The organism is Streptomyces laurentii, assembly GCF_040635425.1.
GTDB classification, from domain to species: Bacteria; Actinomycetota; Actinomycetes; order Streptomycetales; family Streptomycetaceae; genus Streptomyces; species Streptomyces laurentii.
The window spans coordinates 224,802-329,000 of sequence record NZ_JBEYHT010000001.1; the positions used below are offsets into that span (position 1 = coordinate 224,802).

Genomic DNA, 104,199 nt, shown 5'->3' on the forward strand with positions numbered 1-104,199 from the left:
CTTCGGCCTGGTCAGCATCCCGATCAAGCTGGTCAACGCGACCGAGAGCCGGTCCGTCTCCTTCCGCCAGATCCACGCCGCGGACGGCGGCCGCATCCGCTACCGGAAGGTGTGCGAGCTGGACGGCGAGGAGGTCGCCCAGGCGGACATCGGCAAGGCGTACGAGGACGCCGACGGCACCATGATCCCGATCACCGACGAGGACCTGGCGGCACTGCCGCTGCCGACGGCGAAGACGATCGAGATCGTGGCCTTCGTACCGGCCGGGGACATCGACCCGCTCCAGATGGACGCCGCGTACTACCTCTCCGCCAGCGGTGTGCCGGCCGCCAAGCCGTACACGCTGCTGCGCGAGGCGCTGAAGCGGAGCGAGAAGGTGGCGGTCGCGAAGTACGCGCTGCGCGGGCGGGAACGGCTCGGCATGCTGCGTGTCGTCGACGACGTGATCGCCATGCACGGGCTGCTCTGGCCGGACGAGATCCGCGCCCCGGAGGGTGTCGCCCCCGAGACGCCGGTGTCGGTCAAGGACGCCGAACTCGACTTGGCGGACGCCCTGATGGCCACCCTCGGCGAGGTCGACATCGACTCGCTGCACGACGACTACCGCGAGGCCGTGGAGGAGATGATCGCCGCGAAGGCGGCCGGCGGCGAGGGGCTCGCTCCTCCGGAGCCCGAGGAGACCGGCGGCGGCAAGGTGATCGACCTGATGGCGGCGCTGGAGAGCAGCGTCCGGGCGGCCAAGGAGGCCCGGGGCGAGCCGGCCGAGGTGACCGAACTCCGGCCGCGCGCCAAGGAGTCGGCGGGTTCCTCGGCCGGCTCGCATGCCGGCTCGCATGCCGGGTCGCGGGCGACGCCCAAGGAGACCGGCGCGAAGAGGTCCACGGCCCGGACGGCGAAGAAGACGGCGGCGGCACCCGCCCGGAAGTCGACCTCGAAGACATCGGCGGCGTCGAAGGCGTCGTCCTCCCCTGCCTCGTCCTCCAAAGCGTCGACGGCCTCGACCGCCTCCTCGAAGGCGACGGGTCGGAGCGCGCGGTCCGCCGCGAAGAAGCAGACCGCGAAGAAGCAGACCGCGAAGAAGGAGTCCGTCAAGAAGGAGTCGGCCAAGAAAGCCGCGCCACGTCGGCGTACGGCCTGATCAAGAGCGTGCGTCTCTGATCATTTTCGGTCGAGAAGGAAGGCGTGCCGACCGGCGACCTGTCCACCTGGTGGCGCTGCCGCCCCCGTGGAGGTGCGCCGGAGGCTGTCCGGATCGAGCCCTACCCGCAGGTATTCGTCGATCACGCAGTGTACGATCCGCTGGCGGCGAATGGTGCCGAATATGCCAAATCCATATTCAGCAGGCATCTTTGACATCGCGGAGGGGCGGTTTCTAGGCTCGCGGGGAGCTTGGCCATGGGGGGAAGATGACGCACCGCACACCGGAAAGACCCACGCCTCTCGACGGGGCGGGCGCCTATTCCTCGGCGGGCGGCGACGTCTGGCGGATCCTGGTGGTGGAAAGCGACAGCGCGCAGGCCGAACCGCTCATGGCGGGGCTGCGCCGGTGCGGCCACCAGGTGAGCCGGGTCGAGACGGGCGGCGCCGCGCTCCAGGCGTACGGCGACATGGACCTCGTCCTCATCGACCTCGAACTGCCCGACATCGACGGGCTGGAGGTCTGCCGGCTGATCCGCGCGGCGGCCGACACCCCGGTCATCGCCCTCAGCACCCTCGGCTCCGAACTGGACCGGGTGCTCGGCCTCCAGGCCGGCGCCGACGACTACCTCGTCAAGCCGTACGGATTCCGTGAACTCGTGGCCCGCGCCCAGGCGGTCATGCGCCGGGCCCGGCCCCGTCCGCGCTGTACGGGCGTCATCGCGCGCGGGTCGCTGCGCATCGACGTCGGCGCCCGCGAGGTCAGCCTCGACGGCCGGCAGATCGACGTCACCCGCAAGGAGTTCGACATCCTGCATCTGCTCGCCTCCGACCCCGGCAACGTCGTTCCGCGCAAGCGGCTCATGCAGCAGATCTGGGGCGACTCCTGGTCCCGCCGGACCGTGGACACGCATGTGAGCAGTCTGCGCGGCAAGCTCGGCTGCCCGCAGTGGATCGTGACCGTCCGCGGAGTGGGGTTCCGGCTCGGCGAAGGGTGAGCGCGGCGACCGCGCGCGCTCCCACCCCGTACTCTCTGGCCGATGGAAGGACACCGAATGACGCGGGCCGACGCCTGGCTGCTTGACGTCACCGAGGAACCCGGCACCGGCCCCGGCACCGGCCCTGGCCCCGGCACCGGCCCCGGCCTCGGCACCGGCCCCGATGACGCCCTCGACCTCACCCCGCTCGACGCCCACGAGCGTGAGCGGGCCGCCGCGTTCCTCCGGCCCGCCGACCGTCATCTCTACGCGGTGGCGCACCTCGCGCTGCGCGTGATCCTCGGCGGGCTGCTCGGCGAACGCCCCGCCGACCTGGTCTTCGGCCGCGACACCTGTCCCTGCTGCGGCGGGCCGCACGGCCGCCCGGTCCTCGCGGTCCCCTCGCCCCCGCTGCACTTCTCCCTGTCCCACACCCCCGGCCGGGTCCTCGTCGCGACGGCGCCCGTCCCGGTCGGCGCCGACGTCGAAGGCCGGCCCGCCCCCGAGTCCGTACGCGACCTGGCGAGCGTCCTGCACCCGAGCGAGCGCGCCGAGGTCGAGGCCGCACCCGACCCCGAGCGCCGGAGCGCGGTCTTCGGCCGGATCTGGGCGCGCAAGGAGGCGTATCTGAAGGGGCTCGGCACCGGCCTCGGCCGCGATCCGGGCCTGGACGACCTCGGCGGGGACCCCGTGCGTGAGCCCGGCCGCCATCCGGCCGACTGGTCGGTGTACGACCTGCCCTGCGGCCCCCGCCACCACGGCGCTCTCGCCCTGCGCGCCCCCCGCTCGGACGCCGGGCCGCGCCTGCGTCACTTCGCGTCGCTCGCCGCGCTGCGGGCCGAACCGCCCACGCCCGCAGGGGAGTAGTCCACGGTCCCGGCCCCCTTCCCGGCCCTCCGCGGGTCCCGCCGCTGGTCCTCTCCGGGGCCCCTCCCGGCCCCAGGTTCCCCTCCGGCATCTCGACGGAATCTTGACCTCCGCTTGTTGAAACCACACGGAAACCCCGCGCGGCCTGCGGAATCCCACGCAGCTCTGACCTCCCGCGCGTTGAACCCGTCCGAGGCGCCGCCGAAGAATTGAGGCCGTGTTCCGGCCGGGTTCCCCCGGCCGGTTTCTTGTTCACGCCGGAATTCTTGGGGGATTACGTGATCACTCGGCGCAGCATCATCAAGACGGGCATGGCGACCGGCGCGGTCGGAGCCGCCGGCCTCCTGGTCCCGGCCACGGCGGGCACCGCCGCCGCGGCGGGCTCGGCGGGCGCCGCCGCCACGACCGACCTCGACCCCGCCTCCGTACCGAAGTTCACCCAGGCCATGCCGCTGGCCCCGGTGGCCACGCCGTACATGTCCATGCCGATGATGATGGACTGCTACGCGCTGACCATGCAGGAGGCGAACAAGGAGATCCTGCCCGGCGTGCAGACCCGGGTGTGGACCTTCAACGGCAGCTTCCCCGGCCCCGTCATCAAGGCCCGGAGCAACGTCCGCACCCTCGTCGACCAGACCAACAACCTGCCCGTCGGGATATCCGTCCACCTGCACGGAGCGCACGTGCCGGCGGACAGCGACGGCGACCCGGTGGTGCTGATCCCGGCGAACGGCGGCACCAAGACGTACACGTACCCGAACACCCAGCCGCACGCCAGCCTGTGGTTCCACGACCACGCCCACCACGCCGAATCGGAGAGCGCCTTCCGCGGCCTGGCCGGCACGTACCTGATCACCGACGACATCGAGCAGGGTTTGAACCTGCCGAGCGGCGCGTACGACGTGCCGATCCAGCTCCGCGACGCCCGCTTCGACGACCAGGGCCAACTGCTCTACCAGCTCGGCGACTTCCAGAACCGGAACGTCATCCTCGCCAACGGCAGGGCGTGGCCGTTCCACGCGGTCGCCGCCCGCAAGTACCGCCTCCGCTTCTGCAACACCGCGAACATGCGGACCTTCACCCTCGCCCTGTCCGACGGCTCCTCCTTCCAGCAGATCGGCTCGGACGGCGGACTGCTGCCCGCGCCGATCACCGTCAGCCAGGTGACGCTCTCGCCCGGCGAACGCGCCGACGTCGTCATCGACTTCTCCCGCTACGCGGTCGGCACGACCCTGGAGCTCGTCAACCAGGGCACCGGCGGCCCCGCGGAGCAGATCGGCAAGGTGCTCCAGTTCCGGGTCGACCGTACGGCGGCCGACACCAGCGTCGTGCCGAGCACCCTGCGCACCCTGCCGGTGATGGCGGCGGCCACCGTCAACCGTTCCTTCGTGCTGGGCATGGGCGGCGGCATCGCCACCATCAACGGTGTGGCCTACGTGCCCGACCGGATCGACACCGAGGTCGCGTACGGCTCCACGGAGATCTGGACCATCACCAACTCCGGCACGGGCACGCACAACTTCCATGTGCACCTGGTGCAGTTCCGGGTGATCGAGCGGGCCGGGGCGCAGGTGACCGCGGGGCCGGACTACGGGCTGAAGGACACCGTGCGGATCGGACCGGGGGAGACGGTCAAGATCCAGGCCACCTTCACCGGTTACCGGGGCCAGTACCTCTACCACTGCCACATCTTCGACCACGCGGCCATGGGCATGATGGCGACCATGCGCGTCTCCTGACGCGTCGTCAGAGTTTCGCCTGAAACCCCCGTCGCCCCTTTCCTCGCGTCACCCCCGTACCAGACCCCGCTCCTTCCCTCACAGGCACCCTCAGGGCGGTCAGCTCCCCGCATAACGGACCGAGTTGGCCGCCCTTCGGACAACTACTGGTCAAATCCTTGTTGCATACCTGTCAATCGCGCCAATCGGCTGGCACGCTTCCGACGCACCACCCCCCACACCCACCCCCACGCTTCACAGTGAAGGAGCCCGCGTGACCCGCCTGCAGTCCTCGCCTCGCCGTACCACCGCCCGCGCCGCCGCCCTCATCGCCTCGGCCGCCATGGTCGTCGTCGGCATCCAGACCGGAACCGCCAGCGCCGACGCCCAGCGCGAGGCCGGCGCGACCGCGGTCGCGCTCAGCGCCCCGCAGCGCGCCGCCGCCATCCAGGAGGCCCAGTCCGGTGCCGAGGGCACCGCCCAGGCCCTCGGCCTCGGCGGCCAGGAGAAGCTGGTCGCCCGTGACGTCGTCAAGGACGCGGACGGCACCGTCCACACCCGGTACGAGCGTACGTACGCGGGCCTCCCGGTCCTCGGCGGCGACCTCGTCGTGCACGAGAAGAAGAACGGCGCGCGCTCCACCACCAAGGCGACCGACGCGCGGATATCCGTCGCGAGCACCGCCCCGGCCGTCGCCGCGGGCACGGCCGGCAAGTCGGCCGTCGCCTCCTCGGACGCCAAGGGTGCCAAGGCCGGCGACGCCCGCAAGGTGATCTGGGCCGCCACCGGCAAGCCCGTCCTCGCCTGGGAGACCGTGGTCACCGGCACCCAGACCGACGGCACCCCGAGCCGCCGCCACGTCATCACCGACGCGGCCAACGGCAAGGAGCTCTTCTCGTACGAGGCCATCGAGACGGGCATCGGCAACACGATGTTCAGCGGCCAGGTCACCCTCGGCACCTCCGGTTCGGCCGGCTCGTACACCCTCACCGACGCCGCGCGCGGCGGCCACAAGACGTACGACCTCAAGGGCGGCAGCTCCGGTACCGGCACGCTCTTCACCAACAGCACCGACACCTGGGGCAACGGCCTCGCGTCCAACCGCGAGACCGCCGCCGCCGACGCCCACTACGGCGCGGCGATGACCTGGGACTTCTACAAGGCCGAGCTGGGCCGCAACGGCATCGCCGGCGACGGCAAGGCCGCCTACTCCCGCGTCCACTACGGCAACGCGTACGTCAACGCGTTCTGGGACGACGCCTGCTTCTGCATGACGTACGGCGACGGCTACGGCAACAACTCCCCGCTCACCGCCATCGACGTCGCCGGCCACGAGATGTCCCACGGCCTGACCGCCGCCACCGCCAACCTCCGCTACAGCGGCGAGTCCGGCGGCCTCAACGAGGCGACGTCCGACATCTTCGGCACCTCGGTCGAGTTCTTCGCCAACAACGCCAGCGACGTCGGCGACTACCTCATCGGCGAGGAGATCGACATCAACGGCGACGGCACGCCGCTGCGCTACATGGACAAGCCGAGCAAGGACGGCGCCTCCGCCGACTCCTGGTCCAAGACGGTCGGCCGCCTCGACGTCCACTACTCGTCGGGCCCGGCCAACCACTTCTTCTACCTGCTGTCCGAGGGCAGCGGCGCGAAGACCATCAACGGCGTCAGCTACAACTCGCCGACCGTGAACAACGTGACGGTCACCGGCATCGGCCGGACCAAGGCCTACAAGATCTGGTACAAGGCCCTGTCCACCTACATGACCTCCAGCACCTCCTACTCGGGCGCCCGCGCGGCGACCCTGTCGGCGGCCACCGACCTCTACGGCGCGAACAGCGCCGAGTACACCGCGGTCGCGAACGCCTGGAAGGGCATCAACGTCACCAAGTAACCGCGCCTCACGCTCGGTTAGCGCACGACCAGGAGCCGCCCCCATCCGCCGACACGGCCGGGGGCGGCTCCCGCGCGTATCAGCCGAGGTGGGTGAGGAACGCCCGCCAGGCGTTGTGGCTGAAGCCGAGCGCGGGGCCGGTGGGCCGCTTGCTGTCGCGGACGGGTACGAGGTGGGGGAGGTTGGGGGCCACTTCGACGCACTCGTTGTTTCCACCGCTGTACGTGCTGGTGCGCCACCTCGCGCCCGTGAGGTCCGGCGTTCCGTGGCGTCCGCTGTTCATGGTCTGTGCTCCTTGGCCCTGCGCTGGATGACAGCACGGGACTCCACCGGCGAAAGAGCAGACGTGCGCGCGGCGTCGAAGAGGTCTTGGTAGCGGGAGACCTCGGCTTCCCTCTCCAGCCAGATGGAGCCGGTCGGGTTGTCCGCCAGCACCACGTCGAGCGCCCCTTCCTCGCGGAATCCCAGCACTACGTATGGCCCGAACATACTCGCATGGGCGCCACGAGAGAACGGCAGGACCTGGACGGTCACGTTGGGCAGCTCGGAGACATCCAGGAGGTGTTCCAACTGCTCTCGCATGGCTTGCCCTCCGCCTACTTCCTGGAGCAGGACACCTTCCGAGACAACAGCCCAGAGGTTCAGAGGGGCGTCGCCAGTGAGCCGTTCCTGCCGCGCGAGGCGTACGCGGACGAATCGCTCGATCTCATCAGCCGTCTGCCACTGCTGCGAAGCGACAGTGACAGCCCGGATGTAGTCCGGGGTCTGGAGGAGCCCCGGAATGAGCTGCGCTTGGAAGGTGCGGATCGATCCCGCCATCGCTTCCAGAGCGATGTAGTCGCGATACGTGTCGGCGAGCACGGAACCGTACTTGTTCCACCAGCCCTCCCTGCGCCGGCGGTTTGCCTTGCGGGCCAGCGCGGTCAAGCGGTCTCGCATCTCGATGTCCGACACCTGGTAGGCGTGCAGCATGGCGGTGAGATCCGGGAGTCGAACAGCGACCCGGCCGTTCTCGATGCGGCTGATCTTGCCCTTGGTGCAGTCGAGCGCCTCGGCGGCCTGGGCGGTTGTCAGGCCGGAGGCGTCACGCAACCGACGAAGCTCATCGCCGAGTTGGCGTCCCAGGACTGTTGAAGGGTTTGGTGTGGCGCTCTTCGCAGTCATGTCAGCACGTCTATCAGAGCCAGAGGCTGAAAGGGGGCTTCAGTAACTCGAAAAGGTGATAGTTGAGGTCAACTCAATCTGCAACGTTGCAGTTTCGCGGCGCGTCCGGCCATGCTGCTGGCCGTGGCACCGACCATGCATGTCGGTGGACCGTCGACCCTTAGGGGGCTGCTGTGTCCGTTTCCGTCATCAGTGAGATCACCTTTCGCCTCTCCCGTCACCACCGCAGTTCCTCCAGGGCCAGAGCGGTCCTCCACGCGGTGCTGGGCGACTGGGGTGCTGGGCAGGAACTCGTCGAAACCGCGGAACTCGTCCTCTCCGAACTCGTCACGAACGCGCTGCGCGTGCCCGCGCCCAGTGACCGGCAGGTGGGCATCCGGATCGCTCACTCCGTGTTGGGTGGCCTGCTGCGGCTGGAGGTGAGCGACGCGGGGGACGGGTGCCCCGAGATCCAGCGGCCGGCGGCGGAGGACACCCACGGCCGGGGGCTCCAGATCGTGGACGCGCTCACCCACAACTGGGGCGTCAGCCCCCGCCCCGGCGGCATCGGGAAGACGGTATGGGCGGACCTGAAGGCCCCGGAGCTGGTGCCCGTGCCGCGTACGAGGGAGGCCGCGGCCGTGACCGTCACGAAAGGGCAGTCCGTACGGGTCGGGGAGCAGTGGCGCGCGGTGCGGAGCGTGGTGACCGAACGCTACGCGACAGGTGGCTTGGCCGTGGTCCTGGGCCTGGACGAGGGGCCGCCGCTGCGGGTGCCCGCGGCGACGGCCCTGGCGGTACGGGGGTGGGGCGAGGCGCGAGAGGTCGAACGGTGACGAGGGTCGGCAGCGCGCCGACTCCCTCTCGGCGTGACCGGCCCGGACCTCTCACGCGTCGTAGTGGATCACGCCGTGTTCGTCCATGGTGGGGTGCATCTTCATCGGCTCGGTGTCGTCCACGTCCGACGGCCGAGGCCCCTCCGGGCCGTCGGCCCCGCACCGGATCATCCGCTCCGTCCGACAGACGTGGAAGAGGCGCCCGTCGAAGGCGAGTTCGTCCGAGCGGCCGAGGGCCCGGAATTCCTCGGCGGCTCGCGCGTACCGCTTGCGCTTCTTGTCGTCGAACTCGTAGATCATCGGCCAGAGTTCGTTCAGCATGGCGTACAGGAAGGCGCGGGCGTCATGCGGCGTAGTCATCAGTGACCCCTGCGGCTCCCAGGCCGCGCCCCGCTTCTCGACCACCCCGAACGTGGTGGGCATCAGCACCACCTCCGGATGTGTCCGTACCGCCTGCTCGGAATCGGTGCAGACGTCATCCGGATAGTTCTCCCTGTCGTAGGTGAACTCCCGAAGCCAGAGCCGCAGGGCCTCCGCCATCGGCCGGTTCTCCCGCCCCGGATCGAGGGCGAAGTCCAGATCGGGTGACGGTGAGCGTGTGCGCCCCAAGTTCCAGGAGCGGACCAGTGGTTCCACATCGGTCGGTCGCGGTGGTTCGAGTCCCTCCCGCCCGGACCGGGCCAGCTCGTCACCCCGTACCACCCGGAAGCGCTCTCCCAGCACCTCGACCTCGTCGAGGGGCTCCTTCTCCAGAACGGCGACGGTGGCCAGCAACTCCCGCCGCTCCGCCGGGACATCGGTGTCGTCCTTCGCCCGGAACCACAGCATCGAATGGAGACTGTCCCGCGACGCCTGCGGTGTCGCGTCCCGGAGGGGCGACACCAGCCGCCACGCGTCCTCCCGGTGCACGGCCACCCCGAACAACGCGCCGCGCACCGACAGCGACGGATACCGCAGGAACCGCTCCATCGCGTCCCGCTCGCTGACCCAGGCCACCGGATCGGCCTCCTGGATGAGTTGATCCCGCGCATGCTCGATCCGCGACTTCCAGTCATCATTCATGCGCGCATTGTGATCTCCGGAACCCATCCGCCGCGCCCGATTCCCCGAACTCCCCGGCGACCGCGCACCGCCCCGGCGCACACCCCCACCCGCGCGCCCCCGCGGGCGCGGTCGGCCATCGCATGATCGGGACGTGGACCTGTCCGATGAAGGCCCGGAGCTCACCCGTGAGTGGGACGACCTGGGCAACACCGTGTGTGGTGTCCTGCACGGTTGCCGTGACGCGTCCGTGGCGGCCGCTCGCTTCGTCCGAGCCGGCTGGCGCTCGCGCTCGTCGTCCTGGGAGGGCTACAGAACGACGCCCTGGTGTGGGAGATCCGAGGCTGATGTCTGGGACGGCGGTCCGCGCGAGGCGCCCGGCCGGGATGTCCCGGCCGGGCGCCTCGTGACGGCAACAGCGTCGAGGCCCGCTGCATCGCTGCGTAGAGTGCCTCGATGGACGGCCGGACGTTGCCCACCTGCGTATCGAGGGCCGGCTCCGTGAGTACGAGCGGGATGTCCCGTTCCGGCACCGAGGCCCCGGTGTATCGCTTGGGGCCTTCCTCATCGCGGGCTCTACCCGCGATGGCGCTTCCTCACTTGCGCGGGCAGTTCCGCTTGTCATGCCCGTGGTATTCGCACACGCTGCACTTCCCAGCGTTGGGAGAGACGCTGCACGACCGCTTGTCGTGCCCTCCCTCGCCGCACCAAGAGCAAGTGCGGGTCCCGCTAGCGCTCATTCTTGTTCTCCGTGTCGTCCGTGGCTCGCCACTGTCGCAAGGGAGTCTAACGTCGCGAACATGCCGGTTCGGTATTTTTTCAGATGAACAGTCATGTGGAGGAGGGGAGTTGACTGCCACACGCGCACGCGTCTGTCGGCGGCATCGGTTCAACCCGAGATCTCGCCCTTGCCGGGGCGGCCTCGCGCGGAGCGCCAGTAGCCCGCACCGTCGGCACCCGTGGCCGAGGCCGCTCGATGCCGTGAGACCGTCGCCATCTTTAATGTTCTCGCCCGCGACGATTCCCGGGGAACCTCCACGTCCCGTTCGCGGACTTCGGCATGCCGTGGCTCCGGGTGGCCTGCGGCCGCGCATACAACAAGACCCCGCGTTCAGCGTTTCCGCTGATCACGGGGTCTTTTGGCACTTCCTGCGAAGTGCCCCCGGCAGGATTCGAACCTGCGCACACGGCTCCGGAGGCCGTTGCTCTATCCCCTGAGCTACGGGGGCGTTGTCGCTTGTTGCGGCGACGGAAGGAACACTACCAGCTCTCGTAGGGTGCCCGTGAACAGGTATTTCCGGGGTCGGGCGAGGGGGGTGTTCGCCCGCACGGGTCAGAAGTGGGCAAAACCCGGACGCGGTCTCTTCCCGCGACCTACTCTCGACGTGTGTCAGGGGTGTCGGGGCGAGTGCTGGTTGTGGACGACAACCGCGTGATTCGCCAGCTGATCAGGGTCAATCTCGAACTCGAGGGGTTCGAGGTGGTGACCGCGGCCGATGGTGCCGAGTGTCTGGATGTCGTGCACGAGGTCTGTCCGGATGTGGTCACCCTCGATGTCGTCATGCCGCGGCTGGACGGGCTGAAGACCGCCGCGCGGCTGCGGGAGGACCCGCGGACGAGTCATCTGCCGGTGGCGATCATCAGTGCCTGCACCGAGTACGGGGCGGAGGTCGGCGGGAGTGGCGCGGCGGCGGACGTCGACGCGTTCCTGGCGAAGCCGTTCGAGCCGGCGGAGCTGGTGCGAGTCGTGCGGCAGCTCATGCATCGCGAGCCCCGGCCGCATCGGCAGCGGCGGCGCAGTCAGGCCGGTGAGGCCGGCGGTGGCGACGCCGGTGAGGAGCCCGCCGCAGGACCTGTGGGGCGGACGAGCCGTACTCATACGGGTGGGACGCGCGGCTGACGCCCGCGCCGAGGCCGGACGTTTCCGCGGGTGCCTTCCGTCCCGCACCGCCCACATGGCGAAACCGGTTCGCGTTCCCACCCCCCTCCTCCCCTAGGCTTGTCACGTGACCCCCGCGGACCTCTCCCTCACCGTGCTGCACGCCGTGCGCCGCGCGGTCGACGAGGGTGTGCTGCGTGTCGAGGTGCCCCCGCGCGTCAAGGTGGAGCGGCCCCGGCCCGGGGGAGTGGGCGACTACGCCAGCAGCGTCGCGCTCGGGCTCGCCCGGCCCGCCGGGCGGGACGCCCGTGACGTCGCCGCGATCCTCCGGGAGCGGCTGCGCGAGGCCCCCGGGATCCGTGCCGTCGACATCACCGGGCCCGGGTTCCTCAACTTCACCCTCGATGACGGAGACGAAGGACGGGTTCTCCGGGAGATCGAGAGGACCGGGCTCGCCTACGGGCACTCCACCGACCTCGCCGGTACCCGCGTCCGGTTCCGCGCCTCCGCCGAGCCCCGCGCCGCCCTCCTCGTCGAGGCATATGCCCGACTGCTGCGGGCCCAAGGCGCTGACACAGACATCCGCGAGGGAGAAGGAGAGTGGATCACCGCCCTCCCCGCGCCCTACCGGCCCGACACCCTCGGCACCGACGCCGCCCGCTGGGCCCTGCTGCGGCCCGCCGCGCACGACCGCGCGCTGCCCGGGGCGCCCCTGCTCGTCCAGCACGAGCGCAACCCCCTCTTCCGGGTGCGGTACGCGCACTCCCGCGCCCGCGCCCTCGTCCGTAACGCCGCCCAGCTCGGCTTCACCCCCGAGTACGGGGAGACGGGTACGGACGAAGCGCCTCACCTCCTCGCGCTCCTGGGCGACCACCCCGCCGTCCTGCTCGTCGCCGCCCGCCACCGCGCCCCCGACCGGGTCGCCCGGCACCTCGAGGCCGTCGCCGACGCGCTCCTCGCGTATCAGCACACCGTCCTGCCCCTCGGCGACGAGAAACCCTCGGTCGCCCACCGCTCCCGGCTCGCGCTCGCCGAAGCCGCCGGGACGGTGCTCGCCGGCGGCCTCTCCCTGCTCGGCATCAGCGCACCCGACCAGATCTGAAAGAGCCGCCGTCATGAGCCGATCCGCCCACCCCGCCGGGCCCCGTTACGCCGATGTCCTGTCCGAGGGCCATTACGCGGCCCCGCCCGCCGACCTCAACCGGCTCGACCCCAAGGTCTGGTCCCGTACGGTCGGCCGCGACGCCGACGGGGTGGCGACGGTCGCCGGGATCCCGGTGACCCACCTCGCCGAGCAGTTCGGCACCCCTGCCTACATCCTCGACGTGGACGACTTCCGTGCCCGCTGCCGCGCCTGGGCCGAGGCCTTCGGCAAGGACGCGGACGTGTTCTACGCCGGCAAGGCGTTCCTGTCCCGCGCCGTCGTCCGCTGGCTCACCGAGGAGGGGCTGAACCTCGATGTCTGCTCCGGCGGCGAGCTGTCCACCGCCCTGTCGGCCGGCATGCCCGCCGAGCGCATCGCGTTCCACGGCAACAACAAGTCGACGGACGAGATCCGCCGCGCCGTCGAGGCCGGCGTCGGCCGGATCGTCCTCGACTCCTTCCAGGAGATCGCGCGCGTCGCGCACCTCGCCCAGTCCCTCGGCAAGCGCCAGCGCGTCCAGATCCGCGTCACCGTCGGCGTCGAGGCGCACACCCACGAGTTCATCGCCACCGCGCACGAGGACCAGAAGTTCGGCATCGCGCTGGCCGGCGGGCAGGCCGCCGAGGCCGTGCGCCGCGCGCTGAACCTCGACGGCCTGGAGCTCATCGGCATCCACTCGCACATCGGCTCGCAGATCTTCGACATGGCCGGTTTCGAGGTGTCGGCGCGCCGCGTCGTCCAGCTGCTCGCCGAGATCCGCGACGAGCACGGCGTCGAGCTGCCCGAGATCGACCTCGGCGGCGGCCTCGGCATCGCGTACACGTCCGACGACGATCCGCGCGAGCCGCACCACATCGCCAAGGCGCTCACCGAGATCGTCACCCGTGAGTGCGAGGCCGCCGGGCTGCGCACGCCGCGGATCTCCGTCGAGCCGGGCCGCGCGATCGTCGGCCCGACCGCCTTCACCCTGTACGAGGTGGGCACGGTCAAGCCGCTGGAGGGGCTGCGGACGTACGTCTCCGTCGACGGCGGCATGTCCGACAACATCCGTACGGCGCTGTACGACGCCGAGTACAGCGTCGCGCTGGTCTCGCGGCGCAGCGACGCCGAGCCGATGCTCACCCGGGTCGTCGGCAAGCACTGCGAGAGCGGCGACATCATCGTCCGCGACGCGTTCCTGCCGGCCGACGTGGCGCCCGGCGACCTGCTCGCGGTGCCCGCCACCGGCGCGTACTGCCGTTCCATGGCGAGCAACTACAACCACGCGCTCCGCCCGCCCGTCGTGGCGGTCCAGGGCGGCGCGGCGCGCGTCGTCGTGCGGCGCGAGACGGAGGAAGATCTCCTGCGACTCGACGTCGGGTGATGAAATAGTCAGGTGATGGAATCCACATCTCACCATCCGGACATGGCGCGGAAACGCCTGTGTGGTGAGTGAGACTGGTTCCGACCGTGGGAACACGAACGTGTCGCTACGGGACAGACCGTGGCGACACGGATCAGAAGGTACGAGAAACGAGGTCGGATGATGCGTACGCGTCCGCTGAAGGTGGCGCTGCTGGGCTGTGGTGTGGTCGGCTCAGAGGTGGCGCGCATCATGACGACGCACGCCGACGACCTCGCGGCGCGCATCGGCGCCCCGGTCGAGCTCGCCGGTGTCGCCGTCCGCCGGCCCGACAAGGTGCGCGGCGGGATTCCCGCCGAGCTGATCACCACCGACGCGACCGCCCTCGTCAAACGGGGCGACATCGACGTCGCGATCGAGGTCATCGGCGGTATCGAGCCGGCCCGCACCCTCATCACCACCGCCTTCGAGCACGGCGCGTCCGTCGTCTCCGCCAACAAGGCGCTCCTCGCCCAGGGCGGCCAGGCCCTGCACGCCGCAGCCGAGCGGCACGGCCAGGACCTCTACTACGAGGCCGCCGTCGCCGGCGCCATCCCGCTGATCCGCCCGCTGCGCGAGTCCCTCGCCGGCGACAAGATCAACCGCGTGATGGGCATCGTCAACGGCACGACGAACTTCATCCTCGACAAGATGGACACCTCCGGCGCCGGCTACAGCGAGGCCCTGGACGAGGCCACCGCGCTCGGGTACGCCGAGGCCGACCCGACCGCCGACGTCGAGGGCTTCGACGCCGCCGCCAAGGCCGCCATCCTGGCCGGAATCGCCTTCCACACGCGCGTACGCCTCGACGACGTCTACCGCGAGGGCATGACCGAGGTCACCTCCGCCGACTTCGTCTCCGCCGCGCGCATGGGCTGCACCATCAAGCTGCTCGCGATCTGCGAGCGGGCCGCGGACGGCGAGTCCGTCACCGCGCGCGTGCACCCCGCGATGATCCCGCTCAGCCACCCGCTCGCCTCCGTCCGCGAGGCGTACAACGCCGTCTTCGTCGAGGCGGAGGCCGCCGGGCGGCTCATGTTCTACGGCCCCGGGGCGGGCGGTTCGCCGACCGCCTCGGCCGTGCTCGGCGACCTGGTCGCCGTGTGCCGCAACAAGCTCAACGAGGCCACCGGCCCCGGCGAGTCCGCGTACAGCAGGCTGCCCGTGAGCTCCATGGGCGACGTGGTGACGCGGTACCACATCAGTCTCGACGTGGCCGACAAGCCGGGCGTGCTCGCCCAGGTGGCGACGGTCTTCGCCGAGCACGGCGTGTCGATCGACACCGTCCGTCAGACGGGCAAGGACGGCGAGGCCTCTCTCGTCGTCGTCACCCACCGCGCGCCCGACGCCGCCCTCTCCGGGACCGTCGAGGCGCTGCGCAAGCTCGACACCGTGCGCGGTGTCGCCAGCATCATGCGTGTTGAAGGGGAGTAAGGACCCATGACCACCAAGGGCACCCACCAGTGGCGCGGCATCATCGAGGAGTACCGGGACCGGCTTCCGGTCACGAGCACGACGCCGGTCGTCACGCTTCGTGAGGGCGGTACGCCGCTCGTCCCCGCGCAGGTCCTCTCCGAGCGCACGGGCTGCGAGGTGCACCTCAAGGTCGAGGGCGCGAACCCCACCGGTTCCTTCAAGGACCGCGGTATGACCATGGCCATCTCCAAGGCCAAGGAGGAGGGCGCGCAGGCCGTCATCTGCGCCTCCACCGGCAACACCTCGGCCTCCGCCGCCGCGTACGCGGTGCGCGCCGGGATGGTCTCCGCGGTTCTGGTGCCGCAGGGCAAGATCGCGCTCGGCAAGATGGGCCAGGCCCTCGTGCACGGCGCGAAGATCCTCCAGGTCGACGGCAACTTCGACGACTGCCTCACCCTCGCCCGCGCGCTGTCCGACAACTACCCGGTGGCGCTGGTCAATTCGGTGAACCCGGTCCGTATCGAGGGCCAGAAGACGGCCGCCTTCGAGATCGTGGACATGCTGGGCGACGCGCCCGACATCCACGTCCTGCCGGTCGGCAACGCGGGCAACATCACCGCCTACTGGCGCGGGTACCGGGAGTACGCGGCCGACGGCATGGCCACCCACACCCCGCGCATGTGGGGTTTCCAGGCCTCCGGTTCGGCGCCGCTGGTGCGCGGCGAGGTCGTCAAGGACCCGTCGACGATCGCCACCGCGATCCGCATCGGCAACCCGGCCTCCTGGGACTACGCGATCGCCGCGCGCGACGAATCGGGCGGTCTCATCGACGAGGTGACGGACCGTGAGATCCTCCAGGCCTACCGCCTGCTGGCCGCGCAGGAGGGCGTCTTCGTCGAGCCCGCCTCGGCCGCCTCGGTCGCCGGTCTGCTGAAGGCCGCCGCGCAGGGCAAGGTCGACCCGGGCCAGACCATCGTCTGTACGGTCACGGGCAACGGTCTGAAGGACCCCGACTGGGCCGTCGCCGGCGCCCCGCAGCCGGTCACCGTCCCGGTCGACGCCGCGACCGCCGCCGAGCGCCTCGGTCTCGCCTGACCCGGGCGCCCGGCCCGGGCACCTGATCCGGCGCTTTCGGGAACGGATCCGGCCGGATTCCGATCCCCGGGGGTTCCTGAGCGGAAGCCAAACCCGCTCAGGAACCCACAGAGGTGCACAGGACGGTGTGCGACACGCATCGTGCGCCTCCTGTGCGCCCTATGTCGCCGCAGAACCTTCCTTCGATAGGCTGTGCCGAACCCGCCCCGCCGCATATGCGCGGCGCTGTTGCCGTTGCCGCCCCAGGGGCGCGAACGGCCCGGGATTCCGGGTGATCCCGTCGAAAACTCCACCGAACAACCACGCACGTCAAGGAGAGTCATCGAGCGATGGCCGGTCCCGCGTTCCGCGCCGCCGCCGTACGGGTGCGCGTCCCCGCCACCAGCGCCAACCTCGGCCCGGGCTTCGACGCCCTCGGCCTGTCGCTGGGCCTCTACGACGACGTCGTCGTCCGGGTCGCCGACTCCGGGCTGCACATCGACATCGCCGGCGAAGGCGCCGACACCCTTCCGCGCGACGAGAGCCACCTGCTCGTACGCTCGATGCGCACGGCCTTCGACCTGCTCGGCGGTCAGCCGCGCGGCCTCGAGGTCGTCTGCGCCAACCGCATCCCGCACGGTCGCGGCCTCGGCTCCTCCTCCGCCGCCATCTGCGCCGGCATCGTCGCCGCCCGCGCCGTGACGATAGGCGGCGACAGCCGGCTCGACGCGGCCCGGCTGCTCGAACTGGCCACCGAGATCGAGGGCCACCCCGACAACGTCGCCGCCTGTCTGCTCGGCGGATTCACCCTCGCCTGGACCGAGTCCGGCGCCGCGCGGGCCATCAGGATGGAGCCCGCCGATTCCATCGTTCCGGTGGTTTTCGTGCCCGGGAAGCCCGTACTGACCGAGACCGCCCGCGGTCTGCTCCCGCGCACCGTCCCGCATGTGGACGCCGCCGCCAACGCCGGTCGCGCCGCCCTCCTCGTCGAGGCGCTGACGCGTCGTCCCGAGCTGCTGCTCGCGGCCACCGAGGACCGGCTGCACCAGGAATACCGGGCGCCCGCGATGCCGGAGAGCGTCGCCCTGGTCAACCGGCTGCGGGCGGACGGCGTGCCCGCGGTCATCTCCGGCGCGGGCCCCACGGTCCTCGCGCTGGCCGATGCCCATACGGCCGACAAGGTCGCGCTCCTCGCGGGCGAGGGCTGGGCCGCGAACCGGCTCGACCTCGACATGTCCGGGGCGAGTGTGCTTCCGCTCGCGCCCTGACGCGCGGCGGTGACCGTCCCCCGTCAGGGCGGTCACCGCGGCCGTACGGCCCCTCACCAGGGCATGTACGGACAACCGACAGCCGGTGACGGAGAGGGGGAATGTTTGTTGGAGCCGGTAGTGTTAACCTCATGTTGCAACCCGACTTCTTCAAGTCGTGGTGCTGAGTGTCCCTATCAGGGACCACCCGTTCTTCCGGGAGCCTCCTCCACTGCCTGAGCAGCCTGCCTGAGCAGTTTCGAGCACGCTCCGGAACCGGCGCGACACCCCTCGCTTGTCTCCGGTGAGGGCCGAGCAGGGGGCTCGGGCCGGACCCACAGCACGTTTTCTTTTTCTTTCCGCCGTACCCGGCGGGACCACCGCCCCGACACGGTCCACCAAGCAGGGCCGCTGCCGGACAGCACGACCGGTCGCCGAGCCAGATGGCCGACGTCCGCTCCAGGGAAGGACCCTTCGTGAGCGACACCACCGATCTGATGGGCGTGACTGCCGACAACTCTGTCGACGCCGCCGCGCCCGCCGCAGGTGCTGCCTCCGGCACCACCGCACGGCGCCGCCGCTCCGGCACCGGCCTCGAGGGCATGGTCCTGGCCGAGCTGCAGCAGGTCGCGTCCGGCCTCGGCATCAGGGGCACCGCGCGGATGCGCAAGGGCCAGCTGATCGAGGTCATCAAGGAGGCGCAGGCCGGAGGCTCCGGTTCCGCCGCTTCCACCGCCGGCTCCGCCGACACCGCGGAGTCGAAGCCGAAGCGCCGCGCCACCTCCAAGGCCCGTACGGCCGAGAGCGCCGCCGAGGCCGCGCCGAAGGCCGAGAAGGCCGAGAAGTCCGCGCCGGTCGCCCAGCAGCAGATCGAGATCCCGGGCCAGCCGGCCAGTGACGACGCTCCGGCCGGCGAGCGCCGCCGGCGTCGTGCCACCGCCCCCGCCGGTTCGCCGGAGGGCGAGGCCAAGGCCGAGACCGCGCAGGCCGTGAAGACCGAGACCCGCGTCGAGGCCCGTACGGACGTCAAGACCGAGCAGCAGGGCCAGGCGCAGGGCGAGGCCCGTTCCGAGGCCGCCGGCGACGGCGCCGAGGGCCGGGGCCGCCGGGACCGCGGCGACCGTGGTGACCGCGGCGAGCGCGGTGACCGTCAGGGCCGCCGCGACCGTCAGCGCGACCGCGGCAAGGGCGACGACCAGCAGGGCGGCCAGCGCAAGGACCGTCAGGAGCGCCAGGACCGCCAGGAGCGTCAGGGCAGCCAGCAGGCCGGTCCGCAGGACGACGGTTTCGACGACGACGGCGGCCGTCGCGGCCGGCGCGGGCGCTACCGCGACCGTCGTGGACGTCGCGGCCGTGACGACTTCGCGGGCGGCGGCGAGCCGCAGGTCTCCGAGGACGACGTCCTGATCCCCGTCGCGGGCATCCTCGACATCCTCGACAACTACGCGTTCATCCGGACCTCCGGCTACCTGCCCGGCCCGAACGACGTGTACGTCTCCCTCGCCCAGGTCCGCAAGAGCGGTCTGCGCAAGGGTGACCACGTCACCGGTGCCGTGCGTCAGCCGAAGGAAGGCGAGCGCCGCGAGAAGTTCAACGCGCTCGTGCGCCTCGACTCGGTCAACGGCATGGCGCCGGAGTCCGGCCGTGGCCGCCCCGAGTTCACCAAGCTCACCCCGCTCTACCCGCAGGACCGGCTCCGTCTGGAGACCGACCCGGGCGTGCTGACCACGCGGATCATCGACCTCGTGTCGCCGATCGGCAAGGGCCAGCGTGGTCTGATCGTGGCCCCGCCGAAGACCGGCAAGACCATGATCATGCAGGCGATCGCCAACGCGATCACCCACAACAACCCCGAGTGCCACCTGATGGTCGTCCTGGTCGACGAGCGTCCGGAAGAGGTCACCGACATGCAGCGGTCGGTCAAGGGCGAGGTCATCTCCTCGACCTTCGACCGTCCGGCCGAGGACCACACCACCGTCGCCGAGCTGGCCATCGAGCGCGCCAAGCGTCTCGTCGAGCTGGGTCACGACGTGGTCGTCCTGCTCGACTCCATCACCCGTCTGGGCCGCGCGTACAACCTCGCGGCGCCGGCCTCCGGCCGCATCCTGTCCGGTGGTGTCGACTCGACCGCGCTCTACCCGCCGAAGCGCTTCTTCGGTGCCGCGCGCAACATCGAGGACGGCGGCTCGCTGACCATCCTGGCCACCGCGCTGGTCGACACCGGCTCGCGCATGGACGAGGTGATCTTCGAGGAGTTCAAGGGCACCGGCAACATGGAGCTCAAGCTCGACCGGAAGCTCGCCGACAAGCGCATCTTCCCGGCCGTCGACGTCGACGCCTCGGGTACGCGCAAGGAGGAGATCCTGCTCGGCAGCGACGAGCTGGCGATCACCTGGAAGCTGCGTCGCGTGCTGCACGCGCTCGACCAGCAGCAGGCGATCGAGCTGCTGATCGACAAGCTCAAGCAGACGAAGTCGAACGCCGAGTTCCTGCTGCAGATCCAGAAGACGACGCCCGGCGGCAACAACGACTGATCCCGCGCGGTGACGGACGCGAGACGTCCGTCACGGTCGCCGGGATCGACGGGAGGCCGCGCCTCCTTCTCGTAACCCTGCCGTGACCTGCGTAAACGACTGCGCCCATCGAGCATCCGCTCGGTGGGCGCAGTCCGTTTACCGGGCATCAAGGGCCAAAACCTCATAAGCTCGTATGCAACCCTTTCGGGTGTTTCGCGGTCACACCAGGTGTACCGAAGGCCCAAGGGAGACGGATGACCGAGCAGAATCGCGGCGGCCGCATACGCCCCACCGGCCGCCGCCGCAAGCCGCATACGAAGGGCCACCGCACCGCGGTGATCGCCGCCTGGAGCGGGGCCGTGCTCGTCCTCGTCGCCGGTTCCGGCCTCGGATACGCGTACGTCCGGCTCGACGGGAACCTCAAGGGCGTCGACATCAACGCCCAGCTCGGCAAGAACCGCCCGGACGACGTCGACAACGGCTCGATGGACATCCTGCTGCTCGGCTCCGACTCGCGCTCCGGCGCGAACGCCGCGTACGGCAAGGACGAGGGCGGCGCCCGCTCCGACACCGCGATGGTCGTGCACGTCTATCCGGGCCACAAGAAGGCGTCGGTGGTCTCCATACCGCGCGACACCCTCGTCGACCGGCCCGTGTGCGCGAGCCCGCAGGGCGCCCCGGTCCCGGCCGAGCGGCGGGCCATGTTCAACACGGCGTACGAGGTCGGCGGGCCGGCCTGCGCCGTGAAGACCGTCGAGTCGATGTCGGGCATCCGCATGGACCACTACATCGAGGTCGACTTCGCCGGCTTCACGAAGCTCATCGACAAGCTCGGCGGCGTCGAGATCACCACGGCGAAGCCCATCAAGGACGCCAAGAGCCACCTCGACCTCGCGCCGGGCACCCACACCCTCGACGGCGAGCAGTCGCTCGGCCTGGTCCGCACCCGCAAGAGCGTCGGCGACGGCAGCGACCTCGGCCGCATCCAGCTCCAGCAGGCCTTCATGAAGGCGTTCATCGACCAGGTCAAGAACGTCGGCGTGTTCTCGAACCCCGCGAAGCTGTTCGGCATCGCGGACACCGCCACCAAGGCCATCACGCCCGACTCCGAACTGGATTCCGTCAACGAGCTGTCGAGCTTCGCCAGCGGTCTGTCGAAGCTGGGCGCCGACGACGTGCACATGATCACGATGCCGGTGGAGTACGACCCGGCGGACCCCAACCGCGTCCTGCCCGTCGAGGCCAAGGCGCAGCAGGTCTGGTCGGCTCTGAAGGCGGACCGGCCGATCCCGGCCTCGGCCACCCAGGACACCGCCACGGGCAAGGCCGACGGCATCGTGAAGTAGTCCGGAGCTGGTCCGGAGCTGGTCCGGAGCCCACCGGAAGGAAGCGCCGGGACCCGCCCACGGCCTCGGCGGACCCCGCCCCCGGGGCGCCGGGAATAGTCGCGGACCGACCCCGGTTTTGGGAGATACGGCCAGTCCTGGCAAACTGGTACGTCGGCCCCGGTTCACGCACGCGTATCCCGCACGGGCGACCCGGAGCCCTCCCTGAACTAGGAGACACCTTGAAGCGCGAGATCCACCCCGAGTACGTCGAGACCCAGGTCAGCTGCACCTGTGGCGCGTCGTTCACCACCCGTAGCACCCTCACCGAGGGCACCATCCGTGCCGAGGTCTGCTCCGAGTGCCACCCGTTCTACACGGGCAAGCAGAAGATCCTCGACACCGGCGGCCGCGTCGCCCGCTTCGAGGCCCGCTTCGGCAAGGCCGGCTCCGCCAAGAAGTAGCGAGCCTTTGCGCCGGTCTTCGGCTGCCCCTGCGCGGGGTGGCCGGGACCGGCGCTTTGCCGTCCCCGTAGCAACTGACGAAAACCACCCAGGAGCCCCCGATGTTCGAGGCGGTCGAGGAACTGGTCGGCGAGCACGTCGACCTCGAGAAGAAGCTCGCCGACCCTTCGGTTCACGCCGATCAGGCCAACGCGCGCAAGCTCAACAAGCGCTACGCCGAGCTGACCCCGATCGTCTCCGCGTACCTGTCCTGGAAGCGGACGGGTGACGACATCGAGACGGCCAAGGAGTTCGCGCACGACGACCCCGACTTCGCCGCCGAGGTCAAGCAGCTGGAGAAGCAGCGCGAGGAGCTCACCGAGAAGCTCCGTCTCCTGCTGGTCCCGCGCGACCCCAGTGACGACAAGGACGTCATCCTGGAGATCAAGGCAGGCGCCGGCGGCGACGAGTCCGCGCTCTTCGCGGGCGACCTGCTGCGCATGTACCTGCGCTACGCCGAGCGCGTCGGCTGGAAGACCGAGATCATCGACTCCACCGAGTCCGAGCTGGGCGGCTACAAGGACGTCCAGGTCGCGGTGAAGACCAAGGGCGGCAACGGCGCGACCGAGCCCGGCAAGGGCGTCTGGGCGCGACTGAAGTACGAGGGTGGTGTGCACCGCGTGCAGCGCGTGCCCGCCACCGAGTCGCAGGGCCGTATCCACACCTCCGCGGCCGGTGTGCTCGTCACGCCGGAGGCCGAGGAGGTCGAGGTCGAGATCCACGCGAACGACCTGCGGATCGACGTCTACCGCTCGTCCGGCCCCGGTGGCCAGTCCGTCAACACGACCGACTCCGCCGTCCGCATCACCCACCTGCCCACCGGCATCGTGGCCTCCTGCCAGAACGAGAAGAGCCAGCTCCAGAACAAGGAGCAGGCCATGCGTATCCTGCGTTCCCGGCTGCTGGCCGCGGCGCAGGAGAAGGCCGAGGCCGAGGCCGCCGACGCGCGCCGCAGCCAGGTCCGCACCGTCGACCGTTCCGAGAAGATCCGTACGTACAACTTCCCGGAGAACCGCATCTCGGACCACCGGGTCGGCTTCAAGTCGTACAACCTGGACCAGGTACTCGACGGCGAGCTCGACGCGGTCATCCAGGCCTGCGTCGACGCCGACTCCGCCGCCAAGCTGGCGGCGGCGTAAGCACCCGCAAGACCGCCCCACAGCCCCACCCGCACCACGGAGGACCAGCGTGAACCTGCTGCTTGCCGAGGTGGCCCAGGCCACCCAGCGGCTGGCCGACGCCGGCGTTCCCTCACCGCGTTTCGACGCCGAGGAGCTCGCCGCGTTCGTGCACGGCGTGAAGCGGGGGGAGCTGCACAACGTCAAGGACGCCGACTTCGACGCCCGCTACTGGGAGGCGGTCGCCCGCCGCGAGGCGCGCGAACCGCTCCAGCACATCACCGGGCGGGCCTTCTTCCGCTATCTGGAGCTCCAGGTCGGCCCCGGTGTCTTCGTGCCCCGGCCGGAGACCGAGTCGGTCGTCGGCTGGGCCATAGACGCCGTCCGGGCGATGGACGTGGTCGAACCGCTCATCGTCGACCTGTGCACCGGTTCCGGCGCCATCGCGCTCGCCATGGCCCAGGAGGTGCCGCGCTCGCGCGTGCACGCCGTGGAGCTGTCCGACGACGCGCTGGTGTGGACCCGGAAGAACGCGGAGGACTCGCGCGTCACCGTCCACCAGGGCGACGCGCTCACCGCGCTGCCGGAGCTGAACGGCCAGGTCGACCTGGTCATCTCGAACCCGCCGTACATCCCGCTCACCGAGTGGGAGTACGTGGCGCCCGAGGCACGCGACCACGACCCGGACATGGCGCTGTTCTCCGGCGAGGACGGCCTCGACACCATCCGGGGCATCGAGCGCACCGCGCACCGGCTGCTGCGGCCCGGCGGACTCGTCGTCATCGAGCACGCCGACACCCAGGGCGGCCAGGTGCCGTGGATCTTCAACGAGGAGGCCGGCTGGACGGACGCCGCCGACCACCCCGACCTGAACAACCGGCCGCGCTTCGCGACCGCTCGCAAGGCGACGCCGTGACGGGGGTCGTGACCGGGACGGACGAGCGGTATGTTCCGCGCGTTCCGCGCAGTGCGTGTGTTCCGGAGACGACGACGCGGACGACGACGCGAGTGACCAACCAAAGGGAGGACCGGGACTGATGGCTCGGCGATACGACTGCAACGAGGCGACCGACCGGGCCACGGGTCTGCGTGAGGCCGCCTCCGCGGTGCGCCGCGGCGAACTGGTCGTGCTGCCCACCGACACCGTGTACGGGATCGGGGCGGACGCCTTCAGCTCGGAGGCCGTCGCGGACCTGCTCACGGCCAAGGGCCGCGGCCGCAACATGCCCACGCCCGTGCTCATCGGCTCCCCGAACACGCTGCACGGTCTCGTCACGGACTTCTCCGAGATGGCCTGGGAGCTCGTCGACGCCTTCTGGCCCGGTGCGCTGACCCTGGTCGCCCGGCACCAGCCGTCGCTCCAGTGGGACCTCGGCGACACCCGCGGCACCGTCGCGATCCGGATGCCGCTGCACCCGGTGGCGATCGAGCTGCTGACGGAGGTCGGCCCGATGGCGGTGTCCTCGGCGAACCTGACCGGTCACCCGGCGCCGGAGAGCTGCGACGCGGCCCAGGGCATGCTCGGCGACTCCGTCTCCGTGTACCTGGACGGCGGCCCGACGCCCGGCATCGTCCCGTCGTCCATCGTGGACGTCACCGGCAAGGTGCCGGTGCTGCTGCGCGAGGGCGCGCTGACCGCCGAGGACCTCCGGAAGGTGGTACCCGACCTCGAGGTGGCGAATTGACCGCCCCTGAGGGGCGTGGCATAGCGGGGCACGAGCACGAGTACGACCGCAGTACCTTCCGCATCCTCCACGTCAGCACCGGCAACGTCTGCCGCTCGCCCATCACCGAGCGGCTGACCCGCCATGCCCTGGCCGACCGGCTGGGCGACCCCCTGGGCGGGGGCCTGATCGTGGAGAGCGCGGGCACCTGGGGCCACGAGGGCGCCCCGATGGAGGCCAACGCGGAAGTCGTCCTCGCGGACTTCGGCGCGGACTTCAGCGGCTTCGTGGGCCGTGAGCTCCTCGACGAGCACGTCATACGCGCGGATCTGGTCCTGACCGCGACCCGCGACCACCGCGCGCAGGTCATCTCGATGGGGCACTCGGCGGGGCTGCGGACCTTCACGCTGAAGGAGTTCACCCGCCTCGTCCGCGCCATAGACCCGGCGACCCTTCCCGACCCGCGTGGGGCGTACGGGACGGTCGACCGCGCCCGCGCGCTGGTCCGTGCCGCCGCCGCTCTCCGCGGGTGGCTGCTCGCCCCGTCGGAGGAGGCGGACGAGGTGAACGACCCGTACGGCGCGCCGATCACCTTCTTCCGCTCGATCGGCGACGAGATCCAGCAGGCGCTGGATCCGGTCGTGACGGCGCTGACGGGCGTGCCCGCGCGGTACTGAGCCGGCGCGGGGGAGAGCCGCGCCGCGTCCGCCCGCGCCGCGATCCCGTCCGCCGCGTTCCCGGCCGCCTGCGCCGCGTTCCCGTCCGCCGCGTTTCCGTGCGCCGGACATCCCGGCCCGGGCCTTCATCCCTCCCGTCACCCCCGCCCCGCCCGTACACGCGCCCCTGACGGCCCCGTACGGCCTGCCCGCGCGCCGCGGGCAGGGGGAGAGCACCAGGTGGAGCAGTGAGGGGGCACGAGGCGCTCAGGGTGCCTACAGTGGATTTCAGGCCACCCCCACCGCCCGGAGCGCCCCCATGCCCCCGCTCACCGCGCCGACCGAACCCGCGTCCCCCGACACGTCCCCGGCCGAGGCCGGGACCGAGGCCGGGACCGAGGCCGTGTCCGGCTTCGACGCGGGACTCGGCCTCCTGCGCCGGCAGGACCCCGAGATCGCGGACGTCCTGCTCGGCGAGGCACAGAGGCAGGCGGACGGGCTCCAGCTCATCGCGGCCGAGAACTTCACCTCGCCCGCCGTGCTCGCCGCCCTCGCCTCCCCGCTCGCCAACAAGTACGCCGAGGGCTACCCGGGCGCCCGCTACCACGGGGGCTGCGTCTACGCGGACGCCGCCGAGCGGATCGCCGTCGACCGCGCGAAGGCCCTGTTCGGCGCCGCGCACGCGAACGTGCAGCCGCACTCGGGTTCGTCCGCCGTGCTCGCCGCGTACGCCGCGCTGCTGCGCCCCGGCGACACCGTGCTCGCGATGAGCCTCGCGCACGGCGGGCACCTCACGCACGGCGCGCCCGCGAACTTCTCCGGCCGCTGGTTCGACTTCGTCTCGTACGGCGTGGACGCCGAGACCGGCCTCGTCGACTACGAGCAGGTCGCCGCGCTCGCCCGGCACCACCGGCCGAAGGCGATCGTCTGTGGCTCGATCTCGTACCCCCGCCATCTCGACTACGCGCTGTTCCGCTCCATCGCCGACGAGGTCGGCGCGTACCTCATCGCCGACGCCGCCCACCCGCTCGGTCTGATCGCCGGCGGCGCGGCGCCGAACCCCGTCCCGTTCGCGGACATCGTCTGCGGCACCACCCACAAGGTGCTGCGCGGCCCGCGCGGCGGTCTGGTGCTGTGCGGGGAGGAGCTGGCGGCACGGGTGGACCGGGCGGTGTTCCCGTTCACGCAGGGCGGCGCGCAGATGCACACGATCGCCGCGAAGGCGGTCGCGTTCGGGGAGGCGGCGACGCCGGCCTTCGCCGCGTACGCCCGCCGGGTCGTCGAGAACGCGCGCGTCCTGTCCGCCGCGCTCGCCGCCGAGGGCTTCGCGCCGACGACGGGCGGGACCGACACCCACCTCGTCACCGTCGACCCGACGCCGCTGGGCGTCGACGGCCGGGTCGCCCGCGACCGGCTCGCGGCCGCCGGGATCGTCCTCGACACGTGCGCGCTTCCGTACGGGGAGGGGCACGGCGAGGGGCGCGGCATCCGGCTCGGCACCGCCGCCGTGACCACGCAGGGCATGGGGACGGCGGAGATGGCGAGAATTGCCGCACTGTTCACCGCGGCGCTACGAGACGACGCCGGGGAAACGGCCCGGGTACGGGCGGATGTACGCGAGATCGCCGGGCGATTTCCGCCGTATAGCCGCTGAAACGCCGGTTACGGGAGCGCCTCCGCAACCGTTCGGGACGGGGATGTGTCCTCGACCATGGGGACGGCCCGGCTAGGGTGTGGGGCTGAGATGGCCAGCGATTCCTGTGGGGCAGCCCGTGCGTGATTACCTGCTGACGCTTTGTGTCACGGCCGCGGTGACCTATCTGCTGACCGGTCCGGTGCGGAAGTTCGCCATCGCGACCGGGGCGATGCCGGAGATCCGCGCACGCGACGTACACCGAGAACCGACACCGCGGCTCGGTGGCATCGCCATGTTCTTCGGACTGTGCGCGGGCCTGCTCGTCGCGGACCATCTGCAGAACCTCAGCAGTGTCTTCAAGCTGTCCAACGAGCCCCGCGCGCTGCTCTCCGGCGCCGCGCTGATCTGGCTCGTCGGCGTCCTGGACGACAAGTTCGAGCTGGACGCGCTCATCAAGCTCGGCGCGCAGATGATCTCCGCGGGCGTGATGGTCGTGCAGGGTCTGACGATCCTGTGGCTGCCCATCCCCGGTGTCGGCACGGTCGCCCTCACCCAGTGGCAGGGCACCCTCCTCACCGTCGCGCTGGTCGTCCTGACCATCAACGCGGTGAACTTCGTCGACGGCCTCGACGGCCTCGCGGCCGGCATGGTCTGCATCGCCTCGGCGGCGTTCTTCCTGTACGCGTACCGCATGTGGTACGGCCTCACGATCGAGGCCGCCGCGCCCGCGACGCTCTTCGCCGCGATCCTCATGGGCATGTGTCTGGGCTATCTGCCGCACAACATGCACCCGGCGCGGATCTTCATGGGCGACTCGGGCTCGATGCTGATCGGTCTGATCCTGGCCGCGTCCGCGATCTCGATCACCGGCCAGGTCGACCCCGACCTGCTGGAGATCTTCGAGGGTTCGACGAAGGCCGCCACCCACGCCGCCCTGCCGGTCTTCATCCCGCTGGTGCTGCCGCTGACGATCATCGCGATCCCGATGGCGGACCTGGTGCTGGCGATCGTGCGCCGTACGTGGAAGGGCCAGTCGCCGTTCGCGGCGGACCGCGGGCACCTGCACCACCGGCTCCTGGAGATCGGGCACTCGCACAGCCGTGCCGTGCTGATCATGTACTTCTGGTCGGCGCTCATCGCCTTCGGCACGCTGGCCTACTCGGTGCACTCGACGTCGATGTGGATCGTCCTCACCGTGGTCTTCCTGAGCGCGGTGGGTCTGGTGCTGCTGCTCCTGCCGCGCTTCACGCCGCGGGCGCCGAAGTGGGCGCAGGCGGTCGTGCCGCCGCGTTACCGGCGCCGCGCGTACCGTCTGGCGCAGGCTCAGGCGGCGGAGGAGGCCGCGAGGCTCGACTCCGGCGCCGGTCCGGTCACCGGATCCGAGACGGACGGGCCGGCGGCCGAGGAGGACCGCGAGCCCGTCCCGGCCGGGGTCAACGGAGCGACCGCCATCGGCCACCGTTCACGCTTCTCCGATCGAAGTAAGGCTGGGGCGCGAGGTTGACGAAAGCCCCATCTGCGGCCAATAGCACACGAGTTGCCGCGTTGTCGCGCACACACGTGCAGGGTCACTCTCAGGTGTGAGAGTTGGCACACGCACGGGTAAAGACCTATTCAAATAGTTTGTGATACGGTTCACGAGACCCGGCGACAGTGCCGAAAGACCGTAGTGCGACGGCCTTTTCGGCCCCGAGGCTCATCTCGGTCCGGGCTTACTCTCGTCCATGACGACACCATCGCCCCCTCCAGCAAGCGGAGACACCGCCATGCCGTCCAACGACGCACGCATTCTGCTGCGCACCGCAGTGCCCACCGCCGCCGCCGGCGTCATCGCCACGGTTGTCAGCGGTGTGCTCGCGGGCGGCAAGGGTGCGATCGGCGCCGTCATCGGCACCCTGGTCGTGCTCCTGTTCATGGGGATCGGGCAGGTGGTTCTTCAGCGGACGGCGAAGAAACTCCCGCATCTGTTCCAGGCCATGGGGCTCATGCTCTACACGGCCCAGCTGCTGGTGCTCTTCATCTTCCTGGCGCTGCTGAAGGGGACGACCGCGTTCAACTTCAAGGCCTTCGCCTTCACGCTGCTCGCCACCACGATCGTGTGGGTCGCCGCCCAGGCCCGTGCCTACATGAAGGCCAAGATCACGTACGTCGACCCCGACAATTCGGGGCCGAAGCCGTGAAGGGTAGGGCCGGGATAAAGCCGCCTTCGGCTTCCTGCTATCGTCCGGTGCCAACTGCGGCACTGCGGGCGCGGGCATCCGGAACGGCGCCTGACCCAGCGAGAGGCTTGATGCCGAACCGCCGCCCCCTTATCCGTAAGACCAGTCCAGTGCCGACCCGCGGCTGCGTGCCGCGCCGACACAACGAGGTTGCCGTACCTATGCGCCACGCTGAAGGAGCCCGCGGTGAGTGCTGACCAGACGCTTGCCTTCGACCCGGATTGCCACATCTTCTCCGGATGTGGCTTCCCGGCGCCGGGGCTGCACACGTTCATGTACGAGCCCATGTTCACCGTGGGCAGCTTCGAGTTCACCAAGCCGATGCTGCTTGCCATCCTGGGCTCGATCGTGGTCGTCGGCTTCTTCTGGGCCGCTTTCAACAAGCCCAAGCTGATCCCCGGCAAGATGCAGATGGTCGGCGAGGCCGGCTACGACTTCGTGCGCCGCGGCATCGTCTACGAGATCATCGGCAAGAAGGACGGCGAGAAGTACGTCCCGCTGATGGTGTCGCTGTTCTTCTTCGTCTGGATCATGAACCTGTGGTCGATCATCCCGGTCGCCCAGTTCCCGGTCACGTCGCTGATCGCCTTCCCGGCGGCCCTCGCGCTGATCGTCTACGTGCTCTGGATTTCGCTGACCTTCAAGAAGCACGGCTTCGTCGGCGGATGGAAGAACATCACCGGCTACGACAAGAACCTCGGCGCGATCCTGCCGATGGTCGTCGTCCTGGAGTTCTTCTCGAACCTCCTCATCCGGCCCTTCACGCACGCGGTCCGACTGTTCGCGAACATGTTCGCCGGTCACCTGCTGATCGTGATGTTCTCGCTGGCCACCTGGTACCTCATGAACGGCCTGGGCTTCGTCTACGCCGGCGCCTCGTTCGTGATGGTCCTCGTGATGACCGCCTTCGAGCTCTTCATCCAGGCCGTCCAGGCGTACGTCTTCGTTCTCCTGGCCTGCAGCTACGTCCAGGGCGCGCTCGCCGAGCACCACTGAGCCCCCGCTCCGGACTCGTAGACCCCACCCCGAAACCAGCAGTCGTCCGGTGGCCAACCCCCACCGGGTCATTGAAAGAGAAGGAAGTAACGGCATGTCCGCTGCTCTCGACATGGTCAACCTCGCCGCCGGCGCCAAGGAGAACGTCGTCGGCAACGTCGCCTCCATCGGTTACGGCCTCGCCGCGATCGGCCCCGGCGTCGGCGTCGGCATCATCTTCGGTAACGGTACGCAGGCCCTCGCCCGTCAGCCCGAGGCCGCCGGTCTGATCCGCACCAACCAGATCATGGGCTTCGCCTTCTGTGAGGCGCTCGCCCTCATCGGCATCGTCATGGGCTTCGTCTACCAGTAAGCCGCACTGACAAGTCCGACCCTTTTTACGGAAGGCACTGATGTGAACGCTCTGCTTCTTGCGGAGGCGGCGGAGCCCCAGCCTCCGCTCATCCCGCATCTCGACGAGCTCGTCATCGGCCTGATCGCCTTCGTCATCGTCTTCGGCTTCCTCGCCAAGAAGCTCCTCCCGAACATCAACAAGGTTCTGGACGAGCGTCGCGAGGCCATCGAGGGTGGCATCGAGAAGGCCGAATCGGCCCAGGTCGAGGCTCAGAGTGTGCTGGAGCAGTACAAGGCTCAGCTCGCCGAGGCCCGCCACGAAGCCGCGCGTCTTCGCCAGGAGGCGACGGAGCAGGGCACCGCGATCATCCAGGAGATGAAGGCGGAAGGCCAGCGCCAGCGCGAGGAGATCATCGCGGCCGGTCACACGCAGCTCGCTGCCGACCGCAAGGCCGCGTCCGCCGCGCTGCGTCAGGACGTCGGCAAGCTGGCGACCGACCTGGCGTCGAAGCTCGTCGGCGAGGCCCTCGAGGACCACGCCCGTCAGAGCCGGACCATCGACCGCTTCCTCGACGAGCTCGAGGAGAAGGCCGAGGCCGTGCGATGAACGGAGCGAGCCGCGAGGCACTGAGTGCCGCACGTGAGTCCCTGGACGCGCTGACCGACAACACGTCGGTGGACGCCGGCGAGCTCGCGGGCGAGCTGGCGGCCGTCACCGCGCTGCTCGACCGCGAGGTGTCGCTGCGTCGGGTTCTGACCGACCCGGCGCAGGGTGGCGAGGCCAAGGCCGAGCTGGCCAAGCGACTGCTGTCCGGTCAGGTGGGCGGCGCGACCGTCGACCTGATCGCCGGCATGGTGCGCTCCCGCTGGTCGCAGTCGCGCGACCTGGTCGACGCGGTCGAGGAGCTGGCGAACACCGCCGACCTCACCGCCGCCCAGAAGGCGGGCGCCCTGGACGACGTCGAGGACGAGCTGTTCCGGTTCGGCCGGATCGTCTCCTCCAGCAACGAGCTCCGCTCCGCGCTGACGGACAAGACCGCGACGGCCACGGCCAAGGGCGAGCTGCTGCGCAGCCTGCTCGGCGGCAAGGCAGACCAGGTCACCGAGCGTCTGATCGTCCGCCTGGTCACCCAGCCCCGGGGTCGTAGCCTGGAGTCGGGACTCGAGTCCCTGTCCAAGCTCGCCGCGGCGCGCCGGGACCGGATGGTCGCGGTCGTCACCACCGCGGTGCCGCTCAGCGACGGGCAGAAGCAGCGCCTCGGCGCGGTGCTGGCCAAGCTGTACGGCCGCCAGATGCACTTGAACCTGGACGTGGACCCGACGGTCCTCGGCGGGATCTCGGTGCGGGTCGGTGACGAGGTCATCGACGGCACCATCGCGGAGCGCCTCGACGAGGCGACCCGCCGCCTGGCCGGCTGACCTCGGCCACAACGTAAAGACGCATGACAGCGGCCCGGTTGGGCCGTGCAGAGATTGCAGAAGTTCCTGGGGGTCGGCCCCCAGACCCCTTAAGAAACTTCGGGCCCAACAAGGAGAGCAGGGAACCCAGATGGCGGAGCTCACGATCCGGCCGGAGGAGATCCGGGACGCACTGGAGAACTTCGTCCAGTCGTACCAGCCGGACGCGGCCTCGCGCGAGGAAGTCGGCACGGTCAGCCTGGCCGGCGACGGCATCGCGAAGGTCGAGGGTCTTCCCTCGGCCATGGCGAACGAGCTGCTGAAGTTCGAGGACGGCACCCTCGGCCTCGCGCTGAACCTGGAAGAGCGCGAGATCGGTGCGATCGTTCTCGGCGAGTTCAGCGGCATCGAGGAGGGGCAGTCGGTGCAGCGCACCGGCGAGGTCCTCTCCGTCGGCGTCGGCGAGGGATACCTGGGTCGCGTCGTCGACCCGCTCGGCAACCCGATCGACGGTCTCGGCGAGATCGCGACCGAGGGCCGCCGCGCCCTCGAGCTGCAGGCGCCCGGCGTCATGCAGCGCAAGTCGGTCCACGAGCCGATGGAGACCGGCTACAAGGCCGTCGACGCCATGACCCCGGTCGGCCGTGGTCAGCGTCAGCTGATCATCGGTGACCGTCAGACCGGCAAGACCGCTCTTGCCGTCGACACGATCATCAACCAGCGCGACAACTGGCGCTCGGGCGACGTGAACAAGCAGGTCCGCTGCATCTACGTCGCGATCGGTCAGAAGGGCTCCACCATCGCGTCCGTGCGCGCGGCCCTCGAAGAGGCCGGCGCGCTCGAGTACACGACGATCGTCGCCGCCCCGGCGTCCGACCCGGCCGGCTTCAAGTACCTGGCGCCGTACACCGGCTCGGCCATCGGCCAGCACTGGATGTACGACGGCAAGCACGTCCTGATCATCTTCGACGACCTGTCGAAGCAGGCCGACGCCTACCGCGCCGTGTCGCTGCTGCTGCGTCGTCCGCCGGGCCGTGAGGCCTACCCGGGTGACGTCTTCTACCTGCACTCCCGCCTGCTGGAGCGCTGCGCGAAGCTGTCGGACGAGCTGGGCGCCGGCTCGATGACCGGTCTGCCGGTCGTCGAGACCAAGGCGAACGACGTGTCGGCGTTCATCCCGACCAACGTCATCTCCATCACCGACGGCCAGTGCTTCCTGGAGTCCGACCTGTTCAACGCCGGCCAGCGTCCGGCCCTGAACGTCGGTATCTCGGTCTCGCGTGTCGGTGGCTCCGCCCAGCACAAGGCGATGAAGCAGATCTCCGGTCGCCTCCGTGTGGACCTGGCCCAGTTCCGTGAGCTGGAGGCGTTCGCCGCCTTCGGTTCCGACCTGGACGCCGCGTCGAAGGCGCAGCTGGAGCGCGGTCAGCGCATGGTCGAGCTGCTGAAGCAGCCGCAGTACCAGCCGATGTCGACCGAGAACCAGGTCGTCTCCATCTGGGCCGGCACCACCGGCAAGATGGACGACGTCCCGGTGGCGGACATCCGCCGTTTCGAGACCGAGATGCTCGCGTTCCTGCGCCAGAGCCACTCGGGCCTCATGACCTCCATCCGTGAGGGCGGCAAGATGTCGGACGACACCCTGCAGTCCGTCGCCGACGCGATCGCGGAGTTCAAGAAGCAGTTCGAGACGTCCGACGGCAAGCTGCTGGGCGACGACGCCTCCGCCGTCAACGTCTCGAAGTGACGACGGAAGGGACCTGACTCATGGGAGCGCAGCTCCGGGTCTACAAGCGTCGCATCAAATCCGTCACCGCGACGAAGAAGATCACCAAGGCGATGGAGATGATCGCCGCCTCGCGCGTCGTCAAGGCGCAGCGCAAGGTGCAGTCGTCGACGCCGTACGCGACCGAGCTCACCCGCGCGGTGACCGCGGTCGCCACGGGCGCGAACGACAAGCACGCGCTGACCACCGAGGCGGACAACCCGACGCGTGCCGCGGTCCTGCTCCTCACGAGCGACCGCGGTCTGGCCGGCGCCTTCAACTCCAACGCCATCAAGGCGGCGGAGCGGCTCATCAAGCAGCTGGAGAGCGAGGGCAAGACGGTCGACATCTACGTCGTCGGCCGCCGTGGCATCGCGCACTTCAACTTCCGTGAGCGCAAGCTGGCCGACACGTGGGCCGGTTTCACGGACGAGCCGACGTACGCGGACGCCAAGAAGATCGGCGCGCCGCTGATCGAGGCCATCGAGAAGGACACGGCCGACGGTGGTGTGGACGAACTCCACATCGTCTACACCGAGTTCGTCTCGATGATGACGCAGTCCGCGATCGAGGCCCGGCTGCTGCCTCTCAGCCTCGACGAGGTCGCGAAGGAGGCCGGCACGACGGACACCATCCGTCCGCTGTTCGACTTCGAGCCGTCGGCGGAGGACGTCCTGGACGCCCTTCTGCCGCGCTACGTCGAGAGCCGGATCTACAACGCGCTGCTGCAGTCCTCGGCTTCGAAGCACGCCGCCACGCGGCGCGCGATGAAGTCGGCGACCGACAACGCGGGTGAGCTGATCACCAGCCTCACCCGTCGTGCCAACGCGGCCCGCCAGGCCGAAATCACCCAGGAAATCAGCGAGATCGTCGGTGGCGTTGCCGCCCTGGCCGACGCGAACGCGGGGAGTGACAAGTAATGACGACCACTGTTGAGACGGCCGCCGCCACGGGCCGCGTCGCCCGGGTCATCGGCCCGGTCGTCGACGTGGAGTTCCCCGTCGACGCCATGCCGGAGATCTACAACGCGCTGCACGTCGACGTGCAGGACCCGTCCGGCGAGGGCATGAAGACGCTGACCCTCGAGGTCGCGCAGCACCTCGGTGACGGCCTGGTCCGCACCATCTCGATGCAGCCCACCGACGGTCTGGTCCGCCAGGCCGCGGTGACCGACACGGGCTCCGCCATCACGGTCCCGGTCGGCGACGTCACCAAGGGCAAGGTCTTCAACACCCTGGGCGAGGTCCTCAACGAGGACGCGTCCACGGTCGCGAACGCCGAGCGCTGGGGCATCCACCGCAAGGCCCCGGCCTTCGACCAGCTCGAGTCCAAGACCGAGATGTTCGAGACCGGCCTGAAGGTCGTCGACCTTCTCACCCCGTACGTCAAGGGTGGAAAGATCGGTCTGTTCGGTGGTGCCGGTGTCGGCAAGACCGTTCTGATCCAGGAAATGATCGTGCGTGTGGCGAAGCTGCACGAGGGTGTGTCGGTCTTCGCGGGCGTCGGTGAGCGTACCCGTGAGGGCAACGACCTCATGGTCGAGATGGAGGAGGCCGGCGTTCTGGACAAGACCGCGCTGGTCTTCGGCCAGATGGACGAGCCCCCGGGCACCCGTCTGCGCGTCGCCCTGGCCGGTCTGACCATGGCGGAGTACTTCCGCGATGTGCAGAAGCAGGACGTGCTGTTCTTCATCGACAACATCTTCCGCTTCACGCAGGCCGGTTCCGAGGTCTCGACCCTGCTCGGCCGTATGCCCTCCGCGGTGGGTTACCAGCCGAACCTGGCCGACGAGATGGGTCTCCTCCAGGAGCGCATCACCTCGACCCGTGGTCACTCGATCACCTCGATGCAGGCGATCTACGTCCCCGCCGACGACCTCACCGACCCGGCGCCGGCGACCACCTTCGCCCACCTCGACGCGACGACGGTTCTCTCCCGTCCGATCTCCGAGAAGGGCATCTACCCGGCCGTGGACCCGCTGGACTCCACGTCCCGGATCCTGGACCCGCGTTACATCGCCGAGGACCACTACGCCGCCGCCATGCGCGTCAAGGGAATCCTCCAGAAGTACAAGGACCTCCAGGACATCATCGCGATCCTCGGTATCGACGAGCTGAGCGAGGAGGACAAGCTCGTTGTCCACCGCGCCCGCCGTGTCGAGCGCTTCCTGTCCCAGAACACCCACGCGGCGAAGCAGTTCACCGGCGTGGACGGTTCGGACGTTCCGCTCGACGAGTCGATCGCCGCGTTCAACGCGATCTGCGACGGTGAGTACGACCACTTCCCCGAGCAGGCCTTCTTCATGTGCGGTGGTCTTGAGGACCTCAAGAACAACGCCAAGGAGCTCGGCGTCTCCTGAGCCCCGTGCTCGCCTGAAGGGGGCGGGTCCGTCCCGCCCCCTTCTCCACGCCCCCTAGAATTGATCCCAACACCCGGCAGCCGCCGGGTGGTGAACCGAGGAGCCACCCTTGGCCGCTGAGCTGCACGTCGAGCTGGTCGCCGCGGACCGGAGTGTCTGGTCCGGCGAGGCCACCCTGGTCATCGCGCGTACCACCTCCGGCGACATCGGCGTCATGCCCGGTCACCAGCCGCTGCTCGGTGTGCTGGAGTCGGGCCCGGTGACCATCCGTACGAGTGAGGGCGACACGATCGTGGCCGCCGTCCACGGCGGATTCCTCTCCTTCGCCGACGACAAGCTTTCTCTGCTCGCGGAGATCGCCGAACTGGCGGATGAGATCGACGCCCAGCGTGCCGAGCGCGCGCTGGAGCGTGCGAAGTCGGACGAGGACGCCGCCGCCGAGCGGCGCGCCGAAGTCCGGCTGCGCGCGGTGGCGGTCCGCTAGCGGATCGCGCCGAGAGACTGAAACCTCAGCCGCGGCACGGTCGGAGACACTCCGGACCGTGCCGCGGCTGAGGCGATGCAGATGCGGGTTGTGTTCGGTCAGGCCGGGTCCACCGGTCACGGGTTGCGGCGAGGAGGTCGGTGAAGATGTTCCTCGTGTTGCTCGTGTGCGGCCTGGTCGTCGCACTGCTGGTGGTCGGGCTTGTGGTGTTCGCGCTGCGGCGCAGGCTGATCCAGCGGTCCGGCGGCACCTTCGACTGTTCCCTGCGCTGGGACGTGACGGAGGAGCGGGACCCGTCCGGCAAGGGCTGGGTGTACGGGGTCGCCCGCTACAGCGGTGACGAGATCGCCTGGTTCCGGGTCTTCTCGTACGCGCCCCGCCCCAAGCGGATCCTGGAGCGCTCGGCCATCGAGGTCCTGGAGCGCCGGAGCCCGGAGGGCGAGGAGGAGCTGGCGCTGCTGTCGGACTCCGTGATCCAGGGCTGTCTGGTGGGCGGGATCCGGCTGGAGCTGGCGATGAGCGAGGACGCGCTCACCGGGTTCCTCGCGTGGCTGGAGGCGGCGCCTCCCGGCCAGAGGGTCAACGTGGCGTAAGGCGATGTGGCCTGAGGCATCCGACATATCCGTACGGCCCGGTGAGTGCCATGTGTGGACCGCCCGGGCCGTGTCCGTCGTCGAGGGCCTGTCCGCGCTGCTCGACGCCCGCGAGCGGCGGGTGTACGAGTCGCTGACCGGTGCCCCGGTCCGGGCCCAGTACCTGACGGCGCACGCGCTGCTGCGTACGGTCCTCGGCGGCGCGCTCGACCGTGATCCCGCCTCGCTCGTCTTCGCGGCCGGCCCGCACGGCAAGCCGTATCTCCCGGACTCCGCCCTGGAGTTCTCGCTCTCCCACTCGGGCGACATGGTCGCGGTCGCGCTCGCGCCGGACGCCCCGGTGGGCGTCGACGTCCAGCAGGTGCCCGAGCCGTCCGCCGAACTGCCGCTGCCGGTGCTGTCGGCGGGGGAGCGGGCGGTGTACGAGCGGGTGCCGGCGTCCGAACGGGCCGCGGCGTTCACCTCGTACTGGGTCCGCAAGGAAGCCGTCCTCAAGGCGACGGGCGAGGGCCTGCGCGTGGACCCCTCCCGCCTCACGGTCTCCGCCCCCGGCCGCCCCGCCCGGCTGCTCGGCTGGCGAGGCCGCGACGAGGGCGGTCCCCGGCTGCCGGTGCGGCTGCACGACGTGGAGACCGGGGAGGGCTACCGCGCGGCGGTCGCCCTGCTCGGCGGACCGCATCGGATCGTCCGCCGGTCCCGCTGAGACGCGGACCGGGTCGGCGCGGTCGACGCGCCGGACGCTTCCCGGGGGTCGAGCCGGACGGCGGACGCCGGGCGGGTTCAGGCGCCGGAGTGCCGTCGTGCGAGATCGGCCGCGATGCCGTCCAGGACGCCGTCGAGGCCCGAGGCGAACAGGGCGTCGAGATCCCAGGGGTCGGCGCCCGCGCGCATGGCGCGGGCGAGCCGGGGATACGCCCCGGGCGCGTACAGCCGGTCCCGCGCGTCCTCGGGGGTCGTCCCTCCCCGTTCCGTGGCGGTCTTCGCCTGCCGTTCGGCCTCCAGGTCGCTGACGAGGATCAGCGCCACGCCTTGCACGTAGGAGGCGAACAGGAACATGTACCGGAAGACGTCGGCCGGTTCGAGGCCGAGCCCGTCGAACGAGGCGAGGGCGCTTTCGCTGTCCGCCGCGAGAGCCGGGCTGAAGTGGGCGCGGGTCGTCATCATGACGCGCGGCAGGATCCACGGGTGGCGGTGGTACAGCTCCCAGTCGCGGGCCGCGGCGCGTTCGAGGCCGTGACGCCAGTCCCGGGCCGGTGAGCCGGGCAGCGGCACCTCGGTCATCGCGGTCTCCACCATCAGGGTGACCAGATCGTCCTTGGACGTCACATGGCGGTACAGGGACATCGTGCCGGTGCCGAGTCCGGCGGCGACCCGGCGCATCGACAGCGCGTCCAGCCCCTCCGCGTCCGCGACGGCGATGCCGGCGCGCACGATGCGGTCGAGGGTGAGGTGCCGCGGCCCGTCGCCGCCCTCCGGGAGGGCGGCCGGGGCCTCCGTCTTGCGGGTCCGGTACGCCTTCGCCTGGCAGGAACGGGAGCAGTACGTTCTCGGCCGCCCCCGGTCCGCGGGCTCCAGCGCCTTTCCGCACGACGCGCAGGCCGGCTGCACGGACATCGTCGTCCCCCTTTTCGTCACACTCATGGATACGTGACGAAACTCTACCTGGAGGGTGCTGTCGTGTGGTGGTCGAGAGGGAAGTCCCAGGTAAAAAAGCGATTGTGAGGGGCGAAGGTCGATCCGTAAGCTGCGTGGAATCGATGCGTACAACGTACGCATCCCTATGCGCCTGCGCGGCACGGGAGAGGACATGACCGAAGAGAACACCAGTGCCGGAACCAGGGAGTGGGCCGGGCTCGCCGTCCTGGTGCTGCCCTGCCTGCTGGCCTCCATGGACATGTCCGTCATGTTCATCACGCTTCCGTCGCTGACGGCCGACCTCGGCCCGAGCGGCTCCGAGCAGCTGTGGATCATGGATGCCTACGGGTTCCTCCTCGCCGGCCTGCTCATCACCATGGGCACCCTCGGGGACCGTTTCGGGCGTCGGCGCGTGCTGCTGTCCGGCGCCGTGGCCTTCGGCGCCGCCTCGGTCCTCGCGGCGTTCTCGACCAGCGCCGGGATGCTCATCGCGGCCCGCGTCCTGCTGGGCGTCGCCGGAGCCACGCTGGCGCCGTCCACGCTGTCCCTGATCCGGAGCATGTTCCACGACGCCAAGCAGCGGGCCACCGCCGTCGGCGTCTGGACGGCGGGATTCGCCGGCGGCGCGGTGCTCGGCCCGATCATCGGCGGTCTGCTCCTGGAGCACTTCTGGTGGGGGTCGGTCTTCCTGATCAACGTGCCGGTGATGATCCTGCTGCTGATCCTCGGCCCGCTGCTGCTCACCGAGTACCGGGACCCCCGGCCCGGCCGATTCGATCTGCTCGGTGCCGTCCTGTCGCTCGTCGCCGTGCTCGGCGTCATCTACGGCGTCAAGGCCATGGCGGAACACGGCTTCGGGTGGGGGCCGGTGGCGTACTGCGCCGCCGGACTCGCCGTGGGCGCGGTGTTCCTCCGCCGCCAGCGCACGGCCGCGAACCCGCTGATCGACCTGAGGCTGTTCCGTACGCGCTGGTTCAGCGTGCCGCTGCTCATCGGCGCCCTGGATGCCTTCGGACTGGTCGGCTTCAGCCTCTTCAACTGGCAGTTCATGCAACTGGTCCTGGGCATGGGCCCGTTGGAGTCGGCGCTGTGGTCCATGCCGACCTTTCTCGTGATGCCGGCGGGCATCGCGCTGGCCACCACGTTCGCCCCGCGCGTCGGCGCCCCCCCGCGTGATCGCCGCCGGACTGCTCGTGGCGACCGCCGGCTATGTCTCGCTGACCCTGCTTCAGGCCGATTCGGGAATCCTCCACCTCGTCGGCGGCATGACCGTCGTCTCGATCGGCATCGGCGCCGTCTCCGCCGTCGTCACCGAGGTGATCCTGTCCGCCGCGCCCCCGGAGCGGGCCGGAGCGGCCTCCGCCCTGGCCGAGACCTCGGCCGAGTTCGGCGGTGCGCTCGGCATCGCGCTCCTGGGCAGCCTCGGCGCCGCCGTCTACCGTGCGGAACTGGCGGCCGAAGCGCCCGACGCCCTCACCTCCGGGGAGCTCGAAGCGGCCGGGAACACCCTGGGCGGCGCGGTCGAGACCGCCTCCGCCCTTCCGGGAGGTACGGCCGAGGCGCTGCGCGACGCGGCGTTCGAGGCCTTCGCCCGGGAGGCCAGGATCGCCTCGATGGTCAGCGCCGTTCTCATGGCCGGTGCGGCGGTGCTCATCGCGACGCTTCTCCGCGCCCCGCGCCGCCGGGCGTCACGCGCCGACGATCCGGCGTTCTCCGACGCCCCTCCGCGGCCGGAACGGTGAACTCGGCGCGCTCGACCGCGGGTTCGGATTTCTTCGGGCGGGGCCGGCCGCCTCGTCCGGGCCGGTGGGTCGTTGTCCCTGAGGGCATGTCCCCGTCGGGGGGACGGTGACGAAAGGGAGCGTCGCATGACCGGCATGAATCTCGTGGAGCAGCACCCCGCCACGTACAAGAGCCTGGTGGCGCTCAGCACCCAGGCCGAGGCGGGGATGGCGGAGACCGGGCTCGCCCCGCTGCTCGCCGAACTGGTGAAGATCCGCGTCTCGCAGCTCAACGGGTGCGCGTTCTGCCTGCGGACGCACACGCGGGACGCGCTCGCCAAGGGGGAGACCGCCGACCGGCTCGCCGTGCTGGCCGCGTGGGGGGAGTCGGGGTACTTCACGGCGCGGGAGCGGGCCGCGCTGGCCGTGGCCGAGCGGACCACCCGGCCGGGCGAGCCCGTGCGGTGGGCGTACGAGGACGAGGCCCTGACCGACGACCAGGCCTCGGCCGTCAGCTGGCTCGCGATCGTGATGAACGCCTGGAACCGGGTCGCGCTGATGAGCCGTACGCCGGTCGCGCCCTGACCCTTGACCCCTGACCCCTGACCCCTGACCCCTGACAGCCGGACGGCCGCCGGAGCGCGTGAGGCGTTCCGGCGGCCGGGCGGCGAAGCGGGCGGGGTCAGCCCCGGGTCAGGGCCAGGAGCAGGTTGCCGACGGTCATCAGGATCACGCTGCCGCGGTGCACCGCGAAGCCGGTACGCCGGGCGCGCATGATCGAGTCCCGCCGGAAGCCGAGGTGGTACTGGTACATCCGCAGCAGCCCCGCCGGGAGCATCAGCGGCAGGAACCACCACGGGGCGAGGCCCGTCGCGCAGGCGGCGGCGACGATCAGCGTCTCGGCGAGCGACAGCACGCCGATGAAGCGGGCGTTGCCGCGCTCGGACACCAGCGCGGCGACGGTGGGGCGGCCCACCGCGCGGTCGCCGTCGACGTCGTTGGTGTTGGAGTAGACGCCGAACATCAGCGGGCCGAAGCCGAACAGGACGGCCTGGACCAGGAGCAGCCCGGTGGCCTGGCCGGTGATCATGCCGTACGGGAGGATGACCAGCGCGAAACCGAGCGCGACCAGGTAGAGCTCCTGGAAGCCGTGGTAGCTGAGCTTGACGCCGTAGGAGTACTGCAGCGTCACCACCCACAGCGCGACGAGGCCGATCACGGTCCACAGCGGACGGTGCGGGGCCAGCGCGGCGGCGGCCGCGAGCAGCAGGGCGGCGCCGGCGGCGCAGCTCCAGGCGAACCACAGGGCCTGACGTACCGTCAACGTGCCCGCGACCAACGGCTTCCGCTGGATGTTGCGCAGTGGGTGGTCGGGGCCGTAGTTGGTGATGTCACTTCCGTCGCGGAAGCCCGTGACGTCGTCGAAGGCGGTCATCGCCATCAGCAGCAGGATCTGGGCCACCGCGAACACGCCGAGCACCGCCGCGCCGCGCGCGCCGAGTGTTCCCGGCGGCAGGACCACGGCCGCGAGGACGACGAAGACGCCCAAGTAGTAGTCGTAGACGTCGAGTTTGCCGAGGCGGGCGTAGACCCGCAGCCGGCTGCGCGAGACGGGAGCCGCCGCGGCCGGGGGCGCTGCGGCGGGTGCGGGCGTGAGGGTGTCGTCCGTCATGGGGCGGGGGCGGCCTTCCGTGGGAGGGGGCGGGGTGCTGCGGTCATGCCGGGCGACGGGCCTGGACGGAGTGGAGGACGCCGGTGACGGCGGCGAACCCGGGATCGTTCATGACGGCGCGCAGCCGGTCGAGTTCGGAGGGCGTGAAGCCGGCGTCGAGCAGCCCCGGGGCGAAGTGGGTCAGATGGTGGAGCTGGAGCCCGAGGGCGGGCCGGCCGGGCGCGCGCAGCAGCACGTGGGGGCGGATGTCGAGCGCGGTGAAGCCGGCCGCGAGCAGATCGGCCGGTACGTGACGGCCCCAGGCCGGGTCGCCGCCCGCCGCGCGCATCAGATCGGCCTTGGCGGCGGTGAAGCGGTCGTACAGCCGGGCGTCGTCGGGGGCCGGGGCGAGCAGACAGTGCTCCGTCGACGTGTCGAACTCGTCGATCTGGATCAGCCCGCCGGGGACGAGCGCGCGGGCGAGCCGGCGCAGCACCTCCCGCCGCTCCGGCAGGTGCTGGAGGACGAGCCGGGCGACCACGACGTCATAACGGGCTTCCGGCAGCGGGTCGTTGACGATGTCGTGGGTCAGGACGACGAGCCCGGGCGCCGGTGCGATGCGGCCGGGTTTGACGTCGGTGGCGGTGACCGTGCCGCCGGGCGCGACGAGCCGGGTCAGGGCGTGGGCGACGCTGCCGGCTCCGGAGCCGACCTCCAGACAGTGCGCGCCGCGGGTGACCCCGGCGTCGGCGAGGTGCCCCAACGTGAGGGGGTCCAGGGCCTGTTCGAGGCTGAGGTGGTGGCCGGCGCTGTGCGGGCTGTCGTTGTCGAAGGGATAGGGGCCGTCGAGCGGACGGCCGGACGGGGGAAGGGTGGTGGACACGGTCTCTCCCGTCGGGTCCGGCGCGGGGCCGGACCCGACCGTGGTCAGGTCCAGCGGCCGGTGCCGCAGGTGTCGGCGCGGCCGGTGAGCTGTTCGAGCAGGGCGGTGCGCCGGACCTTGCCCGTGCCGGTGCGCGGCACCCGCCCCCAGGTCAGGACGGCCGGGTCGGCGAGGTCGGGCAGGTCGTGGACGGCCCGCTTCCACTCCTCGGGGTCCAGGGTGCCGTCCTCGGTGACGACGACGGGCAGCGGCCGGTCGTCCGGGCGGGCGAGGACGAGGCATTCCAGCGCCGTCGGCAGCCGCTCCTCCAGGATGTCCTCGGTCCGCAGACAGCTCAGGGCGGGGGAGTGGTCGACCTCGCGGTCGAGGAGCAGGACGCGGCCGTCGCGGGTGATCTCCCCGATGTCGCCGGTGTTCCACCAGTCGCCGTGGCGCTTGGCGGCCCAGCGGCCGGACTCGCCGAGGTAGTCGGGGGCCACGGCCCGGGTGCGGCAGAGGATCAGACCGGGGACGCCGGGCGGCACCGGGCGGAAGGTGTCGGGATCGACGGCCTTGAGCCTGGTCTTGAACGGGACGGGGCGGCCGAGGTCGCGGACCGTGACGGCGTCCTTGACGGCCCCGCCGCCCGGGCCCGTGCCGCGGACCAGCGAACGGCGGGTGTGGAACGCGAAGGTGAGCGGCCCGGTCTCGCTCTGCCCCCAGCCCTGCATCCACAGCGCGCCGCGCCGCGCGCTGGCGTCGAGGAAGGCGCGGATCACGGGCGGGTGCACGGCGTCGTACGTGCTGATGTACGTCCGTACGTCGCGGAACGGGTGGTCGAGGCGCCGCGTCAGCGGCCGCAGCCGGACGTACCGGGCGGGCAGCGCCTCGACGATCGTGGGCGGGTGGGCGCGCAGCAGCAGGTCGGCCCGCTCCGGGTGGTCGCCGGTGGAGATGCTGATGTGCCGGGGGCCGAGCACGGGGGCCACGGCCGTCCAGCAGAACGTCCGGCCGTGCGCGTACGCGCTCGCGTTGAAGAGGCTGTCGCCGCGGCGGACGCCGAGGCGCGGGAGGGGGAGGGTCTCGAACCGGGCGAGCTGGTGGACCAGGGTGCGGGTGGTGTGGCAGACCAGCTTGGGTACGCCGGTGGTGCCGCTGGTGTGCACGACGACCAGCGGGGTGTCGTCGTGGCGCCGGTGCGGCCCGGGCGCCGGGTGGCCGCGCAGGTCGTCCAGGCGTACGACACCGGGCGGGAGTTCGCCGTCGCGGTCCAGGACGACGGTGGTGCGGGCGGCGGTGGTGAGGTCGTCGTCGGCGGTGAGCCCGTCGGCGCGGGTGCGGTCGAGCAGGGCGAGGTCGGTGACGAGGAGGCGGGGCGCGCAGCGGTCCAGGAGGGTGCGCAGCGCGGTGGCGGACAGCTCGCCGGAGAGCTTCACCGGGACGGCGCCGATCCTTACGGCGGCGCAGGCGATGAGGTCGTAGTCCCAGTGGTTGGCCTTGACGATCGCGACCCGGTCGCCGGGGCCGGCCCCGGCCGCGGCGAGGGCCGCCGCGGTCTGCGCGACCAGGCGGGCGAGCCCGGGCATCGTCCACTCGGTGGTGGCGGGCCGGTCGCCGTCCAGGTCGAAGGGGCGGTCGAGGTGGACGAGGGTGTCGCCGCCGGCGGCCGCGAGCTCGTCGAACAGCACGCCCATGTCGTCGAACTTCATGCGCGGGCCTCCTGCGCGGTGACGGATGCGGTGGCGGCGGGACCGGCGGCAGCGGGGTCAGGGCCGGTGGCGGCGGTACGGACGGTGTTCGCGGAACCGGTACGGGCGGCCGTCGCGGTCCCGGCGCCGCCGCGGGCGGTGGCGGCGAGGTGGGCGAGGACGCGGGAGGCGGCGAGCGCCCCGGAGCGGGCCGCGCCCTCGCTGGAGGGCCGGGCGGCCAGCCAGTCGCCCGCGTACTCGACGCTGCGGGCCGGCCGGCGCAGGAACGCGGCGCGCAACGCGAGTGCCCGCGGGGTGAGCTCGGGCATGCCGTGCGGCCAGCGGTGCACGCGCGCGGAGACGAGGGCGCCGCGCAGCCCGGGCACGTACCGCTCGGCGGCGGTGGTCGTCCGGCGCACCACGGACTCGTCGTCGGCGGCGGCCAGTTCGGGGATACGGCCGGGCGCGGCGAGCAGGCTGACCAGGCCGCGGCCCGCCGGCGCCCGGTCCGGGCACTTGACGTGGTCGGCGACGACGCAGGCCAGGACGTCCTCGCCCTCGCAGCCGGGGGTGAGCAGCAGATAGCCGCCGCCGCGCGGCGCGAGGGGGCGGTCCAGGGCGCAGCTGACCTTGAGCATGGGCCGGAAGGTGGACGCGTGGAGGTATCCGGCGGCGTCGTCCGCCGGGTGCGGCTGGAGGCGGGCGGCCACCGGCGCGGGGACGGCGAGCAGGACGGCGCGCGCCGTGAGGGGGCGGCCGTCGACGGTGAGGGTGGCGTGCGGTCCGTCGTCGGCGACGTGCTGGACGGCGGCGTCGTACCGGACGTCGAGGCCGTCGGCGAGCCGCCGGGTGAGCAGGTCCATGCCGCCGCGGTAGGTGCGCCAGGCGGAGACCGGGCCGACCGCGAGGAGCAGGGCGGCCAGCGGGGCGGCGGCGCTGCGTTCCGGGTCCCAGCCGAAGAACGCGGCGGACAGCGGGTGCAGCAGATGTTCGTACAGGTCCGGGTGGTACCGGTCGGCCAGGTCCCGGACGGTGGCGGAGCCGAGCGGGGTGTCCTCGGGGTGGTCGTGGTCCAGGGCCGCGCGGTGGCGGCCGGTCCAGGCGAGGAAGCGGGCCAGGGAGGGCCGGGCGGCGGGGGCCAGACCGGCGCCGGTGAGCACCGCGACGGGTTCGCCGGCGCCGTTGCGGGGGCGTCCGGCGCGCCAGACGCCAAGCGGGCGGCCGATGCCGTGGACGTCGTACGGGGCGAGCCCGGCGCGGCGCAGCAGCTGCCAGGTGGCGCGGTAGCCGCGGGCGGAGATCTGCTCGGCGCCGGTGTCCACCACGTAGCCGTCCTCGCGCAGGGTGCGCATCCGGCCGCCGGGCGCGTCGGCGGCCTCGAAGACGGTCACCTCCCGCCCGCCGCGCCGGAGTTCCTGGGCGGCGGCCAGGCCGGCGAGGCCGGCGCCGACGACGGCGACGTCGAGATCACAGCTCATGCGGAACGCTCCGGGCGTACGGGGGGAGACGGGGGTGTGGGGCGGTGGCGCAGCGCGTGGCCGCGGACCGTCTCGGCGATGTGCTCGACCTGCGCGTCGTCGAGCCGGTGGTGGACGGGCAGGGAGAGCTGAAGGTCCGCGGCCCGCCGGGCGTGCGGCCAGGCGGCGCCGGGCTGGTGGGCGGCGGCGACCGGGGCGAAGGCGGCCTGGTCCGGCAGTGCCTTCGGGTAGTAGACGTGGGTGGCGACGCCGTGCCGGGCGAGGTGGTCGCGCAGCGCGTCCCGGTCCTCGGCGAGCAGCGTGTACACGTAGTGGCAGCGGCCGTCGGGGTCGGCCGGCGGCGGGGTGATGCCGGGCAGGCCGGTGAGGCGCTCGGTGTAGTGGGCGGCGATCCGGGCCCGGCGCTCCAGGCGGGCGGGCAGGCCGGGCAGGCGGTGCAGCTGGAAGGCGGCCTGGATCTCGTCGAAGCGGCTGTTGAGGCCGATCTCGTGGTGCACGAAGCGCCGCCGGCCGTCCTGCCCGTGGTTGCGCAGCATCCGGGCCCGGCGGGCGAGTTCGGGGTTCCGGGTGACGACGGCACCGCCCTCGCCGGGCATGCCGAAGGACTTCACCTGGACGAACGAGTACACGCCGGCGTCGCCCCACATTCCGGCGGGCCGCCCGGCCAGGACGGCTCCCTGCGCGACGGCCGAGTCCTCCACCAGGCGCAGCCCGTGCGCGGCGGCGAGCGCGGCGAAGGCGGGCATGTCCGCCATCACGGAGAACATGTGGGCCGGCATCACGGCCCGGGTGCGGGCGGTCAGCCGCCGTTCGGCGTCCGCGGGGCCGAGCGTGAGGGTACGGGGGTCGATGTCGGCGAACACGGGGACGGCCCCGAGGTGCAGCACCGCGGCGGCGAGCGGCGCGCAGCCGAACGCGGGGACCACGACCTCGTCGCCGGGGCCGATGCCGAGCCCGGCGAGCACCAGGTGCAGGGCGGAGGTGCCGCTGGAGCAGGCCACCACGTCCGTCGCGCCGAGCTGTTCGCGCAGGGCCTCCTCGAAGCGGGCGGTGTGCGCGCCGAGGATGAACTTCTGCTCGGGCGCGGTGCCGATCTCGTACAGCAGCCGCAGCAGGGTCTCGCGGTCGTCGTGGAACAGGTCCGGCGGGAAGAAGGGGATCGTGTCCCGTCCTGTCGTGGTGGTCATGCCGGGGTCCTTCCGGTGGAGAAGGCGCGCACGGCGTCGCAGACCCGCCGCGCCTGGGCGTCGGTGAGATCGGGGTACAGCGGCAGGGCCAGGGCCCGGGCCGCGGCGGCCTCGGCGACCGGGAAGTCGCCGGGCCGGTGGCCGAGTCCGGCGAAGCAGGGCTGGAGGTGGAGCGGCACCGGGTAGTACGTCTCGGTCTCGATGCCCTCCCGTTCCAGGTGCGCGACGAGCGCGTCGCGGCGCTCGGTCTCGACGAGGTACACGTAGAAGACCTCGTCGCTCGCGCCGGTGAGCGCGGGCCGCCGGGTGACGCCGGGGACGTCCTTCAGGAGCCGGTCGTAGAGCGCGGCGATCTCGGCGCGGCGGACGATCTCCTCGTCGAGGACGGTGAGTTTGGCGATCAGGACGGCCGCCTGGAGGTCGTCCATCTTGCTGTTGTGGCCCGGCCGGCCGGTCTCGGTGGAGATGCCGGGGAAGTGGGCGAGGGTGCGGCCGGCCCGGCCGTGGTGGCGCAGGGCGGAGACGGCCTCGGCGACCTCGGGGTCGTCGGTCAGCACGGCGCCGGCGTCGCCGAGCGCGCCCAGGGTCTTGGTCGGGAAGAAGGACAGGACGCCGCCGCGGCCGTGCAGTCCGGCGTGGACGCCGTTCTGCCGCATGCCGATGCCCTCGGCGCTGTCCTCGACCAGCGTCAGACCGTGCCGCCGGGCGAGCGCGGTGAGCGACGCCATGTCGGCCATCCGGGAGAACAGGTGCACCGGCATGACGAACCGGGCCCCGTCGGCCGCGGCCGCGGGCACCCGGCCGGCGTCCAGGGCGTACGTGTCGGGGTCGATGTCGGCGAAGACGGGCACGCCGCCCGCCAGGACCACGGCGCTCGCGGTGGCCACGAACGAGTAGGCGGGGACGAGGACCCGGTCGCCGGGGCGCAGACCGCAGGCTTTGAGCAGCAGCACGAGGGCGTCGGTGCCGCTGTTCACCCCGATCACGTGGCGGGCGCCGGTGCGGTCGGCGAGGGCCTGTTCCAGGCGGCCGACCTGGGTCGAATGGGAGAACTTCCCGTCCTCGAAAACTTCTTCCACTTTTGATCGGATGAGTGGCCAAAGACGGTCGAACGTCGATGCCTGAGAGAAGAAGGGGATGCTGGGATGTGTCACGCGGAATCAATTCTGTTCGGCCGGAGGAAACCGGCTCCGACAGCTGCTATGGCAGCACAACAGGCGTGCCGATCCCCTTCGTTGGGGGAGTCGCCCGTCGAGAAAAATTCATCCCGAACGTATCCACCGGAGGAATGAATTCTCAAATTCTCGAAGGAAATTCATACCTTCCGGTGACAAGGGTTCGTGAGTTCTTGACCCCGGGGGCGGGAACTGGGGAGGTTTGTCGCCGCGTGCCGGGCGGGCCGGTCGGTCGGACGACCGACGGCCACCGGTCGCCGCGACGAAAGGAACCTCGGGATGGGACACGGGACGGGAAGCGCCTCGGAGGAGGGGAGCCGCCCATGCGGCAGCCCTTGATCGTGGGCCTGGGCCGCTCCGGCGCGGGGCTGCATCTGCACGTCCTCCGGAACCTGGCCCGCGACCCCCGCGACGCCCGGACACCGCCCCTGTGGACCGGCCCGGTGATCGCGGTCGACCCCCGGCCGGACGCGGCCGCCGGACTGCCGCCCGGCCAGGTCACCCTCACCGGAACGCTCGACGCCGCCTGCTCCCTGCTCGGCCCGGCGCCCGCCGTCGTCCATGTCTGCACCCCGCCCGCCACCCGCCGGACCGTCCTCGAAGAACTGGCCGTACGCGGTTTCCAGGACCTCGTCGTCGAGAAACCCCTCGCCGCCGACGCCACCGAACTGGCCGCGATCGAACGGCTGCGCCTCCGGTACGGCCTGCGCATCGCCGTCGTCGCCCCCTGGCTCGCCGCCGAACTCACCCACCGCCTGCGCCTCTTGATCGCCTCCGGCCGGCTCGGCCGGCTGCGGGCGCTGCGCGTCGCCCAGCACAAACCCCGCTTCCTGCGCTCCCTGCGCCCGGACGATGGCCACCCCACCGCCTTCGACGTGGAGATGCCGCACTCCCTCGGCCTGGTCCTGGACCTGGCCGGCCCGGCCCGGCCCACCGGGGCCGCGGTCACCGACCTGCGGTGCGGCCCGGAGGTGCGGCCCCGGATGGGCTCCGCCCGCCTCGACCTGTGCCACACCGGCGGGGTGAGCACCCGCGTCGTCTCCGACCTGGCCGCCCCGGTCCGCGAACGCAGCGTCACGCTCACCTTCGAGCGGGGCGTCGCGGTGGCCCACTACCCGCTCAGCGACGCCGACGACCACGCGCAGCTGATCGTCGGCGACGGCCCGCCCGAGGTGTTCCGCGACGACGCGCTCCTCGCGTTCCTCCGCCGGACGTACACCCGCTTCGCGGCCACCCCGCCGGGCGGCGCCCGCGCCCGCGACGACTTCGCCCTGCACGCCGACGTGGTCCGGCTGCTCGACCAGGCCAAGCGGCACTGCGCCGGCCGGGCCGGGGAGCCCCGCGGCGGCGGCGACGACCTGAACACCAAGGAAAGGACGGCGGATGTACGGGTCTGACGCCCCCGCAAGACTCCCCGAAGGACCCCATGAAGGACCCCCCTCAGGACCCCCCGCGGAAGCCCCGGCCGGGGTCGCGGCCGACCCGCGGATCACCGGGATCGGCGACGAGGCCGCCCCCGGCCTCGACGGACAGATCGCCGTGGCCCGCCGGCTGGGCTGGTCGGCCCTGGAACTGCGGAGCATCGACGAGACCCCGCTGGCCGAACTCCCTCCCGAGACCGTCGAGTCGGCGGCGGACCGGCTGCACGCGGCCGGTCTCGGCGTCGTCTGCCTGGGCTCCCGGATCGCCAACTGGGCCCGGCCCGTCACCGCCGACTTCTCCGCCGACCTGGCCGAACTCGACCGGCTCGCCGCGTACGGGCGGATCCTCGGCTGCCGGAGCCTGCGCGTCATGTCGTACCCCAACGACGGGCTGCCCGAGCCCGAGTGGGCCCGGCGGGTGACCGACCGGATGCGACGGCTGGCCCGCCGCGCCGAGGACCTCGGCGTCGAGCTGCTGCACGAGAACTGCTCCGGCTGGGCCGGCGCGCACGCCGACCGCGCGCTGCGCCTGCTCGACGCGGTCGACAGCCCCGCCCTGCGGCTCCTCTTCGACACCGGCAACGGCGTCGCCCACGGCTACGACGCCCCCGCCATGCTGCGGGAGCTGCTGCCGTACGTCGCCCACGTCCACGTCAAGGACGGCGTGCCCGGCGAGCGCCCCGGCGAGGCCTCGTACACCCTGCCGGGCGACGGCACGGCCGGGGTCGCCGACTGCCTGCGGCTCCTCGAAGACCACGGCTACCGGGGCGCGTACTCCCTGGAACCGCACCTGGCCCTGCTTCCGCACGCCGGACCGCGGAGCGAAGGCGCGGACGCCGCCGAGCTGTTCACCCGCGCCGCCCACCGCCTGGCCACCCTGCTGCCCGCCGCGACGGCCGCACGCCCGCGGCCCGTGCCCGGCCCCGCCCGTACGGCGGAACCGCCCCGGCCGCGGATCGACCACGGCCTGCTGCTGCACCTGCTCCACACCCCCACCGCCGGCCCCCTGGAGACCGGCCCCGGTGCCCCGCACGCGCTGCGCGCCGCCCAGCACGCGTACGCCACGGCCGCCGCCCGGTCCGGTCTGCGCGTGGTCCGTCACCAGGCGCCGCCCGCCTCCGGCGTCCTGCGGGACGACACCCCCGCCCAGGTCCGCGCGGCCGTCGCCGCAGGCCCCCGGTTCCTCGACGCCCAGCCGAGCCTCGTCCTGCGGCTGGGCCCCGTACTGCCCCGCGCCCGCACGGTGATGTTCAACGTCCACCTCGACACCGTGGCCGGCGGACCCTCGCCGGCCTTCGACGGCAGCCGCTTCACCGGACGCGGCGCCGTCGATGCCAAGGGCCCGGCCGTGGCCCTGCTGGCCGGCATCGAGGCCGCCGCCCGCGCCTGCCCCAGGCTCGGCACCGACGTGTCGGTGCTGGTTCAGGCGGTGGCGGGCGAGGAAGGCGGCGCACTGGGCACGTTCGGCACCCGGCCGCTCGTCGAGGCGGGGTACGTGGGCCGCGTCAACGTGTTCTGCGAGCCCACCGGACTCCGCCATCTCCCGCGCGCCACCGCGGCGTCCACCGCCCGGATCACCGTGGCCGGGGACGACGCGATCGACGACCGGCCCGGCGCCGGCCACAACGCCAGCGTGCTCCTCGGCTTCCTCGCCCAGCATCTGGCCGCCGCCCTCGACCCGTCCGCGCCCGGCGCGCCGCCCGGCACCGTCTGCGTGGCCGGACTGCACACCGGCACCGGGCACAACAAGGTCTACGGGGGCGGGGAGTTGCTGCTCAACCTGGCGCACGCCACCACCGCCGACGGAGCGGCGGCCGAGCGGGCCGTGGCCGAGCACCTGGCCCGCGGAATCGACGCGTTCACCGAACGCTTCGCCGGCACCGCGCTGTTCGCCCGGACCGCCGCCGACGCCGCCCGCGTCACCCGGCTGGAGTGGGACAAGCGCGGGATTCCCGCGCTCGGCGAACAGCCCGTGTGGGGCGAGGAGTTCATGGCCCGGGCCGGCATCCCGCGATGGCCCGGCCACGAGGCGGCCTTCACCTGCGACGCGATCTGGCTGAGCGGCGTCCCCGACACCTTCACCACCGTCCTGGGCCCCGGCCTCCTCGACACCCACCACGCCCACGCGGACGGCGAGTTCGCCGACCTCGCCGACCTGGAGGCCTTCGCCGGCCAGGTCGCCGCACTGCTGACCGCCTTCGCCGCCGACACCCCGCCGCTCCCGGCCGGGGACGACGGCACCACCGCACCGCACCCCCATCGAGCAGGAGCGCGATGACCACCACGTCCACCGAACCCGCGACGACCGCCCAGGAGCCGCGGGTCGGCCACGCCACGCTGCTCGCCGAGACGGCCGGCTACCTCGCCCGCCTCGGCGTCCCCGAGGACCGGGCCCGCGTCGCCGCCGAGGCGCTCTGCTACGGCGACCTGACCGGCATGGACTCCCACGGCGTGTTCAACCTGGGCCGCCTCTACCGGCCGCTCCTGGAGTCCGGCCGGGCCGACCCCGCCGCCGAACCCGAGATCCTGCGCGACCTGGGCGCCTGCGTCCTCACCGACCACCACCGCGCGCTCGGCCTGTGGGCGGCGTCGGCGGCCATGGACCTCGCCGCGGAGCGGGCCGGCCGGTACGGGATCGGCCTGGTCGCGGTCCGCGGCGCCACCCACTTCGGCTGCGCCGGGGTGCACGCGCGGCGGGCCGCCGACCGGGGCCTGATCGGACTGATCGCCGCCAACTGCGGCGGCCAGCGCATCGCCCGCCCGCCGCACGGCGCGGCCGCCCTGCTCGGCACCAACCCGCTGAGCGTGGCCGCGCCCGCCGTCGACGGACACCCGTTCGTCCTGGACATGAGCACCACCGTCGTCCCCACCGGCCGGGTCCGCACCGCCGCCCGCGACGGCCGGCCCGCGCCCGAGGGCTGGCTCACCGGCGACGACGGCCGCCCGGTCACCGACCCGGCCGCCTACGACCGCGGCGAGGCCTGGCTGGGCTGGCTCGGCTCCCGCCCCGAGACCGGCGCCTTCAAGGGCTTCGGCCTCGGCCTGACCGTCGAACTCCTCGCCGCCCTGCTGCCCGGCGCCGCCACCGGCCCGTCACCCGCCGCCCTGGCCGGCGACGGCCGCCCGGGAGGCACCGACGACGGCATCGGCTTCCTCGTCCTGGCCATCGACCCCGGCCTGCTGCGCGACGGCTTCGACGACGACGCCCGCGCCCTCTTCGGCACCGTCCTGGCCTGCCCGCCGCTGCCCGGCCACGGCCAGGTCCGCTACCCGGGCCACCGGGAGGCCGAACTCGCCGCCGAGCGCCGCCGCACCGGCGTACCGCTGGCCCCCTCGCTGCACGCCGAACTGTCCGGACTGGGCCTCCGGCTGCCCGTCCTCCAGGAGAACTGACATGGCCCGCCCCGCTCACCCCGCATCCCCGCCCCGCCGACTGGGGATCGTCGGCCTCGGCGTGATCTCCCGCTTCTACCTGGAGGCCGCCCGCCGGCTCCCGCGATGGGAGCCGACCGCCGTCTGCGATCTGCGCGACGCCGCACTCGACCCGCACCGCGCCACCCTCGCCTGCCACACCGACCACCGCGCGCTGCTCGCCTCGGGGCAGGTGGACGCGCTGGTCGTGGCCGTCCCCAACCACGCGCACGCCGAGGTCTGCGCGGACGCGCTGCGGGCCGGCGTACCGGTGTGCGTCGAGAAGCCGCTCGCCCTGGACGCGGCCGACGGACACCGGCTGACGCGGCTGTCCGCGGATTACGGCGTCCCGCTGTTCACCGCGTTCCACCGCCGCTACAACGACCGGGTCACCGATCTCGTACGGCGGCTCCCGGCGCCGGGCGCCGGCGGCCCGGCCGTGGCGTCCGTACGGGTGCGCTATCTGGAGCGGATCGAGGAGCACATCGGCTCCGACGACTGGTACCTGGACCCGGCCCGCTCCGGAGGCGGCTGCGTCGCCGACAACGGCCCCAACGCCTTCGACCTGGTACGGATGGTGCTCGGCGACCCCGCCGTCCGCGTGACCGAGTCCCGTATCGAGCGGGACGGCACCGGGCTCGACCGGCGGGCGCTCGTCACCCTGGAGGGCCCCGACGGACGACGGGGCGAGGTCGAGCTCGACTGGTCGTACCCGGGGGAGGCCAAGGACGTCGTGGTCCGCCTGGACGACGGCAGCGAGCTGCGCGCGGACATGCTGGGCGGCCGGCCCGGCTTCAAGGAGTCGCTCTGGCACGAGTACGAGGGCATCCTGGGCGACTTCGCCGGGATCTGCGACGCCGCCGCCCGGCCCGGAACCGATGTCGCGACGGCCGCCGCCGGAGGCATGGCCGCCCTGGAGCTGGTCGCCGCCGCCTACGTCCGAGACGAGGCCCGGACGCCGGCCCGCGCGGAGGAGCGCCGATGACGCACCCGCCGCTGCCTCCCGCGCTCTCCCCGTCGCCGTCCTTGGACGCGGGCCGTCACGAGAACGGGCCCAAGCGCGTCGTGCGCGGCCTCCTCGTCAAGGCGCTGCTGCACGAACGCCACGACCGCGGCATGACCCTGGAGCCGTTCGCGAGCCGCTGCGTACGCCGCGGGGAGGTGCACGAACTGGTCACCACCGACCAGTGGTCGGACCAGCCGGGGGCCCGGGTGGACCGGGTCGGGTTCCTCGGGTTCGCCGAACTCGGCTGCGGCGGCGTCCTCGACCGGGGCGACACCCTCCTGCTGGGCGGCGAGCCGGTCGGCACCGTCCTCGGCTTCGACGGATGCCACCTGCCCAACCACTACAACATCCTGATCCACACGCCCCGGCTGCTCACCGGCCGCACCCTGGCGCTGGTCCCGGAGACCCCGGTCACGTTCGTGCCCGCCCCGCCGGACGGCGGAACGGGCACGAAGCGCTAAGCGATCAAGCGCTGAAGCGATCAAGCGGTGAAGCCGTGAAGAGGTGGATCCGTGAAGCGGCGACGAGTGCGGCGGCCCCTCCCCGAGGAGCCGCCGCATGGTCGTACGGTCCCTCGATCAGCCGAGGAGCTCGACCTCGAGCTGGCCGAAGTGGTACGCGCGGATGGCGTCGAGCAGCTCGGCCTCGGTGAGGTGGCCCTGCCCGGCGGTGTCCACCTTCCGGAAGGCGTCCGCGACGTCGGCCGCGGGGACGCCGACGGCCTGCAGCCAGGCGGCGAACTCGTCGCCGTCGATGACGCCGTCGTTGTTGCGGTCGCACAGCGCGATGAGGCCGGTGGCGACCGGGCCGAGCACGTTGTTGAACGTGGCCGGGCCGGACTGGAACATCTTGCCGGCGACGTCCATGAACTGCTCGCGGGTCAGCGAGCCCTCCGGAGAGATGCCCGCCTCCTTGGCGAGGTAGCCGAACATGCCCTGGAAGGCGTCGTTCAGCTGGACGGCCTCGGCCGGGGACTTGCCGAAGGCGCCGGCGATCTTGACGGCCTCGCCGACGAAGTCGGACGCCTCCAGAACGCCGTTGCCGTTGGTGTCCCACTTGTCGAAGCGCTTCGACAGACGGTCCTGCACGGTGCTCTCGAGCGACGTGGTCATTTCCGTGTCTCCTTTTCTTGGTGATGCCGTGTTACGTGCTGCCGTGGCCGGAGGGGTGTCCGGTCACGGCCCGCGGTGTGAGGTCGGCGAGGATCGAAGTCCCTGTCTCACACCACGAGTTCGTGGTCCGGGTGGCGTCAGAGCCGCTCCACCCGGTGTCCTTCGGCGGTGCCGCGGGTGTCGAGCACCGGGCGGCCGGCCGCGTCCCAGTCGACGGAGCGGTACTCCGCGTGGTCCTGCAGCAGCACCGCCAGGTCCGCCCCGGCGACCGCCTCGCGGGCGGACGCCTGCCGGGGTACCGGCACGCCGTCCACCGCGAAGTCCTCGGTGTACGGGTCGTGGTGGACGACCCGTACACCGGCGGCGCGCAGTCCGCGCACCACCGCGTACGCGGGCGACTCGCGCAGGTCCGCGACATCGGCCTTGTACGTCACGCCCAGCAGCGCCAACCGGGCTTCCGCGGGGTCCGTGCCGGTGCGGCGCAGCAGCCCGCGGGCCCGCTCCACGACGTGCCCGGGCATCGCGTCCAGGACCTCGCGCGCGGCGTCGAGGGTGCGGAACGAGAAGCCCCGCGCCGCCGCGTGGGCCATCAGATAGCGAGGATCGACCGGCACGCAGTGCCCGCCCACCCCCGGCCCGGGCCGGAAGGGCGCGAAGCCGAAGGGTTTGGTGCCGGCGCACCGCAGCGCGTCCCAGACGTCGATGCCCACCCGCTCGCAGTAGAGGGCGGCCTCGTCGACCAGCGCGATGTTGACGTACCGGTAGGCGTTCTCCAGCAGCTTGGCCATCTCGGCCTCGCGGGTGCCGCGCGCCACCACGACCTCGTCGACGAGCTGTTCGTAGAACCCGGCCGCGTGCTTGGCGCACAGCGTGGTGCAGCCGCTGACGATCTTCGGGGTGTCGCGGAGCGAGAAGCGCCCGTTGCCGGGGTCGATGCGTTCGGGCGAGTAGGCGAGGTGGAAGTCCTCGCCCACGCGCAGACCGGTCGCCTCCAGGAGCGGGCGGACGATCTCCTCGGTGGTGCCGGGATGGCTGGTGGACTCCACCGAGACCAGCGTGCCGGGCGACAGCCGGCCGGCCACCGTGCGTACGGCCGAGGTCAGCGGTCCCAGGTCCGGCTCCCCTGACGGGGTGAGGCCGGTCGGGACGCAGACGGCCACCGTGCGGGCGCCGGTCAGGATGCCGGGGTCGGTGGCGGCCCGGAACCCCGCCGCGGTCATCGCGGCGATGTCCCGGTCGCCGAGGTCGCCGACGTGCGAGCGGCCCTGGGCGAGGCCGTCGACGACGGCGGGGTCGGTGTCGTGGCCGACCACGTCGAGTCCTGCTTCGCAAGCCCGGCGGGCCAGCGGCAGACCCACGTAACCGAGGCCCACCACGGCGAGATCCGCAGGCATGTTCCCCCTGTCGAGCGAGTCGGACGTGCTGCATTTCCTGGTGCGGCGCGGATCAGGTGCGGTTCAGTCGCTGGTCGGGCGCTGAGGGAACCTGATCGGATACGGCGCGGGTACGGGTACGGGTGCCGGCGCGAGCGCGGGTCAGGCGCTGAAGCTGCCCGCGCCGCCCGGCACATGGGTGCCGTGCCCGGGGGCGACCGTGACGGACGGCCCGAGACAGAACGGGTTGCCGTAGACGCGCACCGGCCGGTCGGTGTGGTTGCCGAGGACGTGGGCCAGCGCCGGCAGCGCCTGGCAGCCCTTCGGGTCGTCGTAGACGGTGAGCGCCTGCGCCTCCGTCTCGAAGACCGTGACCGTTCCGCCGGAGGAGGCGGCCGGGGCGGTGGGAGCGGCGACCGCCGGGATCTGGGCCAGGCCGATGAGGGCGGCGGCACCGAGAACGGCGGAGGCGAGGACAGAGCGTCGCACGAACGGCTCTCCTAACTGGAAGCACACCAACTGAGCTGCGGAAACAAGGAAGTTGAATCCCTCATTCCGTTTCTTCCTTCAGCATGGCACGGGCGGTGAGGCCTGGATGCGGATAAGCCTGCTTTTACTGCTTTAGAGTGAAGAAGACCGGTGTGTGTTGTCAGAGATGTGGTCGAGTCGGCGGTCCTTCCCCGGCCCGTCACCCCCGCTCCGCGGCGCCGCGCCGAGCACGCGGGCGGCGTGCGCGGCCGCCGACCGCCGGCAGACCTTGCCCGTCGGCCCGGTCGGCAGCCGGTCCAGCACCACCAGGTACTCGGGGAACTTCCGGCGCTCCAGGCCGCGCGCGCCCAGGAACGCGGTGAGCGCCGCCAGGGCCGGCGCGGGCGCCCCCGGCGCGGGCCGCACGCAGGCGCACAGCCGCTCCCCGAACTCCTCGTCCGGCACCGGTACGCAGACCGCCTCCGCGACCCCGGGATGAGCCCCGAGCTCGCGCTCCACCTCGGCGGGGCTGAGCGTGAGCCCGCCGCGGATGACCACGTTCTTGATCCGGCCGAGGACGTGCAGCCGCCCGGCCTCGTCGAGCAGGCCCAGATCACCGGTGCGGACCCAGCCGCCGGCCGTCCGGTACCGGGCGTCCAGATCGGGCGCGCCGACGTAACACAGCGGTGTCATCGGGCCCTTGGCGAGGATCTCGCCGTGCTCACCGGCCGCCGCCTCACCGCCGTCCGGGCGGACGATCCGGAGGGCGGCCACCGCCGGGTCCGGGGTGCCCGCGCTGTCGCCGGCGGGGTGACCGGGGGCCGCCGTATGGCAGTTGACCCCGTCCGACGAGCCGTACACGGTGATCACCGGCAGTCCGAACCGCGCCCGGCAGGCGGCCGCCGTGGAGGCCGGCAGCTCGGCTCCGCTGGAGACCAGCGACCGCAGCGACGACAGGTCCTCGTCCGGGGCGGCGGGCAGGTCGGCCAGCCGCCGCAGCATGGTGGGCACGCCGAACAGATGGGTGGCCTTGTGCCGTACGGCCGCCCGCAGCGCGCCCGCCGCGTCGAACCGCTCCTGGACCAGCAGGGTGCCGCCAAGGACCGCCAGGGTCACCGGCACGCCCAGCGACCCGAACGACGAGGCGAGTGGCACGAGGACGAGCGGCCGGAACGGCGCGGTCGGCGGCCCGGCGAGCGCCCGTACGTACGCGGCGCGGCCCCCGGCCATGGCCTGGTGGCTGTAGGCGACCATCTTCGGATCCGCCTCGGAACCGGACGAGACGAGGACGCGGGCCGGCGCCCGCGCCGGGGCGGGCCGCGCGGCCGGTGCGTACGGCGGCCCGGGCGCGTCCAGGGAGCGCGCGCCCGGCGGGACCTCGGCCGCGGTGGTGAACACCGCGCGCAGACGGCGGAGTCCGGCCGAGGCCCGTACATCCGCCGCCTCCGCGAACACCGCACCGGCCGCGCGGGACCGCTCCAGCAGGCTCAGGGTGTCCCGCACCCCGCCACCCAGGGGGTACGGGAGGGCGACCGCGCCCAGCGCGTACACGGCGAGTTCGGCGGCGACCGCCCGCCGCCCGTTGGGCATCCGGAGCGCGATCACGTCGCGCGGGCCGAGCCCCGCGTCGGCGAACAGGCCCGCGATCCGCAGGACGTCCGCGTACAGACCGGCGTACGAGACCGTGCCCTCGGCGTCCACGACGGCGTCCTGGTCCGGGCGGACCAGCGCCCGTTCGCGGAACAGCGTGAACAGGTCCTCCTCCGGGCACAGCCCCCGCGCCTGCCACACCAGCCGGTCGGCGAGCGGCACGCGGTCGGGCAGCTCCAGCCCGTCGCGGGACCGCCATACGGGGCCGGCCGCGGTGCTCGGGCCGGCCGGCCTGCCGCCGCGCACCGTCGCGTCGAGTCGTTCCATGCTCACCACTCCCCGTCGAAGTCCCACGGCCGGGCGGGGCGGGCGTGCGGCACCCGCGCGTCCGGCGCTCGTACGGCCCGTACGAAGGCCGGGTCGGCGGCCAGGCCGTCGAGCCCGGTGCACACCGCCACGGCCGGGAGACCCGCGTCCCGCAGCAACTCCAGCCACTCCCGCGTGCCGCGCTCCCGCAGCCGCCGCCCCAGCGCGGCGATGCCCGTGACACCGGCCGCCCGGACCACCTCCTCCGGCCGCTCGCGCGCCGCCGCCCCCGCGTACAGCAGGCCGTCCGCCGTCGGCAGCGGCCGGTCGAGAACGCCCATCCGGACCCGGTGACCGGCCCGCGGCACGAGCGCCGCCGCCGACAGCAGGGACGACTCGACCAGGCACCCGAGCCGTGTCGTCTCCCGGGCGACCAGGCCGGCGAGCACCGCCTGCGCCAGGAGCAGGCCGCCCAGCACGTCGGTGAGCGTCATCAGGGACGGCGCCGCGGGCTCGCCCGCCGGCCGGAGCGCGGCGGCGAGCCCGCCGTACACCTGGGCCAGGTAGTCGGTCCCGATCGGCGGCACCGGCCCGAGCGCCGTGCCGAAGCCGGACGCCGCCGCGTACACCAGGCCCGGGCGGACCCGGTGCAGGACGTCGGCGTCGAGGCCGAGGGCGCGCGCCTTGCCCGGGGCCCAGTTGTGCAGGAAGACGTCCGCGTCCGCGACGAGCGCGCAGACGGTGTCCCGGCCCCCGGGAGTGGTGATGTCGGCCTCGACCACGGTCTTTCCGGCGTTGAGCGCCGAGAAGCGGGCCGAGCAGTCGCCGGCCATCGGGGGCAGGCCGCGCATCGGGTCGCCGCCGGGCGGCTCGACCCGGACGACGTCGGCGCCCAGGAGGCGCAGCACGTGCCCGGCCATCGGCCCCTGTACGCGGCGGGCGGATTCGACCACGCGGACGCCGGCGAGGGGGAGGGCCGGCTCGTGGGTGTGAAGCCGGGTGTGGGGAGGGCGTGTTCGGGCCGGGCGAGCCTGGGCGAGGGCGGGCGGTGGCGGCGTCATGGACCACGGGAGGAGCCCGGGCGGCGCGGCGATCGCCCACGCGTACACGTCCGCGACCGACACCCCGCTCGCCTCGGCCGCGGCACGGACGGCGGACAGCGGAGTGAGGGCCATCGCGTCGAGCAGGGCCCCGGGGAGCGCGCAGGTCGCGGTCCCGAACCGCTGCTGGAACGGCGCCCAGCCCTGCCCCGCGACCCGCCCCGGCACCCCGAGACGCCGCCAGAAGCCGGCCCAGGCGGTGGGGTCGAGGGTCTCGATCTCGACGCGGGCGCCGTCGGACGTGACCAGCGTGGCCTGCCCGGTGGCCTGCCCGGTGGCTCGCTCGGCGGCCCGCTCGGTGGCCCGCTCCGGGGAGGGGCCGGTGTCGGGCGGGCCGCCGGGGTCCTCACCGGTGTCGCCGTCGCGAGCGGTGTCGGCGGCCAGATACTGCGTCAGGGCCAGCAGGGCGCCCTGCGCCAGCGACGTACGGACGCGGAGCGGATCGTGCCCGCGCCGCCGGGCGAACAGCGCGGCCGTGCTCCCGGCGGCGGCCAGGACCCCGGTCACGGCGGAGACGTAGCCGGCGGTCAGCGGCTGGGGGAATCCGACGGCTCGGCCGTGGACGTGCATCACCCCGCAGGCGGCCTGGACGGCGTACTCGTCGCCCGCGTCGATCGCGACCGGACCCGCCCCGTCCACCGACCAGGTCGCCGTCTCGCGGATGGACCGCGCGGGCGGCGCGGGCAGGGCGCCGACCGTGCGGTGCAGCAGTTCCTCGGCCACCGACACCGCGGTTCCGGTGGACTCCCGCGCGTCGTACCGCGCGCGTCCGGGTGTACCGACCGTTGTTCCGACCGTCATTCGTCCCGCCCCGCCCTTCGCCACGCCGTGACACGAGACCCGGCCGTTCTCCGGCGGCACACGGCTCTCGCGCGTTCCTCCGGTAGGAACAGCAGACGAACGGCTACGGGCACGGCGGCGCCGGATATTCACCCTGACGAGCGAGGTGTCGAAAGGGAGGATGACGCTCCGCTTCCATCGCGACCGGCCGTCCGCAGGCACATTGACAGCCCGTGATTGAAGTAGTTGTCATACATGGGAGCGCTCCCACGATGTCGGCAACCTGGAGGCACCCATGCGCACCCTCGTCACACGATTACGACTCCGACCCTGGGCGGCAGCGGCACTCGCGGCCTTCTCGGCCGTCGGGCTGCTGCTCTACGCCGTCGTCTCGGCACCTCCCAGCAGGGCCGCGGACGCCGCCTGCCGGGTCGACTACACCGTCAACCAGTGGTCCGGCGGCTACACCGCCGCCATCAAGCTCACCAACCTCGGCCCCGCGGTGAGCGGTTGGCGGCTGACCTGGACCTACGGCGGCGACCAGAAGGTGACGTCGGCCTGGAGCGCCACCGCCGCCCAGAGCGGCCAGGCCGTCACCGTCACCAACGCCGCGTGGAACGGCGCGCTGGCGACGGGCGGTTCGGCCGACTTCGGCGTCCAGGGGGCCTTCCAGTCCGCCAACCCCACGCCCACCGACTTCGCGCTCGACGGCGTGGCCTGCGGCGGCACCACGACACCGACCGACCCGGGAACCCCGACCACCCCGCCCCCGACGACCCCGCCGCCCGGCGGTGACTGCGGCGGCGCCGTGGTCTGTTCCGGCTTCGAGGACCAGAGCGGGTCGACACCCTCCGGCGCCTGGCAGTTCGTGGCACCGGACTGCCAGGGCACGGGCACGGTGACGGTCGACACCGCCGTCGCGCACCGCGGCGGCAAGTCGATGCGGGTGGACGGCAAGGCCGGGTACTGCAACCACGCGTTCGTCGCCACGACGGCCAACCTCGCGTCGGTGGGCCCGATGTACGTCCGCATGTGGGTCCGCCACACCACCGCGCTCCCCGCCGCGCACGTCTCCTTCGTCTCCATGCCCGACAGCTCCCAGGCCGGCAAGGCCCTGCGTGTCGGCGGCCAGAACGGCGCCCTCCAGTGGAACCGGGAGATCGACGACGCCACCCTGCCCGCCCAGAGCCCGACCGGCGTGGCGCTCAGCAAGCCCCTGCCGAACGGCAGTTGGCAGTGCCTGCGGTTCGCGGTCAACACGTCGAACGGCAACCTCGACACCTGGCTGGGCGACCAGCAGGTGCCCGGCCTGCACGCGGACGGCGTCCCCACCGCGGACATCGACCAGCAGTGGCTCGCCCGCACCACCCCGCCGCGCCCGACCAGCCTGCGCCTGGGCTGGGAGAGCTACGGCGTCGGTGACGACACCCTCTGGTTCGACGTCGTGGCGGTCGGTTCCACGCCGATCGCCTGCTGAACCACCACTCCCTTCACGCCGCCTGCCGGGTCCCGCTCGGGGCCCGGCAGGCGGGATCATCAGTCGAAGGGCTGCCAGTCGACGCAGGTGGGCCGCTGTCCGCCCGAGAAGACGAACTCCTTCACGGCTTCCCGGACGCGGTCGAGCGGGATCTCGGAGTTCCCAGGGAAGTAGTAGTCGTGCCCGGCGATGTGGTATCTGAGCTCGTCGCCGCTGTCCACAGCCCCCAGGGTGGCGAGGGTCTGTCCTCCGCAACCGAAGGTGATGACGCCCGCGACCTTCTGCGGACTCACGCCGACCAGGAACTCGTGGTCCGTGGACCCGGATGGAAGAAGGGGGCGGTCGGTGGACCCTACGCTTGCCGCCGTGTGCCATTCCTCGCCGGAGAGGAGGTAGTCGATCATCCGATCCACATCCTCGGCCGTTTCGATGACCGCGGGACTCTCGCGGTGCTCACGCCGGTAGTAAGCCTCGGCTCTCGTCACCACGCGCATCCCTCTGGGTGTTGTCGAGGCGCGCGATCGAGGCGCCCCTGCGGCCGGCTGTCAGTGTAGGCGGACCGGGAGGGTGAGGAGGCCGCGGTGGCGGGGGTTGTCCTGCCAGGCGGGGGCCGTGGCCGGGGCGGCGAGGCGGAGGGCGGGGAAGCGGCGCAGGAGGTGGGTGAAGGCGATGCCGGCCTGGAGGCGGGCCAGCGGGGCGCCCAGACAGTGGTGGATGCCGTGGCCGAACGCCAGGTGACCGGAGGCGTCGCGGGTGACGTCGAAGCGGTCGGGGTCCGGGAAGACCTCCGGGTCGCGGTTCGCGGCGAGGAGCGCGATCTGCACGAACTCCCCGGCCGGGATCGTCGTGCCCTCGATGGTCACCGGCTCCGTGGTGTAGCGCAGGGTCGCGATGCCGAACGGACTCTCGCAGCGCAGGACTTCCTCGACCAGACCGGGTATCAGGGAGGCGTCGGCGCGTACGGCGGCGAGCTGCGCGGGGCGGGTGAGGAGGGCGTGGACGCCGTTGGCGACGAGATTGACGGTGGTCTGGTGGCCCGCGATCACCAGCAGGAACGCCATCGAGGTGACTTCCTCCTCGGTGAGCCGGTCGCCGTCGTCGCGGGCGGCGACGAGCGCGGACAGGAGGTCGTCGCCCGGCCGGGCCCGTTTCCGCGCGACCAGCGCGCGCAGCCGGTCCAGGATCGCCTCCGCCGTGGGGACGGACACCTCGCCGTCGCCCTGGTCCCCGGCCTCCGTGTGCCCCCGGACCTGGAGGACGCCGGGCTCGTCCGGCTCCGTGCCGAGCAGGTCGAAGAGGACCGCCAGGGGTAACGGGAGCGCGAACCGCTCGATCAGATCGACCTCGCCCGCACCCTCGCCCGTCCCCTTGTCCAGGGCGTCGAGCAGTGCGGTGACCCGGGTCTCGATCCTGGGCCGCAACGCGGCCACCCGCCGCCGGGTGAAGGCCTGTTGGACCAGCCGGCGTAAGCGGGTGTGGCGCGGCGGGTCGGAGTTGAGCATGTGGCGGGTGAGCCCGCCGCCGGGGCCGCCGGTGGGCAGTCCCGCGTACCGGGCGTACGTCTCCGTCGCCCCGTCCTTGCTCAGCCGCGGATCCGCGAGCGCCGCCCGGCAGGCCGCGTATCCGGTGACGACCCACCCGGCCAGCGGTACGGGCCCGGCGAAGCGGACCTTGCGGACCCCGCCCGCCTCCCGCCACGCCCGGTAGGCCGCGTGCGGGTCGCGGGCGACGGACGCGTCCACCACCTCGACCCCGTCGGCCGTCGGTTCAGACAGTGGCGGCACGCCGTACCTTCGTCACCCGTATGTCGGCCACCCCGAGCAGCCCGGCGAGCGGCACCTTGGCCGTGGTCTGCGCGGGGTCGATGCCCAGGTCCGAGCCGCGGATGAGGTCGAGGAGCAGCCCGGCGAGCGGCATCACCATGTGCCGGCCCCAGCAGCGTTCGGAGGAGTGGCCGAACGGGAGGTAGCCGGGGGCGGTGTCGGGGTCGAGGGTCTCCCAGCGTTCCGGGCGGAACTCGTCGGGGGAGTCCCACAGTTTCGGATCCCGGTGGGAGAGGAGAGGAAGCAGGAGTACGTCGTCGCCCGCGCCGATCCGCTCGTCGATGGCGGGGTACTCGGGGCACGCGTTGCGCAGGATGTTCCAGGACGGCGGAAGCAGCCGCAGCGACTCGTACAGCAGGTGCTCGTTCGGCGTCTCGGGGTCGAACGGCGAGCCGAGCCACAGCGTGTTCGCGACGAGAGTGGAGACCGTGAAGCACACGGGCGCCGCCGCGCGGCGGTACATGCCCAGGGCGTAGCGGCGGTCCTGATACGTGCCGGCGTCGGCCACCAGCCCCGCGAGCGAGGTCAGCGGCGCGCCCTGCCGCCCGGCCCGCTTCGACAGCGGGAACGCGGCGCCCGCCGCGATCACCGACCAGGTGAGCTTGGTGGTGAGTTCGAGGTTGCGGCTCATCAACATCCGCAGCCGGTAGGGGTCGTTGCCGAGCACCATGTCCCGCAGGAACATGTGCCCCGTCAGCGGCCACTCCCCGGACAGATCGACGTCCTCGGGCCGGGGCTGTTCCCGCTTCAGCGCCTCGCGTACGTCGCTGCCGACGGTCCGCATCACGGAGGCGGCTTCACTCCGCGCGATCGAACGGCCGTGCAGCGGCTTGAACGTGGGCCGTTCCGTCTCGGTGGCCCGGCGGGCGGCGAGGATCCGGTCGGCGACCTCGTGCCCGGCGATCCCGATCGTGTCGGGTTCGAGCCGGAACACGTCCTGCCCGAGATGGTCCCGGAACAGGGTGGCGAGGCGGGGGTGGAACACCGTGGCGCGCATGGCAAGTCTCCGGGAGGCCGAGCGGACAGACATCGGCGAGCGGCGTCGTCCCCGCCTCGCGGCGGGGACGACTAGGCGTTCTAGTACCAGATGTACCAGGCACTGGCCTTCAGGCTCTTCTGCGCGGACACCTTGTTGCGAATGGCGAAGAGAAGCTTCATCACTGCACCCCCTTCCAGGGCTGAGACGTCGAACACGGCCTCGTGTGGAGGCCGTGCGCAGCTGGCTCGAAGAGAGTGGGGCAGCTAGATGAACATCAGATGAACACCCAGGCCAGGGTGCCTATTTGAGGGTCTCGGCCGCCGGAAGGAGCCCCATTCGGCGGGCGGCGGGTTCGGCCGGGACGGGCCTCCCGAGGGCTCTGTGGGGAGTGTGGCAAGCACTACGCCTCGGGCGGTGACACCGGCTACCGCTGCTGCGGTAGGTCACCTCCGTCGGACGAGGGGTGCGCGTCGCGCGAGGGCGGACCGGCCGGGGCGAGGTGTGTGGGGCATGACCACGGGCGTCCCGCCGGAGGAACGGGCCGCCCGGCCTCGCGGCGGTCAGGTCAACTCGCCTGACTGGTCAGGATGCAGTGGGGATCGTCGTTGTCCTCGTCGCCGACACGGATCCAGAGCATCAGGACCTTGCCCCGCTTCAAGGCGGCGTAGGCGCTCAGCCATTGCCCGTGATCGACGTCGAAGGACACGCCGACGAAGCTCTGTTTCTTGTTGGAGCCGCTTTCCCACTTGCCGGATCCGGACCGCTTGACATCGCTCAGCCCGAAGCCGTCGATGTAGTGGTAGTCGTTGCAGGCATCCTCGGCGACGAACGTCCCGTCCGGCTTCAGGGTGAGCGTGCCGCCCTCGGAGTCCGTCCATGTGGCGGTGAGTTGGTCCTGAGTCAGGAGGACCGGCTCGCCCTCGGGTGGCGGCCGGTTCCAGATCCTTCCGCAGGCCGTGAGCGCGAGGCTCATGACGAGCAGGATCAGCGTGGTACGACAGGAACGCGACACACTCCACCCCCAGTTGGGTTCCTCAGGGTCGCATGTGCGAGCGGCTGGCTCGCGCATGCCAGCCGTACCCTGACACGAGACTTGAACGCGTTCAAGTTTGAGGGAGGGGGGTGGTTGCCGTGGCGAGCGTGGCCCCGCCCCGCCCGGGGTGGAGGAGCCGGGCGGGGCGGGGGGCTCTAGTGTCGTGAGACGAGTGCGGTGATCGTGACGATCCAAGCGGTGACGCCGAGTGCGGCGATGGCCGTACGCCGCATCAGCCGCTCCGTCTCGTCGCCCGGCTCCCGACGGTCGGCGGCGCGTCCGCCCGAAGGGTCAGCTTCGGTGGGTCGTGGGGGTGGTTGCGGATTTCCACCGCGCAGTCCACGGCCGCGGAGGCGTCGAACCGCGGTCCGGTCGATGCGTAGTGGCGGAACCAAGCGACGAGCAGTGCGCAGACCGTGCAGCCGGGGGCCGGGGCGGGGTGGTGGCGGAGGCCGTGGTCGGTGGACAGTCCGGTGGTGGTCGTCACGGCTTCCCCGGCGGGAGTACGGGGGTGGTGAGGGTGCGGATGCTGTCGCACTCGTTCTCCGTCGGCGGGCGCAGGTCCTCGGCTCGCGCGGTCCATTCCCTGCCTCCGCCCGCGGGGCGGAGGTAGACGAGGTCGTCTTCGTGGGCCATCACCCGTCCGGGTCGTGTGGTCTTCACGCGGGTGTCGACCATGTACGACCCGATGGCGGGCATCGGCGCAGGTTGCGGGCTTGGCTGGGCGGCGAACGCAGGCATCGCTGTCCCTTTCTGTAGCGAATCCACTACGAGGCGTCGCCAGCGTGGCTTAGAGTTCGTAAGTCTTCAAGGTACGAGCCGGGTAGGGAGAGTTATGGTCAACATCAAAGCTCTTGACCCAGACAGCGGGCCCGAAGCCGCCTATGGCGCACGTTTGCGCAGGGTGCGTCAGGAGCGGGGGTGGAAGCAGGATGACCTTGCTATCCAGACGGGATATTCCAGCAAGCATATTTCAGCGGTTGAAACTGCTCGCAGGTCTTCAACTCTTGCGTTCTCAAGGGTCCTTGACGTGGTCTTTGGGCTGGTCGAAACGGCAGAGTCGTTCGAGCGCGAGTGGCGGAAGCTGAGGCACGGCCTGCTGCTGGAGGGGTTCCCCGAGTACGTCCACCAGGAGCGCCGCGCTGTGGAGATCCGGCTCTACGAGGTCGGTGTCATACCGGGCCTGCTCCAGACACCCGAGTACGCCTCTACGCTGGAAGCCGGCATGGTCGAGCGAGGGGCCGTCACGCAGGACCAAGCGGACGCGCGGGTGGAGTTGGTGTCGCAGCGGCAGGCATCTCTAGTGCGGATGCCTCCCCCGTTGGTCTTCGTGGTCCTGGACGAGAGTTGTATCCGGCGTCCTGTGGGGACCAGGTCTGCCGTGGTCGCTCAGCTCGAAGCATTGCTCGACTTTGCCAAGAAGCCCACGACGGTCCTGCAGATCGCTCCGTTCGCGATGGGGGAGCGTAGGTCGCTCACGCTACCCATCACGGTGTTGACCATGCCGGACAGGTCTCTCATGGCCTACGCGGAGTCCTCGCAGCGAGGTCACCTGGACAGGGAAAGCTCGTCGATCGTCCCCATACTGACGGCCTACCATCAGCTACAGGCCGAAGCGCTCTCGCAAAGTGCCTCGGTTGCCATGATTAATGAGGTACGAAAGGGCATGACGTGACGACCGATTCCCCTCAGTGGATCAAGAGTTCATACTCCGGTGGCGGCGGTCAGTGTGTTGAGGTCGCCACCAACCTCGCCGCCTCGCACGGCACCGTCCCCGTCCGTGACTCGAAGGTCTCCGACGGGCCCTCGCTCAGCGTCTCCGCCGCCGCGTTCTCATCGTTCGTCACCGGCGTCAAGGACGACACCCTCGGATCCTGACGCATCAAGAGGCCCTGCCCCGCCCTCAGCTCAAGAGCAGGGCGGGGCTTCTTCATGTGCCCTGGTCGCCTGTTCCGCCACGACCTACGTTGTAGGGGAACCCTTTTCGGCTCACCGTACGAAGGGGCATCCATGACGACCGAATCCCCCCGCTGGTTCAAGTCCTCCTATAGTGGCAATGGCGGCAGTTGCGTCGAGGTCGCCACCAACCTCATCGCCGCGCGTGGCATCGTTCCTGTCCGTGACTCGAAGGTTCCGGCCGGTCCGTCCCTGGCCGTCACCGCCGCCGCGTTCGCCGCGTTCGTCGGCTCCGTCAAGGACGACACCCTCGGCGCCTGACGCACCAAGAAGCCCCGCCCCAGCAGTAGTTCGGCAGCATGGCGGGGCTTCGCCATGCACCCCTTCGACTCTCCGTACGAAAGGGCACGAGATGACGACCGAATCCCCTCGCTGGTTCAAGTCTTCCTACAGCAACAACGGGGGTACATGCGTCGAGTGGGCCCCGGCGTGTGCATCCGTCACCGGCACCATCCCCGTACGCGACTCCAAGAACGTCACCGGACCTGTCCTCGACGTCTCCACCACCGCGTTCGCCGTCTTCGTGGCGGGCGTCAAGGGCGACGGGTTCGACCTCGTCTGACGCGCGCCGCAGAGCCCCGCCGCACCCCCTTGGCCGGGAGTGCGGCGGGGTTCGTCACGCGTACGGATGTCAGGGCATGGTCGCCCGGATCGGAGCAGGGTCGTGGCCGGGGCGGCGAAGCCGTCGGGCAGGTCCCGAACCGGGGTGGGGCGGGAGTGGGAGGTCATCGTTGGTCTCCTTCGAGGACGCGGGCGGCGGCCGGGGCCTGCTCGGGCGAAGCGACGGGCTGCGGCGGCGCGGCCGGGGCCGGGGGTACGGCCGGGGCCGGGACGCGCAGGGCGAGACCGGCGACGGCGGCGGCCAGGCTGACGCCGGTGGCGCTCCCGTACACGGCGGCGTACGGCTCCGCGCCCGTACCGGAGACCTCCGCGATGATGACGGCCGTGGCCGCGATGCCGAGGCCGCCGCCGACTTGGCGGGCGGCCATGACCATGCCGGTCGCGGCGGCGAAGTGCTGCGGCGGGGAGGAGAGCGCGGCGGCGCTGGAGATGCCGACGGTGGCCAGGCCGACGCCCGCGCCCATGACCACTCCGGCGGGGAGCCAGAGCGTCCAGAAGTGCGGTTCGGTGTCGATCAGCAGGGCCAGGGCGGCCGTCGAGGCGGCGATGACCGCCGAGCCCGCCGCCACCATCGTGCGCGGGGTGAGCGCGAGGCCGAGCCGTCCGATGCCGACGCCGACCACGGCGGTGGCCAGCGCCGCCGGGCTCATCGCGAGGCCGGCTTCCAGGGTGGAGTAGCCCCAGGCGTCGGTCATGAAGAGCACGCCGAGCAGCATCGTGGCGAACAGTGAGGCGCCGTACGCGGCGGAGACGCCGCTCGCGACGGCGAAGGTCCGGCTGCGGAAGAGGTCGAGCCGCAGGGCCGGGCGCGGATGCCGGAGCGAACGGATCACGGTCGCCGCGCCGGAGAGCACGGTGACGCCGGCGGCGGCGAGCACGTGGACGGAGGTCCAGCCGTGGTCGGGGCCCTGCGTCAGCCCGTACACCGCCGATCCGATGCCGAGGGCGAGCAGTACCCCGCCCACGAGGTCGGGCCCCTTGCCGGTGCGGGACTCGCCGGCCGGCAGCTTCCGTCCGGCGATCAGCACCCAGGCGCCCACCGGCAGGTTGAGGCAGAACAGGGCCCGCCAGTCGAGGACTTCGACCAGGAGGCCGCCGAGGGCGGGTCCCGCGGCGGCGGCGAGGGCGCCCGCCGCGCTCCACAGGCCGATCGCGGCGCGCCGGCGCTCGACGGGGATCTCCGTGAGGACCAGGGCCAGTGAGGCGGGGACCAGCAGCGCCGCCGCGAGGCCCTGGACGGCGCGGGCGCCGAGCAGGACGGGCAGGTTCGGGGCCAGGGCGATCAGTAGCGACGACACCGTGAAGCCGGCGACGCCGACCAGGAACAGCCGGGCCCGGCCGACCGAGTCGGCCAGCGGGCCGGCCGGGGCGAGCAGGGCGGCGAAGGGGATCACGTAGGCGGTGGCGACCCACGAGACGGTGGTCAGCGAGACGTCGAAGCCGGCGGCGATCGGCGGAACCGCCAGGTTGGTGACGGTGGCGTCGAGAAAGCTCAGGAAGGTGCCGGCGCAGGCGAGTAAGAGCGCGAGGGAGGCCCGGCGGGCGGCCGGGGCGGGAGGCGTCATGGCGAGGATTCAAGAGTACGATCGTTCGTTCGTCAATGGCGTACGGTCGTTTGCTAAGCTGCCGGTATGGCAGGACGTGCATCGGCTCAGGCAGCGCTCGAAACCCGGCGGTCGGTCCTCGGAGCCGCCGCCGAACTCGCCTCCATGGAAGGCCTGGACAGCGTCACGATCGGCCGGCTCGCGGACCGGCTCGGGATGAGCAAGGCCGGCGTGATCGGCCAGTTCGGCAGCAAGGAACGGCTCCAGCTGGAGACGGTCGACCTCGTCGCGAAGGACGCCCGCGCCCGGGTCTGGGAACCGGTGCGCCACCTCGACACCGGACTGCCGCGCCTGCTGGCCCTCTGCGCGTCCTGGGTGCGCTACGCCGCCGACCCCGGCTACCCCGGGGGCTGTCTGCTCACCCAGGTCACCTACGACTACGACGGCCGCGACGGCGCCGTGCACGACCGGATCGCCGCGGTCCGTACCCGCTGGCGGGACATCGTGCGCCGCGACATCGAGCTGGCCGTCGCCGCCGGGGACCTCCCGCCGGAGACGGACCCGCCCCAGGTCGTCTTCGGGCTCGAATCCCTGGCCGTCGGCATCACCCCGGCGCGGCTCCTGCACGGCGACAGCCGGACGGAGGACTGGGCGCTGCGCGGGATGTACGCGATCCTGGGCGTGAAGAACCCCGCCGCACTCCCGGGGAGGGAGTGAGACGGGGCTCTTCGGTGCTCGGGTGCCTTGGCGCCCTGGCCGGACCCGCTAGTTCAGGCCGGAGTTGATCGCGCTGACCAGCTCGCCGTTCGTGGTGTCGCCGCTGAACTCCCAGAAGAACGCGCCGCCGAGGCCCTGGCTCTTGGCCCAGCTCATCTTGGAGTTGATGGTGGCGGGGGTGTCGTAGCTCCACCAGTTGGTGCCGCACTTGGCGTAGGCGGTGCCGGCGACCGTACCGGTGGCCGGGCAGGAGGTCTTGAGGACCTTGTAGTCCTCGATCCCCTGCTCGTACGTGCCCTGCGCCGGGCCGGTGGCGGTGCCGCCGGGGGCGTCCTGGGTGACGCCGGTCCAGCCGCGGCCGTAGAGGCCGATGCCGAGCAGGAGCTTGTTGGCCGGGACGCCCTGGGCCTTGTACTTGGCGATCGCGTCGGCGGAGTTGAAGCCCTGCTGCGGGATGCCGGCGTACGACGTGAGCGGGGAGTGCGGGGCGGTCGGGCCCTTGGCGTCCCACGCGCCGAAGAAGTCGTACGTCATGACGTTGAACCAGTTCATGTACTGCGCGCCGCCGGCGTAGTCCGTGAGGTCGATCTTGCCGCCGGTCGAGGCGTCGGCGGTGACGGCCGCGGTGACGAGGTTGTTCGCGCCGAACTTGGCGCGCATGGCCTGCATCATGTTCTTGAACGCGGCCTGGCCGCTGGTGTCACAGGTCAGACCACAGGCGTTCGGGTACTCCCAGTCCAGGTCGATGCCGTCGAAGACGTCGGCCCAGCGCGGGTCCTCCACCAGGTCGTAGCAGGACTGCGCGAACGCCGCCGGGTTCTGCACGGCCTGGCCGAAGCCGCCGGACCAGGTCCAGCCGCCGAAGGACCAGATGACCTTGATGTTCGGGTACATCTTCTTCAGCTTGCGCAGCTGGTTGAAGTTGCCGCGCAGCGGCTGGTCCCAGGTGTCGGCGACGCCGTCCACGGACTGGTCGGCGGTGTACGCCTTGTCGTAGTCGGCGTACGAGTCGCCGATCGCGCACTTGCCGCCGGTGACGTTGCCGAAGGCGTAGTTGATGTGCGTGATCTTGGACGCGGAGCCCGACGTCGCGATGTTCTTGACGTGGTAGTTCCGGCCGTACACGCCCCAGTTGGCGAAGTAGCCCATCTTCACCGTCGAGCCGGGCTGCGGGTTGCCCCCGCCGTCGCCGCCGGTGGTGCGGACCTGGACGGCGCCGCTGGCGGGGCCGGTCTGGTCGGCGGTGTCACGGGCGACGACCGTGTACGCGTAGTCGGTGCCGGCGGTCAGGCCGGAGTCCGTGTACGTGAGGCCGGTCGTGGTGGTGACCTTGGTGCCGCCGCGCAGGACGTCGTAGTTCTTGACGCCCTTGTCGTCGGTGGCGGCGGCCCAGGTGAGCTTCACCGAGGTGTCGGTGACGTTCGAGGCCACCGGAGTGCCGGGCGCGGAGGGCGCGGCGTCGCCGGGCTGCGGCGTGGAGCCGTCACAGGAGGCCCCGTTGATCTTGCAGCCGGTGGGGGCGCCGGAGCCGGAGCCGTTGTAGCCGAAGGAGATGCTGGCGCCGGGGGCGAGTGAACCGTTCCAGCCGAGGTTCTTGGCGGTCCAGTGGTTGCCCGAGTTGGTGACGGTGGCGTCCCAGGCGGAGGTGACGGCGGTGCCGGCCGGGTAGTCCCACTCGACGGTCCACGAGCTGATCGCGGTGGTGCCGGTGTTCTTGACCGTCCAGCTGGCACCGAAGCCGGTGCCCCAGTCCTGGGTCTTGGTGTAGGTGGCGGAGGCGGAGGTCGCGGCCTCGGCCGGGGAGGCGAGCCCGACCAGGGCGGCCAGGGGCAGGGCCAGGGCGGTCAAGCCGGCGGCGGCCCGGCTTCTGAACCTGGTCCTGCGCGTCGGTGCTTGAGTGCTCAACGGTGCTCCTCAAGTAGCGGACGGTCACGGTGGGGGTGGTCCGGAGTAGCGCGCGCCCCGTGAGCGTAGGAAGGTCTGTACCAATCGTCAAGAGGTCCAGACCAACGATGGAACCCGTTCTCTCAGATTCCCCACTCCCGCGCCAGCACCGCCGCTTGGACTCGCGATCGCAGTTCCAGCTTGCCCAGCACCTTCGACACATGGGTCTTCACCGTCGCCGCCGCCATCCCCAGACGGGTCGCGATCTCCGCGTTCGACAGGCCCGCGCCCAGCGCCGAGAGGACCTCCCGCTCCCGCGGCGTCAGCCCGTCGAGCACCGACCGGTCCGGACCCGGCACGGGCGCCGGCCGCCCGCCCGCCGCCGCGAACTCGGCGATCAGCCGCCGGGTCACCGCCGGGGCGATCAGCCCCTCGCCGCCCGCCACCGTACGGACCGCCCCGATCAGCTCCGCCGCCTCCGCGTTCTTGAGCAGGAAGCCCGCCGCACCCGCGCGCAGCGCCCCGAACACGTATTCGTCGAGATCGAAGGTGGTCAGGACGAGGACATCCGCCAGCCCCTCCGCCACCACCCGCCGGGTCGCCGACACCCCGTCCAGCTTCGGCATCTGGACGTCCATCAGCACCAGATCCGGCCGCAGTTCGCGGGCCAGCTCCACCGCCCGCTCGCCGTCCGCCGCCTCGCCGACCACCTCGATGTCGGGCGCGCTGCCCAGGATGAGCACCAGTCCGGCGCGTACCGCGCTCTGGTCCTCCGCCACGACCACCCGGATCGTCCGTGCCGTCGTCATGCCTCCGCCGTCCTCTCCTCGGCGGGCAGCACCGCCCGTACCCGCCAGATCCTCGCCCCGCCCCCGTCGGAGACCGGGCCCGCCTCGAACTCCCCGCCCAGCAGCGCCACCCGCTCCCGCATACCGACGAGACCGGCCCCCGAACCCGGCGCCCGCGGCCCGGGCCGCTCCCCGTACGGGCTGGTCACCCGTACCGTCAGGGCCCGCGGGTCGCGCGCCAGGACCACCGCGACCGTACCGGCCGGGGCGTGCTTGATCGCGTTCGTCAGCGACTCCTGCACGATCCGGTACGCGGCCAGCTCCACCGGCGCCGGCAGCGCCTCCTCGGCCTCCGCGCGCGTGTCGTCCAGGGAGAACGCGAGCCCGCTCGGCGCCCCGTTCGCCCGCGCCTGCTCGATCAGCGCGGCCAGCCCCGAGAGGCGCGGCACGGCGGCGGGCGCGTCGTCCGCGCCCGAGCCGTCGCGCAGCAGGCCGATCAGCCGGCGCATCTCCTCCAGGCCCGCCACGCTGTTCTCCCGGATCACGGACAGTGCCCGCCGGGTGGTGGCCCCGTCGTCGATCGACAGCGCGGCCGTGGAGTGGATCGCGATCGCCGACAGATGGTTGGCGACCATGTCGTGCAGCTCCCGCGCCATCCGGGTGCGCTCGGCGGCGATCGCCTGCGTCCGGTCCATCTCGGCCAGCAGCGCCGTCTGTTCGGCGCGCAGCCGCGCCGCCTCCGCCGCGTCGCGGTGATTGCGCACGATCGCGCCGGTGACCGCGGGCATGAAGGAGAGCATGCCCGCGAGGACGCCCACGAGCAGGGCGAACGCGTTCTGCCACCAGACCAGCAGCACCACCGTGACCGCGACGGAGATCAGACCGGTGGTGTACGGGATGCGCCGGGCCGAGGCGGGCGGACCGTAGACCACCGCCGCGTACACCACGTCCGTGAACATCAGCACCGTGGCGAGACTGCCGTTGGTGAACTGGTCCGCGGCGATGGCCACCGAGCCGATGATCAGCGCGGTCCGCGGAGCCGTCCGCCGCAGCGCCTCCATCACCGTCATCACCGCCAGCGGGATCAACGGGGCCCAGCGCTGCTCGAAGAGCCGGCCGCCGGACGTGTAGAGACCGTAGGACCACAGGAGCAGACCGCAGGACAGACCGGCGGCGGCGATCAGCAGATCGTCGCGGTGGGGGCGGGACAGCGAGCGGAGGAGAAGGAGGGGGCGGGACAGCGAGCGGAGCAGAAGGAGGGGGCGGGGAAGGTGCACGGCACCATCCAACAGGCCGGCCACGCTCCCGGGCGTCCTCGCCGGGGCGGAGCCGCGGGCCCGGTCGCCTCCGTCGAAGGATGTAGCGGCGATTCCTCACCGCCGACGACGCGGGGCGGCGGGGCGGGCGGAAGCCTGGAAGGGGACCGAAAGGGGAAACGCCGTGATCGTCGCGCTGATCGTGATCTGCGAGGTCGGCTTCTGGGTGCTGCTGGCCGCCGGGCTCGCCACCCGCTACCTGCTCAAAAAGCCCCGCGCGGGAGCCGCGCTGCTGCTCGCCGAGCCGCTGCTCGAAGTGCTGCTGCTCGTGGTCACCGCGATCGACCTGAAGAACGGCGCCGAGCCGAGCGCCAAGCACGGCATCGCCGCCCTCTACATCGGCTACACCGTCGGCCACGGCCACACCACCGTGAAGTGGCTCGACGGCCACGCCGCCCACCGCCTCGGCGGCGGGCCGCCGCCGGTCGTCCGGCCGAAGTACGGCATGCCCCGCGCCCGCCACGAGGGGAAGATCTGGCTGGGCACGCTGGTGGCGGCGGCCGTCGCGACCGGGCTGCTGCTCCTGGCCATCCTGTACGTGGGCGACTCCGGCGACACCTCGTCGCTCAAGGAGTGGATGGCCATCTCCTGGCGGGCGGCGGGCATCCACGGAGTGATCGCCCTGACCTACCTGCTCTGGCCGAAGAAGGACCCGGCGGGGAAGGACTCCGCGGGGGAAGCGGGTGGGGTGGCCGCCCCGGGGCACCACGCGGAGAAGGCCACCGCGTGGACCCTGGAGAAGACGGAGCGGTCAGCGGTCCCCGCCCGGGACCCACAGGACGTCCCCGACGGACTTGTTCGCCGTCCGGGCCAGGATGAACAGCAGGTCTGACAGCCGGTTGAGATACGTGGCGGTCAGCGGGTTCATCGTCTCCCCGTGCACCTCGAAGGCCGCCCACGTCGAACGCTCCGCCCGCCGGACCACCGTGCACGCCTGGTGCAGCAGCGCCGCACCGGGCGTGCCGCCGGGCAGGATGAAGGAGCGCAGCTTGTCGAGCTCGGCGAGGAAGACGTCGCAGTCCTCCTCCAGCTTGTCGATGTAGCTCTGCTCGACGCGCAGCGGCGGGTACTTCGGGTCCTCCACCACGGGGGTCGACAGGTCGGCGCCCACGTCGAACAGGTCGTTCTGCACGCGGCCGAGGACCTTCACGACCTCCTCGTCGAGCTGCCCGAGCGCGAGGGCCGCGCCGATGACGGCGTTGGCCTCGTTGGTGTCGGCGTACGCCGAGATCCGCAGATCGGTCTTGGCGGTCCGGCTCATGTCGCCGAGGGCGGTGGTGCCCTGGTCGCCGGTACGGGTGTAGATGCGCGTCAGATTGACCATGGAACCAGCGTATCCAGGCGCCCGGCGAGTGCTGGGCGCCGTGGCCGGAGCAGGGGGAGGGGGAGGCCGCGGTGGCTCAGGCGCTCGCCTTGCGGAACGTCCGGGTCCCGACCAGCGCCGCGACCGCCGTGAGACCGATCGCGGCGAGCACCCCGTACAGCATCGTGGAGGTCGCGTACCGGCCCACGTACGCGTCCCGCACCGCGTCCACCAGATAGCGGAACGGCATGAAGTGCGAGAGCGTGTCCAGCCAGCCCGGGGCCAGGGCCATCGGCAGCATCAGGCCGGACAGCAGCATCGACGGCATGGCGAGGGTGTTGACCGCCGGGCCGAACTCCTGCGGGGTGCGCAGGTTCAGCGCCAGCGCGTACGACAGCGAGGCCAGCGAGAACGTCAGCAGGGCGACGAAGCCGAAGCCGATGAGAATCCCGGCGAGCGGCGCCCGCAGGCCCATCAGCAGGGCGGCCAGGATCAGCAGCACGGCCTGGAAGACGAAGAGCGCGGTGTCGCGCAGGGTGCGGCCGAGCAGCAGCGCGAGCCGGCTGACCGGGGTCACCTGGAGGCGTTCGAGGACGCCCCAGTTCTTCTCCATGATCACCGCGAAGCCGGCGAACGAGGCGCCGAAGAGGCCGAGTTGGAGCAGCAGGCCGGGGACCAGGATCTGCCAGGAGTCGCCGGTCCGGCCGAGCGGCAGGTGGGTGAGCAGCGGACCGAAGAAGAACAGGTAGAGCAGCGGCATCAGGGCGCCGAAGAAGATCTGGAAGGGCGAGCGGAGCGTCTGGCGGGCGTAACGCCCGAACAGCACCGCGGTGTCGTGCCACATGACGGCTTCCTAAGAGGGACTGAAGAGGGTCGGAGGAGGCTGGACGGAGGAGGCTGGACGGAGGGGCTGGTCGGAGGGGCTGGTCGGAGGGGGCTAGACGGAGAGCGGGGCCGGGTCGGCCGGGGTCAGGTCGCGGCCGGTGAGGGCGAGGAAGGCGTCCTGGAGCGTGTCCGCCCCGTGCGCGGCCTTGAGCGCGGCCGGGGAGCCCTCGGCCACGACCACGCCGCCGTCGACGACCACCAGCCGGTCGGCGAGCGCGTCGGCCTCGTCGAGGTAGTGGGTGGTGAGGACGACGGTGGTGCCGTGCTCGTCGCGCAGCCGGCGGACCAGGGCCCACAGCGCGGCGCGGCTGCCCGGGTCGAGGCCGGTGGTCGGCTCGTCGAGGAAGAGCAGCGTGGGCCGGTGGACGAGCCCGAGGGCGATGTCGAGCCGGCGCCGCTGGCCGCCGGAGAGGGCGGTGGTCCCGCGGTCCAGGAGGTCGGTGAGGTCGAGGTCGGCGGCGACGCCGGCCGCGCGGGCCGCCGCCTCGGCGCGCGTCAGCCCGTACAGCCGCCCCTGGATGACGAGTTCGGAGCGGACGGTCTCCTGCGGGTCGACGCCGCTGGACTGGGCGACGTAACCGATCGCGCGGCGGACGCCGACGGGGTCGCGGAGCAGGTCGTGGCCCGCGATCGTGGCGGCGCCGCCGGTGGGCGGGAGCAGGGTGCTGAGCATGCGCAGGGTCGTGGTCTTGCCGGCGCCGTTGGGGCCGAGCAGGCCGACGATCTCGCCGGGCCGCACGGTCAGGTCGATCCCGCGGACGGCCTCCACGGTGCCGCCCTGCCGGGTGCGGAAGGTCCGGGACAGCCCGGACGCGTCGATGACGGACGTGGTGTGCATGCGACTACAAAAACAGAGTCACTGAAATTTTGCAATGACACCAAAATTTCAGGGCATCTAGGATGGCGGCATGGCTGAAGGGCTGAGGGAACGCAAGAAGCGGCAGACGAAACAGCGGATCTCGGACATCGCGACCGGGCTCTTCCTGGAGCGTGGCTTCACGGCCGTCACGGTGGCGGAGATCGCGGAGGCCGCCGACGTCTCCGTCAATACCGTGTACAACTACTTCCCCGCCAAAGAAGACCTGTTCCTCGACCGCATGGACGGGATCACCCAGCGGCTCGCGCGCATGATCCGCGGCCGGGACGCGGGGGAGTCCGCCGCCCGCGCCGTGCTCCGCGAGATCCGGGGCCATGTCGGCGCGGTCTCGCCCGCGTACGGACTGATGGAGGGCTTCGCCGACTTCATGCGGGTCATCGAGGACGCCCCGACCCTCAAGGCCCGGCTCTATCACCTCCAGCAGGAGGTCCGGCGGGCCACCGTCGAGGCGCTGCGCGAGGAGGCCGGGACCGGGCCGGGCGACCCGATGCCGTTCCTGGTGGGCGGTCAGATCATCTGGATCCAGGAGACCGTCGTCGAGTTCGTCACCGACGCGATGCTCGCCGGGCGGCACCCGCACGAGGTGTCGCGCGAGGCCCTCGGCCTGCTCGACGAGGTCGAGGAACTGCTCAGCGACGCGGTGCTCGACTACGCGGTACGGGAGGGATGAGCGGGTTCACGCGGGAGGGCCGAGTCCCTCCGCGCGGGCGGGGCGAGCGGGCGGCGAATCCTCCCGTACGGGCCGGCCGGCCGACCCGTGGCGCCCGGCCCGCCGGGGCCCCGCGGTCCCGCCCGGGCAGGGCCATTCGGCCCGGGGGAGGAGTGTCGCGAGTGTGACGTCCGTCGAACCCGGCGTGACATGCCTTACTTCACGGTCACATGGCGCCCACCGCCCGCTAATCTCCGCCGGAGAGCCGAAAGTGAACAGTCGTGATGGGCGACTCGGGCGATAAGGGGTGGAAGAAACGTGGCCAGGAAGCTCGCCGTCATCGGAGCCGGACTCATGGGGTCCGGTATCGCGCAGGTTTCGGCCCAGGCCGGCTGGGACGTCGTCCTGCGTGACGTCACCGACGCCGCGCTGACGCGGGGTACCGACGCGATCCGGACCTCGTACGAGCGGTTCGTCGCCAAGGACCGGATGACCGCCGCGGACGCCGAGGCGGCGCTGGGCCGGATCACGGCGACGACCGACCTCGAAGCGGTCGCCGACGCCGACATCGTCGTCGAGGCCGTCTTCGAGAAGCTGGAGGTCAAGCACGAGATCTTCCGCTCCCTCGACAAGGTCGCCAAGGACGGCGCGGTCCTCGCCTCCAACACCTCCGCCATCCCGATCACCAAGATCGCGGCCGTGACGGAGCGCCCGGAGGCCGTGGTCGGCACCCACTTCTTCTCGCCGGTCCCGATGATGCGGCTCTGCGAGCTGGTCCGCGGCTACAAGACCAGCGACGAAACCCTCGCCTTCGCGCGGGAGTTCGCCGAGTCCGTCGGCAAGACCTGCATCGTCGTCAACCGCGACGTGGCCGGCTTCGTGACCACCCGTCTCATCTCGGCGCTCGTCGTCGAGGCCGCCAAGCTGTACGAGTCGGGCGTGGCCACCGCCGAGGACATCGACATCGCCTGCAAGCTCGGCTTCGGGCACGCGATGGGCCCGCTCACCACCACCGACCTCACCGGCGTCGACATCCTCGTCAACGCGACGAACAACATCTACACCGAGACCCAGGACGAGAAGTTCGCGCCGCCGGAGCTGATGCGCCGGATGGTGGACGCGGGTGACATCGGCCGCAAGAGCGGGCAGGGCTTCTACACGTACTGACCCGCGCGGGTACGCACGGACACGTACGGACAGCTACGCATCACGCGGGCCGGCGAAGAACACCGGTCCGGGCACTCCACGACCAGGTCCCGGACCCCGAGCCGGGGCGGTGAACCGATTCCGCACAGGGATCCGGCCGCCCCGGCACCATCGCCCCCAGGGGTGAAATTCGATATCGGTTCGCTTACAAGGCGCAACGCTTCTGCCGATGCGGCAGTCAAGGGTTGCGTAGACGGGCATACGACGGAGCATTTCGGGGAGCGCATATGCACATCAGGGGCGACCATGCCGAACTGGTCGTCGGGGGCCGCCTCGACGTCCGAAGTGCGGCGGACGCCCGAACGGTCCTGCACTCGGCGGTCGACGACGGTGTCGGCGACCTCGTGCTCGACCTGACCGGCCTCGACTCCTGGGACGCGACCGGGCTCGGCGTCATCATGGGCGCCCACCGCAGGGCCGGCCGCTGCGGCCGCCGGCTGGTGCTGCGCGGCGTACCGCCCCAGATGCAGCGTCTGCTCGTCGCCACCCGGCTGCACCGCATCCTCGCCATCGAGGGCGGCCTCGCCGCCGAATCGCTGCCGAGGGTCTGACCCCGCCGGCGTCAGGACGGGACCGGTTCCGGGCCCCGCACCACACCACACCACACCGCACCACTTCGCACTGTGCCCCGCGCGCGTATCGGCGTGCGCGTCGACGTACGTATCGACGTACGTGTCGGCTTGCTTATCGGCATGGGCACCGGCGTGCCTGCCGGCGTACAGCGGGCATATGTCTTACGACGCGTCCGTCGCACCGTCATATGCCGTACGGTTACCCCACCCTCGCGCGCGTCCCGTGTCACAGACGCGACACGCGCCTGTGAAGCCGCTGTGAGAACCAGGCGTCACACCCAATCCTCACAAGACCGTGACGTCTTGGTCTCCATGGCACCCCGGCTGTTCCCGCACCTCGGACAACCGTCTAGGGTCGGCTCGCCTGCACATCGTCCGCCGCTTGGGAGCTTGCACCATGGACCCGATCAACCGGGGACCGGAGGAGTACGGTCGCGACACCGAGGGCGCGGACGCCCGCCCGGGGCACACCGTACCCGCGCCCGCGCCGACCGCCTCCACCCGGGTACGCACCGCGCGTCTCGTCTCCGGCGGCCTGTTGCTCACCCTCAACCCGCTCGACGGCAGCGAGATCGAGGTCTGCCCGCCCGGCGAACTCCCGGCCGAACCCCGCCGCCGCACCGAGCGGGAGCGCGCCGAGGCCGCCCGCGCCGCCGCCCCGCCCGTACCGCCGGGACCCGCCGCGCCCGCCCTCCGGCTGATCGAGCGTCAGGAACAGCGCGAGCTGCTCGTCCAGCACCTCACCAGCGGCCGCTCCGCCCGGATCAGTGGCCCCGCCGGCTCCGGCCGCACCGCCCTGCTCGACGCCGTGGCCGCCGACTGCGCCGGCGTCGCCCCCGACGGCGTGGTCCGGCTCACCGGCTACCACCGCACCCCGGCCGACGTGCTGTACGACCTCTTCTACGCCGTCCAGCACGCCCCCGCCTTCCGGCCCGACCGCGAGGACCTGCACCGCGAGGTGGCCGCGATAGGGGCCATCGTCCTCGTCGACGATCTCGAATTCGGCGGCGCCGCGCTCGACGAACTGCTCGCCGCCACCCCCGACTGCGCCTTCCTCTTCGCCGCCGGGACCGACACCCCCGCCGCCTCGCCCGAGGCCTCCCTCGAAGAGATCGAGCTGACCGGCCTCGACCGGGCCGGCGCCGTCGCGCTCCTGACGGCCGCCGCCGGCCGTCCCCTCACCGACGAGGAGACCGCCTGGGCCGGCGACCTGTGGTTCGAGTCCCAGGGGCTGCCGCTCCGCTTCGTCCAGGCCGGCGCCCTGCTGCGACAGCTCGACCGACTGCGGGCCGAACCCGCCGAGTTCGACGCCTTCGGCGCGCTGGAGGAAGCCTTCGGCACGGGCCCCGGCGCGGGCGCCCCGTCCGCCGCCGGGGACGCCGACGCCGCGCCGCGCGACGTCTCCCTGCCGAGCCTCGGCCAGGGCGCCGCCCCCGCCGTGCTGCTCGCCTCCCGGCTCAGCCGTGCCGCCCAGGACACCCTGCGTTTCGCCGTCGCCCTCGGCGGCGAGGTCCCGCACCAGGCGCACCTGCCCGCGCTCGTCGGCGACACCCACGCCGACGCCGCCGTCGGCGAACTCCTGTCCTGCGGCCTGCTCTCCCCGGTCGGCACTCGCTTCCGGCTCGCCGCCGGTGTCCTCACCCAGCTCCTCGCCGAGGAGTACGAGGCCGACCCGGCCGGTCGCGCGCACACCGTCGCCCAGCACTACGCCTGGTGGGCCGGCCACCCCTCCGTCACCCCCGAGCGGGCCGGCGCCGAAGCCGACTCGCTGCTCGCCGCCCTCGCCGCGCTCGTCTCGGCCACCGACGCCGAACAGCGCGCCGCCGCCGTCCCGCTGGCCCGCGCCGCCGCGCCCGCCTTCGCCGCCGCGCTGCACTGGGGCGCCTGGGAACGCGCCCTGCGGGCCGGCCTGGAGGCCGCCCGGCGGGCCGGCGAGGTCGCCGAAGAGGCGTACTTCCACCACGAGTTGGGCGTTCTCGCGCTGTGCCGGGGCAACCTCCAGCGGGCCCGCGCCGAACTGGAGGCGTCCATCGGGTTGCGCGGCGCCGTCGCCGACAAGCGCGGCACCGTCGCCGGCCGCCGGGCCCTCGCGCTCGTCGCCGACCTCACCGGCGAGTCCGCCGTCGCGCCGATGGACGAGGCGCCCGCCGCCGTACCGGGGCCGGGGCCGGCCACGCCCGCCCCGCTCGCGTCCGGGCTGCCGCGCCGCGAGGGACCCGCCTTGCCGCAGCGCGGCACCCCGAAGACCGGTCCGGTGAGTGCCACGGCCGCGACCGCCGCACTTCCGACGGGCTCCGCAGGTCCCGCGACGGCGCCGACCGCCGCGCTTCCGACGACCGGACCGAAGAACGGTCCGAAGGGCGGTCCGGCGAGCGGCGCGGTGGGCGCGACCGCCGCGACCGCCGCGCTCCCGGCCGGTCCCACGGGGCCCGCCGCGGCGCCGACCGCCGCACTCCCGAAGAGCGGACCGAAGGCCGGGCCCATGAGCGGCGCGGCCGCGACGGGCGCGCTGTCGGCGAAGTCCGCCTTCCCCGACCTCGCGCCGCCGACCCCGGCCACCCCGATGCCCCCGGTGGCCTCCAAGGCGTCCCTGGACGCCTTCGCCGCCTTCCCGGACGACCCCGCGGCCACCGCCGCGACGGGCCGCCTCCAGGCCGCGGGCCCGGGCTCCGCCCCGCGCCCCGGCCAGGCGACCACCGTGACGCCGGCCGTGAAGCGGGGCAAGGGCGGCCGGCACGGCATGCGCGGCGGCATCCTCTCCGGCGCCCGCCGCAACGTGGCCGCCATCGGCGCGGGCGTCCTCCTCGCCGCCGTCCTCGGCACCGTGGTCACCCTCGGCGCCACCTCCGGCGAGGGCGACGAACCCGGCGCCGGCGACCAGGTCACCTCGGACAGCACGCCCGCCCAGGACGGTACGCAGGACGGCACCGGCGGCGACGCCGAGCCCACCGAGAACGCCGCCACCGACGGTCCCGGCGGCCCCGCGGCCCCGGACCCGACCGCCACCACGGCGCCGACCACCACCGCCTCGACGGACCCGACGGCCACCCCGTCCGACACGCCCTCCGCGACCGGGTCCGCCTCGCCGACCCCCACGGAGACCACGCACTCGCCGCGCCCGACCCAGAGCCCGACGGGGACCACGGAGCCCACCACGCCGCCGGCCACCGACCCCGCCACGACTCCGCCGACCACCGAGCCGACCGCCACGGAGCCGGACCCCACCAACACCGGCCCCACCGGCCCCAGCGGCTCCGCCTCCGCCTCCCTCGGCGGCGACACCCCGGCCGCGTCGACGGACGCGACGGCCTGACGCGAGGGCCTCACGACGCGTACGAGGGGTGACCCGGTGCCCGGGTCACCCCTCGTCGTCGTGCCCGGCCGGTGTCAGCGCGGCGTGGCAGAGTCCTCGCCATGACGATGCCGGACAGGGGCGGACGCGTACTGCCCGAGAGCACCGGACACGACCCGTTCGACGCTCCCGCCTGGTCCGGGGCGAAGGGCGGGTACGGCGGTACGACACAGGGCCCCGGTGCGATCGCTCGCACCAGGGCCCTGCGCCGTACGGCCGTCCTACGCGGCGGCGTGGCCGGTCAGAACAGCCGCAGCTTGTCGTCCTCGATGCCGCGCAGCGCGTCGTAGTCGAGCACCACGCAGTCGATGCCGCGGTCGTTCGCCAGCACGCGGGCCTGCGGCTTGATCTCCTGCGCGGCGAAGATGCCCTTGACCGGCGCGAGGTGCGGGTCGCGGTTGAGCAGGTCGAGGTAGCGGGTCAGCTGCTCCACGCCGTCGATCTCGCCGCGCCGCTTGATCTCCACCGCGACGGTCGCGCCGTCGGAGTCCCGGCACAGGATGTCCACCGGGCCGATGGCCGTCGGGTACTCGCGGCGGACCAGCGTCCAGCCCTCGCCGAGCGTCTCGATCCGGTCCGCGAGCAGCTCCTGGAGGTGCGCTTCCACACCGTCCTTGATCAGGCCCGGGTCCACGCCCAGCTCGTGCGAGGAGTCGTGGAGGATCTCCTCCATCGTGATGATCAGCTTCTCGCCCGCCTTGTTGACGACGGTCCAGACCGCCGCGGCGACCGTCTCGCCGCCGCCGCCGTCGCCGTTGGCGCCGGACGCGGCGTCACCGCCCGCCGACTCCTTGAGCGTGCACGGCGGCGACATCCAGTTGAGCGGTTTGTACGCCCGGTCGTCCGCATGAACGGAGACGCTGCCGTCTGCCTTGACGAGGATCAGACGGGGCGCGGAGGGCAGGTGGGCCGTGAGCCGACCCGCGTAGTCCACGGAGCAGCGGGCAATGACGAGACGCATGGTGCGCAACGCTACAAGACGGAGCCCGTCCGGCGCGATTCGGGCGCCCGGCGGGCTCGGGTGACCGCCCGGCGTACGCCCGGCGTACGTCCAACTCCCCTGTGGGCATGGCTGGTTGTGTGCCCATTCTCCTGGTGCGGGCCGGACCCGGCCCTTACCGTGGAGGACAGGAGGTCGTCGTCCGTGCACGCTGTGTGCGCGCCGCGGCCCCCCGGCCCTGCCCGTAAGACCCCGCCTTCCGGGGTCGCGAGAGGAGAACCCATGTCGCTCGACGTCTCACCGGCGCTGTTGGCACAGGCCGAGCGAGGCGAGGTCGACGAAGCCGACTTCGTCGACTGCGTCCGGACCTCCCTGCCCTACGCGTGGGAGATGATCAGCTCTCTGGTGGCACAGCTGGAGGTCGAAGGCGGAGAGTTCGCCGACAACCAGACCCCGCCGCCGGACGAGCAGGCACGCGGCCAGCTGCTGCGCGCGCTCGCGAGTGATGCCATCCGCGGTGCCCTCCAGCGGCACTTCGGCGTGCGCCTCGCCTTCCAGAACTGCCACCGGGTGGCGGTCTTCCCGCTGGACGCCGCCTCCGACGACCGGCTCGCCCGCTTCACTTCCGTACGAGGGCAGCTGCTCAACCAGTCGCCGGAACTGCGCGACTGCTGACCGAAGCGCCCGGCGCCGCCGCGCCGTACCGACCCGGGAAGCACCGCGGACACGGCAGTGGCGGCACGGTCTTTCGCGTCGGGCGGCACCCGGGGCGCCTGCCTCGGCCGTGTCCGGGAAGCAGTGTCGTCTGCCCGTGGCCTGGGAGAACCCCCAGTGGACCCCCAGGTGAACCTCCAGGGGAGAAACTTCCCGAACACGGCCGAGGACCCGACCCCCTCGGGGGCCGGGTCCACGGCGTCCGCGCGGGCCTCCGCGCGGGTTCCCGCCCCCTCAGCGCAGCTGCGGAAGCACCTCGGCGCCCAGCCGCCGCACGTTCTCCTCGGTCGTCGCGAGATCGCCCGACCCCTCGGCCAGCAGGGCGAAGCGCGTGATGCCCGTACGCTCCGCCGTCGCCGCGAGCCGGTCCGCCGCGAGCCGTGGCGTCCCCACCGCGTGCAGTCCGCACAACAGCTCCGTGTACGCCACCGGATCGCGCATCACCCGCTGCCGTCCGTCCGCCGTGACATGGGCTCCGAGGCCCTGTTTCAGCCAGCCCGGCATCGTTTTCAACAGCGTGCGCGCCGCCTCCGGGCCGTGATCGGCGAGCTGGACCACCCCGGCGGAGACGTGTCCGGCCCCGATCCGGGCGATTTCGTCCGGTTCGCGCCCCGCCTCCCGTGCGTGGCGCGCCCAGGACTCCACCATCGCGGCCTTGTCCTCGTCGCCGCAGTGCATGCCGAGGAGTATCGGCAGGCCGCGCTCGGCGGCGAGCCGCACGCTCTTCGGCGAGGTGCAGGCCACCAGGACCTCGGGCGAGGCCGCCCCGCCGATCAGCTCCCCGGGCGCCGGCACCACCGCCACCTCGCGGAACGCGTAGCGTTCCCCGGCGGCGGCCACCCGCGGCCGGGTGAGCCAGCGCAGCAGCAGGTCGAGCGATTCCGGGAAGCCCTCGTCGTACGCGGGCAGTCCCGCGCCGAAGACCTCCAGGTCGATCCACGGGCCGCCCCGGCCCACCCCGAGCGTGAACCGCCCGCCCGAGGTCACGTGCAGCAGCGCCGCCTGCTCGCCGAGTGCCACCGGGTGGACGGTCGGCAGTACGCTGACGGCGGTGCCGACCCGGATCCGGCGGGTCCGGCCCAGGAGCAGGGCGGCCAGGGTGACGGCCGACGGGCACACCCCGTACGGCACGAAATGGTGCTCGGCCAGCCACACCTCGTCGAGCCCCGCCTCCTCGGCGGCCTCGGCGGTGCGGACGGCCCGGTACAGCGGCTCCGCCTGACCCTGGCCCGGGAACTGGGCGGCCAGGACGAACGTACCCACGCGCATTGCTTTTCTGCCTCCTCGTGGCCGGCGCGTCTCCTCCCACGGAGCCCCCGGCGAACTCCCCCTTCCATGGCAACAACGCCTGACACGTGCCAAAGGCAACGGCCTTCCGCGAATCTCTTGCGATTTTCGGCTGATCCCCCGCACCCGAGGTCGGAGGCACCTGATCGCGGCCCGTACGCTGGAAGGAACCGTCCGTGTTCCCGACCTCGGTGAGGTGTCGAAGTGTCCCCGCGTCACAACCGCCCGCGCGGCGGTGAGAAGCCCGTACGGCAGGGAGATTCGGACGGCGACCGGTATGGCGGCGCGCAGAGCACCGAGACCTGGCAGGGCGAGGAGTGGTACGTCCGCAATGTCGCCGGCGCGAGCGCGCCCGGCAAGCGCTACCGCTGCCCCGGCTGCGACCAGGAGATCCCGGCGGCCGCGCCGCACGTGGTGGCCTGGCCGGAGTACGGCGGCGTCGACGACCGCCGGCACTGGCACAAGGCCTGCTGGAACGCGAAGGACCGCCGCACCTCGCGGGTGCAGCGGTCCCGTAACGCGCCTCGTTACTGAGCGGCCCTGACGGCCGGGCGACCGGTCCTCACACGTCCCGGTTGCCGAGCAGTGCGTAGGCCGCGCCGAGCGCGGCGGCCGCGAGCCCGGCCATGATCAGCACCGGCTCCCAGCCCGCCGGGCCGCTGTCGCCGAACGGCGCGGTGTCGCTGTACAGCGCGATCATCTGCGAGGGGATCGCGTACGTGGACAGCAGCTCCTGCAGCGGCCGCATCGCCTCGGAGAACATGAACAGCGCCGCCACCAGCGGCAGCAGCAGCACACCGATCATCACCGTGATCGCACCCGCCGAATGCCGCACGATCGCGCCCACGCCCAGCGCGAGCAGCCCGAGCAGAGCCAGGTAGAGCCCCGCGCCGACGGTGGCCCGCAGCCACTCCGCGGCGGACGGCGTCGCGGAGCCGACCATCGCCACCTGCATCGCGCCGAGCACCGCCGCCACCACGGTGACCAGGGTGAACACCAGCAGGAAGAAGATCAGCGCCTTCGCGGTGAGCACCCGGGCGCGGCTCGGGCAGGCGGTCAGCGTCGTACGGATCATGCCCGTGCCGAACTCCGAGCTGATCGTCAGCACGCCGAGCGTCATCACACAGATCGAGGCCGGCAGCAGGCCGAAGAAGCCGAGGGCGAGCGCCGAATCGGACGAGCTCTCCCCGGCCGCCGAGGAGGCGACCAGGGCGACGCCGAGCCCGATGAGGACCATCAGCAGCACCATGGTCCCCAGCGTCCACATAGTGGAGCGCACCGAGCGGATCTTGGTCCACTCGGAGGCGAGCGCGTCACCGAGGTGGGCCGCGCGGACCGGGATGGGGGAGACGTACGCGTGCGGGGCGGCGCCCGGCGGCATCGCGGGCGGCATGCCCGGGTACGCGGCGGCCGGGGCCATGCCCTGCGCCGGACCGGGGACCGGCATCGGGGCCTGGGCCGGGTGCGGCGCCTGAGCCGGGTGCGGCGCCTGGTGGTGGACCGGCGCCTGGTTCGGATTCGGCGCCTGGTTCGGCGCCTGGTTCGGGACCGGGATCGGAGCCGGGCTGGGGCTCGGGGGAGGGGTCGTCATCGGGCGTCCTCGGCGTTCTGCGGCGACTGGGGCTGCGGCTGCATCGTCCGCGGGGCGGCGGGAGCGTTCTGCGGCGGTACGGCCGGGGCCGCGGGCGCGACGGGCGCCGCCGGGGTGGCGTACGGGTTCTGTCCGGGCGGCGGCGGGGCGTACCAGCCCTGCTGCGGCACCTCGGGGATCACCGGCCCCTGCTGCTCCGGCAGCTGGTACGGCGCGGCCGGCGGCTGGAGGTGGGCGAGCCGGTCGTCGGTCGACCGGTAGTCCACGGCGCTCTGCGTCATGCGCATGTACGCCTCTTCCAGCGACGCCTGGTGCGGCGAGAGCTCCCACAGCCGGACGTCCGCCTCGTGCGCGAGGTCGCTGATCCGCGGCAGCGCGAGACCGGTCACCCGCAGCGCGCCGTCCGGCTCCGGCATCACGCCGCCGCCGGCCTCGGTCAGCACCGTCGTCAGCTTCTCGCGCTGGGCGGGATCGGTCTGCGGCGTGCGCACCCGGGCGAAGTCGGCCGAGTTCGCCGAGATGAAGTCCGTCACGCTCATGTCGGCGAGCAGCCGGCCGCGGCCGATGACGATCAGATGGTCCGCGGTCAGCGCCATCTCGCTCATGAGGTGGCTGGAGACGAACACGGTGCGGCCCTCGGAGGCCAGCTTCTTCATCAGGTTGCGGACCCAGAGGATGCCCTCCGGGTCGAGGCCGTTGACCGGCTCGTCGAACAGCAGCACCTGCGGGTCGCCGAGGAGCGCCGCCGCGATGCCGAGGCGCTGGCCCATGCCGAGCGAGAAGCCGTTGGAGCGGCGCCGGGCCACGTCCTGCAGGCCGACCACGCCGAGCACCTCGTCCACGCGCTGGGCCGGGATCCCGGCGAGCTGCGCGAGCGACAGCAGGTGGTTGCGGGCGCTGCGGCCGCCGTGCACGGCCTTCGCGTCGAGCAGCGCGCCGACCTGGCGGGGCGCGTTCGGCAGCTGCCGGAACGGGTGCCCGCCGATCGTCACGTGCCCGGCCGTCGGCCGGTCGAGGCCGAGGATCATGCGCATCGTCGTCGACTTGCCCGAGCCGTTGGGGCCCAGGAAGCCGGTCACGTGCCCGGGCCGTACCTGGAAGGAAAGGTTGTCCACCGCCGTCTTCGCGCCGTACTGCTTGGTCAGGCCGACTGCCTCGATCATTCTCCAGCCCCATCGACAAGGTCGGGTCGTCGGGGCGTGACGGCCGTCGGCCGGAATCCCCCGTACGAGCGAAGAGCTTAACCAGCTCTTTACGGTTCCGCGTCAGCCGAATCGTGATCTCTCGGGCGCTCCGGGGGAGGTGGGGCAGATCTACGCGTCCCGCTTCTTGAGCACCACGTACCCGCCGAGCAGCGCCGCGAGCACCCACAGGACCATGATCCCGAGGCCGCCCCACGGGCCGTACGGCGCCTTCTCGCCGCCCAGCGCCTCCGGTACCACCTGCATGATCTTGGAGCCGGCCTGGTCCGGGAAGTAGCGGGCGACCTCCTTGGCCTTCGGGACCGCCGAGAGGATCTGGGAGATCAGGAAGAAGAACGGCACGAGGATGCCCAGCGACAGCATCGAGCTGCGCAGCATCGTCGTCACGCCCATCGAGAACAGCGCGATCAGCCCCATGTAGAGGCCGGCACCGATCACCGCGCGCAGCACGTTGTCCGCGCCGAGGGTGGTGCGGTGGTCGCCGAGCAGCGCCTGGCCGAGGAAGAACGACAGGAAGCCGGTCGCGAGCCCCACCACCAAGGCGAGCACCGCCGCCACCGTGATCTTCGAGAAGAGGAAGGCGGCCCGCTGCGGGACCGCCGCGAGCGAGGTGCGGATCATGCCCGACGAATACTCGGTGCCGACCACGAGCACGCCGAAGACCACCATCGCCAGCTGCCCGAGCACCATCCCGGAGAAGCTGACGAAGGTCGGGTCGAAGGTGGCCCGCTGGATCGGGTCGAGGTGGTCGAACTGCGAGCGCATCAGCGCGCTCAGCGCCGCGCCCATCGCCACCGTCACCACCAGGGCGCTCGCCAGCGTCCACACCGTGGACGAGACCGTCCGGATCTTGGTCCACTCCGACCGCAGGACCGCGGATGCCGCCGCCATCGCTCAGGCCCCTCCCCTGAAGCTGTCGCCCCAGCGCGGCCCGGACTCCGGCCCGGTTCCGGTTCCGGACCCGGGTTCGGAACCGGCGTCCGGCTCGGTCCCGGGCCAGGCCGCGACCGCGCCGCTGTGGATGTCCGTCCCCTGCGCGTGGTACTCCACCGCCGCCGCCGTCATCTGCATGAACGCCTCCTCCAGCGACGCCCGCTGGGAACTCAGCTCGTGCAGCGTGATCCGGTGCGCGGCCGCCAGCTCGCCCAGCCGCTCCGTCGTCGTCCCGTCCACTTCCAGGACCCCGCCGCCCGCCTCCACCACGACGAAGCCCTCGCCGTGCAGCATGTCCCGCAGCCGCTCCTGCTGCGGGGAGCGCAGCCGCACGTAACTCCGGGAGTTCTGCTGGATGAACTCGGCCATCGACGTGTCGGCGAGCAGTCGGCCCTGGCCGATGACGATCAGATGGTCCGCGGTCAGCGCCATCTCGCTCATGAGGTGGCTGGACACGAAGATGGTCCGGCCCTCGGCCGCCAGCGCCTTCATCAGGTTGCGGATCCAGTGGATGCCCTCGGGGTCGAGGCCGTTCACCGGCTCGTCGAACATGAGGATCTCGGGATCGCCGAGCAGCGCCGACGCGATCCCCAGCCGCTGGCCCATGCCGAGCGAGAAGCCCTTCGACTTCTTGCGCGCCACCGCCGTCAGGCCCACCAGGTCGAGCACCTCGCCGACCCGCCGCTCCGGGATGCGGTTCGACTGCGCCAGACAGAGGAGGTTGTTGTACGCCGAACGGCCCCCGTGCATCGCCTTGGCGTCGAGCAGCGCCCCGATGTACTTCAGGGGCTCCTTCAGGTCGCGGTAGTGCTTGCCGTCGATCCGGACCGTCCCGCTCGTCGGGTTGTCCAGGTCCAGCATCATCCGCATCGTCGTCGACTTGCCCGCCCCGTTGGGCCCGAGGAAGCCCGTGACCACCCCCGGCCGTACCGAGAAGGTCAGGTTGTCGACCGCCGTCTTCGCACCGAAGCGCTTGGTGAGACCCGCCAGCTCGATCATGCGTACCAACCTAAGGGCACGAAAAACCCTCCGCCACCGGAATGACAGAGGGTTTCTTTCGGACATGCCCAGAGGTGATCAGGCGTGATCGGGCATGTTCCGTCGTGCTTCGACGCCGTCGGGTGCGATCAGGCACCGTCAGGCGCGCGCCCGGGGGAAGACGCGCGCCCGGAAGATCAGCGCGACTGCTGGGCCGGGACGCCGGCCGTGCGGTCCTCGTCCATCGGGGAGCCGGCCGCGGCCACGGCGGCACCGGTCAGCGTGGCCAGCATCTCGCGGACGTTGGTCAGCTGCGCGTTGATGGAGTCGCGGCGGTTCGTCAGCGCCGCCAGCTCGCGCTCCGATTCGCTGCGGATACGGTCGGCCTTGGCGTTCGCGTCGGCCACGATGTCCTCGGACTGGCGCTGCGCCGTCTCCACCGTCTGACGGGCCCGGCGCTCCGCGTCGGTCCGCAGCTTCTCGGCCTCCAGGCGCAGCTGCTCCGCCCGGTGCTCGATCTCGGCCAGCCGCTTCTCCGCCTTGGCCTGGCGGGACGCCAGGTCGCGCTCGGACTGCTCACGGCGCTTGGCCAGGTTGGTCTCGAAGTCCGCGGCGGCCTGGGCGGCCTTGGCGCGGGTCTCCTCGAAGAGGGCGTCCGCCTCCTCACGCTTCGACTGGGCGTCCTTCTGCGCGTCGGCGCGCAGCGAGTTGGCCTCGCCCTGCGCCTTCTCGACGATCCGTACCCCGTCGTCCTCGGCCTTCGCCTTGCGCTCGACCGAGAACGCCTCGGCGTCGTTGCGGACCTGCTGGGCCGCGGACTCCGCCAGCTCACGGTGCTGCTCGGCGGCGCGACGGGCCTCCTCGCGCAGGTCCTTCGCCTCCTCCTCGGCGAGACGCAGGATCTTCTCCACGCGGGCACCGAGACCGGCGTACGACGGCTCGGCGTCGGTGACCTGGGTCTGGGCGTTCTGCGTCTCGAGGTGCAACTCCTCGATCCGCTTCTCCAGCGAGGTGATTCGGGCCAGAGCACTGTCACGGTCGGCGACGAGCTTGGTAATGCGGTCGTCCACCTGACCGCGGTCGTAACCGCGCCGCACGAGCTCGAAGCCGAAGGGGGAGGATGTGTCGCTCATGGGGTTCCTGTCGAAAGAGACCGGTGTGTTGTGAGGTGTGAGGTGTTAGAGGGAATCCTAGGGGTCTAAGCGGCGTGTCATCGAGCATATGCCCGTTTGATCTGGAGAATGTCCAGTCTTTTGAGTGGCTGTCACCGAGAGTTCTTGCCACCCGAACGGCCTGAACCAGCCGATGCCCCCGCCTTCGTCCCGTCCTTCCCGTCGGCCGACGGCGTTTCGAAAGACTCCAACGCCTCCAGGACGTCCTGGACACGGGAGATCTCGGCATTGATGTCCTCGCGCCTGCGCACGATGACCTCCAGCTCACGGCGGCCCTCGGACACCGTCCGCTCGGCCTCCTGCTCCGCCTCCGCCTTGATCTCCTCGGCCTCCGCCTTGATGCGCTCGCCCTCCGCCACCAGCGAGGCCTTCTTCTGCTCGGCCTCCTTCAGCAGGGACTCGGCCCGCTTCACGGCCGCGATCCGGACCTTGCTCGCCTCGGAACTCGCCTCCGAGAGCGTCCGCTTGGCCTTCTCCTCGGCCGCGGTGCTCTGCTCCTCCGCGGCCTTCACCAGCTTGTCGACGCGCTCGCCGGCCGACTTCATCTGCTCGGCCGTCTCACGCCGCGCCCGCTCGTGCAGCTCCTCGACCTCGCTCTCCACCCGGGTGCGCTGCTCCTCCGCGCGCTCCCGGATGGCGGCCGCGTCGGCACGCGTGCCGACCAGCAGCTCGTCGGCGTCCGTACGGGCCTTCTCCACCAGCGAGTTGCCCTCGATGGTCGCCTCGGCCACGATCCGCTCGGCCGCCGTACGGGCCGCGCCGACCATCGTGTCCGCCTGCTCCTCCGCCTCGGTGGTGGCGCGCAGCGCCTCCTCCTGGGCCTTGGCCATCAGCTGGTCGGCCTGCTCGGCCGCGTCCGCGCGCTTCTTCGCGCCCGACTCGCGGGCCTCGTCGAGCGTCCGGTCGGCCTCGGCGCGCGCCGACGCGCGCATCTCCTCCGCCGCCTTCTCCGCCGCGTCCTTGACCCGGGCCGCCTCCACGGCGATCCGCTCGGCTTCCTTGCGGGCCTCGCCGATGAGCGTGTCCGCCTGCTCGGCGGCGTCCGTACGGCGCTGGTCGGCGGCCTTGCGGGCGTCGTCGAGGACCTGCTCGGCCTCGGCGCCGATCCGCTCGGCCTCCTTGCGGGCCTCGCCGATCAGGGTGTCGGCCTGCTCCGCCGCGTCCGAACGGCGCTGGTCCGCCTTCTTGCGCGCCTCGTCCAGGATCCGGTCGGCGTCCGCGAGCGCGGCACTGCGCAGCGCCTGCGCGTGCGCCTCGCCGTCCACCTTGACCTGCTCGGCCTCCGCGCGTGTGCGGGCCGCGTCCTGCTCGGTCGACTCCAGCAGCTCGGCGGCCTCGGTGGTGAGCCGCTCAGCCTCCGCCGACGCCTCGCCGATGAGCGTGTCCGCCTGCTCGGCGGCGTCCGAACGACGCTTGTCGGCGGCCTTGCGCGCCTCGTCGAGGACCTGCTCGCCGTCCGCGCGGGCGGCGGCCCGCAGGGCCTCCGCCTCGGCTTCGCCGTCGGCCTTGACCTGCTCGGCCTCCGCGCGTGTGCGGGCCGCGTCCTGCTCGGTCGACTCCAGCAGCTCGGCGGCCTCGGTGGTGAGCCGCTGGGCCTCCGCGGTCGCTTCGGCGGTGACCCGCTGGGCTTCGGTCGTCGCCTCGGTGGTGACTCGCTGGGCCTCCGCGGTCGCCTCGGTGGTGACCCGCTGGGCTTCGGTCGTCGCCTCGCCGATGAGCGCGTCGGCCTGCTCGGCGGCGTCCGTACGGCGCTGGTCGGCGGCCTTGCGGGCGTCGTCGAGGACCTGCTCGGCCTCGGCGCCGATCCGCTCCGCCTCCGTACGGGCGTCGCCGACCACCGTCTCGGCCTGTCCGGCCGCCTCCGAACGGATCCGGTTCGCGTCGGAACGGGCGTCCGCGCGCGTACGCGCCGCGTCCTGGTCCGCCGCCGCCAGCTCGTCCGACACCTCGGTACGGATCCGCTGCGCGTACTCGGCCGTGTCCGACTTCAGCTTCTCCGCGTCGGCGATCGCCTGCTTGACCGTCCGCTCGGCCAGGTCCTTCGCGGCCGCGGACTCCTCTTGGGCGCGCTCGCGCGTCCGGGTCGCGTCCTCGGAGGCCCGCTCCCGCTCCTCGTACGCGTCGGTGCGGACCCGGTCCGCCTCCTCCTGCGCCTCGGTACGGGTGCGCTCCGCCGCGTGCTCGGCCGCGCTGCGCAGCCCGGCGATCTCCTCCTCGGCCGCCTCGCGCAGACCCGCGACCGACTCGCGTACCTCGTGCGCGGTCTGCTCGGCGGCGGACACCAGCTCGGTCGCCCGGGCCTCCGCCTCCTCGACCAGCCGCTCGGCCTCGGCCGCGGCCTCCTCGACCCGCTTGCGCGCGGCGGCGAGGAGCTCCTCGCTCCGCTCGCGCGCCAGTTCGCGCTCGCGGCCCGCCTCGGAACGCGCCGACTCCAGCGTCTCCTCGGCCTCCCGGCGACGCCGCTCGGCCTCCTCGCGGGCCGCGGCCAGCGCCTCGGCGGCCTCGGCGGCGATCCGCTCGGCGGCGGCCCCGGCCTCGGCACGTACCCGGTCGGCGGTCTCCTGCGCCTCCGACTTCAGCCGTTCGGCCTCCGCCGCGGCCTCCTCGCGCAGCGCGGTCGCCGCGGCCTTGGCCTCGGCGCGGTCCGTGGACGCGTCCTCGGCCGCCTCCGTGCGCAGCCGCTCGGCCTCTTCCTCGGCCTGCGCCCGCAGCGTACGGACCCGCTCGGCGGCTTCCGTCCGCAGCCGCTCCGTCTCCTCGGCGGCCTCGCGCCGGATCCGCTCGCTCTCGGCCCGCGCGCCGGCCAGCTCCTGGCCGGCCGACTCCAGCTTGTCCGCGGCCTCGGTACGCAGCCGGGCCAGCTCCTCGGCGGCCTCCGCGCGCAGCGCCTCGGCACCCCGCTCGGCCTCCTCGCGCAGCGCGAGGGCGGCGGCGTCGGCCGCCTCCTTGACCGACTCGGCCTGCTCCTCGGCCTCCACGCGCAGCCGCTCCGCCTCGGCGCGGGTGCGCTCCAGCGTCTCCTCGGCCTGGGTACGCAGCGTCTGGGCGCGCTCCATGGCCTCGCCGCGGACCCGCTCGCTCTCGGCGTTCGCGTTCGCGCGCAGCTCGTCGGCGTCCGTCCGGGCCTTGGTCAGCAGCTCCTCGGCGGTCTTCGCCGACTCCTCGATCTGCTGGACGGCCTCCCGGCGCGCCTCGCCGCGGATCCGCTCGCCCTCGGCGACCGCCTCGGCCCGCAGCTGCTCGGCCTCGCCGCGCAGCCGGCGCGCCTCCTCCTGCAGCTCGACCGTCTTGGCGCGGTACTCCTTGGTGTCGTCCTTCGCCGAACCGAGCAGCTCGTCGGCCTGCTCCTCGGCGGTCCGCCGCAGCCGGTCCGCCTCGGTCTCGGCGTCGGTGCGCAGCCGCTCCGCCTTCTCGGCGGCCTTGCGGGTGGTCTCCTGGGCGTCGTCGGACGCCTTGCTCAGGATCTCCTCGGCCTGCCGGGCGGCCTTGGCGAGCGCGGCGGCGGAGTCCTCGGCGGCGGCCGCGAGGGCCTTCTCCGAGGCCTCGGCGGCCATCCGCTCGGCCGCGTCGGCGGCCTCGCGCAGCTGCTCCTCGGCCTGCTCCTTGAGGGCCTCGGCCTCCTTGGTGGCCTCGCCGACGAGCCGGGCGATCTCGGCCTTGGCGGTACGGGTACGTGCCTCGTTGACGGACTCGGCGCCCGCCAGCTCCTTCGCGGCGGCGTCCTTGGCCGCGGCCAGGGTGCGCTCGGCCCGCGTCCGGGCCTGCCGGAGCTCCTCCTCGGCCTCCTGGACGCGCACGTCGGCCGCGCGGGACAGCTCGGCGGCCTCGCGGCGGGCCTGCTCGGTCTCGGCGGTGGTGGTGGAACGCAGCCGCTCGGCGTGGCCGACGGCCTCCTCGGCCTGCCCGGCCGCGGTGCTGAGCATCCGCTCGGCGTCCTTGCGGGCGCGCAGCAGAATCGCTTCGGCCTCGGACCGGGCCGCCTCCGCCTCGGCGCCGACCCGGCGCCGGGTCTCCTCGGCGATCCGGGCGGCCTCGGCGCGCGCGGCGGACAGTGACTGCTCCGCCTCGGCGCGCGACTCCTCCATCAGCCGGCGGGCCTGGGACTCCGTACGCGCGCGCAACTGCTCGGCCCACGCCACGTTCTCGTTGACGTGCGACTCGACCGTCTTACGGCGCTCGTTGAGCTCCTGGTCGAGCTGCTGACGGCGCTGGACGGCCTCGGTGTGCAGCTCGGACTGGAGCCGGGCCTGCTGTTCGGCGTGCTCCTGGAGGATGCGCTGCGTCTGGGCGCGCGCCTCGCGCAGCTCGCGCTCGGCGTCCTGGCGCAACTGCTCCGCCTGCGCCTGCGCGTTGCGCAGCATCTGCTCGGCCTGGTAGCCGGCGTCGGCGCCGTCGTAGGCGGGCCGGGACGCGATGGTGCGGCGCGCCTCGTGGAGCTTGGCACGCAGGACCTCGACCTGGTACCCGAGATCCTCGGCGTGCTGGACGGCCTTCTCTCGTTCCTTCTTCAGCCGTTCCATCTCGGCTTCGAACCGCGAGAGATGGTCGTCCTCGGCTCGCTGGCTCTCCTGGCGTTCGTAGCCCCGCACTGCGCGGTCCATCCGTCCCCTGGTCGCAACACTCCAACGAGCACGCCCTCACGGCCGAGGGCGGACCCCCGGGGAATCGTGGCAGATCGGACGACCCCGACATCCTGACTTCGGTGCCGCGCGCACACGGCTCCGACCGGCCCCGGCCCGGAGTGGCCCACTCTACCGGGCCGGGAATCCGTCAGGTCAGTGCTCCGCTGAGGAGTGGTCAGCGGAAGGGCCGGAAGAGGGCGTCGCGGAGGTGACGAGCTCGGTCAGGACGCCGTGGCAGTCCTTGGGATGGAGGAAGGTGATGCGGGATCCCATGGAGCCGACGCGGGGCTCGTCGTAGAGCACCCGGACCCCCTTGTCCCGGATGGCCGCGGCGTCGCCGTCGACGTCCGCGGTGCCGAAGGCGATGTGGTGCACGCCCTCGCCGTTCTTCGCCAGCCACTTGCCCACCGCCGAGTCCTCGCGGGTGGGCTCCAGGAGCTGGAGGTACGAGGCTCCGCCGTCCGAGGTCTCGTTGATCTTGAGCATGGCCTCCCGGACGCCCTGCTCCTCGTTGATCTCCGAGTGGAAGACCTCGAAGCCGTAGGTCGCCCGGTAGAACTCGACGGTCTTGTCCAGGTCGAAACAGGCGATCCCGATGTGGTCGATTCGCGTCAGCATGTCTCCAGTGCAGCGCCGGCCGCATGGTTACGCAACGTGCGCGCCGTCACACCGGAAGGCCGGTGACCGGGCCCGGCACCGCTCAGTACATTGAAGGTAAACCCTCGTTCACTCCTCATCCCAAGGGGCCGCGGCTCATGACTGGAACGACCGGTACCACCTCTGTGATCGTCGCGGGCGCCCGGACGCCCATGGGCCGCCTGCTCGGCTCGCTGAAGTCCTTCTCCGGCGCCGATCTGGGCGGTTTCGCGATCAAGGCCGCCCTGGACCGGGCCGGCATCGGCGGCGACCAGGTGCAGTACGTGATCATGGGCCAGGTGCTCCAGGCGGGCGCCGGCCAGATCCCCGCCCGCCAGGCCGCCGTCAAGGGCGGCATCCCGATGAGCGTCCCGGCGCTCACCATCAACAAGGTGTGTCTGTCCGGCCTCGACGCCATCGCGCTCGCCGACCAGCTCATCCGCGCGGGCGAGTTCGACATCGTGGTCGCGGGCGGCCAGGAGTCGATGACCAACGCCCCGCACCTGCTGCCGAAGTCCCGTGAGGGCTACAAGTACGGCGCGATCGAGATGCTCGACTGCATGGCGTACGACGGTCTCACCGACTCCTTCGAGGGCATCGCCATGGGCGAGTCCACCGAGAAGCACAACACCCGCCTGGGGATTCCGCGCCAGGCGCAGGACGAGCTGGCCGCCCTGTCGCACCAGCGCGCCGCCACCGCCCAGAAGAACGGCGTCTTCGAGGCCGAGATCACCCCGGTCGAGATCCCGCAGCGCAAGGGCGACCCGGTCGTCTTCGCCAAGGACGAGGGCATCCGCCCCGAGACGACCGCCGAGTCGCTCGGCAAGCTCCGCCCGGCCTTCACCAAGGACGGCACGATCACCGCCGGCACGTCCTCGCAGATCTCCGACGGCGCCGCCGCCGTCGTCGTGATGAGCAAGGCCAAGGCCGAGGAACTGGGCCTGGAGTGGATCGCCGAGATCGGCGCCCACGGCAACGTGGCCGGCCCGGACAACTCGCTCCAGTCGCAGCCGTCGAACGCGATCCTGCACGCCCTGAAGAAGGAGGGCAAGGAGGTCGCCGACCTGGACCTGATCGAGATCAACGAGGCGTTCGCCGCGGTCTCGTACCAGTCCATGAAGGACCTCGGCATCACCCCGGAAAAGGTGAACGTGAACGGTGGCGCCATCGCCCTCGGTCACCCGATCGGGATGTCCGGCGCCCGTCTGGTGCTGCACCTGGCCCTGGAGCTGAAGCGGCGCGGCGGCGGCACGGGCGCGGCGGCCCTGTGCGGCGGCGGCGGCCAGGGCGACGCCCTGATCGTGCGCGTCCCCGGCAAGAAGTAGGCCGGACACTCAGGTCCTGTCTTCCGGACCAGGCCGGACGAAGGCCGCCGGCCCCGGGGAGGGACCCGGGTCCGGCGGGCGGTCCGGTACACAGGCGTACGGGCCCGGTGCACGCACCGGACCCGTACGCCTGACGCGTACCCCCGGGCCCCGCGGTCCGCGCATCCGGTACGCGTCCCTCCCGGTGCGTGTACGCGCGCGTACGCGCACCGGGCCCGCAAGATCCCGACGCTCGACGCAAGGAGCACGCTGAGATGGTGGACGTCCCCGCACTGGTCGCCCAGGCACGGGAGGGCCGGCCGCGCGCCGTGGCCCGGCTGATCTCACTCGTGGAGGGGGCGTCCCCGCAGCTGCGCGAGGTGATGGCGGCGCTCGCCCCGCTGACCGGCAACGCCTACGTGGTGGGCCTCACCGGCTCGCCCGGCGTCGGCAAGTCGACCTCGACCTCGGCGCTGGTCAGCGCGTACCGGCGGGCGGGCAAGCGGGTCGGCGTCCTCGCCGTCGACCCGTCCTCGCCGTTCAGCGGCGGCGCGCTGCTCGGAGACCGGGTCCGGATGTCGGAGCACGCCTCCGACCCCGGCGTCTACATCCGTTCCATGGCCACCCGCGGCCACCTCGGCGGCCTCGCCTGGTCCGCCCCGCAGGCCATCCGCGTCCTCGACGCGGCCGGCTGCGACGTGATCCTGGTGGAGACGGTCGGCGTCGGCCAGTCGGAGGTGGAGATCGCCTCCCAGGCCGACACCTCCGTGGTGCTGCTCGCGCCCGGCATGGGCGACGGCATCCAGGCCGCGAAGGCGGGCATCCTGGAGATCGGCGACGTGTACGTGGTCAACAAGGCCGACCGGGACGGCGCCGACGCCACCGCCCGCGAGCTCAACCACATGCTGGGCCTCGGCGAGGCGCGCGCCCCGGGCGACTGGCGGCCGCCGATCGTCAAGACGGTCGCGGCGCGCGGCGAGGGCGTCGACGAGGTCGTCGAGGCGCTGGAGAAGCACCGGGCGTGGATGGAGGAGCGCGGGGTGCTCGCGGAGCGCCGCCGGGCCCGGGCGGCCCGCGAGGTCGAGACGATCGCGGTGACGGCGCTGCGCGAGCGGATCGGCGACCTGCACGGCGACCGGCGGCTCGACGCGCTCGCGGAGCGGATCACGGCGGGCGCGCTCGACCCGTACGCGGCGGCGGACGAGCTGATCGCGAGCCTGACGGGCCAGTAGGCGGGACGGACCCGTACGCACACGGGACGGGCCCGGCACCCCCTCGGGGGCGCCGGGCCCGTCCCGTACCTATGTCTCAGAGCTTGCCGCGGCGGCCGCGCAGTTCCTCCGCGACCGGCTTCAGCGACTCGTGGAGGGCGGTCAGCGCCTCGGGGCTGAGCTGCCCGATGAAGTGCTTGCGCACGGCCTCGACGTGGTGCGGCGCGACCTTGCGCATGGTCTCCATGCCGAGGTCGGTGAGCACCGCGTACAGTCCGCGCCGGTCCGACTCGCAGTGCTCGCGGTGGACCAGTCCGGCGTTCTCCATCCGGGTGATCTGGTGGGAGAGCCGGCTCTTGGACTGAAGGGTGGCGGTGGCGAGGTCGCTCATGCGGAGTCGCCGTTCCGCCGACTCCGAGAGATTGACCAGGATCTCGTAGTCGTTCATCGTCAGGCCGAAGGGCTGGAGATCCTTCTCCAGCTGATGCGTCAGCATTCTGTTGACGTCCAGATACGTGCGCCAGGCGCACTGTTCGGCGTCGGTGAGCCAGGGGGTGGCCGTCTCGGTCTCCATGAATGCATTCTACCTAAGAAGTTGAATTCTGGACGAGTTTTGTGCGGCTGGGCGACGCGTCACGCTCCGCAGGCTACCGCTCACAGACCGAAGCGCCGCTGCAGATCTCCGAGCTGGCCGGGAAGGCGCGGTGTCGAGCCGTGCCCGCCCTGGCCGGAACCCGGCGCCCCGGCGCCGCCCGGATTCCCCGAGGATCCCGGCACGCCCGGCCCCGCCCCCGGGTCGCCGGTCGGCCGCTCCGCCAGCATCTGCTCCGAGGACTGGAGCAGCACCGTCCCCGCCCCGACGAACTCGAACTGGTGCTCCTCGCCCGAGGTGCCCCCGATGCCCGTGAGCGCCCGCACCCCGCCCATCACACCGGTCAGATACCCGTGGTCGTAGTGGTGGCACGGGGAGGGGCAGTCGGCCCAGCCGACCAGCGCCTGCGGATCGACGCGCAGCGGCGGCTCCAGGAACACCACCGGCCCGTTCGACGCCGCCACGAACTTCCCCGTCCCGATCAGCGTCACGAACCCCGGCACGATCGACTGCTTGAGCGCGAGCGACGGCTGGTAGGCGAGCAGATTGCCGGACCGGACGGTCAGATTGCCCTCGTCCAGGTCGTACGAGTTCACGTCGAAGGCCCGGTCCGCGAGCAGCATCTTCCCGCTGCCCTCGGCCACCACCCAGTCGCTCGCGTGCAGCGGCGAGTGGAAGGACGTCCGGACCAGCCGGTCGAGTCGGCCGTGGCCGATGCCGTTGAACTCGATCCGCCCGTAATAGGCGATCATCTTGCCCTTCTGCAGGAACCACGGAGAGCCCTTGAGCTCCACGCAGAAGGTGTACGCGTCGACGTTGTCGTCCACCGGCAGCGTGCTCGGGTCGTGGACTACGGGACCGGTCACAGCTTCTCCTCCGACGCCTGCACGTACACCACACCGCTGCCGCTCAGCTCCAGCTGGAACGCCTCGCCCGAGCCCCGCCCCACCATGTCGCGCCAGCCGAGCGCGGTGGACAGCTTGTTGCGGACGTCGCCGTGGTGGGCCACGTACGCCTGCGGGTCGACGTGCACCGGGCGGCCGGGCGTGATCGGCAGCTCGATCACGCCACCGTGCGCCATCACGGCCACCGAGCCGTGCCCGCGCAGGGTGGTCGTGAACAGCCCCTGCCCGGTCACCTGACCGCGTACGAGGCCCATCACGCCGCCCTGCGAGCCGAGGAACATGGTGCCCTGCTCCAGCGTGCCGTCGAAGGCGAGCAGCCGGTCCGCCTCCACGTACAGGGTGTCGCCGGCCAGCTCGACGACCTGGATGTGATGGCCGCCGTGCCCGAACATCACCGTGCCGTCGCCTTCGACCGTCATCAGCGGGGTCGCCTCGCCGGCCACCCGGCGGCCGATCATCGACATCACGCCGCCCTGGCCGCCGGTGAGATTCGGCGTGAACGTGACGTCGCCGCGGTACGCCAGCATGGCGCCGCGCTGGCTGAACAGCCGCTGACCCGGGACGAGCCGGGCCTCGATCATCTTGGAGTTGATCTCCCGGAAGGCCATCAGAGGTCGCCCCCGATCGTCCGCCGCTCGCTGGGCTGCACGTACACGAGCCCGTCGCCCTCGAACCGGATCTGGAACGCCTCGCCGCCGCCCTCGCCCATGAACGTGCGGAAGGTCACGCCGGACTGGAAGTGCTGCTGGAGATTGCCCTGGTGGGCGACGTACGCGCCGGGGTCGACGCACAGCGGATACTGCGGTGTCACCCGCAGCACCACCGCCGGCCCGTCGGACAGCAGCGCCGCCTGGCCGCTGCCTTCCACCGTGGTGGTGAACAGGCCGTTGCCGGACGAGCTGCCGCGCAGACCGGTGAAGGTGGTGCCGGTACGCAGCGAGGCGTCGGTGCAGAGCAGATTGCTCGCCTCGACGTACAGCTTGTCGCCATGAAGCCGCACCAGGTTGATCTCGGTCGCCCGGTCGGCGAACCAGCAGGTGCCCTGCCCGCGTACCTCCATCACCTCCATCTGCTCCCCGGTGAGTCTGCGCGTCACCATGCCGCGCAGGCCCTCGCCGCCGCCGGTCATCTTCTTGAAGGACATCTCGCCGTCGTAGGCGACCATCGAGCCGTTCTTCGCCTTCACGGCGTCCCCGGTCAAGGTCACGGCGAGCACTCTGCTGCCCTGGAGTCGGAACGTTGCCACGAAAAGCGACGGTACTGGCCCCCCGGACCCAGGAACAGCCATACCGCCATGCACAATGGACAGACCCTTGTGCATCCGTTCACAAGATCGACCGAAGGTGACTCCTGCCGTGGACATCAAGACCGCCTCCGCCCTGCACCGGCTCCGACTCGTCTCCGCCCCGGAAGCCGTCTCGTTCCTGCTGCTCCTCGTCTGCTCGGTGCTCAAGCGCACCACGGACTTCGACGCGGTGCCGGTCATGGGCATGATCCACGGCGTGCTGTTCGTCCTCTACGTGCTGTTCTGGCTGGACGCCTGGAACCGCACCAAGTGGAGCTTCGGCAAGGCCGCCCTCTACTTCGTCCTTTCGGTCCTGCCGACCGGCGGCTTCTTCGCCGAGCGCAAGCTGAAGCGCGAGGCCGAGGACGCGGTCATCGCCTCCCGCGCCCGCCGCGAGGGCGTCGTCAACGTCTGACCTGCCTGACCTGCCTGATCCGCTTGGACCCGGGGCCACTGGCCCGGCCTGTCCCGGCTCACGATGAAGGGGCGCCACCTGGGACGCGACTCCCCCCGATCGTAACGGGATAGCAGGTATGGGCGCATGCCCATACTGATTGGG

Annotated in this window: 97 protein-coding genes, 1 tRNA gene and 1 pseudogene (1 of these 99 cut by a window edge); 56 read left to right on the top strand and 43 right to left on the bottom strand. The window is 72.1% G+C overall.

Going from position 1 to position 104,199, the window contains the following annotated elements; translation table 11 throughout:
* The 6 genes from ku to ABZ693_RS01075 all read left to right on the top strand — a co-directional run.
* Positions 1 to 1,138, top strand: the 3' portion of a protein-coding gene (gene ku / locus ABZ693_RS01050) for a non-homologous end joining protein Ku (protein ID WP_359871919.1). Its footprint begins 29 nt before the window's first position; only the last 1,138 of its 1,167 coding nucleotides appear in the window; its start codon lies beyond the left edge, outside the window; its stop codon occupies positions 1,136 to 1,138.
* 44 nt (positions 1,139 to 1,182) lie between these two features.
* Entirely contained in the window at positions 1,183 to 1,353 is a 171-nt protein-coding gene (locus ABZ693_RS01055; RefSeq protein WP_359871921.1) for a hypothetical protein, read from the top strand.
* 53 nt (positions 1,354 to 1,406) lie between these two features.
* On the top strand, positions 1,407 to 2,135 hold the full coding sequence (locus tag ABZ693_RS01060) for a response regulator transcription factor (protein ID WP_359871923.1): 729 nt from the start codon (positions 1,407 to 1,409) through the stop codon (positions 2,133 to 2,135).
* Positions 2,136 to 2,177: 42 nt separating this feature from the next.
* On the top strand, positions 2,178 to 2,981 hold the full coding sequence (locus tag ABZ693_RS01065) for a 4'-phosphopantetheinyl transferase family protein (protein ID WP_359871925.1): 804 nt from the start codon (positions 2,178 to 2,180) through the stop codon (positions 2,979 to 2,981).
* Positions 2,982 to 3,259: 278 nt separating this feature from the next.
* Positions 3,260 to 4,720 (top strand): multicopper oxidase family protein, encoded by a 1,461-nt coding sequence (locus tag ABZ693_RS01070; RefSeq protein ID WP_359871926.1) that lies wholly within the window; start codon positions 3,260 to 3,262, stop codon positions 4,718 to 4,720.
* A gap of 253 nt (positions 4,721 to 4,973) precedes the next feature.
* Positions 4,974 to 6,596 carry a M4 family metallopeptidase gene (locus ABZ693_RS01075; RefSeq protein WP_435842314.1) on the top strand — a complete coding sequence of 541 codons (1,623 nt, stop codon included), beginning with the start codon at positions 4,974 to 4,976 and terminating at the stop codon, positions 6,594 to 6,596.
* 79 nt (positions 6,597 to 6,675) lie between these two features.
* Here the strand turns inward: ABZ693_RS01075 and ABZ693_RS01080 are convergent, their stop codons facing one another.
* Together ABZ693_RS01080 and ABZ693_RS01085 are read right to left on the bottom strand one after the other, a co-directional pair.
* Positions 6,676 to 6,879, bottom strand: coding sequence for a DUF397 domain-containing protein (locus ABZ693_RS01080; RefSeq protein WP_359871928.1), 204 nt, complete (start codon positions 6,877 to 6,879; stop codon positions 6,676 to 6,678).
* Positions 6,876 to 7,760 carry a helix-turn-helix domain-containing protein gene (locus tag ABZ693_RS01085; RefSeq protein WP_359871930.1) on the bottom strand — a complete coding sequence of 295 codons (885 nt, stop codon included), beginning with the start codon at positions 7,758 to 7,760 and terminating at the stop codon, positions 6,876 to 6,878. The genes ABZ693_RS01080 and ABZ693_RS01085 overlap by 4 nt, the downstream gene beginning before the upstream one ends.
* A gap of 173 nt (positions 7,761 to 7,933) precedes the next feature.
* Between ABZ693_RS01085 and ABZ693_RS01090 the strand changes: the two genes are divergently transcribed.
* A complete protein-coding gene (locus ABZ693_RS01090; protein ID WP_359871932.1) occupies positions 7,934 to 8,575 on the top strand; it encodes an ATP-binding protein in 642 nt (213 codons plus the stop codon).
* 51 nt (positions 8,576 to 8,626) lie between these two features.
* Here the strand turns inward: ABZ693_RS01090 and ABZ693_RS01095 are convergent, their stop codons facing one another.
* Positions 8,627 to 9,637 (bottom strand): DUF5954 family protein, encoded by a 1,011-nt coding sequence (locus ABZ693_RS01095; protein WP_359871934.1) that lies wholly within the window; start codon positions 9,635 to 9,637, stop codon positions 8,627 to 8,629.
* 1,136 nt (positions 9,638 to 10,773) lie between these two features.
* Positions 10,774 to 10,845, bottom strand: a tRNA-Arg gene (locus ABZ693_RS01100).
* Positions 10,846 to 11,003: 158 nt separating this feature from the next.
* Between ABZ693_RS01100 and ABZ693_RS01105 the strand changes: the two genes are divergently transcribed.
* The 26 genes from ABZ693_RS01105 (at position 11,004) to ABZ693_RS01230 (ending at position 38,025) form a co-directional block, all read left to right on the top strand.
* Positions 11,004 to 11,516, top strand: coding sequence for a response regulator (locus tag ABZ693_RS01105; protein WP_359871936.1), 513 nt, complete (start codon positions 11,004 to 11,006; stop codon positions 11,514 to 11,516).
* 106 nt (positions 11,517 to 11,622) lie between these two features.
* On the top strand, positions 11,623 to 12,597 hold the full coding sequence (gene nrtL, locus ABZ693_RS01110; protein ID WP_359871938.1) for an ArgS-related anticodon-binding protein NrtL: 975 nt from the start codon (positions 11,623 to 11,625) through the stop codon (positions 12,595 to 12,597).
* Between the two features lie 13 nt (positions 12,598 to 12,610).
* Positions 12,611 to 14,002 carry a diaminopimelate decarboxylase gene (gene lysA / locus ABZ693_RS01115; protein WP_359871940.1) on the top strand — a complete coding sequence of 464 codons (1,392 nt, stop codon included), beginning with the start codon at positions 12,611 to 12,613 and terminating at the stop codon, positions 14,000 to 14,002.
* Positions 14,003 to 14,161: 159 nt separating this feature from the next.
* Positions 14,162 to 15,454, top strand: a complete 1,293-nt coding sequence (locus ABZ693_RS01120; protein WP_359871942.1) for a homoserine dehydrogenase — start codon at positions 14,162 to 14,164, stop codon at positions 15,452 to 15,454.
* Between the two features lie 6 nt (positions 15,455 to 15,460).
* Complete coding sequence (gene thrC, locus ABZ693_RS01125; RefSeq protein ID WP_359871944.1) at positions 15,461 to 16,531, top strand: threonine synthase; 1,071 nt, start codon at positions 15,461 to 15,463, stop codon at positions 16,529 to 16,531.
* A gap of 329 nt (positions 16,532 to 16,860) precedes the next feature.
* A complete protein-coding gene (gene thrB / locus ABZ693_RS01130) occupies positions 16,861 to 17,778 on the top strand; it encodes a homoserine kinase (protein ID WP_359871946.1) in 918 nt (305 codons plus the stop codon).
* Positions 17,779 to 18,233: 455 nt separating this feature from the next.
* Positions 18,234 to 20,291, top strand: coding sequence for a transcription termination factor Rho (gene rho, locus ABZ693_RS01135; protein ID WP_359871948.1), 2,058 nt, complete (start codon positions 18,234 to 18,236; stop codon positions 20,289 to 20,291).
* Between the two features lie 236 nt (positions 20,292 to 20,527).
* Complete coding sequence (locus ABZ693_RS01140; RefSeq protein ID WP_359871950.1) at positions 20,528 to 21,619, top strand: LCP family protein; 1,092 nt, start codon at positions 20,528 to 20,530, stop codon at positions 21,617 to 21,619.
* A gap of 221 nt (positions 21,620 to 21,840) precedes the next feature.
* Positions 21,841 to 22,062: a 50S ribosomal protein L31 gene (rpmE, locus tag ABZ693_RS01145; RefSeq protein WP_359871952.1), complete on the top strand. Its 222-nt coding sequence runs from the start codon at positions 21,841 to 21,843 to the stop codon at positions 22,060 to 22,062.
* A gap of 101 nt (positions 22,063 to 22,163) precedes the next feature.
* Complete coding sequence (gene prfA, locus ABZ693_RS01150) at positions 22,164 to 23,240, top strand: peptide chain release factor 1 (protein ID WP_359871954.1); 1,077 nt, start codon at positions 22,164 to 22,166, stop codon at positions 23,238 to 23,240.
* 49 nt (positions 23,241 to 23,289) lie between these two features.
* Entirely contained in the window at positions 23,290 to 24,135 is an 846-nt protein-coding gene (gene prmC / locus ABZ693_RS01155) for a peptide chain release factor N(5)-glutamine methyltransferase (RefSeq protein ID WP_359871956.1), read from the top strand.
* Positions 24,136 to 24,256: 121 nt separating this feature from the next.
* Entirely contained in the window at positions 24,257 to 24,904 is a 648-nt protein-coding gene (locus ABZ693_RS01160) for an L-threonylcarbamoyladenylate synthase (RefSeq protein WP_359871958.1), read from the top strand.
* A complete protein-coding gene (locus tag ABZ693_RS01165) occupies positions 24,901 to 25,560 on the top strand; it encodes an arsenate reductase/protein-tyrosine-phosphatase family protein (RefSeq protein ID WP_359871960.1) in 660 nt (219 codons plus the stop codon). The genes ABZ693_RS01160 and ABZ693_RS01165 overlap by 4 nt, the downstream gene beginning before the upstream one ends.
* Before the next feature lie 298 nt (positions 25,561 to 25,858).
* Positions 25,859 to 27,193, top strand: a complete 1,335-nt coding sequence (gene glyA / locus ABZ693_RS01170) for a serine hydroxymethyltransferase (protein ID WP_359871962.1) — start codon at positions 25,859 to 25,861, stop codon at positions 27,191 to 27,193.
* A 118-nt stretch (positions 27,194 to 27,311) separates the two neighbouring features.
* Positions 27,312 to 28,679: an MraY family glycosyltransferase gene (locus ABZ693_RS01175; protein ID WP_359871964.1), complete on the top strand. Its 1,368-nt coding sequence runs from the start codon at positions 27,312 to 27,314 to the stop codon at positions 28,677 to 28,679.
* Between the two features lie 262 nt (positions 28,680 to 28,941).
* Positions 28,942 to 29,355: a Cg1360 family ATP-synthase-associated protein gene (locus tag ABZ693_RS01180; RefSeq protein ID WP_359871966.1), complete on the top strand. Its 414-nt coding sequence runs from the start codon at positions 28,942 to 28,944 to the stop codon at positions 29,353 to 29,355.
* Between the two features lie 225 nt (positions 29,356 to 29,580).
* Entirely contained in the window at positions 29,581 to 30,390 is an 810-nt protein-coding gene (atpB, locus tag ABZ693_RS01185; RefSeq protein ID WP_359871968.1) for a F0F1 ATP synthase subunit A, read from the top strand.
* 94 nt (positions 30,391 to 30,484) lie between these two features.
* A complete protein-coding gene (atpE, locus tag ABZ693_RS01190; RefSeq protein WP_093874070.1) occupies positions 30,485 to 30,742 on the top strand; it encodes an ATP synthase F0 subunit C in 258 nt (85 codons plus the stop codon).
* 42 nt (positions 30,743 to 30,784) lie between these two features.
* Positions 30,785 to 31,330, top strand: a complete 546-nt coding sequence (locus tag ABZ693_RS01195) for a F0F1 ATP synthase subunit B (protein WP_359871970.1) — start codon at positions 30,785 to 30,787, stop codon at positions 31,328 to 31,330.
* A complete protein-coding gene (locus ABZ693_RS01200; RefSeq protein WP_359871972.1) occupies positions 31,327 to 32,142 on the top strand; it encodes a F0F1 ATP synthase subunit delta in 816 nt (271 codons plus the stop codon). The genes ABZ693_RS01195 and ABZ693_RS01200 overlap by 4 nt, the downstream gene beginning before the upstream one ends.
* A 130-nt stretch (positions 32,143 to 32,272) precedes the next feature.
* Positions 32,273 to 33,868 carry a F0F1 ATP synthase subunit alpha gene (gene atpA, locus ABZ693_RS01205; RefSeq protein WP_359871974.1) on the top strand — a complete coding sequence of 532 codons (1,596 nt, stop codon included), beginning with the start codon at positions 32,273 to 32,275 and terminating at the stop codon, positions 33,866 to 33,868.
* Positions 33,869 to 33,888: 20 nt separating this feature from the next.
* Positions 33,889 to 34,806 (top strand): F0F1 ATP synthase subunit gamma, encoded by a 918-nt coding sequence (locus ABZ693_RS01210; RefSeq protein WP_359871976.1) that lies wholly within the window; start codon positions 33,889 to 33,891, stop codon positions 34,804 to 34,806.
* Positions 34,806 to 36,245 (top strand): F0F1 ATP synthase subunit beta, encoded by a 1,440-nt coding sequence (gene atpD, locus ABZ693_RS01215; RefSeq protein ID WP_359871978.1) that lies wholly within the window; start codon positions 34,806 to 34,808, stop codon positions 36,243 to 36,245. The genes ABZ693_RS01210 and atpD overlap by 1 nt, the downstream gene beginning before the upstream one ends.
* A gap of 109 nt (positions 36,246 to 36,354) precedes the next feature.
* Positions 36,355 to 36,729: a F0F1 ATP synthase subunit epsilon gene (locus tag ABZ693_RS01220; RefSeq protein ID WP_359871980.1), complete on the top strand. Its 375-nt coding sequence runs from the start codon at positions 36,355 to 36,357 to the stop codon at positions 36,727 to 36,729.
* Positions 36,730 to 36,875: 146 nt separating this feature from the next.
* Positions 36,876 to 37,322, top strand: a complete 447-nt coding sequence (locus ABZ693_RS01225) for a DUF2550 domain-containing protein (protein ID WP_359871982.1) — start codon at positions 36,876 to 36,878, stop codon at positions 37,320 to 37,322.
* 4 nt (positions 37,323 to 37,326) lie between these two features.
* Positions 37,327 to 38,025, top strand: a complete 699-nt coding sequence (locus tag ABZ693_RS01230; RefSeq protein ID WP_359871984.1) for a 4'-phosphopantetheinyl transferase family protein — start codon at positions 37,327 to 37,329, stop codon at positions 38,023 to 38,025.
* Between the two features lie 77 nt (positions 38,026 to 38,102).
* On the opposite strand, the gene ABZ693_RS01235 is transcribed toward ABZ693_RS01230, so the two are convergent.
* Positions 38,103 to 38,936 carry a TetR/AcrR family transcriptional regulator gene (locus ABZ693_RS01235; protein ID WP_359871986.1) on the bottom strand — a complete coding sequence of 278 codons (834 nt, stop codon included), beginning with the start codon at positions 38,934 to 38,936 and terminating at the stop codon, positions 38,103 to 38,105.
* A gap of 172 nt (positions 38,937 to 39,108) precedes the next feature.
* Here ABZ693_RS01235 and ABZ693_RS36135 point away from each other — a divergent pair.
* Both ABZ693_RS36135 and ABZ693_RS01250 read left to right on the top strand, forming a co-directional pair.
* Positions 39,109 to 40,699, top strand: a pseudogene (locus tag ABZ693_RS36135) (MFS transporter).
* 126 nt (positions 40,700 to 40,825) lie between these two features.
* A complete protein-coding gene (locus ABZ693_RS01250) occupies positions 40,826 to 41,263 on the top strand; it encodes a carboxymuconolactone decarboxylase family protein (protein ID WP_359871988.1) in 438 nt (145 codons plus the stop codon).
* Between the two features lie 97 nt (positions 41,264 to 41,360).
* On the opposite strand, the gene ABZ693_RS01255 is transcribed toward ABZ693_RS01250, so the two are convergent.
* Genes ABZ693_RS01255 through ABZ693_RS01280 form a run of 6 tightly spaced genes read right to left on the bottom strand, consistent with a single transcriptional unit; the run spans position 41,361 to position 48,623 of the window.
* Complete coding sequence (locus tag ABZ693_RS01255) at positions 41,361 to 42,350, bottom strand: UbiA family prenyltransferase (protein WP_359871990.1); 990 nt, start codon at positions 42,348 to 42,350, stop codon at positions 41,361 to 41,363.
* Positions 42,351 to 42,393: 43 nt separating this feature from the next.
* Positions 42,394 to 43,212 (bottom strand): class I SAM-dependent methyltransferase, encoded by an 819-nt coding sequence (locus ABZ693_RS01260; protein ID WP_359871992.1) that lies wholly within the window; start codon positions 43,210 to 43,212, stop codon positions 42,394 to 42,396.
* A gap of 44 nt (positions 43,213 to 43,256) precedes the next feature.
* Positions 43,257 to 44,900: a class I adenylate-forming enzyme family protein gene (locus ABZ693_RS01265; RefSeq protein ID WP_359871994.1), complete on the bottom strand. Its 1,644-nt coding sequence runs from the start codon at positions 44,898 to 44,900 to the stop codon at positions 43,257 to 43,259.
* Positions 44,897 to 46,357 carry a protoporphyrinogen/coproporphyrinogen oxidase gene (locus tag ABZ693_RS01270; RefSeq protein WP_359871996.1) on the bottom strand — a complete coding sequence of 487 codons (1,461 nt, stop codon included), beginning with the start codon at positions 46,355 to 46,357 and terminating at the stop codon, positions 44,897 to 44,899. Before ABZ693_RS01270 ends, ABZ693_RS01265 begins: the two co-directional genes overlap by 4 nt.
* Complete coding sequence (locus tag ABZ693_RS01275) at positions 46,354 to 47,544, bottom strand: DegT/DnrJ/EryC1/StrS family aminotransferase (RefSeq protein WP_359871998.1); 1,191 nt, start codon at positions 47,542 to 47,544, stop codon at positions 46,354 to 46,356. The genes ABZ693_RS01270 and ABZ693_RS01275 overlap by 4 nt, the downstream gene beginning before the upstream one ends.
* The gene (locus ABZ693_RS01280; RefSeq protein ID WP_359872000.1) at positions 47,541 to 48,623 is read right to left on the bottom strand and encodes a DegT/DnrJ/EryC1/StrS family aminotransferase; all 1,083 of its coding nucleotides are present in this window, start codon (positions 48,621 to 48,623) and stop codon (positions 47,541 to 47,543) included. Before ABZ693_RS01280 ends, ABZ693_RS01275 begins: the two co-directional genes overlap by 4 nt.
* A gap of 419 nt (positions 48,624 to 49,042) precedes the next feature.
* On the opposite strand from ABZ693_RS01280, the gene ABZ693_RS01285 reads away from it, so the two are divergent.
* From ABZ693_RS01285 to ABZ693_RS01305, 5 genes are read left to right on the top strand one after another with little or no spacing between them, the layout of a single operon-like run.
* On the top strand, positions 49,043 to 50,116 hold the full coding sequence (locus ABZ693_RS01285; protein WP_359872002.1) for a Gfo/Idh/MocA family oxidoreductase: 1,074 nt from the start codon (positions 49,043 to 49,045) through the stop codon (positions 50,114 to 50,116).
* The gene (locus ABZ693_RS01290) at positions 50,103 to 52,418 is read left to right on the top strand and encodes a M20/M25/M40 family metallo-hydrolase (protein ID WP_359872004.1); all 2,316 of its coding nucleotides are present in this window, start codon (positions 50,103 to 50,105) and stop codon (positions 52,416 to 52,418) included. The genes ABZ693_RS01285 and ABZ693_RS01290 overlap by 14 nt, the downstream gene beginning before the upstream one ends.
* Positions 52,415 to 53,533 carry an Ldh family oxidoreductase gene (locus tag ABZ693_RS01295; RefSeq protein WP_359872006.1) on the top strand — a complete coding sequence of 373 codons (1,119 nt, stop codon included), beginning with the start codon at positions 52,415 to 52,417 and terminating at the stop codon, positions 53,531 to 53,533. The genes ABZ693_RS01290 and ABZ693_RS01295 overlap by 4 nt, the downstream gene beginning before the upstream one ends.
* 1 nt (position 53,534) lies before the next feature.
* The gene (locus tag ABZ693_RS01300) at positions 53,535 to 54,536 is read left to right on the top strand and encodes a Gfo/Idh/MocA family protein (protein ID WP_359872008.1); all 1,002 of its coding nucleotides are present in this window, start codon (positions 53,535 to 53,537) and stop codon (positions 54,534 to 54,536) included.
* The gene (locus tag ABZ693_RS01305) at positions 54,533 to 55,018 is read left to right on the top strand and encodes a DUF6917 domain-containing protein (RefSeq protein ID WP_359872010.1); all 486 of its coding nucleotides are present in this window, start codon (positions 54,533 to 54,535) and stop codon (positions 55,016 to 55,018) included. The genes ABZ693_RS01300 and ABZ693_RS01305 overlap by 4 nt, the downstream gene beginning before the upstream one ends.
* Before the next feature lie 117 nt (positions 55,019 to 55,135).
* Here ABZ693_RS01305 and ABZ693_RS01310 read toward each other — a convergent pair whose 3' ends face one another.
* The 5 genes from ABZ693_RS01310 to ABZ693_RS01330 all read right to left on the bottom strand — a co-directional run bounded on the left by ABZ693_RS01310 (position 55,136) and on the right by ABZ693_RS01330 (position 61,307).
* Positions 55,136 to 55,669, bottom strand: coding sequence for an EF-hand domain-containing protein (locus ABZ693_RS01310; RefSeq protein WP_359872012.1), 534 nt, complete (start codon positions 55,667 to 55,669; stop codon positions 55,136 to 55,138).
* Positions 55,670 to 55,806: 137 nt separating this feature from the next.
* The gene (locus ABZ693_RS01315) at positions 55,807 to 57,063 is read right to left on the bottom strand and encodes a nucleotide sugar dehydrogenase (RefSeq protein ID WP_359872014.1); all 1,257 of its coding nucleotides are present in this window, start codon (positions 57,061 to 57,063) and stop codon (positions 55,807 to 55,809) included.
* A gap of 141 nt (positions 57,064 to 57,204) precedes the next feature.
* Complete coding sequence (locus tag ABZ693_RS01320; RefSeq protein ID WP_359872016.1) at positions 57,205 to 57,531, bottom strand: hypothetical protein; 327 nt, start codon at positions 57,529 to 57,531, stop codon at positions 57,205 to 57,207.
* A 132-nt stretch (positions 57,532 to 57,663) separates the two neighbouring features.
* Positions 57,664 to 59,427 carry a class I adenylate-forming enzyme family protein gene (locus ABZ693_RS01325; RefSeq protein ID WP_359872018.1) on the bottom strand — a complete coding sequence of 588 codons (1,764 nt, stop codon included), beginning with the start codon at positions 59,425 to 59,427 and terminating at the stop codon, positions 57,664 to 57,666.
* A 2-nt stretch (positions 59,428 to 59,429) separates the two neighbouring features.
* The gene (locus tag ABZ693_RS01330; RefSeq protein WP_359872020.1) at positions 59,430 to 61,307 is read right to left on the bottom strand and encodes a CoA transferase; all 1,878 of its coding nucleotides are present in this window, start codon (positions 61,305 to 61,307) and stop codon (positions 59,430 to 59,432) included.
* Positions 61,308 to 61,581: 274 nt separating this feature from the next.
* On the opposite strand from ABZ693_RS01330, the gene ABZ693_RS01335 reads away from it, so the two are divergent.
* Complete coding sequence (locus tag ABZ693_RS01335) at positions 61,582 to 62,763, top strand: cellulose-binding domain-containing protein (protein WP_359872022.1); 1,182 nt, start codon at positions 61,582 to 61,584, stop codon at positions 62,761 to 62,763.
* A gap of 59 nt (positions 62,764 to 62,822) precedes the next feature.
* Here ABZ693_RS01335 and ABZ693_RS01340 read toward each other — a convergent pair whose 3' ends face one another.
* The 7 genes from ABZ693_RS01340 to ABZ693_RS01370 form a co-directional block, all read right to left on the bottom strand.
* The gene (locus ABZ693_RS01340; RefSeq protein ID WP_359872024.1) at positions 62,823 to 63,248 is read right to left on the bottom strand and encodes an Imm1 family immunity protein; all 426 of its coding nucleotides are present in this window, start codon (positions 63,246 to 63,248) and stop codon (positions 62,823 to 62,825) included.
* Between the two features lie 60 nt (positions 63,249 to 63,308).
* Complete coding sequence (locus ABZ693_RS01345) at positions 63,309 to 64,547, bottom strand: cytochrome P450 family protein (RefSeq protein ID WP_359872026.1); 1,239 nt, start codon at positions 64,545 to 64,547, stop codon at positions 63,309 to 63,311.
* The gene (locus ABZ693_RS01350; RefSeq protein WP_359872028.1) at positions 64,531 to 65,583 is read right to left on the bottom strand and encodes a cytochrome P450; all 1,053 of its coding nucleotides are present in this window, start codon (positions 65,581 to 65,583) and stop codon (positions 64,531 to 64,533) included. The genes ABZ693_RS01345 and ABZ693_RS01350 overlap by 17 nt, the downstream gene beginning before the upstream one ends.
* 80 nt (positions 65,584 to 65,663) lie before the next feature.
* Positions 65,664 to 65,744 (bottom strand): tryptorubin family RiPP precursor, encoded by an 81-nt coding sequence (locus tag ABZ693_RS01355; protein WP_359872132.1) that lies wholly within the window; start codon positions 65,742 to 65,744, stop codon positions 65,664 to 65,666.
* Positions 65,745 to 66,130: 386 nt separating this feature from the next.
* A complete protein-coding gene (locus ABZ693_RS01360; protein WP_359872030.1) occupies positions 66,131 to 66,538 on the bottom strand; it encodes a hypothetical protein in 408 nt (135 codons plus the stop codon).
* 292 nt (positions 66,539 to 66,830) lie between these two features.
* Positions 66,831 to 67,085, bottom strand: coding sequence for a hypothetical protein (locus ABZ693_RS01365; protein ID WP_359872033.1), 255 nt, complete (start codon positions 67,083 to 67,085; stop codon positions 66,831 to 66,833).
* On the bottom strand, positions 67,082 to 67,297 hold the full coding sequence (locus ABZ693_RS01370) for a hypothetical protein (protein ID WP_359872036.1): 216 nt from the start codon (positions 67,295 to 67,297) through the stop codon (positions 67,082 to 67,084). The genes ABZ693_RS01365 and ABZ693_RS01370 overlap by 4 nt, the downstream gene beginning before the upstream one ends.
* Positions 67,298 to 67,433: 136 nt before the next feature.
* On the opposite strand from ABZ693_RS01370, the gene ABZ693_RS01375 reads away from it, so the two are divergent.
* From ABZ693_RS01375 to ABZ693_RS01390, 4 genes are all read left to right on the top strand, one after another.
* Positions 67,434 to 68,273, top strand: a complete 840-nt coding sequence (locus ABZ693_RS01375) for a helix-turn-helix domain-containing protein (RefSeq protein ID WP_359872038.1) — start codon at positions 67,434 to 67,436, stop codon at positions 68,271 to 68,273.
* Complete coding sequence (locus ABZ693_RS01380) at positions 68,270 to 68,476, top strand: DUF397 domain-containing protein (RefSeq protein WP_359872040.1); 207 nt, start codon at positions 68,270 to 68,272, stop codon at positions 68,474 to 68,476. The genes ABZ693_RS01375 and ABZ693_RS01380 overlap by 4 nt, the downstream gene beginning before the upstream one ends.
* A gap of 132 nt (positions 68,477 to 68,608) precedes the next feature.
* Positions 68,609 to 68,815 carry a DUF397 domain-containing protein gene (locus ABZ693_RS01385; protein ID WP_359872042.1) on the top strand — a complete coding sequence of 69 codons (207 nt, stop codon included), beginning with the start codon at positions 68,609 to 68,611 and terminating at the stop codon, positions 68,813 to 68,815.
* Positions 68,816 to 68,906: 91 nt separating this feature from the next.
* Positions 68,907 to 69,116, top strand: a complete 210-nt coding sequence (locus ABZ693_RS01390; RefSeq protein ID WP_359872044.1) for a DUF397 domain-containing protein — start codon at positions 68,907 to 68,909, stop codon at positions 69,114 to 69,116.
* A 163-nt stretch (positions 69,117 to 69,279) separates the two neighbouring features.
* Here ABZ693_RS01390 and ABZ693_RS01395 read toward each other — a convergent pair whose 3' ends face one another.
* Positions 69,280 to 70,740, bottom strand: a complete 1,461-nt coding sequence (locus ABZ693_RS01395) for a DHA2 family efflux MFS transporter permease subunit (protein WP_359872046.1) — start codon at positions 70,738 to 70,740, stop codon at positions 69,280 to 69,282.
* A gap of 66 nt (positions 70,741 to 70,806) precedes the next feature.
* Here ABZ693_RS01395 and ABZ693_RS01400 point away from each other — a divergent pair, with 66 nt between their 5' ends.
* A complete protein-coding gene (locus ABZ693_RS01400; RefSeq protein WP_359872048.1) occupies positions 70,807 to 71,436 on the top strand; it encodes a TetR/AcrR family transcriptional regulator in 630 nt (209 codons plus the stop codon).
* A 48-nt stretch (positions 71,437 to 71,484) separates the two neighbouring features.
* Here the strand turns inward: ABZ693_RS01400 and ABZ693_RS01405 are convergent, their stop codons facing one another.
* The 3 genes from ABZ693_RS01405 to ABZ693_RS01415 form a co-directional block, all read right to left on the bottom strand.
* Complete coding sequence (locus tag ABZ693_RS01405) at positions 71,485 to 73,341, bottom strand: glycosyl hydrolase family 18 protein (protein ID WP_359872050.1); 1,857 nt, start codon at positions 73,339 to 73,341, stop codon at positions 71,485 to 71,487.
* A 122-nt stretch (positions 73,342 to 73,463) separates the two neighbouring features.
* Positions 73,464 to 74,129 (bottom strand): response regulator, encoded by a 666-nt coding sequence (locus ABZ693_RS01410; RefSeq protein ID WP_359872052.1) that lies wholly within the window; start codon positions 74,127 to 74,129, stop codon positions 73,464 to 73,466.
* Complete coding sequence (locus tag ABZ693_RS01415) at positions 74,126 to 75,349, bottom strand: sensor histidine kinase (RefSeq protein ID WP_359872134.1); 1,224 nt, start codon at positions 75,347 to 75,349, stop codon at positions 74,126 to 74,128. Before ABZ693_RS01415 ends, ABZ693_RS01410 begins: the two co-directional genes overlap by 4 nt.
* 199 nt (positions 75,350 to 75,548) lie before the next feature.
* Here ABZ693_RS01415 and ABZ693_RS01420 point away from each other — a divergent pair, with 199 nt between their 5' ends.
* A complete protein-coding gene (locus tag ABZ693_RS01420; RefSeq protein WP_359872054.1) occupies positions 75,549 to 76,256 on the top strand; it encodes a hypothetical protein in 708 nt (235 codons plus the stop codon).
* Here the strand turns inward: ABZ693_RS01420 and ABZ693_RS01425 are convergent.
* From ABZ693_RS01425 to ABZ693_RS01435, 3 genes are all read right to left on the bottom strand, one after another.
* Positions 76,176 to 76,748 (bottom strand): cob(I)yrinic acid a,c-diamide adenosyltransferase, encoded by a 573-nt coding sequence (locus tag ABZ693_RS01425; RefSeq protein ID WP_359872056.1) that lies wholly within the window; start codon positions 76,746 to 76,748, stop codon positions 76,176 to 76,178. The two genes, ABZ693_RS01420 and ABZ693_RS01425, sit on opposite strands and share 81 nt — an antisense overlap.
* A 76-nt stretch (positions 76,749 to 76,824) precedes the next feature.
* Positions 76,825 to 77,571 (bottom strand): ABC transporter permease, encoded by a 747-nt coding sequence (locus ABZ693_RS01430; protein ID WP_359872058.1) that lies wholly within the window; start codon positions 77,569 to 77,571, stop codon positions 76,825 to 76,827.
* A 93-nt stretch (positions 77,572 to 77,664) separates the two neighbouring features.
* Complete coding sequence (locus tag ABZ693_RS01435; RefSeq protein WP_359872060.1) at positions 77,665 to 78,450, bottom strand: ABC transporter ATP-binding protein; 786 nt, start codon at positions 78,448 to 78,450, stop codon at positions 77,665 to 77,667.
* A 70-nt stretch (positions 78,451 to 78,520) separates the two neighbouring features.
* On the opposite strand from ABZ693_RS01435, the gene ABZ693_RS01440 reads away from it, so the two are divergent.
* The 4 genes from ABZ693_RS01440 (at position 78,521) to ABZ693_RS01455 (ending at position 84,229) form a co-directional block, all read left to right on the top strand.
* On the top strand, positions 78,521 to 79,159 hold the full coding sequence (locus ABZ693_RS01440; RefSeq protein ID WP_359872062.1) for a TetR/AcrR family transcriptional regulator: 639 nt from the start codon (positions 78,521 to 78,523) through the stop codon (positions 79,157 to 79,159).
* Between the two features lie 297 nt (positions 79,160 to 79,456).
* A complete protein-coding gene (locus tag ABZ693_RS01445) occupies positions 79,457 to 80,305 on the top strand; it encodes a 3-hydroxyacyl-CoA dehydrogenase family protein (RefSeq protein ID WP_359872064.1) in 849 nt (282 codons plus the stop codon).
* A gap of 266 nt (positions 80,306 to 80,571) precedes the next feature.
* Positions 80,572 to 80,895: an STAS domain-containing protein gene (locus tag ABZ693_RS01450; protein ID WP_019889522.1), complete on the top strand. Its 324-nt coding sequence runs from the start codon at positions 80,572 to 80,574 to the stop codon at positions 80,893 to 80,895.
* A 418-nt stretch (positions 80,896 to 81,313) separates the two neighbouring features.
* Positions 81,314 to 84,229: an ATP-binding protein gene (locus ABZ693_RS01455; protein ID WP_359872066.1), complete on the top strand. Its 2,916-nt coding sequence runs from the start codon at positions 81,314 to 81,316 to the stop codon at positions 84,227 to 84,229.
* A gap of 280 nt (positions 84,230 to 84,509) precedes the next feature.
* On the opposite strand, the gene nucS is transcribed toward ABZ693_RS01455, so the two are convergent.
* On the bottom strand, positions 84,510 to 85,229 hold the full coding sequence (gene nucS, locus ABZ693_RS01460; protein WP_359872068.1) for an endonuclease NucS: 720 nt from the start codon (positions 85,227 to 85,229) through the stop codon (positions 84,510 to 84,512).
* A gap of 261 nt (positions 85,230 to 85,490) precedes the next feature.
* Between nucS and ABZ693_RS01465 the strand changes: the two genes are divergently transcribed.
* Positions 85,491 to 85,883, top strand: a complete 393-nt coding sequence (locus ABZ693_RS01465) for an SCO5389 family protein (RefSeq protein ID WP_359872070.1) — start codon at positions 85,491 to 85,493, stop codon at positions 85,881 to 85,883.
* A gap of 273 nt (positions 85,884 to 86,156) precedes the next feature.
* Here the strand turns inward: ABZ693_RS01465 and ABZ693_RS01470 are convergent, their stop codons facing one another.
* Entirely contained in the window at positions 86,157 to 87,191 is a 1,035-nt protein-coding gene (locus ABZ693_RS01470; RefSeq protein WP_359872072.1) for an LLM class flavin-dependent oxidoreductase, read from the bottom strand.
* A gap of 222 nt (positions 87,192 to 87,413) precedes the next feature.
* On the opposite strand from ABZ693_RS01470, the gene ABZ693_RS01475 reads away from it, so the two are divergent.
* Complete coding sequence (locus ABZ693_RS01475) at positions 87,414 to 87,743, top strand: Rv1322 family protein (RefSeq protein ID WP_359872074.1); 330 nt, start codon at positions 87,414 to 87,416, stop codon at positions 87,741 to 87,743.
* Between the two features lie 28 nt (positions 87,744 to 87,771).
* Here the strand turns inward: ABZ693_RS01475 and ABZ693_RS01480 are convergent, their stop codons facing one another.
* The 7 genes from ABZ693_RS01480 to mce form a co-directional block, all read right to left on the bottom strand.
* On the bottom strand, positions 87,772 to 88,602 hold the full coding sequence (locus ABZ693_RS01480) for an ABC transporter permease (protein ID WP_359872136.1): 831 nt from the start codon (positions 88,600 to 88,602) through the stop codon (positions 87,772 to 87,774).
* Positions 88,603 to 88,796: 194 nt separating this feature from the next.
* Positions 88,797 to 89,963, bottom strand: coding sequence for an ABC transporter ATP-binding protein (locus ABZ693_RS01485; protein WP_359872076.1), 1,167 nt, complete (start codon positions 89,961 to 89,963; stop codon positions 88,797 to 88,799).
* A 150-nt stretch (positions 89,964 to 90,113) separates the two neighbouring features.
* Positions 90,114 to 90,893 carry an ABC transporter permease gene (locus ABZ693_RS01490; protein WP_359872077.1) on the bottom strand — a complete coding sequence of 260 codons (780 nt, stop codon included), beginning with the start codon at positions 90,891 to 90,893 and terminating at the stop codon, positions 90,114 to 90,116.
* Positions 90,894 to 90,896: 3 nt separating this feature from the next.
* The gene (locus ABZ693_RS01495; protein WP_359872079.1) at positions 90,897 to 91,934 is read right to left on the bottom strand and encodes an ABC transporter ATP-binding protein; all 1,038 of its coding nucleotides are present in this window, start codon (positions 91,932 to 91,934) and stop codon (positions 90,897 to 90,899) included.
* 176 nt (positions 91,935 to 92,110) lie between these two features.
* Positions 92,111 to 93,046, bottom strand: a complete 936-nt coding sequence (locus tag ABZ693_RS01500) for a coiled-coil domain-containing protein (RefSeq protein ID WP_359872081.1) — start codon at positions 93,044 to 93,046, stop codon at positions 92,111 to 92,113.
* Between the two features lie 131 nt (positions 93,047 to 93,177).
* A complete protein-coding gene (gene scy, locus ABZ693_RS01505) occupies positions 93,178 to 97,674 on the bottom strand; it encodes a polarized growth protein Scy (RefSeq protein WP_435842317.1) in 4,497 nt (1,498 codons plus the stop codon).
* A gap of 186 nt (positions 97,675 to 97,860) precedes the next feature.
* On the bottom strand, positions 97,861 to 98,325 hold the full coding sequence (mce, locus tag ABZ693_RS01510; RefSeq protein ID WP_359872085.1) for a methylmalonyl-CoA epimerase: 465 nt from the start codon (positions 98,323 to 98,325) through the stop codon (positions 97,861 to 97,863).
* Positions 98,326 to 98,462: 137 nt separating this feature from the next.
* Here mce and ABZ693_RS01515 point away from each other — a divergent pair, with 137 nt between their 5' ends.
* Both ABZ693_RS01515 and meaB read left to right on the top strand, forming a co-directional pair.
* Positions 98,463 to 99,668, top strand: coding sequence for an acetyl-CoA C-acetyltransferase (locus ABZ693_RS01515; protein WP_359872087.1), 1,206 nt, complete (start codon positions 98,463 to 98,465; stop codon positions 99,666 to 99,668).
* Between the two features lie 254 nt (positions 99,669 to 99,922).
* A complete protein-coding gene (meaB, locus tag ABZ693_RS01520; RefSeq protein ID WP_359872089.1) occupies positions 99,923 to 100,879 on the top strand; it encodes a methylmalonyl Co-A mutase-associated GTPase MeaB in 957 nt (318 codons plus the stop codon).
* 76 nt (positions 100,880 to 100,955) lie between these two features.
* Here the strand turns inward: meaB and ABZ693_RS01525 are convergent, their stop codons facing one another.
* The 4 genes from ABZ693_RS01525 to ABZ693_RS01540 all read right to left on the bottom strand — a co-directional run bounded on the left by ABZ693_RS01525 (position 100,956) and on the right by ABZ693_RS01540 (position 103,601).
* Positions 100,956 to 101,432, bottom strand: coding sequence for a MarR family winged helix-turn-helix transcriptional regulator (locus tag ABZ693_RS01525; protein WP_359872091.1), 477 nt, complete (start codon positions 101,430 to 101,432; stop codon positions 100,956 to 100,958).
* Between the two features lie 80 nt (positions 101,433 to 101,512).
* Positions 101,513 to 102,316: an AIM24 family protein gene (locus ABZ693_RS01530; protein WP_359872093.1), complete on the bottom strand. Its 804-nt coding sequence runs from the start codon at positions 102,314 to 102,316 to the stop codon at positions 101,513 to 101,515.
* A complete protein-coding gene (locus tag ABZ693_RS01535) occupies positions 102,313 to 102,963 on the bottom strand; it encodes an AIM24 family protein (RefSeq protein WP_359872095.1) in 651 nt (216 codons plus the stop codon). The genes ABZ693_RS01530 and ABZ693_RS01535 overlap by 4 nt, the downstream gene beginning before the upstream one ends.
* Positions 102,963 to 103,601 (bottom strand): AIM24 family protein, encoded by a 639-nt coding sequence (locus ABZ693_RS01540; RefSeq protein ID WP_359872097.1) that lies wholly within the window; start codon positions 103,599 to 103,601, stop codon positions 102,963 to 102,965. Before ABZ693_RS01540 ends, ABZ693_RS01535 begins: the two co-directional genes overlap by 1 nt.
* A gap of 109 nt (positions 103,602 to 103,710) precedes the next feature.
* Here ABZ693_RS01540 and ABZ693_RS01545 point away from each other — a divergent pair, with 109 nt between their 5' ends.
* Positions 103,711 to 104,055 carry a DUF3817 domain-containing protein gene (locus tag ABZ693_RS01545; protein WP_359872099.1) on the top strand — a complete coding sequence of 115 codons (345 nt, stop codon included), beginning with the start codon at positions 103,711 to 103,713 and terminating at the stop codon, positions 104,053 to 104,055.
* The last annotated feature ends 144 nt before the right edge of the window (positions 104,056 to 104,199 follow it).

What these genes read in the sequence shown, in the direction of transcription:
- ABZ693_RS01060 (WP_359871923.1), top strand. Translation starts at nt 1,407, where the DNA reads ATGACGCACCGCACACCGGAAAGACCCACGCCTCTCGACGGGGCGGGC.
- ABZ693_RS01065 (WP_359871925.1), top strand. Translation starts at nt 2,178, where the DNA reads ATGGAAGGACACCGAATGACGCGGGCCGACGCCTGGCTGCTTGACGTC.
- ABZ693_RS01080 (WP_359871928.1), bottom strand. Translation starts at nt 6,879, where the DNA reads ATGAACAGCGGACGCCACGGAACGCCGGACCTCACGGGCGCGAGGTGG.
- ABZ693_RS01085 (WP_359871930.1), bottom strand. Translation starts at nt 7,760, where the DNA reads ATGACTGCGAAGAGCGCCACACCAAACCCTTCAACAGTCCTGGGACGC.
- ABZ693_RS01095 (WP_359871934.1), bottom strand. Translation starts at nt 9,637, where the DNA reads ATGAATGATGACTGGAAGTCGCGGATCGAGCATGCGCGGGATCAACTC.
- lysA (WP_359871940.1), top strand. Translation starts at nt 12,611, where the DNA reads ATGAGCCGATCCGCCCACCCCGCCGGGCCCCGTTACGCCGATGTCCTG.
- ABZ693_RS01120 (WP_359871942.1), top strand. Translation starts at nt 14,162, where the DNA reads ATGATGCGTACGCGTCCGCTGAAGGTGGCGCTGCTGGGCTGTGGTGTG.
- thrC (WP_359871944.1), top strand. Translation starts at nt 15,461, where the DNA reads ATGACCACCAAGGGCACCCACCAGTGGCGCGGCATCATCGAGGAGTAC.
- thrB (WP_359871946.1), top strand. Translation starts at nt 16,861, where the DNA reads ATGGCCGGTCCCGCGTTCCGCGCCGCCGCCGTACGGGTGCGCGTCCCC.
- ABZ693_RS01140 (WP_359871950.1), top strand. Translation starts at nt 20,528, where the DNA reads ATGACCGAGCAGAATCGCGGCGGCCGCATACGCCCCACCGGCCGCCGC.
- prfA (WP_359871954.1), top strand. Translation starts at nt 22,164, where the DNA reads ATGTTCGAGGCGGTCGAGGAACTGGTCGGCGAGCACGTCGACCTCGAG.
- ABZ693_RS01160 (WP_359871958.1), top strand. Translation starts at nt 24,257, where the DNA reads ATGGCTCGGCGATACGACTGCAACGAGGCGACCGACCGGGCCACGGGT.
- glyA (WP_359871962.1), top strand. Translation starts at nt 25,859, where the DNA reads ATGCCCCCGCTCACCGCGCCGACCGAACCCGCGTCCCCCGACACGTCC.
- ABZ693_RS01180 (WP_359871966.1), top strand. Translation starts at nt 28,942, where the DNA reads ATGCCGTCCAACGACGCACGCATTCTGCTGCGCACCGCAGTGCCCACC.
- atpE (WP_093874070.1), top strand. Translation starts at nt 30,485, where the DNA reads ATGTCCGCTGCTCTCGACATGGTCAACCTCGCCGCCGGCGCCAAGGAG.
- ABZ693_RS01200 (WP_359871972.1), top strand. Translation starts at nt 31,327, where the DNA reads ATGAACGGAGCGAGCCGCGAGGCACTGAGTGCCGCACGTGAGTCCCTG.
- atpA (WP_359871974.1), top strand. Translation starts at nt 32,273, where the DNA reads ATGGCGGAGCTCACGATCCGGCCGGAGGAGATCCGGGACGCACTGGAG.
- ABZ693_RS01210 (WP_359871976.1), top strand. Translation starts at nt 33,889, where the DNA reads ATGGGAGCGCAGCTCCGGGTCTACAAGCGTCGCATCAAATCCGTCACC.
- atpD (WP_359871978.1), top strand. Translation starts at nt 34,806, where the DNA reads ATGACGACCACTGTTGAGACGGCCGCCGCCACGGGCCGCGTCGCCCGG.
- ABZ693_RS01225 (WP_359871982.1), top strand. Translation starts at nt 36,876, where the DNA reads ATGTTCCTCGTGTTGCTCGTGTGCGGCCTGGTCGTCGCACTGCTGGTG.
- ABZ693_RS01230 (WP_359871984.1), top strand. Translation starts at nt 37,327, where the DNA reads ATGTGGCCTGAGGCATCCGACATATCCGTACGGCCCGGTGAGTGCCAT.
- ABZ693_RS01235 (WP_359871986.1), bottom strand. Translation starts at nt 38,936, where the DNA reads ATGTCCGTGCAGCCGGCCTGCGCGTCGTGCGGAAAGGCGCTGGAGCCC.
- ABZ693_RS01250 (WP_359871988.1), top strand. Translation starts at nt 40,826, where the DNA reads ATGACCGGCATGAATCTCGTGGAGCAGCACCCCGCCACGTACAAGAGC.
- ABZ693_RS01255 (WP_359871990.1), bottom strand. Translation starts at nt 42,350, where the DNA reads ATGACGGACGACACCCTCACGCCCGCACCCGCCGCAGCGCCCCCGGCC.
- ABZ693_RS01265 (WP_359871994.1), bottom strand. Translation starts at nt 44,900, where the DNA reads ATGAAGTTCGACGACATGGGCGTGCTGTTCGACGAGCTCGCGGCCGCC.
- ABZ693_RS01270 (WP_359871996.1), bottom strand. Translation starts at nt 46,357, where the DNA reads ATGAGCTGTGATCTCGACGTCGCCGTCGTCGGCGCCGGCCTCGCCGGC.
- ABZ693_RS01275 (WP_359871998.1), bottom strand. Translation starts at nt 47,544, where the DNA reads ATGACCACCACGACAGGACGGGACACGATCCCCTTCTTCCCGCCGGAC.
- ABZ693_RS01285 (WP_359872002.1), top strand. Translation starts at nt 49,043, where the DNA reads ATGCGGCAGCCCTTGATCGTGGGCCTGGGCCGCTCCGGCGCGGGGCTG.
- ABZ693_RS01290 (WP_359872004.1), top strand. Translation starts at nt 50,103, where the DNA reads ATGTACGGGTCTGACGCCCCCGCAAGACTCCCCGAAGGACCCCATGAA.
- ABZ693_RS01295 (WP_359872006.1), top strand. Translation starts at nt 52,415, where the DNA reads ATGACCACCACGTCCACCGAACCCGCGACGACCGCCCAGGAGCCGCGG.
- ABZ693_RS01300 (WP_359872008.1), top strand. Translation starts at nt 53,535, where the DNA reads ATGGCCCGCCCCGCTCACCCCGCATCCCCGCCCCGCCGACTGGGGATC.
- ABZ693_RS01305 (WP_359872010.1), top strand. Translation starts at nt 54,533, where the DNA reads ATGACGCACCCGCCGCTGCCTCCCGCGCTCTCCCCGTCGCCGTCCTTG.
- ABZ693_RS01310 (WP_359872012.1), bottom strand. Translation starts at nt 55,669, where the DNA reads ATGACCACGTCGCTCGAGAGCACCGTGCAGGACCGTCTGTCGAAGCGC.
- ABZ693_RS01315 (WP_359872014.1), bottom strand. Translation starts at nt 57,063, where the DNA reads ATGCCTGCGGATCTCGCCGTGGTGGGCCTCGGTTACGTGGGTCTGCCG.
- ABZ693_RS01325 (WP_359872018.1), bottom strand. Translation starts at nt 59,427, where the DNA reads ATGGAACGACTCGACGCGACGGTGCGCGGCGGCAGGCCGGCCGGCCCG.
- ABZ693_RS01330 (WP_359872020.1), bottom strand. Translation starts at nt 61,307, where the DNA reads ATGACGGTCGGAACAACGGTCGGTACACCCGGACGCGCGCGGTACGAC.
- ABZ693_RS01335 (WP_359872022.1), top strand. Translation starts at nt 61,582, where the DNA reads ATGCGCACCCTCGTCACACGATTACGACTCCGACCCTGGGCGGCAGCG.
- ABZ693_RS01350 (WP_359872028.1), bottom strand. Translation starts at nt 65,583, where the DNA reads ATGCGCGCCACGGTGTTCCACCCCCGCCTCGCCACCCTGTTCCGGGAC.
- ABZ693_RS01355 (WP_359872132.1), bottom strand. Translation starts at nt 65,744, where the DNA reads ATGAAGCTTCTCTTCGCCATTCGCAACAAGGTGTCCGCGCAGAAGAGC.
- ABZ693_RS01360 (WP_359872030.1), bottom strand. Translation starts at nt 66,538, where the DNA reads ATGAGCCTCGCGCTCACGGCCTGCGGAAGGATCTGGAACCGGCCGCCA.
- ABZ693_RS01370 (WP_359872036.1), bottom strand. Translation starts at nt 67,297, where the DNA reads ATGCCCGCCATCGGGTCGTACATGGTCGACACCCGCGTGAAGACCACA.
- ABZ693_RS01375 (WP_359872038.1), top strand. Translation starts at nt 67,434, where the DNA reads ATGGTCAACATCAAAGCTCTTGACCCAGACAGCGGGCCCGAAGCCGCC.
- ABZ693_RS01385 (WP_359872042.1), top strand. Translation starts at nt 68,609, where the DNA reads ATGACGACCGAATCCCCCCGCTGGTTCAAGTCCTCCTATAGTGGCAAT.
- ABZ693_RS01390 (WP_359872044.1), top strand. Translation starts at nt 68,907, where the DNA reads ATGACGACCGAATCCCCTCGCTGGTTCAAGTCTTCCTACAGCAACAAC.
- ABZ693_RS01395 (WP_359872046.1), bottom strand. Translation starts at nt 70,740, where the DNA reads ATGACGCCTCCCGCCCCGGCCGCCCGCCGGGCCTCCCTCGCGCTCTTA.
- ABZ693_RS01400 (WP_359872048.1), top strand. Translation starts at nt 70,807, where the DNA reads ATGGCAGGACGTGCATCGGCTCAGGCAGCGCTCGAAACCCGGCGGTCG.
- ABZ693_RS01410 (WP_359872052.1), bottom strand. Translation starts at nt 74,129, where the DNA reads ATGACGACGGCACGGACGATCCGGGTGGTCGTGGCGGAGGACCAGAGC.
- ABZ693_RS01425 (WP_359872056.1), bottom strand. Translation starts at nt 76,748, where the DNA reads ATGGTCAATCTGACGCGCATCTACACCCGTACCGGCGACCAGGGCACC.
- ABZ693_RS01430 (WP_359872058.1), bottom strand. Translation starts at nt 77,571, where the DNA reads ATGTGGCACGACACCGCGGTGCTGTTCGGGCGTTACGCCCGCCAGACG.
- ABZ693_RS01435 (WP_359872060.1), bottom strand. Translation starts at nt 78,450, where the DNA reads ATGCACACCACGTCCGTCATCGACGCGTCCGGGCTGTCCCGGACCTTC.
- ABZ693_RS01440 (WP_359872062.1), top strand. Translation starts at nt 78,521, where the DNA reads ATGGCTGAAGGGCTGAGGGAACGCAAGAAGCGGCAGACGAAACAGCGG.
- ABZ693_RS01450 (WP_019889522.1), top strand. Translation starts at nt 80,572, where the DNA reads ATGCACATCAGGGGCGACCATGCCGAACTGGTCGTCGGGGGCCGCCTC.
- ABZ693_RS01455 (WP_359872066.1), top strand. Translation starts at nt 81,314, where the DNA reads ATGGACCCGATCAACCGGGGACCGGAGGAGTACGGTCGCGACACCGAG.
- nucS (WP_359872068.1), bottom strand. Translation starts at nt 85,229, where the DNA reads ATGCGTCTCGTCATTGCCCGCTGCTCCGTGGACTACGCGGGTCGGCTC.
- ABZ693_RS01465 (WP_359872070.1), top strand. Translation starts at nt 85,491, where the DNA reads ATGTCGCTCGACGTCTCACCGGCGCTGTTGGCACAGGCCGAGCGAGGC.
- ABZ693_RS01470 (WP_359872072.1), bottom strand. Translation starts at nt 87,191, where the DNA reads ATGCGCGTGGGTACGTTCGTCCTGGCCGCCCAGTTCCCGGGCCAGGGT.
- ABZ693_RS01480 (WP_359872136.1), bottom strand. Translation starts at nt 88,602, where the DNA reads ATGCCGCCCGCGATGCCGCCGGGCGCCGCCCCGCACGCGTACGTCTCC.
- ABZ693_RS01485 (WP_359872076.1), bottom strand. Translation starts at nt 89,963, where the DNA reads ATGATCGAGGCAGTCGGCCTGACCAAGCAGTACGGCGCGAAGACGGCG.
- ABZ693_RS01490 (WP_359872077.1), bottom strand. Translation starts at nt 90,893, where the DNA reads ATGGCGGCGGCATCCGCGGTCCTGCGGTCGGAGTGGACCAAGATCCGG.
- ABZ693_RS01495 (WP_359872079.1), bottom strand. Translation starts at nt 91,934, where the DNA reads ATGATCGAGCTGGCGGGTCTCACCAAGCGCTTCGGTGCGAAGACGGCG.
- ABZ693_RS01500 (WP_359872081.1), bottom strand. Translation starts at nt 93,046, where the DNA reads ATGAGCGACACATCCTCCCCCTTCGGCTTCGAGCTCGTGCGGCGCGGT.
- mce (WP_359872085.1), bottom strand. Translation starts at nt 98,325, where the DNA reads ATGCTGACGCGAATCGACCACATCGGGATCGCCTGTTTCGACCTGGAC.
- ABZ693_RS01515 (WP_359872087.1), top strand. Translation starts at nt 98,463, where the DNA reads ATGACTGGAACGACCGGTACCACCTCTGTGATCGTCGCGGGCGCCCGG.
- meaB (WP_359872089.1), top strand. Translation starts at nt 99,923, where the DNA reads ATGGTGGACGTCCCCGCACTGGTCGCCCAGGCACGGGAGGGCCGGCCG.
- ABZ693_RS01525 (WP_359872091.1), bottom strand. Translation starts at nt 101,432, where the DNA reads ATGGAGACCGAGACGGCCACCCCCTGGCTCACCGACGCCGAACAGTGC.
- ABZ693_RS01535 (WP_359872095.1), bottom strand. Translation starts at nt 102,963, where the DNA reads ATGGCCTTCCGGGAGATCAACTCCAAGATGATCGAGGCCCGGCTCGTC.